This is a genomic window from Paracoccus sp. KR1-242, assembly GCF_049446195.1.
GTDB lineage: Bacteria > Pseudomonadota > Alphaproteobacteria > Rhodobacterales > Rhodobacteraceae > Paracoccus > Paracoccus broussonetiae.
The window spans coordinates 163533-275084 of sequence record NZ_JBMSED010000004.1 but is presented as its reverse complement, the minus strand read 5'-3'; the positions used below and the strand labels follow the sequence as shown (position 1 = coordinate 275084).

Below are 111552 nucleotides of genomic sequence, written 5' to 3'. Positions count from 1 at the left end.
TGCCGATGCGTTTCTGCCAGTCGGCCCCGACCCGCGCCTCGGCCGCGCGGTCGATCAGGCCGCGACGGGTCAGGGTCGCCAGCGCGGCAAGGGTCAGGTTGCGGCGGATCGACCAGATCGGCATCAGCCCGTCCCGCCGGCGATCGCCCGCGACAAAGACGGCGGCGGGCGCGGGTGTGGCGCGCCAGTCCGAGCTTTGCGAGAGATAGAAGCGCGCCAGCGCCTCGGCCTGTCCATGCCCGGCCAGACCGGCAAGGCCCACGATCTCGCCCTTGCGGGCCTCGATTCCCTCGGGGGTGCGCAGAATGGGATGGGACTTGTCGCCCAGGGTGCGGGCAAGGGCCGCGGGGCTGGGCTGGTGCCCGTCCTCGGCCACATGGCCCATCGCGTCGACCAGCCCCTGCCGGGTGAAGGCTGCGGCGGGGCGGTCCGCGATGCTGCGGCCGTCCCTCATCACGACGATGCGGCTCGCGACCTCGAAGATCTCGCCCATCATGTGCGAGATGAAGATCACCGCCCCGCCATTTGCACAGAACCGGCGGATATGGGCCAGCAACTGGGCTGCGATGGCTGCGTCCAGCGACGAGGTCGGCTCGTCCAGCACCACCAGCCGCGCGGGCGCTTCGCCTTCGGCAAAGCCGATCGCGATCTCGACCATCTGCTGCTCGGCCAGCGTCAGGTCCAGGACCGGCGTCTCGGGGCGGATGCGGTGGCCGGGGAAAATGCGGTCAAGCTGGCTGCGGATGCGTTCGCCCGCCCGCTTGCGCCAGCCCGCGCCGGTCAGATCGCGCTGCACCACCTGCAGGTTCTCAAGCGCGGTCAGGTTCGGGCAAAGCATGCCTTCCTGCGAAATGGCGCGGATGCCCGCCCCGCGCGGATCATGTGCGCCGGGATAGGCGACGCGGCCGTCGCTGGGCGCGAACAGCCCGGTGATCAGGTTGACCAGCGTGGACTTGCCCGCGCCGTTATGGCCAACGAGGCCAAGGCATTCGCCGGGCGCAATGGAAAGATCGACGCCGTCCAGCGCCTTGAGCGCGCCGAAGCGCTTCGACGCGCCCTCCAGCACGACGACCGGGACGGAATGCGCCCCGGTGTCCTTGATCTGTGCGGCCATCACTTCGCCTCGGCGATCACCTTCTTGGCGTCGTCCTGGGAATAGTCGACATTGGTGACGCCACCTTCGGGGGTGCCTTTCAGCGACTCGTCCAGCGTCTCTTGCGTTACCGAAAGGAACGGCACGGTCAGTTCCTTGGGCACGTCCTGCCCGTCCAGGATCTGCTGCGCGACCCAGAAGGCCAGGGTCGAGACGCCCGGCGCGATCGAGGTCGAGACGGTTTCATAGCCGTTCGCGTCGCGCTGTTCGGCCCACCATTTCAGCTCGTCCTGGCGGTTGCCCATGACGATGATCGGGGTCGGGCGACCCGCCGCGGCAAAGGCCTGCGCCGCGCCATAGCCGTCGCCGCCCTGCGTCACCACCGCGGCGATTTCCGGCAGCGAGGGCAGGACGCCCGCGACCGCCTTTTGCGCCACGTCCTGCGCCCAGTCGCCGTTGACCGAGCCCACGATCTTGAAGTTCGGATGCGCCTTCACGCCTTCCTCGATGCCCTGGTGGATCTCGTCATCGACCGAGACGCCGGCAAGGCCGCGGATCTCAAGCAGGTTGCCGCCGTCGGGCAGGCGCTTGGCAAGGTATTCGACCTCGTCCCGACCCATCTTGACGAAATCGACCTTGACCCGCCAGGCGCAAGGCTCGGTCACGACGCCGTCGAACGAGACCACGGTGATCCCGGCATCGCAGGCCTCCTTGATCGCGCCGTTCAGCGCGGTGGGCGAGGCGGCGTTGATGACGATCGCATCATAGCCCTGCAGGATCATGTTCTGGATCTGGGCGGCCTGTTCGGTCGCCTGATTCTCGGCGGTGGTAAAGGCATCCGCGCTGGCCACGACCTTGTCGGCGACGGCCTTGTCGGTGACGCGCTTCCAGCTTTCCAGCATGGCCTGACGCCAGCTGTTGCCGGCATAGTTGTTGGAAAGCGCGATCTTCTTTTCGGCGGTGTCGGCCATGGCCTGCGTCCCAAGGACCAGGCCCAGCGCGGTGGCGGCAGTCAGCAGCATTCCCTTGCGGGTCATGTCGTTTCTCCTCCCAGTTGTCATCGGCCCCTTGACCGGGGTCCGCTCTCTCCCAGGTGCAGGATATGCGGTTCGGACATTCTGCATAGGGGCGATTTGCGGTCCGCCTGCGTCCGCCCGCGTGGCATGTGCGGGAACCCGCAAGTCGTCCCTATCGCCGTGGAATGGCCCGCGAATCTGTGCCATCGTCCGCGGGCCGTTGGGGGGAGGCGGCACGAGATGGAACATGGCCGCATCACTGCCGCGCCGGACCGGGCCGACATGCCCGAGGCGGTCCCGGAACCGCTTTGGTCGCACCTGTTCCGCATCTCGCGCGCCTTGGCGGGGCGGCTGGATTTCCTGTCCGCGATCCAGTCGGTGGCCCGAGAGATCGCGCGCTTCCTGCCCTATGACCACCTTGATCTGTGCCTGCTGCGCCATGACGGCACGCTGTCGGCCGCCTATGAAACCGGGATCGACACGGCATGGGGGCGGCTTGGAAATGCCTCGGTGCAGTCAAGCCCGATCCGTGACCTGCTTCTGGGGCGGTTCGACCACATGCTGACGGGCGATGCGATGCGCGATCCCCGTTTCCACTATCCCGGTGCCTTCACCGCGCCCATCCACGATCACGGCCTGCGCGCGCGCGTGCACGTGCCACTGGTCGTTGGCGGAGAGATCATCGGCGCGCTCAGCATCTCGTCCTTCCGCGCGGATGATTACGGCATTCCGGACGTCGCTGCCGCGCGGCAGGTCGCAGATCTGATCTCTCCCTACATGTTCGCGCTGCGCGAGGCCGAGCGTTCGCGCCATGCCGCCATCATCGAGGCCGAGGCCCGCGCGCGTGAAGAAGGGTTGCGTCAGGGCGCGCTGAACCTGACCGAGGCGCTGGAGCAGGAGCGCCAGCGCATCGGCATGGACCTGCACGACCAGACTCTTGCCGACCTGAGCCGCCTGATGCGCGACCTGTCGCGCCCCGGCAGCGTCGATGCCGAGGCGATCCTGTCCCGGCTGGACGATTGCGTCGCGGATCTGCGGCGCATCATCGATACGGCGGTGCCCTCGATCCTGGACATGTTCGGCTTTGCCCATGCGGTGCGCGTGCATCTGGAACGCGCGGCGGGCGAGGGCACCCGGATCGAGGTCCATGACGACAGTGGTGGCGCCCCCGACATGCTGGACCCGGTCGTGCGCATCGCGCTGTTCCGCATCGTGCAGGAGGCGATCAACAATGCCGGCCGCCATGCCCGCGCGTCGCGCATCGGGGTGCGCATCGCGGGGCGGCCCCGGCTGCGCGTCACCATTGCCGATGACGGCTGCGGGCTGCCCGAGGAAATCCGCCGCGGCCGCCGCAAGGGCGGCATGTCCCACATGCGCACGCGCGCGCAGCTGATCGGCGCCAAGCTGTCGGTCCGCAGCGGGCGCACCGGCACCAGCGTCAGCGTCAGTCTGGGCGGCACTCCGGGGACCGCGCCATGAAGGTTCTGCTGGTCGAGGACGATCCCCTGCACGCCGCCTTTTTGCGCGATGCGGTCGGTCAGGCGCTGCCCGAGGTCAGCCAGATCCTGACCGCCGACAATGGGCGCGAGGGCGAGGTCATGGCCCGGCGCGGCGTCGGCGCGGTGGTCATGGATCTGCAGATGAAAGAGCGTAACGGCATCGATGCCGCCCGCACCATCTGGTCCGAACGTCCCGAGACCCGCATCCTGTTCTGGTCGAACTATGCCGATGAAGCCTATCTGCGCGGGCTCAGCCGGATCGTGCCGCATGGCTCTCCCTATGGCTATGTCCTGAAGACCGCGCCGGTGCAGCGACTACATCTGGCCATGCGCGCCGTGCTGGTCGAGGGTCAGGTGCTGGTCGACCGCGAGATCCATCGCCTGCAGCAGCGCCAGTCCCGCCCGGCCCATGCCCTCAGCGAAAGCGAATATACCGTGCTGCTGGACATGGCGCTGGGCCTGCCGGACCGCGAGATCGCGCGCCGCCGCGGCATGTCCGAGCGCACGGTCCAGAACCGGCTGTTGTCGCTTTACGACAAGCTGGCGGTCGATCTGCCGGGGGAGGGCTCGCCCGCGATCAACAAGCGGGTCCGCGCAGTGGCTTGCGCGCTGTCCAGCGGCGCCCTGAATGCCGAGGCACTGCGCATCGCCGAACGCGAGATGCGGGACTGGCTGCTGGCCCGGCCGGCTGAATCTCAGGCCGGGTCGATCCGTTCCAGATAGGGCAGCGGATCGGGCTGGATCATCTCTTGCACCGCCTCGATCCGCAACATGGCGCGGCGGCGCGAGATGCGCAGATGCGCGACCAGCGCGGCCCTTGCACCCGCGATGTCGCCCGAGAGAAGGCGAAGGACGACCTCGCGGTGTTCGGTCAGAAAGGGTTCGGTCCCGAACAGTTCCAGCGTCAGCTGATACAGCATGTGATGCGCGATCAGCAGGGATTGCGGCAGGCGGATGGCCCGGATCAGCGCGTCATTGCCGCAATGGCCCAGCATCTCGACATGCAGGCGCTGTTCAAGATGGTCCAGCAGGGCGCTGTCGCGATGGGCGTCGGGGGCCATCGCGGCCTCAAGCTCGGCCAGCATCTGGTCAAGCAATCCGTCCGGCAGATGTGGCAGCGCCTTTTCCATCGCAACCGGTTCCAGCAGCCAACGCAGTTCGAACAGCTCGTCGATATGGCGGGCCGCCAGGGCGGGGGCGAACCAGCGGCCGCTGTCGTCCTTGCGGATGATGCCGCGGTTCTGAAGGCGGCCGACCACGTCGCGCGCCACCGTCCGGCTGACGCCACAATGGCGGGCCAGCATCGCCTCGTTCACGCGCCAGCTGCCCAGCGAACTGCGCGAGACGATCTCCATCTCGATCTCGGGATACAGCATCTCCCACCCGGCGCGGGGCGTCAGGCGGACGGGATCGGCGGGGGCGGGGCGCGGGACGGGCTGGACGCTGTTCGCGGCGACGCTGAACCGTGCAGCCCCTTGACGCTCCAGCAGGCCCAGCCGGGCCAGTTCCTCAAGTGCCTGCCGCGCGGGCGAACGGCTGATCCCGAAACGCTGGACAAGCTGGCCCTGCGTCAGGATCGCGCCGGGCGGCAGCAGGCCCTGTTCGACCTCACGCGCAAGTGCCGCCGCCGCCTGCTGGTAAAGCCGCGGGGCAAGGCGGCTGGGGTCTGTGGTCATATCTGCTGGCTCCGCCTTGGTCCGGGCAGGATGGCCCTGTCGGGCGGCATTGGCAATCTTGGGGTGCGGCGGACCATTGTGCGGGCCCCGCCATCGTGTCTAGTGTGCGCAACAGACATTTCGAGGGGGAGGAGATCGGATGACCCAGGACCGCCATATTGCGCTGGCCGAGCTGGACCGTTTCTGTCGCGCGGCCTTTCTGGCCGTGGGCGCGGACGAGGCGACGGCGGATGCGGCGACACGTTCGATGATGCATGGCACACGTTTCGGCGTCGACAGCCACGGCGTGCGCCTGCTGCCGCATTACCTGAAGGTGCTGCAAGGAGGCCGCCTGAACCCCCGGCCGCAGGTCAGGAAGGTCGGCGGCATGGGCGCGATCGAGGTGCTGGACGCCGATCACGCGCAGGGCGCGCTTGGCGCCTATCGCGGGATGGAACGCGCGTGCGAGCTGGCGCGCCAGTTCGGCATCGGCGCGGTCGCAATCCGCAACAACTCGCATTTCGGGCCCGCAGGGGCCTATTCCCTGGCAGCGGCACAACAGGGGTTGATTGGCATAAGCTTTTGCAATTCCGACAGTTTCGTGCGTCTGCATGACGGAGCGATGCGGTTTCACGGCACCAACCCCATCTCGGTTGCGGTGCCGGTTCAGGGGGAGGACCCGTGGTTCCTGGACATGGCGACCAGCGCGATCCCCTATAACCGGGTGCTGTTGTATCGCAGCCTTGGTGTCGAATTGCCGGTCGGCGTCGCCTCGGACGAGGCCGGCGTGAACACCATGGACCCCGAAAAGACCGAGATGCTGGCCCCGCTGGGGGGTGAGTTTGGCTTCAAGGGGGCAGCACTGGCAGGCGTGGCCGAGATCTTCAGCGCGGTCCTGACCGGCATGACGCTCAGCTTCGACATTCCGCATATGGACGGGCCGGATTTCTCGACCCCGCGCCGGATGGGGGCCTTTGTGCTGGCGCTGAACCCGGATGCGTTTCTGGATCGCGCCCAGTTCGATGCGGGGATGCGGCGCTATGTCGACACCCTGCGCAATTCCCCCGCGCGCGAGGATTGCCGCGTCATGGCGCCGGGGGACCGCGAATGGCAGGTTGCCCGCCAGCGCGAGGTTCAGGGGGTGATTCTGGACCCGACGACCGCGACCGAGTTCGCGTCGCTGTCGGCAAGCCTAGGGATCGCGCCATTGGCCTGACCGCTTTATCTCCCTGTCTCGATTTGCGAAATTCGCCGGGGCAGGGGGAAATCAAGCAAAACCCGTCCGCTGCGCTGCAAATTTTTCTTGACCGGACGCATTTCGGATTCCTAATCTCGAATTGGTCAAACCAGTTTGACCCCGCGCCATGTGGAGGTGGCGCAGGTTCCGGAGGACAGATGCACCACGACGCCAAGCCCCGCCGGCAATACCGGCAGGTGGCCGACCAGATCCTGTCGCTGATCGCGACGCAGGGGCTCGCGCCGGGGGCGCGGCTGCCCTCGGAACGTGATCTGGCCGAGCTGCTCAGCGTGTCGCGCCCGTCGCTTCGCGAGGCGCTGATCGCGCTGGAGGTTGAAGGGTGCGTCGATATCCGCATGGGATCGGGCATCTATGTCGGCGCCAGCCTCCTGCCCGAAAGCGGCGGGATCGGGCTGGACAGCGAAGGTCCGCTGGAGATCCTGCAGGCCCGCGCCATCATCGAAAGCGCCATCGCCGAAGAGGCCGCGCGCCATGTCACCCCCGCCTTGCTTCAGCGGCTGGACGACAACCTGCACGAGATGGGGCAGGCGCTGGACGACCGCGGGCGCGCGATCGTGCTGGACGGGCAGTTCCACATCGCCGTCGCGGGCGGGGTGGGCAACGGCGTGCTGTCGAACTTCACCGCCGAGATCTATGAAAAGCGGCTGTCGCCCTTTTTCGTGCAGTTCTCGACCCGGTTCGAGGGGCCGCGCACCTGGCGGCTGGCTTTGGCAGAACATGGCGCGATCCGCGATGCCATCGCCGATGGCGATGCCCCCGCCGCGCGCGAGGCGATGCGTCATCACCTGACGGAATCGCAACGAAGATTTACCGAAAGCTTCCTGGTCGAGGGTACCCTGGGAGCCTGACCACAAGACCCTGAACTCAACGCTACTGGGAGGATATGCATGAAGTTCACGATCAAGGGCCTGATGGGCGCTGCCGCCATGATGATGGCCAGCACCATCGCCGCACATGCGCAGACCACGCTGAAATGGGCGCATGTCTACGAGACGTCCGAGCCGTTCCACACCGAATCCGTCTGGGCGGCCGAGGAAATCGCCAAGCGCACCGACGGCCGCTACAAGATCGACGTCTTCCCGGCGTCGCAGCTGGGCAAGGAAGCCGACATCAACCAGGGCCTGAAGCTGGGCACGGTCGACATCATCATCTCGGGCTCAAGCTTCGCAGCGCGCGACTACAAGCCGATCGGCGTGACCTATTACCCCTATATCTTCCGCGATCCGGCGCACCTGATCGCCTATACGAAAAGCGATGTCTTCAAGAAGCTTGCGCAGGGCTATGAGGACGCGACCGGCAACCACATTGCCGCAGTCACCTATTACGGCACCCGCCACACCACGGCGAACAAGGAAATCAAGACCTGCGCCGACATGAACGGGGTGAAAATCCGCGTGCCGGACGTGCCCGCCTATCTGGCGATGCCGCGCGCCTGCGGGGCGAATACCACGCCCATCGCCTTTGCCGAGGTCTATCTTGCGCTGCAGAACGGCACCGTCGAGGCCCAGGAAAACCCCCTGACCACCATCGAGGCCAAGAAGTTCTACGAGGTCCAGAAGAACATCGCCCTGACCGGCCATATCGTCGACCACCTGAACACCGTGATCTCGAAACAGCTGTGGTCGAGCCTGTCGGACGAAGACAAGAAGATCTTCTCTGACGTGATGATGGAGGCTTCCGAGCGCGCCACCAAGATCGTCGAAGAGCGCGAGGCCGCACTGGTCGAGAAGTTCAAGGCTGACGGCCTGACCGTGACCGAGGTCGACAAGGCCGATTTCGAAAAGACCGTGCTTGAGAACCAGCCGGTCGAATCCTTCGGCTATGTCCAGGCCGATTACGACGCGATCCGCGCCGTCCAGTAATCGTCCCCGCGCCCCGGCGACACTCTGCGCCGGGGCCATCCCCCACCAGTTTCGGAGCCTATGACATGGCCGAGCAAGATCACACGCTGACCAGCGTGGAAGAGATGGCGCATGCCTTCGAGGACGAAAGCGGCCCCGTCGATCTTTCCCCCTATTCCGTCGAGGACTGGATCACGCTTGCGGTGTTCTGGGCGATGGGGGGCTGCGTCTTCCTGCAATTCTTTACCCGCTACGCACTGAACAACAGTCTCGCATGGACCGAGGAGATCGCGGCGAACTGCCTCGTCATCATCGTCTTCCTTGGCGCGATCATGTGCGTTCGCCTGGGCCGGCATATCATCGTCGACCTGCTCTACAACATTCTTCCGCAGCGTGTCGGACGAGTGCTGCAGGTCATGGTGGACGTCATCGGCATCGGCTTCTTCGGCTACATGTCCTGGCTGATGTGGCGCTACATCGAGGTCGTCGGCACCGAGCGCATGGTCACCGTCGACTTGCCGCGCGGCTTCGTCTTCTACACCGTCTTCATCGCCTTCGTCCTGATGCTGCTGCGCGCGGTGCAGAACTTCGTGCGCGACCTGACCAGACCCAAGACCGTCCGCGAAGAAGCGGCCGAGTCCGGCTTCACGGGAATCTGAACCATGCTCCTGCTTATCGGATCATTCCTTCTTCTGATGATCATCGGCGTGCCGGTCGCGATCGCGATGGCGGTGGCGTCGCTGGCCTATATCGGGGTCTACAACGTCGCCCCCGACATCATCGCCGCGCAGCGCATGATCGCAGGCGTCGAAAGCTTTCCGCTGATCGCCGTCCCCTTCTTCATCCTTGCGGGCAACCTGATGAACATCGCGGGCGTCACCGGCCGCATCTATCACTTCGCCCTGTCGCTGGTCGGATGGATGAAGGGCGGGCTTGCGCAGGTGAACATCATCGGCTCGGTCGTGTTCTCGGGCATGTCGGGCACCGCGCTGGCCGACGCCGCCGGGATCGGCACCATCGAGATCAAGGCGATGAAGGACCACGGCTATCCGGTCGAGGCCGCGGTCGGCGTCACCGCCGCCTCGGCGACGCTGGGGCCGATCTTTCCGCCGTCGTTGCCCTTCGTCATCTACGGGATGATGGCAAACGCCTCGATCGGCGCGCTTTTCATGGCCGGCATCCTTCCCGGGATCGTCATGACCTTGCTGATGATGCTGACGGTCTATGTCTTTGCCCGCCGCAAGGGCTGGGGCTCGGACACGCCGTTCCAGCTGAAACAGCTTCTGGGCGCATCGCTTGAGGTCCTGATCGTCCTCAGCTTCCCGCTGGTCGTCTATCTGATGGTCATGGCGGGGCTTTCGGTCAACATCGCCGTGCTGATCGGGCTGACCGCGCTGATCGCGCTCGACTGGTATTTCGACTGGCACGCGGTGATGGCGCTGATGGCGCCGGTGCTGCTGATCGGCGGCATGACCATGGGTTGGTTCACGCCGACCGAGGCCGCCGTCGCCGCCGTGATCTGGTCGCTGTTCCTGGGCCTTGTGCGCTATCGCACCATGACCTTCCGCAGCCTCGCCAAGGCCAGCTTCGACACGATCGAGACGACGGCCTCGGTCCTGTTCATCGTCACCGCGGCCTCGATCTTTGCGTGGCTGCTGACGGTTTCGCAGGCCGCGACCGTCTTTGCCGACTTCATGTTCGCGCTGACGGACAACTGGTGGACGTTCCTGATCATCGTCAACATCCTGTTGCTGATCGTGGGCGCATTCCTTGACACCATTGCCGCGATCTCGATCCTGGTCCCGATCCTGATGCCGGTCGCCGCGCGCTATGGCATCGACCCGGTGCATCTGGGGCTGATCGTGACGCTGAACCTGATGATCGGGCTGCTGACGCCACCGGTCGGGATGGTGCTGTTCGTGCTGTCGCGAATATCGAAGATGTCGGTCGAGCGGACGGCGCTGGCCATCCTGCCCTGGATGATCCCGCTGTTCGTGGCCTTGCTGCTGATCACCTTCATCCCGCAACTGACGTTGTGGCTGCCGACGCAGCTGGGCCTGATCCGCTGAACCATGCCCGCGTGGCCGCTGGGTCGCGCGGGCATCGCTTGAACTGGCACCCATGCGGACCCTGGCCGGTGTCGCATGGGTATTTATGAAACGGTGAAAGGCTGAACGATGCGCACAAGGGTTGCACGCCTTTACGGTGCCCATGACCTAAGGGTCGAGGAGCAGGAGGTTGGCCGCCCCGGCCCCGGCGAGGTTCTTCTTGCCATGGCGGCGGGCGGAATCTGCGGATCGGACCTGCATTATTATCACGACGGCGGCTTCGGCCCGGTCCGCGTGCGCGAGCCGATCATCTCGGGGCACGAAGCTTCGGGGCGGGTGCTGGAGGCGGGCGAAGGGGTCGATCTGGCGCCCGGCACGCTGGTTGCGGTCAGCCCGTCCCAGCCCTGCGGCACCTGCGAATATTGTCTCCGGGACATGCCGGTCCATTGCCTGTACATGCATTTCATCGGCAGCGCCATGCGGCTGCCCCATGAGCAGGGCATGTTCCGCGACCTGTTCACCGTCCCCGCGCGGCAGGTCCATGCCTTTCCCGAAGGCATCACCGAGGGCGAGGCCGCCTGTTCCGAGCCGCTGGCCGTTTGCCTGCACGCGGTGGCGCAAGCGCGCGACCTGTTGGGCGATCTGTCCGGACTGCGGGTCATGGTCACGGGGGCCGGGCCGATCGGGCTGCTGGTCCTTGCGGCGCTGCGCCATGCCTGCGCGGGCGAGGTCATCGTCACCGACCTGACCGATGCCGCGCTGGACCGCGCCCGGGCGATGGGGGCGGCGATGACGATCAATGTCGCGACCGACGCGGGGGCGCTGGAGCCGCTGCAGAAGGACAAGGGCCAGATCGACCTGATCTTCGACTGCTCGGCCGCCGGTCCCGCCCTGCGCACCGCCTTCGCCGCCATTCGTCCGCGCGGCACCGTGATCCAGGTGGGTGTCACCGGTGACATGACCATTCCGCTGAACGCGCTGGTCGGCAAGGAGATCACCTGGCGCGGCTCGCAGCGCTTCCATGCCGAATTCGCCGAGGCCGTCCGCCTGATCGGTAGCCGTGCCATCGACCTGCGCCCGATCATCAGCCACAGCCTGCCGCTGGAACGCGCGCGCGAGGCGTTCGAGCTGGCTTCGGACCGCAGCATTGCCTGCAAGGTGCAACTGACCTTTGCCCATCAGGAGCAAGTGAAATGAAATACACGTGGCGCTGGTTCGGTCCCGTCGACAAGGTAAGCGTCCGCGACGCCTTGCAGGCGGGCGCGCATGGCATCGTCAGCGCGCTGCATCACGTCCCGACCGGCGAGGCATGGACCGTCGATGGCATCCGCCAGCGACAGGAGGAGGTGCGCGCGGGCGGGCTGACATGGGACGTGGTCGAAAGCGTCCCGGTGTCCGAGGACATCAAGACCCAGACCGGCGACTGGCGCGCCCATGTCGCCAATTGGCAGGACAGCCTGCGCCGCCTGTCGCAATGCGGCATCCGCACGGTCTGCTACAATTTCATGCCGGTGCTGGACTGGACCCGCACCGACCTGCGCTGGGAGACGCATCAGCACGCCCGCGCCATGCGCTTCGACCTGCCGGATTTCGTGGCCTTCGACATTCATATCCTGAAGCGCCCCGGCGCCGTGGCCGACTATCCCGAGGCTATGGCTGACGAAGCCGCGCGCCGTTTTGCCGCCATGCCGGATGAGCGCGTCGCAGCGCTTGGCCGCAATATCGGGGCCGGGCTGCCCGGTTCGGCGGACGGCTATACGCTGGAGCAGCTTCTGGAAAAGCTGCGGACCTATCAGGGGATCGATGCGACCCGGCTGCGCGCCAATCTGGTCGATTTCCTGTCGCAGGTGGTGCCCGTGGCCGAAGAAGTCGGCATCAACATCTGTGCCCATCCCGACGATCCGCCATGGCCGCTTCTGGGCCTGCCGCGCATCCTGTCGACCCGCGACGACTATGCCCACATGCTTTCGCAGGTCGACGCCCGCGCGAACGGGGTGACGCTGTGCTCGGGCTCGCTGGGCGCACGTCCTGACAACGACCTGCCGCAGATCGCCCGCGAGTTCGCCGACCGCATCCATTTCGTCCATCTGAGGAATGTTACGCGCGAGGCGGAGAGCATCCCCTGTTCGTTCTTCGAGGACGAGCATCTGGAAGGCGGCACCGACATGGTCGAGGTCATCGCCGCGCTGCTGGCCGAGGAGAAGCGCCGTCGGGACGAGGGCCGCGAGGATCACCAGATTCCGATCCGCCCCGATCACGGTCAGGAAATCCTCGACGACCTCAATCGCGGCGCGCAGCCCGGCTATCCCGCCATCGGCCGCCTCAAGGGGCTGGCGGAACTGCGTGGGATCGAGCGGGCGTTGTCGCATCCGCGTCTGGGGGCCTTTGCATGAGCCGGCTTTCCTCGCAATCCGTGCTGCCTGAAGCCGTTCACGTGCCGGAATTCGACCGCGCGACCCTGCTGCCGGGCATCGTCCATCTGGGCTTTGGCGCGTTTCATCGCGCGCATCAGGCGGTCTTTACCCAGCGCGCGCTGAATGCCGACCCCGACGCCTGGGGCATCGTCGCGGTCAACCTGCGCTCTGCCGGTCCGATCCGCGATCTTGAGGCGCAGGACGGGCTTTACACCATCATCACCCGTGGTCCCGATGGCGACAGTGCCGAGGTGATCGGCGTGACCGAGGATTGGCTCTGCGCCGCCGAGGACGGGGCCGAGGTGCTGGCGCGGCTGGCCGATCCGGCGATCCGCATCGTGACGCTGACGGTGACCGAAAAGGCCTACGGCGTCGATCCCGCCACCGGCGGGCTGGATCGGAACCATCCCTCGATCGCGGCCGACCTTGCCGACCCAAGCCATCCCGGCGGCGCGGTCGGATTGCTGGTCGAGGGGCTGCGGCTGAGGCGTGCGGCGGATGTCGCGCCTTTCACCGTGCTGTCCTGTGACAACCTGCCCTCGAACGGGCGGGTGTTGCGGCGTCTGGTCACCGAATATGCCGCGCTGACCGATCCCGGGCTTGCCGACTGGATCGCGGCCGAGGTCGCCTTTCCGTCAAGCATGGTCGACCGCATCGTTCCGGCCGCGACCGATGCCACCCGCGCCCGTGCGGCGGCTCTGCTGGGCGGGGTTAAGGACGTGCTTGCGATCGAAACCGAGCCTTTCATCCAATGGGTGATCGAGGACGAATTTCCGCAGGGTCGCCCGGCATGGGAGAAGGCGGGGGCGGTCATGGTGGCGGATGTCGAGCCCTATGAGAACATGAAGCTGCGGATGCTGAACGGCACCCATACGCTTGTCGCGCATCTGGGCATCCTGAGCGGGTTGGAGCATGTCCGCGACGTCATGGCGGTGCCCGCGCTGGTCGCGCAGGTCCGCGCGCATATGCTGGCGGCGCGGGCGACGCTGGACCCGGTGCCGGGGATAGACCTTGACCGCTATGCCGACGACCTGATCCTGCGCTTTGCCAATCCCGCCATCGCCCACCGCAATATCCAGATCGCGATGGATTCGACGCAGAAGCTGCCGCAGCGCATCTTCTCGCCCGCCACTGACGCGCTGGCGGCGGGGCAGGACATCACCCCCTTTGCCCGAGTCATGGGCGCGTGGATCGCGGCGATCATGAAGCGGCACGAGGCGGACGATCCGCGCCGCGCCGAACTGCTGGCGGCAGCCGAGGCCGGGGAAAATCCCGCGCGTGCCTTCCTCGACCTGCCCGGCCTGCTGCCGCAGGCGCTGGCGGAAAGCGCGGAATGGCACCGTGCTGTCACCGCAGCCGTGGCCGAATTTTCCCATCTGACCGAAAGGAGCGCGTCATGAAGGCGCTGATCTGCGAGGAACCGGGGCTACTCGCCCTGATCTCGCGCCCCGAACCCGTCCGGGGGCAGGGTGAAGTGCTGGTCCGCGTCCGCCATGTCGGCATCTGCGGCACCGATTTCCACATCTTCGGCGGCAAGCACCCGTTCCTGGAATATCCCCGCGTCATGGGCCACGAGCTTTCCGGCACGGTCGAGGAAGCCCCCGAGGGAAGCCACCTGAGCGCGGGCGATCCGGTCTATATCGTGCCCTATCTGTCCTGCGGCTCGTGCCAAGCCTGCCGTATCGGGCTGACCAATGCCTGCTGCAACATCAAGGTGCTGGGCGTTCATACCGATGGCGGCATGGCCGAGCTGATCTCGGTTCCGGCGCAGAACGTCATTCCGGCGGAGGGCATCCCGCTTGAGGATGCGGCGATGATCGAGTTCCTCGCCATTGGCGCGCATGGCGTGAAGCGCGGAAACATCACCGCCCGCGACCGGGTGCTTGTCACCGGATCGGGACCGATTGGCATGTCCGCGATCATCTTCGCCAAGGCACGCGGCGCACACGTCACCGTCATGGACACGCGCGAGGACCGGCTGGCCTTTGCCCAGAGCGGGCTTGGCGCCGACGCCGTGATCTTTGCCGACAAGGATGCCGAGGCCAATGCCGCCCGCCTGACCGGCGGCGACTGGTTCGACGTGGTGATCGACGCGACCGGGGCCGCGCCGCCCATCGAGCGCGGCTTCGGCTTCCTCGCCCATGGTGCGCGCTATGTGCTGCTGTCGGTGGTGCGTCAGGACATCACCTTTGCCGACCCGGAATTCCACAAGCGCGAGGCGACGCTGATCGCCAGCCGCAACGCCCAGCCCGACGATTTCGCCGAGGTCGTGGCCCAGATGCGGGCGGGCCGCGTGCCGACCCGCGCGCTGAACACACATCGGGGTTCCCTGTCGGACGGGGTGCACCTATTTCAGGACTGGTCGCGCCCCGAGGCGGGCGTGATCAAGGCCATTCTCGATCTTTGAAGGAACGGAACGAAGCCATGAGCGCGCCCAAGACTGTGCCAGCCATCATCCGCCTGCGGCCCGAGGACGATGTCATCATCGCCACGCAACCCATCCCGGCAGGCACGGTCCTGTCCGAGGAGGGGATCACCACGCTTGGCGACATCCCTCCGGGCCACAAGATCGCGACGCGTGACATTGCGGCGGGCGAGGCGGTGCGGCGCTACAACCAGATTATCGGCCTCGCCTCGGTCGCGATCCCGGCGGGCAGCCATATCCATGTCCATAACCTTGCCATGACCGATGTGCAGATGGACCATGCCATCGGCGCGGATGCCCGCAATGTCGCGATGGTGGCCGAGCCCGCGAGCTTCATGGGCTATCGCCGCCCCGACGGGCGCGTGGCGACGCGGAACTATATCGGCATCATCTCGTCGGTGAACTGTTCGGCCCGCGTTGTGCGTTCGATCGCGGATCATTTCCGCCGCGACATCCGCCCCGAGGCGCTGGCAGATTTCCCGAATGTCGACGGGGTCGTCGCGCTGACTCACGGCATCGGCTGCGCGGTGGATTCGAAAAGCGAATCCATGCGCATCGTGCGCCGGACCTTGGCGGGCTTTGCCACCCATCCCAATTTCGCCGCCGTCCTGTTCATCGGCCTTGGCTGCGAGACGAACCAGATATCCGAGATCATGGCGCAGGGTGGTCTGGCCGAGGGGGCCAAGCTGAAAGCCTTCACCATTCAGGATCAGGGCGGCACGACCAAGACGATCGAACACGGCGTGAACCAGATCAAGGCGATGCTGGCCGATGCGAATGCCATCGCGCGCCAGCCGATCCCGGTTTCCGAACTGGTCGTGGGGCTGCAATGCGGCGGGTCGGACGGCTATTCGGGGATCACGGCGAATCCGGCGCTGGGTCATGCGGTCGATATCCTTGTCAGCCATGGCGGCACCGCGATCCTCAGCGAGACGCCGGAAATCTACGGCGCCGAACACCTGCTGACCCGCCGCGCCGAGACGCAGGAGGTCGGCGAAAAGCTGATCGCCCGCATCGACTGGTGGAAGGAGCATACCTCCCGCAACGGGGCCGAGATGAACAACAACCCCTCGGCCGGGAACAAGGCGGGCGGGCTGACCACGATCCTTGAAAAGTCGCTGGGTGCGGTCGCCAAGGCCGGGACCACGAACCTGCGCGGCGTCTATGAATATGCCGAACCGGTTACGGAACATGGCATGGTCTTCATGGACAGCCCCGGCTATGACCCGGTGTCCGCGACGGGGCAGGTGGCCTCGGGCGCGAACCTGATCTGCTTCACCACCGGGCGCGGCTCGGCCTTTGGCTGCGTGCCCGCGCCCTCGCTGAAGTTCTCGACCAATACGGCGACCTGGAAGCGGCAGGAAGACGACATGGACCTGAACTGCGGCACCATCATCGAGGGCGAGGCCACCATCGAGGAACTGGGCGAGACCATCTTCCAGATGATGATCGACTGCGCCTCGGGCAAGAAGTCGAAAAGCGAGGAACTGGGCTACGGTCAGGACGAATTCGTGCCGTGGCAGATCGGCGTCGTCACCTGAACCGCCAGACGGTGGCCGCGGGGCAACAGCCGCGCGGCCCGATTTCCGGACCGTTGCAGGCCCGCGCCTTGGCCGCGAAATTGGGGCCGACCTTCACCCAACGAGAACCCCATGCTGCGCGTCGCTTTCCTTGCCCTGTCCCTTCTGTCCGCTGTCCCCGCCTTGGCCGAACAGGCCGGTGGCTCAGGCCTGCCTGCCCCCGAGAACCGCAAGGAATGGATTCGCGCCGTGCAAAGCCGCGTCGAGGCCAATGCGTCCGCCAGGTTCTGGGCGCAGGGGCAGCGCGACTCGTCGATGAAGGACAAGACTGCCAAGATCCAGTTCATCGTGCATCCCGATGGCGGCATCGCCGATGTTGAAATGATCGAGGCCAGCGCCGGGCTTTCGGAACAGGCCCGCAAGCGTCTGGTGGCGGCGATCGAGGATGTGCCGCGCCTGCCCACCTTTACCCCGGACATGCAGCAGGAGCCGATCACGATCTTGCTGCCGCTGAACCTCGACTGACGCGCTGGCCGAACTGCAAAGCCGCGACCCATTCGGATCGCGGCTTTCTGGTCGGGCAGCGGGGAGGAGCCGCCCGTTCGGGCCGCACCGGGATCAGTCGGCGCTGGCCTCGCCCAGGCGCAGGCCGGCAGGTGCGGGGCGCAGCGTCGTGACGGGATGGACGGCGTCCATGTCCTCGCCGGCAAGGGCACGGTCCAGTGCCTCGCGGTCCAGCGCGCCTTCCCAGCGGCTGACGACGATCGTCGCGACCGCGTTGCCGATGAAGTTGGTCAGCGAGCGGCATTCCGACATGAAGCGGTCGACGCCAAGGATCAGCGCCATGCCGGCGACCGGGACCGTCGGCACGACCGACAGCGTCGCCGCCAGCGTGATGAATCCCGCCCCGGTCACGCCCGCCGCCCCTTTCGAGGACAGCATCGCGACCGCCAGCAGCAGAAGCTGCTGCGACAGCGTCAGGTCGGCATTCGTCGCCTGTGCGATGAACAGGGCCGCCAGCGTCATGTAGATGTTGGTGCCGTCCAGGTTGAAGCTGTAGCCCGTGGGCACGACCAGCCCGACGACCGAACGCGAACACCCGGCCTTTTCCATCTTCTCCATCAGCGCGGGCAGCGCCGATTCCGAGGAAGAGGTGCCCAGCACCAGCAGCAGTTCGGTCTTGAGATAGGCGATCAGGCGGAAGATCGAGAAGCCATTGGCAAGTCCGACCGCGCCCAACACCACGATCACGAACAGGGCCGCGGTCAGGTAGAAGGTTCCGACCAGCGCCGCCAGGTTCACGACCGAGGCGATGCCGTACTTGCCGATGGTGAAGGCGAAGGCCCCGAAGGCGCCAACCGGCGCGGCCTTCATCAGGATGTCGACGACACGGAAGACCACCTGGCTCAGCGTCTCAAGGAGCGAGACGACGGGCTTCGCCTTTTCGCCGACCAGGATCATGCCGATCCCGAACAGGATCGCGATGAACAGGACCTGCAGGATGTTGCCGTCCACGAAGGCCGAGGCCATGGTCGACGGGATGATGTCCATGACGAAGCCGGTCAGCGTCGTTTCATGGGCCTTGGCGGCATAGGTGGTGACCTTGCTGGCATCCAGCGTCGCGGGGTCGATGTTCATGCCCGCGCCGGGATGGATCACGTTCGCGGTCACCAGACCCACGATCAGCGCCAGCGTCGAGAAGGTCAGGAAATAGGCGAACGACTTGCCCACCACGCGACCGACGCCCTTCAGCGAGCCCATGCCGGCAAGGCCGGTCACGATGGTCAGGAAGATGACCGGGGCGATGATCATCTTCACCAGCTTGATGAAGCCATCGCCCAGCGGCTTCAGCGCCTCGCCGGTTTCCGGATAGAAATGCCCGATCAGCGCGCCCGCGACGATGGCGAACAGGACCTGGACATAAAGATGACGATAGAAGGGTCGGGATGCGTGCGTGGTCGGCTGCGTCGACGTATCGAGTTGCATTTGGCCTCCTCCAACCTGCAATGATGTGACTGTGACGGACATGCTACAGTTCTGTTCAGCGCCGCCCAACTTCGCGGCGCATGGCAGCAATGCGCTGATTTCATGGGGTTTTGGCGGGATGGCGTCGCCAATATCGTGTGGTTTTCCGCACAGTGGAAATGTGCTAGTGTGAAATTCCACACAAGCTTGGTCAGGTGGCCGGAATGGCGTCCGTCGGGAAAGCCCTTGATTCGAGAGCGCCGGGCGGCGTCGCCCGTTGGCTGTGGCTGCTGATTGCCCTGATGCTGGCGGGCGTCCTGGCGAGCGGTTTTCGCATCGGCCAGCACGACGCGCTGAACGATCTGCGCCTTGCGCAGGAGGTCGAGCTGCGCACCCGTGTGCAGGCGCTGGAAGGCGTGCTGTCGCGCCAGCGCGCGGTCGCGACAGTGCTGGCCGATGACGCGCTGGTGCGGGACGCCCTGGCGGACCCCTTGCCGGGGAACCGCGCCGCGGTCTCGTTGAAGTTCGACCGGCTGCGCGACCAGACCAACAGCTCGGTCATCTACCTGCTGGACCATCGCGGGGTGGCCATCGCGGCCTCGAACTGGGACGAAGCGACCAGCTTTGTCGGGCAGGACTACAGTTTCCGCGATTACTTCAGCGATGCACTGCTGCGCGGAGAGGCGACGCAATTCGCGCAAGGCACGGTCAGCCACCGTCCCGGTCTGTATCTGTCCCATGACGTGGTCGGGCTGGCGGGCGGGCACCCCGACACCGCGACCGAGCCGCTGGGGGTGGTCGTGGTCAAGGTCGAATTCGACGCGCTGGAACGGAACTGGGCGGGGAATGCCGCGCAGACCTTTGTCACCGACCCCTCGGGGCAGGTGATGCTGGCGGGCGATCCGGCGCTGCGCTTTCACCCGATGCCGATCAAAGGGGACGCGATCCGCACGACGCAGGCGGTGCCGGGGATCGACTGGACGATGACGATGGCCTCGTCCACGGGTCCAGCGCGCTATGCCGGGCTGCTGACGATGGGCGCGCTGGGTTTCGTCCTGACGCTGCTGGCCGTTCCCGTCGTGATCCTGATGCGCGCCCGCCGTCGCGCCGCGCGCGAGGCCGAGGCTGGACGCCGCTATCGTGTCGAGCTTGAACGCGCGGTCGAGGAACGCACACGCGCCCTGACCGGAGAGATGCGCGAACGCCGTGCCGCCGAAGAGCACGTGGCCCGGCTTCAGGACGAGATGGTGCAGGCCAACAAGCTGGCCGCGCTGGGCCAGATCACCGCGGGCGTGGCGCATGAGGTGAACCAGCCGCTGGCCACCATCCGCCTGCTGGCCGAGAACGGGGCGGCGATGCTGCCCGAGGGGCAGGCCCCCGAGGTCGCGGGAAACCTTGCCGGCATCCAGCGCATGGCCCTGCGGATCGGACGCATCACCGAGCAGTTGCGCGGCTTTGCCCGCAAGGCCAGCGGCACCGTCGGTCCCGTCTCGCTGCGCGAGGCGCTGGAGGTCGCGGTGCTGATGACCGGCGCATCACATGCGGGGCGCGGCATCCCGGTGGACATGCCCGCCGTCGATCCCGGCCTGCTGGTCATGGCCGAGACGGTCCGGCTGGAGCAAATTCTGGTCAATCTGCTTCAGAACGCGCAAGAGGCATTGGCTGGCACGCAGGATCCCCGCATCCGGATCGGGGTCGAGGCGGCCGAAACCGTCCGTGTCACGGTCCGCGACAACGGTCCGGGCCTGACGCCCGAAACCGCGGCCCGCCTGTTCACGCCCTTTGCGACCAGCAAGCCGAACGGTCTGGGGCTGGGGCTGGTCATCTCGCAAGAGATCGCGCGGGATTTCGGCGGCGACCTGCGTGCGCTCCCCCTCGAACCGGGGCAGGGAGCCTGCTTCATTCTTGAACTTCAGGGGGCCATATGACCCAGACGATCCGGACGGTCCGGCTGGTCGACGACGACCCGGACCTGCTGATGGCGCTGTCCCAGTCGCTGAAGCTGGCTGGCTTCTCGGTCGAGCCGTTCGGCTCGGGGGCCGAGGCGCTTATCGGGCTGGGACCGGATTACCCCGGGATCGTGCTCAGCGATGTCAGGATGCCGGGCATGGACGGGATGGACCTGTTCGGGCGGCTGAACGCGCTGGACCCCGACCTGCCGGTGATCCTGCTGACCGGCCATGCCGACGTGCCGATGGCGGTCGCCGCGCTGAAGCGCGGGGCCTATGACTTCCTGTCGAAGCCGGTGGGTACGGACCAGCTGGCCGCGGCGCTGAACCGCGCCTGCCAATCCCGTGCGCTGGTGATCGAGAACCGTGCGCTGCGCCGCCAGCAACAGGAGGCGTTGGCCCAGGATACCCGGCTGATCGGCCACAGCGCGATCATGCAGAACCTGCGTGACAGCATCGAGAGGCTGGCGGCGGCGGGCGGCGACCTGCTGCTGGTCGGTCCCGGCGGCTCGGGCAAGGAAAGCGTTGCGCATGCCCTGCACCGGCAGGGGCCCCGCCGCGCCCGCGCCTTCGTGCATGTCGCCTGCGCCGCGCTGGACGAAACCCGGTTCGAGGCCGAGTTTCTGGGCCTCGACCCCTCGGGTCGGCAGGCGCGCAGCGCCGGGCGGCTGGAAAAGGCGCATCGCGGCACGCTTTACTTGGACGAGATCGACCTGCTGTCGCCCGGTCTTCAGGCGCGCCTGATGGGGCTGATCGAGGCGGGGGAGTTCTGGCCCGCGGGTGCGGCCGCGCCCCGGCCGCTGGACCTGTGCATCATCGCCTCGACCCGCCGCGATCTTCAGCCGCTGGTGCGCGAGGGGTGGTTCCGGGGCGATCTTTACTATCGCCTTGCAGGGGTGGTGCTGACCCTGCCGCCGCTGCGCGACCGGCGCGAGGATATCCCCGAACTCTTCCGCCATTTCCTGCTGGAGGCCTGCACGCGGCTGGACATCGCGCCGCCGGTCATTCCCGCAGCCGTCTCTGCCCGGCTGGCCGCACATGACTGGCCCGGCAACCTGCGCGAATTGCGCCGCTTTGCCGAAGCTCACGCGCTGGGGATGACCGTGCTTGACCGGGTGGCCGAGCCTGCGCCGGAGGACGGGGGGCGGGGCCTGTCCGAAATGGTGGCCGAATATGAGGCCGACCTGATCCGCGAAGCCCTGCGGCTTGAGCAGGGCAATGCCAGCCGGGCGCTGGCCCGGCTGCGGCTGCCGCGCAAGACCTTTTACGACAAGCTGACGCGCCACGGCATCCGGCCCGCCGATTTCCGCGCCGGTGCCCCGGCCGAGGACTAGGCGGCGGCCTTTCGCCTTTGCCCCATGCGGATGGCTTGGCCCGGGGCGTCCGACGCGGTATGACACCCCCTGATCCAAGGGGAGCCGAGCGAATGGACGCGACCGACCGTATTGCGCGCAGGATTGCCAGTGAAATCAATGCCTCGGCCCAGCAGGTCACGGCAGCGGCGGGGCTGCTTGACGGCGGCGCGACCGTGCCCTTCGTCGCGCGCTATCGCAAGGAAGTGACGGGCGGGCTGGACGACACGCAATTGCGCACCCTGTCCGAGCGCCTGGCCTACTTGCGCGAGCTTGAGGCGCGCCGGAAGGCGATCCTGGAATCGATCGAGGCGCAGGGCAAGATGACGCCCGATCTGGCCCGTGCCGTTTCCGGGGCGGAAACCAAGGCCACGCTTGAGGATATCTATCTGCCCTTCAAGCCCAAGCGCCGCACCAAGGCGATGATTGCCCGCGAAAACGGACTGGAGCCGCTGCTGCGTGCGATCCAGGACAATCGCGGCGCCAACCCCGAGGCGCTGGCGGCCGGCTATCTGACCGAGAACGTGGCCGACCTGAAAGCCGCGCTGGACGGTGCGCGCGACATTCTTGTCGAGGAACTGTCCGAGAATGCCGATCTGCTGGGCCGCCTGCGCCAGTTCATGCAGGCCGATGGCCGGATCAGCGCCCGCGTCGTCGCGGGCAAGGAACAGGACGGCGCGAAGTTCAGCGATTATTTCGATCATGCGGAAAAGTGGTCCGCGATCCCCGGCCACCGCGCGCTTGCGATCCTGCGCGCCGCCAAGGAAGAAGTCCTGACCATCGAGATCGCGCCCGAGGACGAGACCGGCACCGCGCGCGCCGAAGGCATCGTTGCCGCCGCCCTTGGCCGGTTGGGCGACGGGCCGGGCGACCAGTGGCTTCGCAAGGTCGCGGGCTGGACCTGGCGGGTCAGACTGTCGAATACGATGTATGTCGACCTGCTGACGGAATTGCGCACCCGTGCCCATGCCGAGGCCATCCGTGTGTTTGCCCGCAACCTCAAGGACTTGCTGCTGGCCTCGCCCGCGGGGCCGCGTCCCACCATCGGGCTGGATCCGGGCATCCGCACCGGGGTGAAGCTTGCCGCGGTCGATGCGACCGGGAAAGTCGTGGAAACCGCGACGCTTTACCCTTTCCAGCCCAAGAACGACCTGCGCGGGGCCGAAGCCGCGCTGGCCGCCGCCATCGTGCGGCACAAGATCGAACTGATCGCCATCGGCAACGGAACTGCCAGCCGCGAAACCGAACGCATGGTGGTCGACGTGCTGAAGCGCCTTCCCGCGGGGGTGAAGGCCCCGGTCAAGGTCATCGTCAGCGAGGCGGGGGCCTCGGTCTATTCGGCGTCGGAACTGGCGGCGAAGGAATTCCCCGACCTTGACGTCTCGCTGCGGGGCGCCGTCTCGATCGCGCGGCGGTTGCAGGATCCGCTGGCCGAACTGGTCAAGGTGCCGCCGGAATCGATCGGCGTCGGCCAGTATCAGCACGACGTGGACCAGCGCCAATTGACGAAAACGTTGGAGGCCGTGGTCGAGGACGCGGTGAACGCCGTCGGCGTCGACCTGAACACGGCGTCCGCTCCCCTGCTGGCGCATGTCGCCGGGCTGGGTCCGTCGCTGGCCCAGAACATCGTCGCCCACCGCGATGCCGAGGGGGCCTTTGCCTCGCGCGCGGCGCTGAAGAAGGTGACGGGCCTTGGTCCCCGCGCGTTCGAACAATGCGCGGGCTTCCTGCGCATCCGCGACGGGAAGGAGCCGCTTGACGCCTCGTCGGTCCACCCCGAGGCTTACGGTGTCGCGCGCCGGATCGTCGCCGCCTGCGGACGTGACATTCGCCAGATCATGGGTGACGGGACCGCGCTGAAGGGCGTCCGGGCGGAACAGTTCGTCGATGACAGCTTTGGCCTTCCCACCATCCGCGACATCCTGTCCGAGCTGGAAAAGCCCGGCCGCGACCCACGTCCCAGCTTTGTCACAGCAAGCTTTGCCGAGGGGGTCGAGGACATCAAGGACCTGACGCCCGGCATGGTTCTGGAAGGCACCGTGACCAACGTCGCGGCCTTCGGCGCTTTCGTCGATATCGGCGTGCATCAGGACGGGCTTGTCCATATCAGCCAGTTGGCCGACCGTTTCGTGAAGGACCCGAACGAGGTGGTGAAGGTCGGCGACGTGGTGAAGGTCCGCGTGACCGAGGTGGACGTGCCCCGCAAGCGCATCGGCCTGACCATGCGCAAGGATGGCGGAGCCAGCGCCCGCGACGCCCAGGCGGAACGCGGCCCGAAATCGCCGCAACAGCCCGTACGCGGCCCGAAATCGGCCCGCCCCGCCGCGCCCGAAACGCCGGGCGCATTGGGGGCGGCCCTGATGAATGCGCTGCGGAAACCCTAAAGCGTCAGCAGCGCGGCGCGGAAGTCGGGGTCCGAAAGCACCACCTCTTGCGCGCCAAGCGCGGCCGCCCGCGCCAGCGCGCGCGATGTCTGGACTTGTGCGAACTCGACCGCATCGGTCAGCGCGCGCCCGCACGCCAGCGCCGCGATAATCAGCCCCGCGAACAGGTCACCCGTGCCCGCCATTGCCACCGGCAGGCGCGGCACCGGATGGCGGCTGATCCCCGACGGTCCCAGGATGACGCTTTCCAGCATCCCACCGGCGGTCTCGGTCAGGTGGCAACCGGTGGCGATCAGATGCGCGCCCGCTGCCATCCCCAGCGCCGCTGCTGCGCGGGGCAGATCGGCAAGTGCGGTGATCGGCTGCCCGGTCAGATAGGCGATCTCGAACGGGTTGGGCGAAGCGATGTCGGCCAGGGGCAGCAACTCGTCACGCAGGATGGTGGCGATCGTTTCGGGCACATACAGGCCCGGCGCATCATCCCCCATCACCGGATCGCAAAAATAGATCAGATCCGGGTTTTCCTGCTTGGCCCGCTGAACGAAGCCCGCAACCTGCCGTGCCACCTCGACCGACCCGATATAGCCGGTGACGACATGGGACGCGCGCGCTGGCAGACCGCGTTCCCAGACACCTTGCAGAAGATCGGCGAAGAAATCGGCGGGCATCGCCCGGCCGCGCAGGGTGGGATAATCCGGCGTATTCGAAAAGACGACGGTGGGAACCTGCGCGACCTCCAGCCCGGCGGCCTGCATCGGGAAGACGGCGGCCGAATTCCCGACATGGCCCATGACCACCTGGCTTTGGATCGAGATGACAAGAGGCGGTCTCATGCGCGACCCTCCAGGCTGCCGTTCAGGCGGGGGGTCCAATCCTCGACCCGGCCGCTTTCCAGACGGTTGCGCGCGTAAAGTCGCCATTTCTCGGCCAGCACCTCCAGCGCCGCGATGTTCTTCAACTCTTCGGCGTTCAAGCGGTCGACATAGAAGGCATGCCAGATGCGGTGCAGGGGCCAGTCGGGCGCCGCCCGGTCGACAAGGACAATGGTGTCGCCCGGCGCGACGGTTCCGGGTTCCAGAACGCGGTAATACCAGCCGGTGCGTCCGGTCTCCTGCACCCGGCGCGCCATGTTGGGGATGGCGAAGCGGTGGGTCAACTTCCAGCAGGGCTGCCGCCCCTGGCTGACCTGAACCAGTGCGCTGCCCATGCGGAAGATGTCGCCGACCGCGACGGACGCTTCGTTCAGGTCGAGGGTCGAGATGTTCTCGCCGAAGGCCCCCGGCACGTCCAGCAGCGGCAGAAGGCCCAGATCGGCCCGCCACGCTTCGTAATGGTCGCGCGGGTAATGATGCACCGCCTTTTCCGGGCCGCCATGCACCCGCAGGTCCGCCTGCTCATCGTCTTCGAATCCGGTCGGTCCCAGCAGGCACGGCCCGCTTACCGGGCGCTTGTCGATGGCGCTGGTCCTCTGGCCGCCAAGGGGCGCGACCCGCCCGGTCAGAAGGGTGATGCTGGTCATGACTGGCTCCGGATTCTGGCGGTAAAGACTAGCCGTTCCGCGACGGCCCACAAGCCGCGAAAGAAAGACGCTCGCCGTTCCGGGCGGGCGTCGGGGAATGCAGCCTCAGGCTCAGAAGTCCCAGTCTTCGTCCTCGGTCGCGACGGCCTTGCCGATCACATAGGACGAGCCCGAGCCGCTGAAGAAGTCGTGGTTCTCGCTGTCCGGCGACAGCGCCGCCATGATCGCGGGATTGACCTCGCAGGCGGCCGGCGGGAACAGGGCCTCATAGCCGAGGTTCTGCAGCGCCTTGTTCGCGTTGTAATGCAGGAAGGCCTTCACATCCTCGGTCAGCCCGATTCCGTCATAAAGCTCGGCGGTGTATTTCTGCTCGATGTCGTAAAGATCGAACATCAGCGAAAAGGCGAAATCCTTCAGCTCCTGCTGCTTTTCAGCCGAAAGCTTCTCGGCCGCGCGCTGGAACTTGTAGCCGATGTAATAGCCATGCACCGCCTCGTCACGAATGATCAGGCGGATCAGGTCGGCGGTATTGGTCAGCTTCGCGCGGCTCGACCAGTACATCGGCAGGTAGAAGCCGGAATAGAACAGGAAGCTTTCCAGGAACACGCTGGCGATCTTGCGCTTCAGCGGGTCCGATCCGGCCTTGTACTCCTCAAGGATCAGCCGCGCCTTGGCTTGCAGATGCGGGTTTTCCTCGGACCAGCGGAAGGCCTCGTCGACCTCCTTGGTCAGGCACAGCGTCGAGAAGATCGACGAATAGCTGCGCGCATGGACCGCCTCCATGAACGAGATGTTCGAGAGCACCGCCTCTTCATGCGGGGTCTGCGCATCGGGCATCATCGAGGGCGCGCCCACGGTGTTCTGCACGGTGTCCAGCAGCGTGAGCCCGGTAAAGACGCGGATCGTCAGTTCACGCTCGGCCGGGCGCAGCGTCGCCCAGCTTTGCACGTCGTTCGACAGCGGCACCTTCTCGGGCAGCCAGAAGTTCACGGTCAGGCGGTTCCAGACCTCAAGGTCTTTTTCATCCTCAAGACGGTTCCAGTTGATGGCGCGCAGCGGCGTCCGCGTGGCTACATGGTCTTTCATCGAAAGCCCCTTCATCGTTTTCCAAATACCCTACGGGGGTCCGGGGGTGTAAAACCCCCCGGCAGCGGCGCGGATCAGAGCGTGCAGGAGACGCAGCCCTGGACCTCGGTTCCTTCCAGCGCGGTCTGGCGCAACCGGATGTAATAGATCGTCTTGATGCCTTTCTTCCAGGCGTAGATCTGGGCGCGGTTTATGTCGCGCGTCGTGGCCTCGGCCGGGAAGAACAGCGTCAGGCTCAGGCCCTGGTCGACATGCTCGGTCGCCGCCGCATAGGTGTCGATGATCGCATCCGGCCCGATCTCATAGGCGTCGCGGTAATATTCGATGTTCTCGTTCGACATGAAGGCGGCGGGGTAATAGACGCGGCCGATCTTGCCTTCCTTGCGGATCTCGATCTTGGCGACGATCGGGTGGATCGAGCTGGTCGAGTTGTTGATATAGCTGATCGAACCGGTCGGCGGCACCGCCTGAAGGTTGCGGTTGTAAAGCCCGGTCGCCATCACTTCGGCTTTCAGCGCGGCCCAATCCTCGCGGGTGGGCAGGGTCATGCCTTCGAAGACGCGGGCGACATCGGGCATGGTCGGCAGCCAGTCACGTTCGGTATATTTGTCGAAGAAGCTGCCATCGGCGTATTTCGACTTCTCGAAATCCTTGAAGGTCGCGCCTTTCTCGCGCGCCAGCAGGTTCGACGCCCGGATCGCGTGATAGGCGACGGCGGCGAAATAGACCGAGGTGAACTCGACCCCCTCGGGCGAACCGTAATGGATGCGTTCGCGCGCCAGGAAGCCGTGCAGGTTCATCTGGCCAAGACCGACGGCATGGGCCTCATCGTTGCCGCGCCGGATCGAGGGCACCGAGTCGATCGAGGACATTTCCGACACCGCCGTCAGCGAGCGGATCGCGGCCTCGACGGTCGCGCCGAAGTCCGGGCCGTCCATGGTCGCGGCGATGTTCAGCGAGCCGAGGTTGCACGAGATGTCGGTCCCCATGCGGGAATAGCTCAGATCTTCGTTGAACTCGCTGGCCTCGTTCACCTGCAGGATCTCGCTGCACAGGTTCGACATGGTAATGCGGCCGTGGACCGGGTTCGCCTTGTTCACCGTGTCCTCGAACATGATGTAGGGATAGCCCGATTCGAACTGGATCTCGGCCAGCGTCTGGAAGAACGCTCGGGCGTTGATCTTTTTCTTCTTGATGCGCTTGTCGTCGACCATCTCGGCATATTTCTCGGTGACCGAGATTTCCGAGAAGGGGACGCCATAGACCTTTTCCACGTCATGCGGCGAGAACAGGTACATGTCCTCGTTCTTCTTCGCGAGTTCGAAGGTCACGTCGGGAATGACCACGCCCAAGGACAGCGTCTTGATGCGGATCTTTTCGTCCGCATTCTCGCGCTTGGTATCCAGAAAGCGCAGGATGTCGGGGTGATGCGCGTTCAGATAGACCGCGCCCGCGCCCTGTCGCGCGCCAAGCTGGTTGGCGTAGCTGAAGGAATCTTCCAGCAGCTTCATCACCGGAATGACGCCCGAGGACTGGTTCTCGATCCCCTTGATGGGGGCGCCGGCCTCGCGCAGGTTCGTCAGCATCAGGGCGACACCGCCGCCGCGCTTCGACAGTTGCAGCGCCGAGTTGATCGAGCGCCCGATCGATTCCATGTTGTCTTCAAGGCGCAGCAGGAAGCACGAGATCAGCTCGCCCCGCGACTTCTTGCCCGCGTTCAGGAAGGTCGGCGTCGCGGGCTGGAAGCGGCCGGACAGCATCTCCTCCATGAAGCGCATGGCCAGCGCCTCGTCGCCGCGCGCCAGCGCCAGCGAGACCATCACGACGCGGTCCTCGTAGCGCTCAAGATAGCGCTGACCGTCGCGGGTCTTCAGCGTATAGCTGGTGTAATACTTGAACGCGCCCAGGAAGGTGGGGAAGCGGAACTTGCGCTTGTAGGCGGCATCCCAGATCGCGCGCTGGAAGTTCTTGGAATACTGGTCCAGCACCTCGGGTTCGTAATAACCCTCTTCGACCAGGTAATCGAGCTTCTCGTCCAGCGAATGGAAGAAGACGGTGTTCTGGTTCACATGCTGCAGGAAATACTGATGCGCCGCCTTGCGGTCGGCGTCAAAGCGGATGCGACCCTCACTGTCGTAAAGGTTCAGCATCGCGTTCAGCGCGTGATAGTCCAGCTCGGCCTTTACGCCATCGTCAAGCATTCTGTCCCCCAGAATTTGTTGAGCCCCGCATCGACGCGGGCAATATCTTCGTCATTTCCCGCAAGCTCGAAACGATAGAGCACGGGCACCTTGCACTTGTCCGCGATCACCCGCCCTGCCAAGGCAAAGGTCGCGCCGAAATTCCGGTTTCCGGCGGCGATGACGCCGCGCAGCAGGGACCGGCGGCCCGCATCGTTCAGGAAGTGGATCACCTGCTTGGGCACTGCGCCCCGGCCTTCACCATCGGCATAGGTCGGGCAGATCAGCACGAAGGGCAGGTCGGGCGCGGGCATCGCGTCCTTGGGCGAGATCGGGATGCGGCCGGCTGGCAGGCCAAGCCGCGTCACGAAGCGCGCCGTGTTCCCCGAAGCCGAGGAGAAATAGACAAGCCCGCCCATCGGCCCGGATCAGGAAAGACGGCCGATCATGTCCGGGCGGAAGCCCGCCCAGTGCTCTTCGCCGGCGATCACGACCGGAGCCTGGCGATAGCCGAGCGAGGTGACCAGCTGCATGGCCGCGTCATCCTCGGTCAGGTCCACGATATCGTAGGCCAGCCCCCGCGCATCGAGCGCGCGCGTCGTCGCGGTGCATTGCACGCAGGCGGGCTTGGAATAGACAGTGATGCTCATTGCCTGTGGTCCTTTTCTCATACTCTTTTGTCTCGGTCCGCGCGCAGCGGCGACAGCCAGTCATCCCGCGTAAAATTCACGCAGGAACCTGCAAATCACCAACCACCTACAGTTGCATTTCGAGCCGGTAAGCCGACCGGAAACTGGTCCGGTTCGACTCGTGCCGCAAGCGCGTTCACCCAGTATATAGAGACACGCTTTGCTTCGCTACCCATATGTTGTGGTCCAAACAAAGAACGCCGGGTTTCGCGAGTCGCGTGGCAAAGATGCAATTGTCAACCGTCAGGTTGCGGGGTTGGTCCTGTTTCTGATGGTGGTTGTATTGCCCCAAGGGGCGCGGGGGGCCGCTTCTAGCCCCGCCGATTTCGGGCGTCCACCTTAAAAATCGCTGGGGAAGCGACGCTCCAGATCCGCGACCTGTTCGGGGGTCAGCGGGCGAGTCCGCATTCCCCGCAACGCCAGGAACAGCTTTGCTGTCTCTTCAAGCTCTTCGGTCGCATAGACGGCGTCCTCAAGCGATTTTCCCGCCACCACCGGCCCGTGGTTCGCCAGCAACACGGCGTGATGGTCCGAGGCCATTTCCTCGACCGCGCGTGCAAGATCCAGATCTCCGGGCGCGAAATAGGGGATCAGCGGCAGGCGGCCGACTCGCATGACGTAATAGGCGGTCAGGGGCGGCAGCACGTCGCGGTGGTCGATGTCATGCATGCAGCTGACCGCGACGGAATGGGTCGAATGCAGGTGCACGATCGCCCCTGCGCGCGGGCGGCGGCCATACATCGCCATGTGCAGGAAGCTTTCCTTGGTCGGCTTGTCGCCCGACAGCAGATTTCCCGCCAGATCCAGCCGCGAGATCCGCGCCGGGTCGATGGCCCCCATGCTGGACCCGGTCGGCGTCATCAGCCAGCCATCTTCAAGTCTGACCGAGATATTGCCCGAGGAACCGAAGGTAAGACCCCGGTCGAACAGGGATTGCGCAAGCCGCGCGATGTCTTCGCGCTGTTTCGATTCAGTCATCCAGCATCTCCAGCGCCTGGGTGAACATCTCGGGGCCGCCGAAATTCCCGGATTTCAGGCACAGCGCCAGTTCGCGGTCCCCGACCGTCGCGCCGCACCACGGCACGCCTGCCGCAACCTCGGGGCCGATCTCAAGCGCGGTGACGCCCAAGGCCGAGATGACCGCGCCCGAGGTTTCGCCCCCCGCCACCAGGAACCGTGCGAATCCGCGTTCCAGCAGACCGCGCGCGATGGTGGACAGCGTGCGCTCCATCATCTCGCCCGCTTCCATCGTGCCATGTCGGCGCTGGTTTTCCGCCACCTCGGCGGGGTCGGAAGAGCCATAGATCAACATCGGCCCGGTCTGCGCGACCGCCCATCCCAGCGCCTCGGCGGCGATATCCTCGCCCGCCGCGATGCGGTCCAGGTTTAGCTTCAGCGTCGGCCAAAGCGGTGTCACATGGGCGATCTGCGCGCGCGTCGCGGTCGAGCAGCTGCCCGCCAGCACGACCGCGCGACCTTGCGAGCGGGGCAGGCGCGGGGGCAGCGCCGCGCCCAGATCGCCGCTGTCGCGCAGGTTGGCGGGCAGGCCCATCGCGACGGCCGAACCGCCCGTGACCAGCGCCATGCCGTCCAGAGCGCGACCAAGTGCGATCATGTCCTCATCCTCGACCGCGTCCGGCACGGCATAGCGGAAACCTTCGCCGCGCAGGTGGTCAAATGCGGCGCGGATCGCCGGCGCGCCCTGCCGCACGGTCTGCAACGGCACCAGTCCGGTCCGGCCCTGGGCCTGTGCGTCCATCAGCCGGATCAGGCTGGAATCGCGCATCGGCGTCAGTGGATGGTCCTTCATCGGGCTTTCCGCCAGGGGCAGGTCGCCCACGAACAGGTTGCCCTTGTAGATGGTGCGCCCATTCCGCGGGAAGGCCGGCGAGACGACGGTGAAATCCTGCCCCATCGCCGCCAGCAGCGCGTCCGTCACCGGACCGATATTGCCCGCCGCCGTCGAATCGAAGGTCGAGCAGTATTTGAACACCACCTGCCGCACGCCCTGCGCGTTCAGCCAGTCCAGCGCGGCCAGCGATTGCGCAATCGCCTGATCCGCCGGAATCGTGCGCGATTTCAGTGCGATGACGACGGCATCGGCATCCCTTGGCGTCTGGCCCGCTTCCGGGATGCCGATCACCTGGACGACGCGCAGCCCGGCCTTGACCCAGGTGCTGCACAGGTCCGTCGCCCCGGTGAAATCGTCGGCGATGGCGCCAAGGATGATGCCCATCAGTAGTTCCCCCCATTCAGTCGGCCGGCATAAAAGCCGGGCCGGCGGGCGGGGTCAACGGATGTTCATCAGAAGTCCCGCCGCCAGCTTCGCGCGCTCGACCAGGCTTGCGACCTCGATATGCTCGCCTAGCGTATGCAGGCCCTTGCCGCGCACGCCGATGGAATCCAGCGTGGGCACGCCCATCGCTCCGGTGAAGTTCCCGTCCGATCCGCCGCCGGCAGAGCCGCAGTTCAGCTTGAAGCCGATATCGGCGGCGATGGTGCGGGCGATCTCGTAAAGCGCCATGGTGCCGGGCTGGGGTTCCCAGACGGGGCGTGTCACCCCGCGCGTAACCTTGAAGGCGACGCCGTTCTCTTCGCCTTCCAGCGCCATCATCGCGGCGACGCCGTGGTCAAGATCCTGCTGCCGCTTGGCCATGCTGAGCGCCTCGGCCCGACATTCCGAGCTGACGCAGTTCACCCATTGCCCGGCATGGATCACGCCGACCGAGAAGGTGCAATCCTCGGTCGTCATCGCCTCGACTTCTAGAATCTTGCGCGCCATCGCGGCGATGGCCGAACGACCCTCGCGAAGCGCCCAGCCGGCATGGCTGGGACGACCCTCGGTCAGCAGGTTGAAGCGGGCGATGGCATAGCGTCCGATCACCGCGCCGCCATCGGGCGAGGCGGGTTCGGGCAGCAACACGGCGCGCTGGCCGCGGGCGGCATCCTCGATCAGCCCGCGGGTCGCGGGGGTGCCGACCTCTTCGTCCGGGGTGAACAGGAAGGTGACGGGCAGGGGCGTCGTCCAGCCCGCACGGGTGATCTGGCGCATGGCTTCGAAGAAGACATAGTTGCCGCCCTTCATGTCCATGATGCCGGGGCCGAAACAAAGCCCGTCCTCGCGCCGGAAGGGCAGCTTTTCCAGTGTGCCGATGGGATGGACCGTGTCCATGTGCCCGGACACGAGGATGCCGGGCTTGCCCTGGTCGGGATGTGGAAAGCTGACGCGGATCGAATCGCCAAAACCCATGCGGCCGGGGATCGTCTCGACCGTGGCACCGATGGCGGACAGATCGCGCGCTGCCAGCGCCATCATCCGGCTGACGGCGGCGCCGTCCCAGGTCGGGCTTTCGCATTCGATCCAGGGACGCAGGCCGGTCAGCATCTCCTCGGCATCGAAGGGCAGGTTCAGCGGATTCATGCGGCATTCTCCAGCGGCAGGCGGCGTTCGACGATACGGGCATAGATCGAGGCGCCGACCGGCAGGATCGCGGGGTCCAGCACGAAGCCCGGATTGTGCAGCGGCACGGTCCCCGCATGTCCCAGATTGCCATAGGCGCCGGGCACGACCTGCAGCATGTCCGCGAAATCCTCGGAGCCGGTCGCGGGCTCGGCATCGTCGGTGACATTATCAGCCCCCAGAACATCGACCGCGGCGGCCATCCATTCGTCCGACAGCAGGGCATCGTTCAGCAGGACGTCGAAGATCTCGCGGAACTGCAGCTCGATCCTGACGCCATGGGCCAGCGCGAAACCCGTGCAGATCTCGCGCATGCGGCTTTGCATCAGGTCGCGGATCTCGGGCTTGAAGAAGCGGATGGTGCCGGCCAGCGCAGCGGTTTCGGGCACGACGTTATAGGCGCTGCCGGCATGGATCTGCGTCACCGACAAAACGCCGCTTTCCAGGGGCGGCATGTTCCGGCCAAGGATCGTCTGGAACTGGCCGACCAGCGTCGAGGCGACGACCAGCGCGTCGCGCGACTGGTGGGGCATCGCGGCATGGCTGCCCTTGCCGGTGACGGTCACGTCAAAGAAGGACGCCCCCGCCATGGCCGGACCCTTGGTGATCGTGGCGCGGCGCGGGCGGCCGTTCGGTTGGTTGTGCATCCCATAGACCTCGTCCACGGGGAATCGCTGGAACAATCCTTCGGCGATCATGCCGCGCGCACCGCCCAGACCTTCCTCGGCCGGCTGGAAGATGAACACCGCGCTGCCGTCGAAATTGCGGCTGGCGGCCAGATATTTCGCCGCGCCGAGCAGCATTGTCGTGTGGCCATCATGGCCGCAGGCATGCATCCGCCCCGCATTCTGCGAGGCATAGTCGAGGGCGGCGACCTCGTTGATCGGCAGCGCGTCCATGTCGGCGCGCAGGCCGATCCGGCGGTTGCCGTCGCCGCGCCCCTTCAGAATGCCGACCACGCCAGTCTTTGCGACGCCCTCATGCACCTCGTCGAAACCCCATTCGCGCAGCCTTGCGGCGACGACGCCCGAGGTGCGGACCTCCTCGAAACCCAGCTCGGGATGGGCGTGCAGATCGCGGAAGATGGCTTCAAGCGCGGGCGCGTCGGCCTCGATCTCAGGCAGGGTTGGCATCACGGACCTCATTCATGGCTTTGAAATTCTGGAAATCCCAGTCGCGGCCGGGGGCGGCCTCGATCAGGGCGCGGGTATAGGCATGGGCGGGCGCGCCAAGCACCTCGGCCGCCGGACCCTGCTCGACCACCGCGCCGCGCTGCATGACGATCACCTCGTCGCAGATCTGGGCGGCCACGCGCAAGTCATGGGTGATGAAGACGATCGCGATGCCCAGATCCCGCTGAAGCTGGTCCAGCAGGTCCAGCACCTGCGCCTGGACCGAGACATCCAGCGCCGACACCGCCTCGTCCGCAACCAGCACGTCGGGGCGCATCATCACCGCCCGCGCGATGGCGATGCGCTGGCGCTGCCCGCCCGAGAACTGGTGGGGATATCGGGCCAGCGCATCCTTGGGCAGCCCGACCACACCCATCAGCCGCGCCGCTTCGGCCAGGGCCTCGGCGCGCGGGATGCCATAGTTCAGCGGCCCCTCGATCAGGCTTTGCGCGATGGTCCAGCGCGGGTTCAGCGAGCGCATAGGATCCTGAAACACGACCTGAAGCTTCTTGCGATGCGGCCACAGACGGCCGCGCGACAGGCTGGCGATGTCCTGCCCGTCAAGCTCGATCCGGCCGGAACTGGGATCGATCAGCCGCATGATGCAGCGCGCGACGGTGGACTTGCCCGAGCCGGATTCGCCAACGATGCCCAGCGTCCGGCCACGCGCCAGCGCAAAGCTGACATCCTTCGCGGCATGGGCCTGGGGCAGCGTCTTCAGGAACCCGCGGCTGCCATAGATCTTGTTCAGCCGGTCGACCTTCAGCACGATCTCCTGTCCCGACGGGCGCGAGGGGCGCGGCGTCAGGCCGGGGACCGAGGCCAGCAGCTTGCGCGTATATTCGGCGCGCGGGTTGCGCAGCACGGCTTCGACCGGGCCGTTCTCGACGATCTCGCCATGCTTCATGACATAGACCGTATCTGCGATTTCGGCGACGACGCCCATGTCATGGGTGATGAACAGGACGGCGGTGCCGTGGCTGGACTGAAGCTCGTCGATCAGCGACAGGATCTGCTTTTGCGTGGTCACGTCCAGCGCGGTCGTGGGTTCGTCCGCGATCAGCAGGACCGGCTCAAGAACCAGTGCCATCGCGATCATGATGCGCTGGCGCTGGCCGCCGGAAAGCTGATGCGGATAGCTTTGGAAGATGCGCGGGACGTCGGGCAGGTGAACCTGCTCCATGATCGCGATGGCGCGGGCGCGGCGTTCGGCGGCGGAAAGGCCGGTATGCAGCTCCATCACCTCCATGATCTGGTCGCCGACGCGCAGCACCGGGTTCAGCGCGGTCATCGGCTCTTGAAAAATCATGGCGATGCGGGCGGCGCGCAGTTCGCGCATCTGCGCCTGGGTCAGCGGCAGCAGGTTCTGGCCCTGCAGGTTGATCCGGCCCTGCGCGACCTTCAGCGATTGGGGCAGAAGCCCCATGATCGCCAGCGAGGTGACGGATTTGCCGGAACCCGATTCCCCGACCAGGCAGACCGTCTCTCCCTGCCGGATGGTGACGTCGATGCCCTTCAGCACCTGAGGGCGGCCCGGGGTCTCGGGCAGGTCGACAACCAGGTTCTCGGCCGAAAGCGCGACCTGCGCGGTGTCGAAATTGCGTGACTTGAACAGCATGGCTTACCCCGCGCGTTTCTTCAGCCGCGGGTCCAGCATGTCCCGCGCGGCGTCGCCCAGAAGGTTGATCGACAGGATGCACAGCGACAGCATCAGGCCGGGATACAGGATCAGTTCGGGCTTGATGCGGAAGAACATCCGCCCCTCGGCCATGATGTTGCCCCAGGTCGGGGTCTCGGTGCTGACGCCGGCACCCAGGAAGGACAGGATCGCCTCGGTCAGGATGGCCGAGGCCAGGACATAGGTGCCCTGCACGATCAGCGGCGCCAGCGTGTTCGGAACCAGATGGCGGATCAGGATCTTGGGCATGGACGAGCCAAGGGCAATGGCGGCCTCGACATAGGGTTCCTCGCGCGCGGACAGGACCACCGCGCGGACCAGCCGCACAACGCGCGGGATCTCGGGGATGGTGATCGCGGCGATGACCGACCCGACCGAGGGGCCGTTCAGCGCGACAAGCGCAATGGCCAGAAGGATCGACGGGATCGCCATCAGCCCGTCCATCATCCGCATGATGATGGCATCCGCCGTGCGGAAGAAGCCCGCGACCATGCCGATGACCAGCCCGACCACCACCGAAACGACGGCCGTGGCGATCCCGATCAGCAGCGACAGCCGTGCGCCGATCAGGACCCGGGACAGGATGTCGCGGCCGAAATTGTCAGTGCCCAGGGGATGCCCCTCGATCGGACCTTTCAGGCGCATCAGCGGGTCCATCTTCAGTGGGTCATGGGGCGCAAGCCAGGGCGCGAAAAGCGTGACCAGGACGATAAGCAGCAGGACCACCAGCGCGATCCGCGGACCCAGCCCGAATTGCGGCAGGCGGATCATCCGCAGGATCGGCTGCATGGCCGAGGCGGGGCGGGGCGTCTGGGACATCAGTAGCGGATCCTCGGGTCGAAGAAGCTGTAGCTGAGATCGATGACCAGGTTGACGAGGACGTAAAGAAAGCTCGTCAGCAGGATCATCGCCTGAATGACCGGATAGTCGCGCGCCAGAATGGCATCGACGGTCAGGCGGCCGATGCCGGGGATGTTGAAGACCGTCTCGGTCACGACGACACCCCCGATCAGCAGCGCGAATCCGGTGCCGATCACCGTCAGGATCGGGACGGCGGCATTGCGCAGTGCGTGTCGGAACAGGACCGTCCGCTCGGGCGCGCCCTTGGCGCGGGCGGTGCGGATGTAATCCTCGCCCAGCACCTCAAGCATGTTGGCGCGGGTCATGCGCGCGATCAGCGCGACATAGATCGTGGTCAGGGTCAGCGCGGGCAGGATGGCGTTCTTCAGGAAGGGCAGCGGCCCGGCCGAGATCGGCGTGAAGCCCTGAACCGGGAACCAGCCCAGTTTCAGCGAAAAGACCAGGATCAGCAGATAGCCGATGACAAAGACCGGGACCGAGAAGCCAAGGACCGAGAAGGTCATCACCGCGTAATCGGCGGCGCTGCGGTGGCGCCAGGCGGCCAGAACGCCCATCGGGACCGCCAGCGCGACGGACAGCAGGATGGTCAGCAGCGCGATGGACAGCGTCGGCCCCATCCGTGCCGCGATCATTCCCGAAACCGGCGTGTGCGAGATCAGCGAGGTGCCCAGATCGCCGCGCGCAAGCTGGCCAAGCCAGGTCACGAACTGGATATGGATCGGCTGGTTCAGGCCCATCGCCTCGCGGATGGCCTGAAGCTGGGCGGGGGTCGCCATGTCGCCGGCAATGATCGCGGCCGGGTCGCCTGGCGTCAGGCGCAGCAGCAGAAAGACGAAGACCGCCACAAGCAGCATGACCGGGATCACGGCAAGGATGCGGCGCAGCAGGTATCCTATCATCGGAATGTCCCTGTTCGGACCAGATGGAAAGGGGGCGGGCATGCCGCCCCCCAGGGGAACCGGGCCTTACTCGGCCTTCTTCAGGTTCCAGAAGACCGGCACGGGCGAAGGCAGCATCTCGGTGATCGTCGTCCGCCGCGCCTGGGGCAGGGTGTATTGCCCCAGCGGCACCTCCAGCACGGTCTGGATCGCGTGGGCCTGGATCTTTTCACCCACGGCCTTCTGCGCTTCCGGGTCGGCGGCGGCGATGTAATCGGCCTTCAGCTGCTCGATCGTGTCATCGGTGGGCCAGCCGAACCAGGCGCTGTCGCCGCGCCCGATCAGCATCGGGTTCGAGATCGGGTTCGAGATCTCGGGCACCATCCAGTTGGTGATGAACATGTTCCAGCCGCCCTCGGCCGGGGCCGACTGGCTGGCGCGGCGCGTGACCAGCGTCTGCCAGTCCATCGGCTGCATGTCGACGGTAAAGCCCGCGTCGCGCAGCATCTGCGAGATGACGACCGGCTGCGTCGCCAACGCCACCATGTCGGTGGGCGCCATCAGCACGACGGGCGTGCCGTCGTAGCCCGACTCCTTCAGCAGCGCCTTGGCCTCGTCCATGCTGGCGCCCTTGGTCAGCGTCTCGGCCCCGGTTTCCGAGCCAAGGGGGGTGCCGCAGCCCAGCAGCGCGCCGCAGATCTGGTAATAGGTCGGATTGCCGATCATCGCGGCCAGCACCGATTCCTGCGAGATCGCCTTCAGCGCCGCCTGCCGGACCTTTTCGTTGTCGAAGGGAGGGTGCAGGAAGTTCATCCGCGCCATGGTCTGCATTCCCGTCGGCTCGCGCACCTCGACGGCGATGTTGGGATCGCCTTCAAGCAGCGGGATCAGGTCGACCTGCATCTGCTCGATATAGTCGATCTCGCCCCCCGACAGCGCGTTCACGGCCGTCTGGATGTCGGGCATGTTCACCCATTTCACCTTGTCGACATTCACGACCTTGCCGCCGGCCATCCAGCTTGCCGGCTCGCTGCGCGGAACGTAATCGGAGTTCTTGGCATAGGTGACGCTGATCCCCGGCTGGAATTCGGCATCGACGAACTTGAACGGCCCCGAGCCGGTATAGTCGGTGATCGCCTGGTCGGGCGGGGTCGCCGCCACGCGGGCCGGCATGATGAAGGGCGGCAGTGCGGATTGCTTGGACAGCACGTCCAGCATCGGCACGAAGGGTTCCTTCAGAACCCAGGTGACGGTCTTGTCATCCGTCGCCTCAAGCTTTTCGGTCCGGTCCATGATGATCTGGCCGCCCGCGTCCTTCTTGGCCCAGCGCTCCAGCGAGGCGACCGCGTCCGCCGCCGTCACCGGCGCGCCGTCATGGAACTTCAGCCCGTCGCGCAGGGTGAAGACATAGGTCTTCTGGTCGTCCGAGACCTTCCAGTCCGCCATCTGCGGCTGCGGCTTGAACTCGGCATCCTGCGCGATCAGCACGTCATAGATCATGTAGGCATGATCGCGGGTGATATGCGCGGTCGTGATGACAGGGTCCAGCACGCGCAGGCCCGAATGCATCACGGCGGTCACCGTGGTTTCCGCCCAGGCCGCGCCCGCCATCATGGTCGAGGCCAGCAGGGCCGCCGTCAGTCTGTTGAACATGGTCTTCCTCTCTGTCGGGTTACGGGGAATGCGCTCCGGTCGTGGCGCCGGATTCGCGGGTTTCTTCTCAGGGTGCGAAGGGCTTTCCCTGCGGTTCCAGCCGGATGCCGGGGCGCAGGTGGCGCCATGGCAGGCTGGCCGGGCTGATCGGCATCGGACCGGGTGCGACGCATGTCAGGATCGTCTCGGCGATGTGCTGGAAATCGGCGCGGAAATGGACCGAGCTCTTGTTGACAAGGATCGCCTGCTCCTCGGGCTGGATGCCAAGGAAGCGATACATTTCGCGATCCGCCATCTGTGCCTTTTCCGAGGTGACGACGATTCGGATTCCCCCCAGCCGCAGGCAGGCCGAGGGGCCAAGATCCAGATGCGCGCCGCCGTAATAGCCGCCGGTGGCATGCAGGCGACCGTCCGAGACGGTCTCGACGGTGAACTGCGCCTCGAACGGGGCGTCGCCGGGAATGCCGGACTTGCCGCCAAGCGCCAGATGCAGCACCGCGCCGGGCCCGGCCTGATGCGCGGCCCGCGCCGCCGCCGGGTCGGTGATCAGGCCGATCGCCGCGCGGTCGGGGTTGCAGGCGGCCAGTGCGCGCAGCATCCCGGTCGTGTCGCTGTCGCCGCCCGCGCCGGGATTGTCCTGGGTGTCGGCGATGACGATGGGGCGGGTCGCGGCCCCGGCCAGCCGCATCGCCTCGCGCACGCCGTCTTCGGGGGCGAAGGCGCGGCCGGCAAATTCCGGCTCGGCCGCGACGACCGCTGCCGCGATCAGGTCGGCAGCGGCCCCGGCCGCGTCCGGCGTCGCGCCATAGGCCACGACCGAGGGGCCGCAATCCGCGAAGTCAGCCGCCGGAAAGCCCATGAACAGAGATGCGCTGTGCAGGTCGGGGCGATCCTGCGCCGCCAGCGCGTAAAGCCTTGCGCCCGGTTCGCCCAATGTCGACTGCCAGGCGATCGGGATCAGGAAATCAAGCTGCCGGAACGCCTTGTGGTTCGGCGCGCCCGCCATCAGCCGGTCCAGCTCGACCGCGGCGCGGCGGCCGGTTTCGGCCATGTCGACATGGGGATAGGTGCGAAAGCCGACCAGGGCATCCGCCGCCTCGACCATCCTGCGGGTGATGTTGCCGTGCAGGTCCAGCGCCGCGACGACGGGCACGTCGGGTCCGACCGCGTCGCGCACCCGTGCCAGAAGCTCTCCTTCACCATCCGGGGCGCCTTCGGCGACCATCGCGCCATGCAGGTCCAGAAAGACCCCGTCCAGCGGACCCGCCCTTTCCAGTCCGGCGATGATCTCATCCGTGATCGCGAGATAGCACTCGGCCGTGACCGGGGCCGAGGGCACCGCACCCGCCCAGAGAATCGGCAGAAGCTGCCAGCCCGACGTCTGGGCATGGGTGAGCGCGCCCGCTACCGGCAGGTTCACGTCCCACGCCCGCTTCAGGATTTCGGTTCCGCGCGACAAAGGCAGATAGCCACCGCCCTTGCGAAACGCCTCCATATCGGCGGGGCTGGGGGCAAAGGAATTGCTTTCATGCACGAAGCCCGCCAGCGCGACGCGGCGCGGCCGATGGGAAGATCCGGGGGAAGGGGCGGCAATCATCTGTATTGTATTCCGATACACTTGCATTGCATAATGACTTTACGAGTCCGTTTTTAATTCTGTCAACCGAGAGGTTTGTTCTTGTCGCGCGGTTCGGAAACTGACCCAGAAACGGCACAGGACCCGCTTTTCGTGCAGTCGCTGGGTCGCGGGCTTCAGGTGCTGGCAAGCTTTTCCGGTGCCGAACGCGCGCTCAGCCTGTCGGAAATCGCGGCCCGCGCCGGCATCACCCGCAGCGCGGCGCAGCGCATCGTCCACACGCTGCGCCAGACCGGCCACCTGCGCCTGACCGAGGATGGGCGCGGTTTCCTGCCCGATCTTGGCGTGCTGGACCTGACCTATGACTATCTTCGGCTGAACCCGCTGATCCGCGCTGCCAGCCCCGTGCTGCTGGAACTGCGCCGCAACGTGCGCGAACGCGTCGACCTGTCGCTGTTCGACGGGCAGCGCATGGTCTATGCCGCCCGGATGCAAAGCAAGCGCGAGATGTTCTTCGCGACGCTGCTGGGTCATGCGGTGCCGACCTATTGCACCTCGGGCGGGTGGGCGGTGATGGCGATGCTGCCCGATCCGCAGGTCGATGCGCTGCTGGCGGCGGCCGATCTGCGTGCGGTCACGCCCCGCACCCTGACCGACCCCGACGCCATTCGCGCCCAGATCGCGCTGGTGCGCGAGACCGGTCATGCGCTGGCGCTTGAGCAGATCGTGATGGGTGAAATCGCATTGGGCGTGGCGATCGCCGGATCCGACGGTCGACCGGTTGCCGCGATCCATGTCGCGGGTTCGCTGGCGGAATGGGAACCCGAGGAGTTCCGCCGTCGCGTCGCCCCCCTTGCCGCCGAGGCCGCGCTGGCCATCACAGGCGGCTAGACCTTCCCGCGCCGGGATGTGAAACCCTCAGGCTTCGCTTGCCGTCCGCCGTTCCGACTGCCATCAATGACCCGCCAAAAGGGGAGATTTGACATGCAAATCCGCTATCTGCACACGATGGTCCGCGTCCTTGACCTTGACCGGACGATGGAGTTCTTCCGCCTGCTCGGGCTTGAGGAGACGCGTCGTATCGAGAATGACAAGGGCCGCTTCACGCTGGTTTTCATGGCCGCGCCCGGCCAGCCGGAATGCCCGGTCGAACTGACCTGGAACTGGGACGGGGACGACGGGCTTCCCTCGGACAGCCGCCATTTCGGCCATCTCGCCTATCGCGTCGGCAATATCTACGAGCTGTGCCAGAAGCTGATGGATGCGGGCGTGACGATCAACCGGCCCCCGCGTGACGGGCACATGGCCTTTGTGCGCAGCCCCGACAACGTCTCGATCGAGCTGCTGCAAGAGGGTGAGCACCTGCCGCCGCAGGAACCCTGGGCCAGCATGGGCAATACCGGCCACTGGTAAGGCGCGGGCAGGGGACGGTCCGCTTCAGTAGATGTAGCGGATCTGCTCCAGCCAGTAACGCTCGATCCGGCGCCATTGCAGGTTTACAAGCTCGATCGCCGGATCGTCCAGCACACCGGATTCGCCAAGCCCCTCGGCATGGCGCGAGAAAAGCTCGGCCACGCGGTCCCGGACCTGCTGCCCGTCGGCGGTCAGGCGCACCTTGACCGAGCGGCGGTCCATCTCGCAGCGTTCGTGGCTGAGATAGCCAAGCTCGACCAGCTTCTTCAGGTTGTAGCTGACATTCGAGCCCTGATACATGCCGCGCGAACGCAACTCGCCCGCCGTCACCTCGGACGTGTCGAGGTTATAGATCAGCAGCGCCTGCACCGGCGTCAGGTCGGAACGGCCAAGCCGCTCGAACTCATCCTTGACCAGATCCAGCAGCAGCCTGTGCAGGCGCTCAAGGATCTGAAGGCTTTCCAGATAGGTCTCGATCCGCGCAGGAAGCGCGGGCCGCAGCGTGGCGACGGGACGGAGAGGACTGGTCTGAGGCATTCGGCTCATTCCGTTCTGGGTCTGTTTCAGGGACCATGAACAGGATTTCCGAATCTCAGGTTAATTCGCGCGAATTATCGCGGTCTTGTCTAAAATTTTCAGGATTTCGGGCGCAGGCGCTCGGTCGCGAAGACGGCGATGCGGTCCAGGATCGGAACCAGCGGTGCGGGGCCGGGATTGCGTCCCGCCATCCGGGCGGTGACCCAGGGGTAAAGATCCTGGTCATTCTCGTTCAGCAACGCCTCGTAATCGTCCAGCTCGGCCGGGGTCAGGTTCCCCATCTCGCTGTCCGCGAAGGGACCAAGGATCAGGTCCATCTCTTTCATGCCGCGCCGCCAGCTGCGCATCCGCAGCCGCTTCAGCCTTGCTTCGTCCTGGTCCAACTTCGCCCCCGGCTTGTCTGTCCGCGTCTGCGCGCCTAAGACTTCAGGCGCCCCAGCCGCAGGATGCATTCGATGAGCCTTTTGTCCCAGACGCTCGCCCGCGTCAAACCCTCGCCCACCATCGCCATTACCGGCCGTGCCCGTGAACTGGCCGCCGAAGGGCGCGATATCATCAGCCTGTCGGCGGGTGAGCCCGATTTCGACACGCCCGAACATATCCGCGAAGCGGGCAAGGCCGCGATCGACGCGGGCCATACCCGCTATACCGCCGTCGATGGCATTCCCGAGCTGAAGCGCGCCATCTGCGACAAGTTCCGGCGCGAGAACGGGCTGGACTATTCCCCCGCCCAGATCACCGTCGGCACCGGCGGCAAGCAGATTCTGTACAACGCGCTGATGGCGACGCTGAACCCCGGCGACGAGGTGGTGATCCCCGCGCCCTATTGGGTCAGCTATCCCGACATGGTGCTGCTGGCTGGCGGCACGCCCGTCGTGGTCGAGGCCGAGATGCAGAACGGATACCGCATCAGCCCCGAGCAGCTTGAGGCCGCGATCACGCCGAAAACGAAATGGCTGATCCTGAACTCGCCCTCGAACCCGACCGGGGCGGGCTATGACGAGGACGCTATGCGCGGCCTGACCGACGTGCTGATGCGTCATCCCCATGTCTGGGTGCTGACCGACGACATCTATGAGCATCTGGTCTTTGACGATTTCCGCTTCGTCACCCCCGCTCAGGTCGAACCGGGCCTGAAAGACCGCACGCTGACCATGAACGGGGTCAGCAAGTCCTATGCCATGACCGGCTGGCGCATCGGCTATGGCGCAGGTCCGGTCGAGCTGATCAAGGCGATGGGCAAGTTGCAGTCGCAATCGACCTCGAACCCGACTTCGATCAGCCAGTTCGCGGCGCTTGCCGCGCTGGAAGGACCGCAGGATTACGTGGAAACCAGCCGCGCCGTGTTCCAGCGCCGCCGTGATCTGGTGGTCGAGGGGCTGAACAAATGTCCCGGAATCGTCTGCCCGATGCCGCAGGGTGCGTTCTACGTCTACCCCTCGATCCGCGACCTGATCGGCAAGACTTCGGCCGGGGGCACGGTGATCACGGATGACGAGGCTTTCGCCACCGCGCTGCTGGATGAGACGGGGGTTGCGGTGGTGTTCGGCGCGGCCTTCGGCCTTAGCCCGCATTTCCGCATTTCCTATGCAACCTCGGACGAGGTGCTGACGGATGCGTGCGACCGCATCCGCCGGTTCTGCGAAGGGCTCGTCTGAGCCCCTACCACAGGTATTTGCGCAAGGCCTCACCCTCGACCGGCTGGCTGCGGTCGGGGGTATCCACGCTGACGCCGACATCGCGCAGCAGGTGCGGCGGCAGATCGGCCAGCGCCTTGCGGGTCACTGGGTCATCCAGCGCCGCGTAACGGTCGGTGACGACATTCCGCAGGCACGGATCACCTGCTTTCCTGAAGCCCAGAAGCGTCAGCAGCCGGTCGGCAAGCCCGCGGGGCTGCCGGGTGAAATCACTCGCGAACATTGCTTACTCCTCCACAAGCATGTGGTTGATGGATAAGCACTATGCTACTGTCCGGCGGCTCCTGACCAACAAAGCCTCTGCAAGCATCCATAAGGCCGGCTTATGTCGATTCCGCCCCTTGCCGCACTGCGCGCCTTCGAGGCTGTCGCCCGCCACCTGAGCTTTACCCGAGCGGCCGAAGAACTGGGCATGACCCAGGCCGCCGTCAGCTATCAGATCCGCCTGCTGGAAGAGCGGTTGGGCGTGCCCCTGTTCCTGCGCAAGACGCGTGAAATCTCGTTGACCGAGACCGGGACGCTGTTCGCCCGCCCGACGATCGACGCCTTCGACATGCTGCGCGAAACCTTTGCCGATCCGGCGGCGGACGCGGTCTCGACACTCTCGATCTCGACCGTGCCGACTTTTGCCGGGGCGTGGCTGTCGCAGCGGCTGGGCAAGTTCCAGATGAGCAATCCGAACCTGGCCGTGCGGCTGGAGACCAGCGACAACATCGTCGATTTCGGGCGCGAGGATATCAGCGTCGCCATCCGGTCGGGGCAGGGCGATTGGCCGGGGCTGACCTCGCATTTCCTGATGAATGTCGAATACACCCCGATGCTGACTCCCGAGATGGCGAAAAAGCACGATCTGCGCGAACCGGCGGACCTGCTGCGCATGCCCCTGCTGGATGCGAGCGACGAAAACTGGGGCGTCTGGATGGCCGAGGCGGGGCTTGAATATCCCGAATGTCCGCCGCGCGCCGGGCTGACGCTGTCCACCGACCTGCACGAGGCACGGGCGGCGCTGGCGGGCTATGGTGTCGCACTGCTGACGCCGCGCTTCTTCCGGTTCGAGCTGGCGACGGGAAGCCTGATCCAGCCTTTCCCGCAGGTCTCGCAGAACGGGCGGGGCTATTGGCTGGTCTATCCGCAGGGTCGGCGCAACCGGCCGGCGATCCGCAAGTTCCGCGCCTTCTTGCTGGACGAAATATCTTGCGACCCCGGCTGAGGCCGGGGTCGCGTCACCCCTGGGGGCAGGGGATTGCTCAGGCCACGAAGGGAACGGGCCGGGTCAGTGTTTCGGGGCGCAGGATCGCGTCCAGCCGCTCTTTCGGCAGCAGGCCCTTTTCCAGCACCAGTTCATAGACGCCGCGCCCGGTCAGGTGGGCTTCGGTCGCGACCTCGGTTGCTGCAGCGTAGCCGATATAGGGATTCAGCGCGGTCACGATCCCGATAGAGCGCCGCACGGTTTCCTTGAGCACGTCGCGATTCGCGGTGATGCCGCGTACGCAGTTGTCCTCCAGCGTCGCCAGCCCCGCGACCAGGTGATCGACCGAGCGGAACATGGAATAGGCGATGACGGGTTCAAAGGCGTTCAGCTGAAGCTGTCCACCCTCGGCCGCCATGGTGATTGTCATGTCGTTGCCGATCACCTCGAAGCAGATCTGGTTCATCACCTCGGGGATCACGGGGTTCACCTTGCCCGGCATGATCGACGAACCGGCCTGCTTGGCGGGCAGGTTGATCTCGTTGAAGCCGGCGCGCGGCCCCGAGGACAACAGCCGCAGGTCGTTGCAGATCTTCGAGATCTTGACCGCGACGCGCTTCAGCACGCCCGAGACCTGCACGAATGCCCCGGTATCCGATGTTGCCTCGACAAGGTCTGCGGCGGTGACGACGGGGATCACGGTGATCTCGGCCAGACGGGCGCGCACGCGTTCGGCATATTCGGGATGGGCGGTGATGCCGGTGCCGATGGCCGTGGCGCCAAGATTGATTTCGCAGATCAGCTGCGCGGCCTCGGCCAAGCGCTGCTCATCCTCGCCGATGGTGATGGCGAAGGCGTTGAATTCCTGTCCCAGCGTCATCGGAACGGCTTCCTGCAACTGGGTGCGGCCCATCTTCAGGATATCGCCGAACTCGGCCCCCTTGGCCTCGAAAGCGCCGCGAAGCGAGGCCAGTTGCTTGATGAGCTTTTGCAGCCCCTTCCAAGAAGCCAGCCGCAGCGCCGTCGGATAGACGTCGTTGGTCGACTGGCTCATGTTCACATGTTCGTTCGGGTGCAGGAATTTGTATTCGCCCTTGGCGTGACCCATGATTTCCAGCGCGCGGTTCGCAATGACCTCGTTCGCATTCATGTTGGTCGAGGTGCCCGCGCCGCCCTGGATCTGGTCGACGATGAACTGGTCATGCAGCTTGCCCGAGCGGATCTCCTGGCAGGCGGCGACGATGGCGTCGCGGCGTTCGGGCGACAGCAGGCCCAGATCGGCATTGGCCATGGCCGCCGCCTGCTTGATCGCGGCCAGCGCGCTGACCAGTTCGGGGATTTCCCCGACCTTGCGCCCCGAGATCGGGAAATTCTCGACAGCGCGCAGGCTGTGGACACCCCAATAGGCATCGGCGGGAACTTCACGGTCGCCAAGCAGATCGTGGTCGATACGGGTCTTCGTCATTGTTCACCTCGGCTGCGCATCCACCGTCCCCGCGCGACAATGGCGGGGCCGTTCCGGAAAGGCAGGTTTTCGGAATGGTATCTTATCAGGTTTCCAAGGTTTTTTCGCCCTTGGTCACTTGCGATCTAGGCCCGTGCGAAGGTGATATCCAATGCCAAGTCGCGCTGGGTTATTCCGAATCCGCATAGTTTTCGCCAAGCTCTCCGGCCACCTGCCAGACCCGCCCGGTGATCCCCCGCCCGCGCGAGGGGTTGCGGTAAAGTCGGATCTCCATCGGCAGTTCCGGGGCGACGACTTCCAACCGCCCGGCCTCGATCTCGGCCCCGACCAGCAGGCGCGGCAGCCATACGATGCCGTGACCGGCGATGGCCATGCCCTTCATCGCCTCGGCCATGGACGCTTCGTCGATATGGGCGACATAGACGCGGGGCGCGCCCTGCTGTTCCTGCGCGATCCGGGTCATCGCGTTCAGGAACGAGCCGCGCGAATATTGCAGAAGCGGCATCCCCTCGGTCAGCCATTCCGCGGGCCAACCGGGGCGGGCGACCGCGGCAAGGCTGTCATGCCCGATCACCAGATGGGGATAGCGCGCCGGGTCCAGTGGAATGTTCACCTGGGGATGGGCATAGGTCAGGAAGAAGTCATAGCCCCCCTCGGACAGGGCCTCGATGCAGCGGTCGAAATTCTCGGGCTTGACGCGGCTGGTCATCTGCCCCGCCGCCGCCTTCAGCCGCATCAGCCAGCCGGGCAGGAAGGTCACGCTGAGGCTGTGCAGCGACAGGAACGAGATTTCGCCGCCGCGCGCGCGCGAATGGTCGCGGAACTCGACCCGGCGCGCATTCAGCATCCGCACCGCTTCCTCGGCCGTTTCGCGAAACAGCACGCCTTCGGGCGTCAGCGTCACCGGATAGCCATCGCGCGAAACAAGGTCGGCGCCCATCCATTCCTCAAGCGAGCGGATGCGGCGGCTGAAGGCGCTTTGGGTCACGCCGCGCAATTCTGCCGAACGCGAGAAGCTGCGCGTCTCGGCCAGGGTCAGGAAATCCTCGAGCCATTTGAAGTCCATCGGCCCTCCTTTGTCCCGGTTTAACCGAGCGTTGAGGCCGCCGCCACCGAAAGCCGGTTGCAGCAAGGGGCGCATGGCGATAATGGTGATGTAATAACATTGCAAAAATGAGGAAGCCATGACCACCCGCGACCATCGCCTGCCCGTCACCGTCCTGTCCGGCTTTCTTGGCGCGGGCAAGACGACCTTGCTGAATCATGTGCTGAACAATCGTGAAGGTCGTCGTGTCGCGGTGATCGTCAACGACATGTCCGAGGTGAACATAGATGCGGATCTGCTGCGCGCGGGCAGCGACCTGTCCCGGACGCAGGAAAAGCTGGTCGAGATGACCAACGGTTGCATCTGCTGCACCTTGCGCGACGATCTTCTGGTCGAAGTCCGCCGGCTGGCCGAAGAAGGCCGCTTCGACCACCTTCTGATTGAATCGACCGGCATCGCCGAACCCCTGCCTGTGGCCGCGACCTTCGAGTTTCGCGATGAGGACGGGGACAGCCTGGCCGATGTGGCGCGGCTGGATTGCATGGTGACGGTCGTCGATGCGGTGAACCTGCCCGCAGATTTTGCCAGCCGCGACGGGTTGATCCAGCGTGGCGAGTCGCTGGGCGCTGACGATCCCCGCAGCGTCGTCGACCTGCTGACCGACCAGATCGAATTCGCGAATGTGATCGTCCTGAACAAGGTGGGCGATGCCGGGGCAGGGCGCTTGCAGCAGGCGCGGCGGATCATCCGTGCGCTGAACCCCGATGCGCGACTGGTCGAGACCGATCACGGCCGGGTGCAGGCGGACCAGATCTTCGACACCGGGCTGTTCGATTTCGACCGCGCGCATGAACATCCGCTTTGGGCGAAAGAGCTTTACGGCTTTGACGAGCACCTGCCCGAGACCGAGGAATACGGCATCTCGTCCTTTGTCTATCGCGCGCGGCGTCCCTTTGATCCGCGCCGCATCCACGCGGTGCTTGGGGGTGGGCTGGCAGGGGTGATCCGGGCCAAGGGGCATTTCTGGATTGCCACCCGCCCCGATTGGGTGGCCGAGTTCAGCCTTGCGGGCGCGATGTCCAGCGTGGCGCCGCTGGGTCGCTGGTGGGCGTCCGTTCCGCGCCAGCGCTGGCCCGACCACCCCGAGGCGCGGGCCGAGATCCGCCGGCACTGGGTCGAGCCCTTTGGCGACCGTCGGCAGGAACTGGTCTTCATCGGCTCGGGCATGGATGCCGAGGCGATCGGCCGCGCGCTGGACGACGCGCTGCTGATGGTGCCCGGCTTCTCGCCCGAAGATTGGGCGGATCTGTCCGATCCCTTCCCGCGCTGGGATCAGGGCGCGGCCGTAGCGCTGGCCAGTCCCGCATGAGCCGGGGCAATCTGTCCACTTCGCTGCGCGCCCGGACCGTCTTGCACCCGATGCAGCGCTATGATGCCCTGCCTGCCGACCTGCGCCATTGGCTGGCGGGGGCGGTGCTGTCCTGGAGCACGCGTTCGGCCCTGCGGCACTGGCGCCGTGCGATGGCGCAGGCCGGGAACTGTCCCCTTGCCGCGCGATCCCGGCTTGACGCGATCGAGGCGCGGCACCTGGCTCGCGACGCGATACGGGTCTGGGGCGCGTCCCATCCAGCCTGCGGAGGCGCGCAGGCCCCCGGTCAATAGCCCCGCAGGATGGTCAACGCCGCCGAATAGGGCGTGGCCGACGCGCCGCTGTTGATGCTTGATCGCAGCAGATAGGTCTTGAGCAGGTTTTCCAGCTTTTCCGGCTCGGCGAATTGAGCGACCGAGGAACTGCCGGTCATCTTCTCCAGCCGGGTTTTCATCTCGTCCACCTGCCGGTCCACGGGCAGCCGCCCGAAGGTGGACCCCAGACCGAAGGCCCCCTCGAAGATCTTGCGCAGGGGCTGCGAGCCGAGGATCTGATACCACTTCGTATTGTCGCTGGAACCGGACTCGGCCAGCGCCGGCAATTCCCGCCGCGCGTTCAGCGCCAGTTCGATTTCCTGATACCTGTCGCCGATGTTCCGCTCGAAGGTTTTCGAGACGTAAAGATCCAGGATCGCGCCGACATCGGCGGCGCCTTCGGTCGCACCCCCGGCCTGTCCCATGCCCAGGGCCCTGTTCAGGTTCAGATAGCGCTTGTCCGACAGGCGGTTGACGATGCTGTTGCTGTCGTTCGGGTCGGCCTCAATCACCTTCTTGATGAACAGCCGGTTCTTCATGTCGGCTTCAAGGCCAAAGGCGCGCAGGGCGACGTTCAGCAGGCGGTAATCCGAGACCATCTGGTCGGCGGTCTTCACCTGCGGCAGCTTCTCGGCGAAATAGGTGCGCGAGCGCAGGATTTCGGGGTCGCGGGCCAGCGTGGCGCGCTGGGTCTCGGCCGTGCGCTCAAGCAGCTTCCAGCCGGTATAGCCGCCCTGGCCGACCTGGACCTGATAGGTCATGGCTGGACCTGCGCCAGCAACCGCGCTTCGCGCGGAAGCAGGGTGCGAAGCTGCTTCATGGCAAGATAATAGTTCCCGTCGATCAGCGCCTTGGTCGCGGTGTCAAGGATGCCGCGGCTGTCGCTGTCAGGCAGGGCGCGCGACAATTGTTCGACACCGTGCAAGGCCTGCATCCGGCCCTGCGTTTCGTCCGCATCGCCGCTGATGACGAGCTGGCAGATATAGCAGACGCGCGACACGGGCGTCTGGGCCTCGTCCGGATGGATTGCGTCGCGCAGGCGCAGGATATTGGCATTGGGCGACCTGACCGACAGTCGGGCGCGCTTATCGCCGTTCTCGATCACCGCGCCGTTGATCAGCACCCTTTCGCGGGGGGCAAGTTTCAGGATCAGCCCGCTCATGCCGCGCCCTCGCCGCGCAGGCCCTTCATCACGGCCAGATTGATGTCGATCAGGGCGTCGGTCGTGGCCTTTCCGCTCAGTACCGACTGGCCGTGCCTGAGCGAAAAGATGGCAAGCGAGATCAGCCCGGCCTTGACCTGATCCTCGATCCCGTTCGCGGGGTCTGCCAGATCGGTGGCCAGCAGCGTCCACAATTCGTTGTTGCGTGAGACGGCGACGACCGTCGCGTCCGAGCGACATTCGCGCGGCGCCAGATGCAACATTCGCGTCACGCGCGAAAAGGCGTCGTATTCCATGTCCTTGGCACCCCTTAATGCGGGGCTGCCATAGGCGCGTTCGGCAAAAGGCATGATCGCGTTCAAAATCGTGCTTCCCCTTGGGGTTGAACCGAAGGCGGCGGGGGCTGCTTGCGAAGCCCCCGCCGGTTTCTATCAGCCGCGGAACAGCGACAGGATCGAGGACGGCGCCTGGTTGGCGATCGACAGCGCCTGGATGCCAAGCTGCTGCTGGGTCTGCAGCGCCTGCAGGCGGGCAGAGCTTTCCTCCATGTCGGCATCGACAAGCGAGCTGACCGCCATCTTCAGCGAGTCGGTCAGCTTCGACACGAAATTCACCTGGTCGGTGATCCGCTGCCCGGACGAGCCGAGTTCGGCCGCGCCGGCGATCGCCACGCCCAGCAGCGATTCGATGTCGTCAAGTGCGGTCGCGGCCGAAGCCTGGTCCGAGATTGTCGTCACCGTGCCGCCCACGATGCTTGCCTCGAAGTCGACGCTTTCCACGTCGATCTTCGATGCGCTGACCGTCGCGCCGCTGCGGTCCATCGAGCCGATGACCGAATAGGTCGTCGCCCCGTTGACCCCGTTGGTGCTGAGCAGGTTGACGCCGTTGGCCTGCGTTCCCGCCACGATCGAGGCGATCTGGTCCCGCTTCGCGGACATCTGCGTCTCGATCGTGTCGAAATCGGCGTCGCTGCGGTTGGCGCCAATTGCCAGCTGCTTCATTTCCTGAAGCAGGCTTTGCACCTGTTCGGCGCCCACCCGCGCCGTCGCCACGGTCTGTCCGGCGACGTTCAGGTTGGTCTGGATGGTCTTGAAGGATTCCTGATCGGTCTCCATCGTCTTCGAAATGGCCCAGACCGCCGCATTGTCCTGCGCCGAGCCGACCGATTTTCCGGTCGAGATCTCGGTCTGGGTCTTTGCGAGGTTCGAGTTGATGCCCTTCAGCGTTTGCAGGGCGACAAGGGCAGAGCTGTTGGTCAGAATGCTGGACATTTATTTCACTCCTTGAAAGGGGCAGTTTTATCCCCCATTGACACAAGGCCTTTCTGACCTGCGGCTTTCACCGATGCGTTCTGCACATTGGCGACCATATGCGCCGGTGGTGAATAAATCCTGAATCCGGAAATCCGATCAACGCGATTGATCGCGGCAATTGATTCAAAATCTTCCGACTTCGGAAGGCGCAGTCGCGCCGACCTGACGCGACCCCGCACGGTCGTAGGTTTCCAGCCGCCGCGACGCGCCAAGGATCTGCCGGATCCGTTCCCGCGCCAGCGCCAACCCATCCCGCATGGCTGCGGAAAGCGAGCGGATCTGCCCCAACTCGTCGGATATCTGACGTTTTTCCAATGGGCTACGGGCATGGCGCAGGTCGGTTTCCCGGAATTTCGCCAGGATTTCCTCGGCCAGGTCAAAGCGCCCCGCCTGCAGGGCCAGTCGCGCGTCACGCAATTTCGCGATGTCGATCATGCCCCTTCTCCTGTCTTGCGAAGCAGCCCCAGATCGATTCGCGCGGCGATCGCGGTGGCGTGGACATCGGTCATCATGCTTGAGAACTGATCCTCGCCGATGCCGCCGCCAAATTCTCCGGAAAGGGGCTGCGGCCCGGCATATTTCAGCATTTCGGCAAGGAATGCCTTTTCAATGCCATCTTCGACGGCTGTGGTTTTCATGGTCTTAATATTCGGGGATGCAGAAACAGAAGTGATATTCATGGATGCCTCATTCTCAATGCGATAGCTGTTTTATTTTCCTGCGGTAAATATTTGGTAATCAGGAACGGCTAGACCGGCGGCAAATCAGATTGGTTTGAAAATGATTATTGGCGCGATCGAAAATCTGCTGGCAACGGCACTTTCCGGACTGAAGGCCCAGCCACCCGCTGAGGTGGACGACACGGCCGAGGTCCACAGCTTTGAAATGGAACTTGATCTTGGCGCGGAACCCGTCCCCGCCAGCCCGCTGCCTGAGGAAGTGGCGTCGGAACCCGATGAGGACGCCGAGGCGATCCGGATTGATGGTTCAGAGCCTGACACGCAGGTCGCGGTTGCGATGCCGGTCCCAAGCCCGGTCGTCGCGATGTCAGGTCTGGTTCCGATTGCGACAGCCAGCCCGACGCCCGATCCTGAGGCTCTGCCGGCCGATCGCGCGCCTTCGTTGCAGGGCGAAGTTACGTCGGACGGCGGCGTTCCGATCTCAGGTCTGCCACTCCATCGCGGAACCCCGGATCTGGCTTCGCCGCCCGTGCAGAGTGGGGACGGCAGTCTGTCCGGGCCAGATGCCGCGGAGCTTCAAGTTGTCGCTGTCCCGTTACCGCCCACGCCGATGGTCGGAGCCGGGTCCTTTACGCGGCCATTGCAAGGCTTGCCGCCGATGTCGGGCGCGCAGGCCACACCCGTGCCGCAAGCGGCCTCTGCGCCGACGGCGGCGATCCAGTCCGCCCCGTCGCGGCAGGATCTGTCCCGTTCCCCGGAGTTTGCGACGCGTCCTGAAGTCGCGGCGGCCCACATGACGCCCGGCGCACTTCCCCTTCGACCCGCTCCCGCCACGTCTGAACGGCGCGGGGGTGACGTCGCGCTGGCCCCCGCCGCGTCCCGACCGGCCACTGCCGAAGCCGCTCCATCTGCCCCCGAGGTTGCCGCCGCTGCGACGCAGCCGCGTGCCTATCCCAGACCAGTCCCGGCATCCCCGGCCGTGGCTGCCAGTGCCCCGGCGCAGGTCACCGACCCCTCTGCCGCCATGCCCGCGACCGACCCCGGCCTTGCGGCGGGGATTACGGTGCATCTGCCCCGCGATCGTCGCGCCGAGGGGGCGGTTCAGTCCGCCGGCCTGACGCTTGCGCATCCGTTGGCCGAACCGCGCCGGATCATTCGCCAGGTTGCGGAACGCGCCGCGGATGCCAAGCAGAATCAGATCGAGATCACGCTTTCCCCCGAGGAACTGGGCAAGGTCCGGTTGGTCATCACGCCGGGCGACAATCCGGTCGTCACCGTCCATGCCGAGAATCGCGATGTGCTGGACCTGATGCGCCGGAACGGAGAGCTGCTGGCGCGCGAACTGCGCGATACCGGATTGGGCGGCGCCTCGATCTCGTTCGGGGATGGCGGGGCGGACAATCCGCAATGGCAGCGCCCCGAACGGTCGCCCTTCGCGCAGGCCCGCCTTTCCGTCGAGGAGGGCGAAGCCGTTGCCGAAAAGTCCGTGACGCCACGCGCCGTCGCGGGCCGGCAAATCGACATTCGTATCTGAAAGGGACACTCATGGTTACAGGCATCGGCACCACCTATGGCAGCTCGACCACGGCGAATTCGACTGCCAGCACTGCCTCGGCCACCTCGGTCGGGGGCGACTACCAGACCTTCCTGCGCATGTTGACGACGCAGGTGCAAAGCCAGGACCCGCTGAACCCGATGGACAGCAGCGATTTCGCCGTCCAGCTGGCCACCTTTTCGGGGGTCGAGCAGCAGGTCAGGACCAACTCGCTGCTTGAGCAGATGGTCTCGGGGTCGAACGGCCAGCTTGGCCAGCTTGCCGACTGGATCGGGCGCGAAGTCAGGACAACCGGCCCCGTCTGGTTCCAGGGCGAGCCGCTGACCTTGCAGATCGACCCCACGGCCGGTGCGGATGCAGCACAGCTGGTGACGCTGGACGCCTCGGGGAATGAGGTCGGGCGCGAGGCGATCGGGACCGGCGCGGGCGAGGTCGACTGGCTGGCGCAGGATCAATCGGGTGCTGTCCTGCCCGATGGGCTGTATCAGTTCCGGCTGGATTCGCTGTCGGGCGGCGAGGTGATCGGCTCGACCCAGGTGCCCGCGTACAGTCGCGTGACCGGAGCCGAGCTTTCGGACGCGGGTCCCCTGCTGATCCTGACAGGCAACAGCGCGGTTTCCCCGTCCGAGGTCACCGCGCTTAGGGAATAGAACGCAACCGGGGGTCAGCCCCGGCCATGCGGTTCGTCCCAATTGATGATCGGGTTGATCGGAATGATTCGGTTCGGATTTATCGTGTCGTGGCTATAGTGATAGTGGCGCACGATATGGTTGAAATCGACCGTCGGGGCGACGCCGGGCCACTGATACAGTTCGCGCGTCCAACCCCACAGGTTCGGGTATTCGCGCAGCCATTTCCGGTTGCACTTGAAATGGGTGTGATAAACCGAGTCGAAGCGCAGCATGGTGGTGAGAAGCCGCCAATCCGCCTCGGTCGCGCGCGTTCCGCACAGGTAACGGTTCTGGCCCAGATGCGCCTCAAGCCAGTCGAGCGTGTCGAACAGCGGGTGGACCGCCTCGTCATAGGCCTGTTGCGACGTGGCGAAGCCGGCCTTGTAGACGCCGTTGTTCACCCGGTCGTAAACGCGGTCGTTCATTTCGTCGATCTGCGCCAGCAGCGCGGCTGGGCAGTAATCGTCGCGGTTGCCGGTCAGTCCGTCGAAGGCGCTGTTGAACATGCGGATGATCTCGGCGCTTTCGTTCGAGACGATGGTGCCTCGCTGCTTGTCCCACAGGACCGGCACCGTGACCCGTCCCGAAGCAAGGGGGTCGGCCCGCAGATAGATCTGGCGCAGGAAATCCAGTCCGAACAGCCCGTCACCCGTGGCACCGGGAAAATCGGTCGAGAAAGTCCAGCCCTCGGACAGCATGTCGGGATGGACGACCGAGACCGAAATATAATCCTGCAGCCCCTTCAGCGCGCGAAAGATCAGCGTCCGGTGCGCCCAGGGACAGGCGTAGGAGACGTAAAGGTGATACCGCCCGCTTTCGGCAGGAAAGCCGCCTTCGCCCGAGGGGCCGGGGTCACCGTCTGGGGTGATCCAGTTCCGCCACGACGTCGTCGTCCGCTGGAAACGTCCACCCGTGGTTTTGGTGTCATACCATTCGTCATGCCAGATGCCGTCGACCAGTCGTCCCATCCTTGCCCCCTTGGCTTGCGTCCGGGGCAGAATGTGGCGACTATCGCGTTGGGTGCAATCGGAAGATGCACCGGGCGCGCGGCCCTTGTCCCGGACGATGGGCGCGCCGGAACGGGCAGGACCATGCCGACGAAAAGGGAATACATCGGATGAGGGACGAAGGCGCCGCGCCCCAGGGCCGCGTGCTGGCAGAGGTGCGGCTGCGCGCCTCCGACCTGCCGCTGGGCATTGGCGAGCCGGTGGCGCTTGCCTTTATCGCCGGTGTGGACGGGCCGTCCTATCGTCCGGTCGGGGCGGCAATGGCTATCGGTCCGGACGCAGAGATGTGGGGTTCGCTGTCCTCGGGGTGCATTGACGCGGATGTCGCACGTCACGCGCGCGAGGTTGCGGCCAGTGGCCAACCCCGCGACCTGCGCTATGGCGCGGGGTCGCCGTTTCGGGACCTGGAGCTGCCCTGCGGCGGCGGTCTGGATATCCGGGTGATGGCGGTCCCCGATGCCGCAAGCCTTGCTCCGATCCGCTCGGCGCTTGCGGGGCGCAGGCCGATCAACCTGTGGCTGGGCAGGACCCTGTCCACGACCCCGGCAGACGATGCCGTGCTGCGGCTTCGGGTCGATCCCGACCCGCGTTTCGCGGTCTTCGGCAAGGGCCCCGAGGCGCTGGCCTTTGCGCGTATGGCGGCGGGCGCGGGCTATGAGACGCATCTTGCTTCGCCCGATGCCGAGACACTGGCGATTGCGGGCCCGCCGATCCGTGGCGTGCATCTTGTCGGGCCGTCGCCACTGGAGCGGGTGCCGGTCGATGCCTTCACCGCAGGGGTTCTGTTCTTTCACGATCACGACCATGAGCCCGCAATCCTGGCGCATCTGCTGCAGGGGCCGGCCTTCTATGTCGGGGCGCAGGGCAGTCGCCGTGCTGCGGCTGAGCGCTTCCGTCTACTGCGCGCCGCGGGTCTGGCCGAAGACCGGCTGGCGCGGCTGCGCGGACCGATCGGGCTGATCCCCTCGACCCGCGATGCCCGAACGCTGGCGGCCTCGGTCCTGGCCGAGGTGCTGGCCGTGGCCATGCAGGACGTGTCTGCTGGCTGATACAGGCATCCGCCCGGCGCGCTAGGCCCAGGGCGATTGCAGCAGGTCCAGCGGGATCTTCAGGTAACGGCGGCCATTCGCCTCGGGCTCGGGCAGGCGGCCGGCATTGGTGTTCACCTGCAGGGCGTGCAGGATCAGCTTGGGCATTGGCAGGCTGCGGTCCCTGGCCTCGCGCGCGACGACAAATTCGCCCTCGGTCAGGTATTTCGACATGTGGATGTTCGTGGCCCTCTGTTCGGCCACGGTCGATTCCCAGGCCGGTTCGCGCCCCCCTTGGCAATAGTCATGGCCGGTAAAGATCCGCGTGGTGTCGGGCAGGGCCAGAATGGCCTGGATCGAATGCCACAGGACATGCGCGCTGCCACCGGGGAAATCGGCGCGCGCCGTGCCGCTGTCGGGCATGAACAGCGTATCATGGACGAATGCCGCGTCGCCGATCACATAGGTGACCGAGGCGAGCGTGTGCCCCGGCGACAGCATCACGCGACAGGGAATGTTGCCCAGCCGGAACTCTTCGCCATCGGCGAACAGGTGATCCCACTGGCTGCCATCGGCACGGAAATCGGGCCAGTTGTAGAAATCTTTCCACAGTTTCTGGACCTCGACCACCTTCTCGCCGATCCCGACAGGCGCACCCGTCCGGCTTTTGAGGTAATCGGCGGCCGAGAAGTGGTCGGCATGGGGATGGGTGTCCAGGATCCACTGGACGTGATAGCCGCGCGTCCGCACGAATTCCAGGATCCGGTCGGCCTCGACCGTGGCGGTAGCGCCCGATTTCTCGTCGAAATCCAGCACGGGGTCGATGATCGCGCATTGCCCCGTCTCGGGGCAGGCCACGACATATTGGATCGATCCGCTGCGCGCTTCGTAGAAACCTGTTACGTCTGGGGCCTTGGACATGGAATTCGGGTCTCCGAATTTACAAAATACCGGAACGTCTTCCACTTCATATGCAAAGCGCGGCGGTCAGGCAACTCGGCGCACGCGAAAGGGAAAAAGGGGCCCGAAGGCCCCTTTTCCTACCCGAACTCGACGAGGAGGTCTTTTGCGTCGATTTGTTGTCCTGGTGTGGCGTGGAGTGTCTTGATTGTGCCTTCGCGGTCGGCGTGGATTGCGGTTTCCATCTTCATGGCCTCGATGGTCAGCAGCAGGTCTCCGGGATGGACCTTTTGGCCTGCGGTGACCGCGACCGAGGCGATGACGCCGGGCATGGGGGCGCCGACATGGCTTTCGTTGGCGGGGTCGGCCTTGGGCCGGGCCGAGGCCTGGGACTTCACCAGCCGGTTCGGCACCCGGATCACGCGGGGCTGGCCGTTCAGCTCGAAGAAGGCCTTCACGTCGCCCTTTTCGTCGGTCTCTCCCAGGGTCAGCAGGCGGATCTCCAGCGTCTTGCCGGGGTCGATCTCGGCCTCGATCTCGTCGCCGGGTTCCATGCCGTAGAAGAAGGTGCGGGTCGGCAGGGTGCGGACCGGGCCATAGGCTTCGTGCCGGGCCATGTAGTCGGTGAAGACCTTGGGATACATCAGGTAGCCGTTCAGGTCCTCGTCATCGACCGGCTTGCCGTCCAGCTCGGCCGAAAGCTGCGCGCGCACGGCCTCGATGTCGACCGGGGCCATGCTGGCGCCGGGGCGGGTGGTCAGCGGCGTCTCGCCCTTCAGCACCTTCCTTTGCAGCGCCTCGGGCCAGCCGCCCGGGGGCTGGCCCAGATTGCCGCGCATCATGTCGACAACGCTGTCGGGGAAGGACACCTCGGTCGCCGGGTCCTCGACCTGGGCGCGGGTCAGGTTCTGGGCCACCATCATCAGCGCCATGTCGCCCACCACCTTGGAGCTGGGCGTGACCTTGACGATGTCGCCGAACATGCGGTTCACCTCGGCATAGGTCCGGGCGACCTCGTGCCAGCGGTCCTCAAGCCCAAGGCTGCGTGCCTGCGCCTTGAGGTTGGTGAACTGGCCGCCCGGCATCTCGTGCAGCCAGACCTCCGAGGCCGGGGCCTGCAACCCGCTTTCAAAGGCCGCGTATTGCGCGCGGACCGATTCCCAGTAGTTCGAGATCTCGCGGATCGCGCCGATATCAAGCCCGGTATCGCGATCGGTATGGCGCAGCGCCTCGACGATCGAGCCCAGCGTCGGCTGGCTGGTATTCCCCGACAGCGCGTCCATCGCGCAATCGACCGCATCGACCCCCGCCGCCGCCGCGGCCAGGATGGTCGCGCCGCCGATGCCGCCGGTGTCATGGGTGTGGAAATGGATCGGCAACCCGACCTCTTCCTTCAGCGCCTTGACGAGCAGGCTGGCCGCAGCGGGCTTCAACAGCCCCGCCATGTCCTTCAGCCCCAGAACATGCGCGCCCGCGTCGCGCAGATCGCGGCCCATCGCGACATAGTATTTCAGGTCGTACTTGGCGCGGTCGGGGTCAAGGATGTCGCCGGTATAGCAGATCGTGCCCTCGCAGATCTTGCCCGATGCGACCACCGCATCCATGGCGACGCGCATGTTCGGGGTCCAGTTCAGGCTGTCGAAGACGCGGAACACATCGACGCCGGTTTCCGCCGCCTGGCGCACGAATTCCTGCACCACGTTGTCGGGATAGTTGGTATAGCCGACCCCGTTGCTGGCGCGCAGCAGCATCTGCGTCATCAGGTTCGGCATCGCCGTGCGGATGTCGCGCAGCCGCTGCCAGGGGCATTCCTGCAGGAAGCGGTAAGCCACATCGAAGGTCGCCCCGCCCCAGCACTCGACCGAGAAGAGGCCGGGCAGGTTCGCGGCATAGCTGGGCGCGACCCGGATCATGTCGATGGACCGCATCCGCGTCGCAAGCAGCGACTGATGCCCGTCCCGCATCGAGGTGTCGGTGATCAGCAGTTGCTTCTGGCCCAGCATCCAGTCGGCGACGGCCTGTGCGCCGCTTTCCTCCAGCAATTGCCGGGTTCCGGGCACCGGCTCGGCGCGGGGTTTCGGGGGAACCGGGGTGCGCGCCTCGGCCGGCGGGCGCGGACGGCCCGCGGTCTCGGGGTGGCCGTTGACCGAGATGTCGGCGATATAGGTCAGGATCCGCGTCGCCCGGTCGCGGCGCTTGGCGAAGTGGAACAGGTTCTCGGTCGTGTCGATGAACTTGGTGGTGTAGCTGTCGTCCAGGAAGGTCGGGTGCTTGAGCAGGTTGATGACGAACTCGATATTCGTCGCCACCCCGCGCACGCGGAATTCGCGCAAGGCCCGGTCCATCCGCGCGATGGCCTTTTCCGGGGTCTGGGCATGGGCCGTGACCTTGACCAGCAGGCTGTCGTAATAGCGGGTGATGACGCCCCCCGAATAGGCGGTGCCGCCGTCAAGGCGGATGCCGTTGCCGGTCGCGCTGCGATAGGCGGTGATGCGGCCGTAATCGGGGATGAAGTTGTTCAGCGGGTCCTCGGTCGTGACCCGGCATTGCAGCGCGTGGCCGTTCAGATGCACGTCCGCCTGGCTGGGCACGCCGGTCGCCTGCGCCAGCGTCGCGCCCTCGGCGATCAGGATCTGGGATTGCACGATGTCGATGCCGGTGACCTCCTCGGTCACGGTATGCTCGACCTGGACGCGCGGGTTCACCTCGATGAAGTAGAAGGACTGGCTGTCCATATCCATCAGGAACTCGACCGTGCCGGCGTTCTGATAGCCGACGGCGCGGCCGATCTTCAGCGCCAGTTCGCAGACCTCGGCGCGCTGTTCCTCGGAGAGATAGGGGGCGGGGGCGCGCTCGACCACCTTCTGGTTGCGGCGCTGGACCGTGCAGTCGCGTTCGTAAAGGTGGTAAAGCCCGCCATGGCTGTCGCCCAGCAATTGCACCTCGACATGGCGGGCGCGCAGGATCATCTTTTCCAGATAGCCCTCGCCATTGCCGAAGGCGGCCTCGGCCTCGCGCCGGCCCTCGCGCACCTTCTCGGGCAATTCCTCGGGGTTCTGGATCGGGCGCATGCCGCGCCCGCCGCCGCCCCATGACGCCTTCAGCATCAGGGGATAGCCGATCGCGGCGGCTTCCGCCTTGATCGCCTCCATGTCCTCGCCCAGCACCTCGGTCGCGGGAATGACCGGCACGCCCGCGGCAATCGCCACGCGCCGCGCGCTGGCCTTGTCGCCAAGCGCCCGCATCGTGTCCGCGGTCGGACCGATGAAGGCGATCCCGGCCGCCGCGCAGGCATCGACAAAATCGGGGTTCTCGGACAGAAGCCCATAGCCGGGATGGATCGCATCCGCCCCCGAAAGCTTCGCCACCCGGATGATCTCGGGAATGCTCAGATAGGCCGCCACCGGGCCAAGACCCGCCCCGATCCGATACGCCTCGTCCGCCTTGAAACGGTGAAGGCCAAGCTTGTCCTCCTCCGCATAGACCGCAACCGTCCGCTTCCCAAGCTCGTTCGCAGCCCGCATCACGCGGATCGCAATCTCGCCTCGGTTCGCAACTAGGATCTTGCTGAACATCTCTTCTCCCCCGGTATCCCGGGAAGACATGCTAGCCATGCTGCATTGCAGCGCAAGTGTCCTGTGCGGTTGTCAGCCGAAGGTACCGGTCAGCGCCGTTCGCGGAAGAACGCCAACAGCAGGTCGCGCGCCTCGGCTGCGGCCAGCCCGTCGAAGATCTGGGGGCGGTGGTGGCATTGCGGATGGTCGAAGACCCGCGCCCCATGCCTGACGCCGCCCATGCGGGGATCATCGGCCCCGTAATAAAGAACCTCGATCCGTGCGGCCGAGATTGCGGCGGCGCACATCGGGCAGGGTTCCAGCGTCACCCAAAGCCGCGCGCCGGGCAGCCGTTCCGAACCGATGGCGCGGCAGGCGTCGCGGATCGCCAGGATCTCGGCATGGGCGGTCGGATCGGCCAATTCGCGCGTCCGGTTCCCAGCGCGGGACAGCACGCGGCCCGCGGCATCGGTCAGGACCGCGCCCACCGGCACCTCGCCGCGGGCGGCGGCGGAGCGGGCCTCGTCCAGGGCCGCGGGCATATGCGATGAAAACTCCATGCGGGTTTCTGGCGCGAGACGCGATGGCGCGCAAGAACCGCTTTCCATGTTATGCGTTATGTCGTATTCGCCCGCTTTTGCTACCGCAGAGATGCGCAGGAGATCGCTATGACCGATATACCCGACACCCCCGAATCCGAATCCCAGAAGTCCGAGGGCGACCGCATCGCCAAGGTGATGGCGCGTTCCGGCGTTGCCAGCCGCCGCGAAGCCGAGCGGATGATCATCGAAGGCCGCGTCAGCGTCAACGGCAAGAAGATCGACAGCCCCGCGCTGGACGTGCTGCCGAGCGACCGCATCACCGTCGACGGCAAGAAGCTTGAAGAGCCGCAGGAAACCCGGCTGTGGATGTATTACAAGCCGCTGGGCCTGGTGACGACCGAGTCGGACGAAAAGGGCCGCCAGACGGTGTTCGACGCGCTGCCGCGCGATCTGCCGCGGGTGATGACCGTCGGCCGCCTCGATCTCAACTCCGAAGGGCTGCTGCTGCTGACCAATGACGGTGAGCTGAAGCGTCGGCTGGAACTGCCGACCACCGGCTGGCTGCGCCGCTATCGCGTGCGGGTGAACGGCACGCCGAACGACCTGACCTTTGCGCCCCTGCGCCGCGGCGTCACCATCGATGGCGAGGACTTCGCTCCGATGGAGATCAAGCTTGACAGCCAGCAAGGGGCGAATGCCTGGCTGACGGTCGGCATCCGCGAGGGCAAGAACCGCGAGATTCGCCGTGCCATGAACCATGTCGGGCTGATCGTGAACCGCCTGATCCGCGTGGGATATGGTCCCTTCAAGCTGACCGGCATGGAAGAGAACGAAGTCCGCGAGATCAAGCGCAAGGTGCTGCGCGACCAGCTGGGCGGCCTGCTGACCGGCGAAGAAACCGATGCGAAGCCCCGCAGTTTCCGCGATCGCGGCGCCGCAGGGGAGGAGCGCGAGGGCCGCTCGGGCGCGCCGTTTGCCCGTCGCGAAGACGGCGACCGCAAGCCCTATGCCCGCCGCGAGGGAGATGACCGCAAGCCGTTCGCGCGTCGCGAGGATGGAGATCGCAAACCCTACGCCAAGCGTGAAGACGGCGACCGCAAGCCCTATGCCCGCCGCGATGGGGATGACCGCAAGCCGTTCGCACGCCGCGAGGATGGAGATCGCAAACCTTACGCCAAGCGTGAAGACGGCGACCGCAAGCCCTATGCCCGCCGGGAAGGGGATGACCGGAAGTCGTTCGCGCGTCGCGAGGACGGTGATCGCAAACCCTACGCCAAGCGTGAAGACGGCGACCGCAAGCCCTATGCCCGTCGCGATGGGGAGGACCGCAAGCCGTTCGCCCGCCGCGAGGATGGTGATCGCAAACCCTACGCCAAGCGCGAAGACGGCGACCGCAAGCCCTATGCCCGCCGGGAAGGGGATGACCGCAAACCCTTCGCACGCCGCGAGGATGGTGATCGCAAGCCCTACGCCAAGCGTGAAGACGGCGACCGCAAGCCCTATGCCCGCCGGGAAGGGGATGACCGGAAGCCGTTCGCGCGTCGCGAGGACGGTGAGCGCAAGAGCTTCGGCAAGCCGGGTGAGCGCGGCGGCAAGTCGTTTGGCGGCAAGCCCGGCGGCAAACCCTTTGGCAAGCCGGGTGCCAAGCCCGGTCCGCGGGGCGGATCGGATCGCGGTCCCGCGCGTGGGCCGCGCAAGGGCTGATCGCCTGAATACCAAAAAGGGCGCGGAGAAATCCGCGCCCTTTTCAATCCGGGGAGGCCGGTTACTTCGTCAGGATCAGCTTGCCGGCGCGGGTGATGCGCAGGTTATAGACCTGATCGCCCAGAATGATCAGGGCCTGGTTGCCACCATTGGTCAGGGTTTCGGCTTCGTATTGGGGCAGGCGCTGCAGTGCGGTCACACCGGGGCGCGTGAATTCGGCGGGGCGGGTCGCGGTCATGTCCAGTTCCTCGTTCTGCGGTCGCGGGTGTCTAACGCTTGTGAGGTGAACCTGACAAAAAACATATGGTATGTCAAAGGAAAAGAGTCGGATTTAATCTCGCCGGCGTTCTTTCCTGCTCCATATGTCTGAAAATCCGCGTCTTTCCGGCTTGGTGGGCCGGGCGGGTCGCCCCGCCCGGCCAATATTGTGTCACTTCTGGCCCAGGCAATCGGCAATGGCGCCGCCCATGTCGCGCAGGAACTGGGGATAGGACAGGGGGCCTTCGGACGGCTTGCCTTCCGGGGCGAGCGCCGCGCCCTGGCGGATGTCTGTGCCTTCGGTCGCGGCCGCCAGCAGGCGCGCGTCGTGGTTCGCCTCGGGGAAGGCGCAGGCGGCGTTCTGGCCCGCGATCTCGTCCCGGATCTGTTTCAGCCGCGCTGCCGACGGGGCCGAGGCGTCGCCAAGGCTGACGGCGATGGCGGGCTGAAGTCCGTAATGCTCGGTGAAATAGCCATAGGCGTCGTGGAAGACGACAAAGCGGCTGTCCTTGAACGGGGCAAGGCGTGCCATGTTGTCGGCGTCCGCAGCCTTGATCTCGGCCACGCCCCTGGCGGCATTGTCGCGATAGGTGGCTGCATTGTCCGGGTCGCGTTCGGCCAGCGCGTCGGCGATGGCATCCAGCCAGGCCGCCCCGTTCGCGGGATCAAGCCAGGCATGGGGATCCTTGCCGGAATGATCGTGGCCATCATGATCGCTGTCGCCGCCCTGATGGTCGTGGTCGTGGTCGTGGTCGTGGTCGTGATCATGATCGTGGTCGTGATCCCCGCCTGCCGCGCCGAATTCGCGGGTATGGGTGCCCGGCAGCGCCAGCAGGGCCAGGCTGTCCTGGGGCTTCAGCCCCTGCGCCGCGTGGCTTAGCCAGGGGGACAAGGCCGGGCCGACCCAGACCAGCATGTCCGCGCCGTTCAGCGCCCGCGCCTGGCTGGGCCGCATCTGATAGTCATGGGGATCGCCGCCCGCCTCCATCAGCACCACGGGGGCGCCCAGATCGCCCATGACCTGCCCGATCATCGCCCCGACGATCGGTATGTCGGCGACGACGACCGGCGGCTTGGCATGGGCGGGAAGCGCGCCAAGTCCCAGCAGGGTCAGGGCGGCAAGCGAAAGGCAAGGCTTTTGGATGATGTGCATGATGGGCTCTCTTGCGGAAACGGCGTGTTTATTTATGTTATACCGTAACTCGTCAAGAAAAATGTGATGTTGTAACATGTCTGCTCATGCTCCGGGTCCGGCCGACCCTTTCGACAGCCACGATCATGCCCATTGCGCCGCCACCGTCCTGCGCCGCGCCGAGGAACAGGCCCTGGAAGAGGGCGTGCGCCTGACCCCGGTGCGCCGCCGCGTGCTGGAGATCCTGCTGGAATCGCACAAGGCCATGGGCGCCTATGAGGTGCTGGACCGGCTTGCCGCCGAAGGCTTCGGCAAGCAGCCCCCGGTCGCCTATCGCGCGCTCGATTTTCTGGTCGAGCAGGGATTCGCGCATCGCGTGCGCCGACTGAACGCATATGCCGCCTGCCTGTCGGACAAGCGCGACCATTCCCCCGCCTTCCTGATCTGCCGCGGTTGCGAGCAGGTGGCCGAGGCCGAAAGCCCCGAGCTGCGCGCCGCTATCCTTGCCCTTGGCGAGGCGCATGGCTTCACCGTCGAGCGCGGCACCGTCGAGATGCTGGGCCTGTGCAGCCGCTGCGCCGGGAAGCAGCCGGAATGAGCGCCGCGCTGATCGAGGCCCGTGGCCTGACCGTCAGTCATCCCGGCGGTGACCTTCCCGTGCTGAACCATATCGACATGCATATCGACCCGGCCGAGATCGTCACGGTGGTCGGGCCCAACGGCTCGGGCAAGTCGACGCTGGTCCGTGCGCTTCTGGGCCAGATCGCGCTGGACGCAGGTCGCATCCAGCGGCTGGCCGGGCTGCGCATCGGCTATGTGCCCCAGCGTGTCCATATCGAACGGGCGATGCCGATGACCGTGCGCCGCTTCCTGTCCCTGCCCAAGCGTGTCAGCGATGCCGATGCCGCCGCCGCTCTGGAGCGCACCGGGGTCGAGGGTCTGCAGGCGCGGCAGATCGTTTCGCTGTCCGGCGGCCAGTTCCAGCGCGTCCTGCTGGCCCGCGCGCTGCTGAACGATCCCCAGCTTCTGGTGCTGGACGAGCCGACGCAGGGCCTGGACCAGCCCGGCATCGTCGCCTTCTACAAGCTGATCGAGGAGGTCCGCGCCCAGACCGGGGTTGCGATCCTGATGGTCAGCCATGACCTGCTGGTGGTCATGCGCGCCTCGGATCGGGTGATCTGCCTGAACGGGCATGTCTGCTGCGAGGGGACGCCTCAGGCGGTCAGTGCGGCCCCTGCCTATCGCGCGCTGTTCGGCGCCGAGTCGCAGGGCACGCTGGCGCTTTATCGCCACCATCATGACCATGATCACGACCATGTCGCCCATGATGCGCATTCGGGGCATGACCATGCCCACGATCACCACCATCATCACCACCAGCAAGGCTAGGCCATGTTCGACGATTTTCTGATGCGCGCCCTGCTGGCGGGGCTGGGTCTGGTGCTGGCGACTGGCACGCTGGGCTGTTTCGTCGTCTGGCGGCGCATGGCCTATTTCGGCGATTCGACCGCCCATGCCTCGATCCTGGGCGTCGCGCTGAGCTTTGGCTTCGCGCTGCCCTTTTATACGGGCACGCTGGCTGTCGCGATCGGGATGGCGCTGCTGGTCGCCTGGCTGACCGGACGCGGGCAGGGGATGGATACGGTGCTGGGCGTGATCGCCCATTCGGCGCTGGCCCTTGGCCTGCTGGCGGCAAGCTTCATCCCCCAGTTGCGTCTGAACCTGGAAACCTATCTGTTCGGCGACATCCTTGCGGTGACGCGGACAGATCTTATGTGGATCTGGTCGGGGGCGGTGCTGGTCCTGTCGGTTTTGCTCTGGCGCTGGCAGCGGCTGGTCACGGCCTCGGTCAATGAAGAGCTGGCGATGGCCGCCGGCATCAACCCCGAGCATGAGCGCCTGATCCTGTCCCTGGCCCTTGCGGTGACTGTTGCGATCGCGATTCGGATCGTCGGGGCGCTGCTGATATCGGCCATGCTGATCGTGCCGGCCGCTGCTGCCCGAGGATTCGCCAAAACGCCCGAGGGAATGGCCGGTTCCGCCACTTTCATCGGGATTCTCGCGGTTCTGGGCGGCCTTTGGGCCAGTCTTGTGATGGACACCCCGGCCGGACCCTCGATCGTCGCAATTTCGGCCCTGTTTTATGCTTTGTCCCTAGTATTTTACCGGAAATAATGCTGTCATATTCGGGTTCCGGCGTTGGCGGGAACCGGCCAGCCAGCAAGCGGCTAGCCGCCTAGACCTAAGGGTGTTGGCTAATATGCAACAGTCGGAATTGCCTTGGAAACACGTCCTTCAAGACCGCTTCCCAAGCCATTGGCAATATGCGACTGTCTCACCGATGTTGCCCGAGATGGCAGCCTTCAAAGTACTGAACGGAGCATGATCATGACCAAAGTTGCTACCTTTGCCCTGGCCCTCGGCCTGACGGCATCGTCCGCTCTCGCCGGCGGCTACGTCGCCCCCGTCGTGGATGTCGAGCCGGTCGTCGTCGACGAGAAACCCGCGTCGACCAACGCTGGCCTCGTCGTTCCGGCTCTGCTGCTGCTGGGCGTTATCGCCGCTGTCGCTTCGGATGACGATGACGACGACGACGACGACACCACCACCGCCGAGTAATTTCCGCAAGGAAACTTGGTATCAAGGGCTGACCCCAGTGGTCAGCCCTTTTTCATTTGTTTCAGCGCCGCTTGCGCGCATGATCTGAGAAAACCACGCATCCCTGCGCGGGGAACTGAGGGTCGCGCTGCTTTGGGCGCCGACTGTCCTGGGTGTGGGGGGATTCGCGCGCGTTCCGTCGTCGGCGGTCTTGTCTGGATTTCCAACGGCGCAGTGGGTCGGGGGTGGGTGCGTGCCTTGCCACACTGACCAGCGAGTGAGCGGCCACGCCGGCTCGCCAACCCGTTTAGATTTGCATCGCTTTTGCCAATCGACACCGATCACGTTGCAAACCGCCGGGTCGCAAGGGGACGCTGCCCAGCTGGGGGTGAGCCCGTCGGTCATCGGCCGGGTTGTCCCGAGTCGCCCAGTCGCTGACGGGTCATCGGCAAGGCGGACTCGCCCGCCGCTCTGGTCGGTAAGCCATCCCGTGAGGGCAGAAGGCAGATAAGGCGCCTGCTTGGCCAGAGGCATTGGTTTTGGCCGCCATTTGACTGCTCCGCGCCCATCAAGCGCACATAAAGAGCCTTGGGCATTCAGGCAGGGCTCGCGTCTCGCTGCCTCATCTACCCGGCGAACAAGTCTCGGCCCGCATCCTCTCTGGGAACTGTGGGCAGCAGCCAGCCGACCTGATGTGTGCTGTCACAAGATGCAAGGTCCGGCGTGGGCTGTGAGGGGCCTGCTTCGCGCCAACCGAAGCGCAGGGGCGCGGAGAGAGGCGCTGACGCTGCGCAGGGCGCTACCGGTGCCCGGGTCGCCGCTCTGGACGGTTTGATCGCCCCACGGCGATCTCAGGCCGCCGCATGAACCAGACGCCATGAAAAAGGGCCCGGCGCAAGCGCGGGCCCCCGTCGTTTTTCTGGATCTGCCAGCCCTCAGGGCCGCAGTTCCTGGATCGTGGCATAGCCAAGGTCCGGCCCGATCCATTGGCGCGAGACGGTGACGCGGCCATTCTGGACCAGATAGTTGTTCTGGAACTTCAGCGGGCCCTTTTCGCAGCTTTCGATCATCACGCCCGGTTTCGGGCCGCGACCGATGGTGCAATCCAGCGTCAGTGGGCTTTCCAGCCCGTCGCCGGTCCAATAGCGCATGACGCGCTTCGCGGGGCCGCTTTGGCCCGCGCGGATCAGCGCCGCCGATTGCGCCATCTCGGCCACGGACAGGTCGTGGCCAAGGCCGCGGGTCCCGGCCAGCATGCCGTTGCGCAGGATCAGGGCCTGCTCGTTCTGCGTCATATAGGTGCGCTGGCCGGCATTTTCGCCGGTCATGGCCAGAACCTGGGTCGTGTTCGCACGCTCCAGCGTGACCATGATCAGCGGCCCCTTGTTCACGCGCAGCGCGGTCGCGGCCATCTGGTTCGGATCGACCTTCTCGGCGACCTCGGCCCGGTCGCGCTTGGCCACGGTCTGCCGCGCCGCCTGAGCCAGCAGGCCGGGGATCGAGCCTTCTTCGCTGTCGACATTGCCACAGGCGCCAAGCATGGCGAGCACGGTCGCGCCCAGCAGGAAACGCATCTTGGTCCCGATCATCGCCAGAATTTCCCCCAACCTTGGTAAAGTTGCCCGGACTGGCTGTCGCGGACCTTGTCGTAAAGCCTGCCTTGCACGCGCAGCTTGTTGCCGCCGTCGCGCGAAAGCGAGCGGATGTCCCCACCGACGCGGCGCATCGAGGGTTCGCCCGTTCCCCAGGCCAGCGGGATCGAGATGCTGACGCCCTTGTCGAACGATCCTTCGCCGAAGTCCTCGGCGCTGATGTCGGTCTTGCTGGCCCAGGCGCCGACGCGCCAGCCATTGGCGAATTGGCGCTCGACCGTCAGGGTCGCGCCCTTGTCGCCCGCAAGATACTGGCCGACGTCAAGCTGGGCGCTGATGCCATTGTCCCAAGCGTAATAGGCCGAGACAAATCCGGTCGTGACCTCATAGTCGCGGAAGCCGAAGACATCGCGGAAATCGCGCTTCTTCACCCGGCTGATTTCGGCGCCAAGAGCAAGGTTGGAATTGGTCGGCCACCACAGCGTCTCGGCCGAGACGCCGCCGAAGGCGCGTTCAAGCAGGCCGCCGGTGAAGCGGGTATAGACCGTCGGCGTGGCCTTGGCATACCAGCTTAGCGTCAGACGCGGGATCGTCGGGCTTTTGTTGGCCGAATACATCCGGCCGTCCGAACGCACGCGCGGCACGCCGCCCGGTCCGATATCGGTATCCAGATCCTCGTATTCCTCGGGCGACATGCCGTTCGGACCTTCCTGCTCGGTCGTACCGAACAAGCGTTGGCGGATGCTGCCGGCCAGGACCAGGCCCGGCGTCGGTTCGTATTCCATGGCGAGCTCGCCGCCGACCTCGTATTTGAACGGCTCGTCGGGGTCGAAGATCGAGGTGGACAGGTAAGGCTTAAGCGCCCAGCGAAAACGCGGGAACATGCCTTCGGAATAGGTCAGGTCGCCCGGCCGCGGCACGGCATCCGTCAGCACGGCGACACTGGCGATCTGGCTGGCCTCGGTGTTCTCCAGCCGCTCGACATCCGAGCGACGCAGCGTGACCGAGGTGGTCGGCAACCCGTCTTCCGAGAAGGTGATGACCATCGTCTCGACCGAGGGCGGCAGCGCCCGCGTCATCAGCCGCGCCGTGCGGCCAAGCGCCTCGGCACCTTGCATATAGCGGCGGTTGCGGATGCGGACCTCGGCGCGGTTGGCGCTCAGCGACATGGATTCCAGCGTCTGGCCCTCTTTGTCCAGCGCCTTCTGCAAGGCTGCCTGAATCGCGGGCTGCGCGGTCGGATCCGCCGACCAGGCGCCGGACCAGCCTTCGGGATCGGCCGAGGGCGAGGGACGCGGCCGAACAGGCGCCGGTGCCTTTTCGATACCCGAGGGGAAGGGGGCCTGGTTCGGGCCCATGGCCACGCTGAATTGCAGCCCGACCGTCTGGGCGCCCAGCAGATAGCCGCTCACCTGGTAGTTCTGGCCGAAGTTGTAGCTGACGCCCAGGTTGATGTTGTTCTTCAGGGCGTCATGATCGCTGAGCCAGACCGAGCGCTGGCAAGTGTCGGCGTCGCCGGTTTCGCAGGCATAGTCATCGCCGGAATATTCGGCGGTCAGTGCCAGCTTGTCGGTTGCCTGCCAGGTGGCGTTGATAAAGGGCGCCATCTCGCCCTTGAACCACTGGTCGACATTGGGCTTGCCGCCCTCTTCCTCGTCCGGTCCGGGCCGGTCGCCGAAGGGGCTGCCGATGCCGCCCGACTGCGCGAGCCGGCCCCAGCCAAGGCCGGCGCTGACGCGCAGGCGCGGGTTGATCGTCTTGGTCGCGACGATGTATTCCGCGCTGTAGAAGCCGGTGCCCATGAAGTCCTGCAGACCGATCGCCATCGCCGGCAGCCAGCCATCGGGATCCTCGTCCAGGAACTGGTAGCGCAGGTCGAAGCTGCGGTCCCAGACATAGCCGCGGCTTTCCTCAAGGCTGTCGAAGCGGCCATAGCTCAGCGAGACGCTGAGCCGGGGCAGCGCCTGGAAGACCAGGGTGTTTCGGCGGGCAAGCTCGGAATAGCTGAGCGTGGCGCCCAGCGTCGCGTCCGGCAGCATCTCGGCGCTGGGAGTGTCGATACCCCCCGGCAGGCCGCGGCCGTTCAGCTTGTTGCCGATCAGCGGATCGGCCCAGGCGTCCGGGGCGCCAAGGCCGATGAGCAACGCCGCCGGCAAGGTCGAGGCCAGCAATCGGCGGGTCAGGAACGAATGGGCGCGCATCGGCGTGTCCTCTTGGATGGCATTCCGCAGGAGGGCTGCGGACGACAGGACCGGCGCAGGGGGTGCGCCGGCCCGACGATGGGCTTACTCGCTTGCGGCGGGCGGCGTCGGCGGCAGGACCAGTTCCGGGGCCGGGACCGCGCTGCTGCCGGTGGTCGCCGCAGGGGCGCTGTCGGTCGCGGGCGCGGGCGTCTCGGCCGGGGCCGGGGTCGCGGGTTCCGCTGCCGGCGCGGGCGTCGCGGCCGCCGGTTCCGTCGTCGTCGCAGGCTCGGTCACGGCCGGGGTCGTGGTTGCCGGAGTCGAGGTGCTGTCGGTGGCCGGGGTGGTCGCCGTCGTCGCTGCTGCTGCCGCTGCCGGCTCAGCCGGCTTCGCCGCGGGGGCCGCCGGTTTCGCCGTCGACTTCGGTTTCGGCGCCGAGGAAGATGCCGTCACCTGCGCCTTGGGCATGGTGTCGGTCGGCTGGGCGCAGCCCGTCAGGTTCTGGCTGCCAAGGCGCAGCTTGGCGGTGAAGGGCGTGTTCATGTCGCCCGCCTTGCATTCGCCCGCCTGCACGTTCAGCGAGAAGACCTGGCCGTTCATGGTGCCGACGAATTCGACGCCGCGGGCATAGGTCATGCGGCGCACCGAAACGGCGGTGGATTTCTGGCCGGGCCGTTCCAGGACGGCGCGCTTGTCAGATGCGGTTGCGGTCCAGCCCGCCCCGGCGGCGCGGAACATGGCGGTGTTCATCGTGCTTGCCTCGCCCGTCGCGACGGCGACGCCTTCGGCCCCGGTTTCAATAGGCTGGTCGATCGGAGACACGGCCGGCGGGCCGGAATGGCCGGCGGGTGCTTCGGGTTCGGACGATTTCTGAAAGGGCAGCTCGCCGCAAGCGGTCACGGCCACCGACATCGCCAGTACGGCAAAAGCCGAACGGAATTTCATCTGCTCTGTCCCGGTTCCTTGGAATTTTGATTAGAACAATCGCTACAGGAACCCCCCGATTTGGGCAAGAGTCACGAGCCCGTGCAGGCGCGGGGTGTGACTTCCTGCGCAAAGTTCCGCGCGGGCGCGCGGGCTCAGCAGTTCGGGACGTTGACCGCCAGCCCCCCCAGCGAGGTCTCCTTGTATTTCTCGCTCATGTCCTGTCCGGTCTGGCGCATCGTCTCGATCGCGGCATCCAGAGGCACGAAATGCTGGCCGTCGCCGCGCAGCGACAGGCTGGCTGCCGAGACCGCCTTGATCGCGCCCAGACCGTTCCTTTCGATGCAGGGCACCTGCACCAGCCCGCGCACCGGGTCGCAGGTCATGCCCAGGTGATGTTCCAGCGCGATTTCGGCCGCGTTCTCGACCTGGCGGGGGGTGCCGCCCAGCACCGCGCAAAGCCCCGCCGCAGCCATGGCGCTGGCGGAACCCACCTCGGCCTGACAGCCGCATTCCGCCCCCGAGATCGAGGCATTGTGCTTGACCAGCCCGCCGACCGCCGCTGCCGTCAGCAGGAAGTCGTCAAGCTGGCGTTCAGACGCGCCGGGGACATGGTCCAGCCAATAGCGGATGACCGCGGGCACGACCCCCGCCGCGCCGTTGGTGGGGGCGGTCACGACCTGGCCCCCGGCGGCGTTTTCCTCGTTCACGGCCATCGCATAGGCTGACATCCAGTCGTTGATGACATGGGGTGCGGTCAGGTTCATCCCGCGCTCGGCCAGCAGGGCCTCGTGGATGCCCGAGGCGCGGCGGCGGATCGACAGGCCGCCGGGCAGGGTGCCCCCGGTCGCAAGTCCGCGATCCATGCAATCGCGCATGACCTGCCAGATGCGCGCGATTCCGGTCGAAATCTGGGCATCGCTGCGATGGGCGCGTTCGTTCTCGCGTTTCATCTGGGCGATGGACTTGCCCGATTTTTCGGCCATGTCCAGCATCTCGGCGGCGGTCGCGAAGGGAAAGGGCACGCGGGGCGCGTCGTCGCTGCGGGTTTCGTCGCCGCGGGCGGCAAGCTCGGCCTCGGTCAGGACGAAGCCGCCCCCGATCGAGTAATAGACCTCGCGGAAGATCACGTCGTCCTGGGCGTCGGTCGCCATCAGCACCATGCCGTTCGCATGGCCGGGCAACGCGTGGTCGAAATCGAAGATCAGGTCGCGTTCCGGGTCGAAGACCAGCTCGCCCAACCCCTCGGGGGAAAGATGCCGGCTGGCGCGATTCTCGGCCAGCGTTGCCTCGGCCCGTTCGGCAGCCAGCGTTTCCGGCAGGAAACCGGCAAGGCCAAGGATGGTGGCGCGGTCGGTGGCATGACCCTTGCCGGTAAAGGCCAGGCTGCCATGCAGGCTGGCGCGCAGCCCGTGCGCGCGGAAGGGCTGGGCGCGCAGCGCCTGCAGGAAGCGCCCGCCGGCGACCATCGGCCCCATCGTATGTGACGAGGACGGCCCGACCCCGATCTTGAAGATGTCGAAGACCGACAGAAACATCGCGCAATTCCCTTTTCGTCCACTTCTTCAGTTAATCCCTGTCGCCGCGGCCTTCCAGTGCCGCTGCGACGTCGGTCCTGAACTCCTGCGACATTTGACGACACGAAGTCTGCGCGGTATTTACTCACAAAGCCGCTATTTTGGGCAAATATTGCCGGGGGTGCGGAGCCTGCCGATCGGGCACTCGCCCTTTTCTTTCGCATTCCTGCCGCGCGTCATACGAGTTGCCCCATGAGCCTGCCCGAACCGATCCTTCTTGGCGATACGCCGCTTGGACCACCCGTCTTTCTGGCGCCGATGGCGGGCATCACCGATTTGCCGTTTCGCCGCGCGGTTGCACGGCACGGCGGGGCGGGACTGATGGTCAGCGAGATGGTCGCCTCGACCGAAATGGTGACACCCCGCCCCTCGACCCGGATGGCGGTGCGCGCCAAGGCAATGACCGAAGGCGTGCTGCCGGTCAGCGTCCAGATCGCCGGGCGCGAGGCGGGGGCGATGGCCGAAACCGCGCGCATCGTCGCCGGGATGGGCGCGCGGATCATAGACATCAACATGGGCTGCCCGGCCAAGAAGGTCACGGGCGGCCTGTCGGGCGCTGCGCTGATGCGCGATCTTGACCATGCGCTGGAGCTGGTCGAGGCGGTGGTGGGCGCGGTTCCCGACCTGCCGGTCACGCTGAAGATGCGGCTTGGCTGGGACGAGGATTGCCTGAACGCGCCCGAGCTTGCCGCCCGTGCCGCGGCTGCGGGGGTCAGGATGCTGACCGTGCATGGCCGCACCCGCGCGCAATTCTATACCGGCCGCGCCGATTGGAGCCGCATCCGCAAGGTCGCGAACCTGCCCGACCGTCCGCCGCTGGTGGCGAATGGCGACGTGGTGGACGCGGCCTCGGCGCGGCTCGCGCTGGAGCAGTCCGGCGCGGATGCGGTCATGGTCGGCCGGGGGGCGCAGGGTGCGCCCTGGAAGCTGGCGCAGATCGCGCATGATCTTTGGGGCACGCCCGCGCCGCTGATCCCGCAGGGGGCCGCGCTGGCCGATGCGGTGGCCGAACATTACGAAGACATCCTGTCGCTTTATGGTGCCGAACTGGGCCTGCGCGTCGCCAGGAAACACCTTGGCTGGTATGCCGAGGCGAATGGCGCCCCGAACCGCGCCGAGCTTTTGCGCGCGCTGTCGCCGGATGCCGCGCTGGCCGCGATCCGGGCCGGATTTTCCGACGCACGCACTTCCGAACCCTATGCCGAGGCCCCTGAATGACATTTCGCGCCAGGACGACGACCCCCGGGACGGCCGCAGACGAGGCCGGGCTTCCGGGCGATTTCGTCCCGGCCGCAGTGGGGCCAAACTGGTCCGCATTGCCCCTGCCGGCGATCATCGTCGATGCGCAGGGGCGGGTCGCCGGCATGAACGACCTTGCCGAGGCCTTCCTGAACATCTCGCGCCGCTCGGCCATGGGGGTGGCGCTCGAGGGCCCCGAGATGCAGAAGCGCCTGCATATCGTGCCGCCTGTCTCGGAAATCCTTGACCGCGTACGCGAGGGGCACGAGGCGCTGAACCGTTCGGGCGTGCGTTTCGAGATCGGCGACCGCGTCGGCGGCCATGCCGACCGCACCGCGACCGTCCATGCCGGTCCGGTCCCCAGTCCCGAGGGCGGGATCGTTCTGCTGATCGCGCCCAGCGACGGCACCGGGCGTCTGGGGCAGGGACGCGCCGTCCGTTCGGCCGCGCGCTCGGCCATCGGCATGTCCGAGATGCTGGCGCATGAGATCAAGAACCCGCTGGCCGGGATCAGGGGCGCGGCGCAGCTGATCGGGATGAGCCTGGGGCCAGAGGATCGCGACCTTGCCGACCTGATCGTCGCCGAGTCCCGGCGCATCGTCGAGTTGCTGGACCAGGTCGAGCGTTTCGGCGACACCTCGGCCCCGAAGCTGGCCGAGGTGAATGTCCATGACGTGCTGGAGCGCGTCCGCCGCTCGGCCGCGGTCGGCTTTGGCAAGGGATTGAAGATCGTGCCCGATTACGATCCCTCGCTGCCGCCGGCGCTGGCCGACAATGACCAGCTGGTGCAGGTCTGCCTGAATCTGGTCAAGAACGCGGCCGAGGCGATCCGCCGCGCCGGGCGCGAGACCGGCACCATCCGCATGCGCAGCTTCTATGACGGCACCCTGCGCATGGCCCCGACCGAGGCCGAACCCCATGGCCGCAGCCTGCCTTTGCAGGTCGAGATCGAAGATGACGGACCCGGCATCCCCGAGGCCATTGCCGATCAGGTCTTCGAGCCCTTCGTCTCGGGACGTGAAAACGGCACCGGGCTGGGGCTCGCGCTGGTTTCCAAGATCATCACCGACCACGGCGCCTGGATCAATGTCGAATCCCGGCCGGGTCGCACCGTATTCCGCATCTCTCTTCCCAAAGCCTGAGGTTTTTCATGGACGGCACCGTTCTGATCGCTGACGACGACCGCACCATCCGCACCGTTTTGACCCAGGCCCTGACCCGCGCGGGATGCCGGGTTCACGCCACCGGCTCGCTCGCGCAGCTTTTGCGCTGGGTCGAGGAGGGGCGTGGCGATCTGGTCATCACCGATGTGATGATGCCCGACGGCAATGGCATCGACATGATCCCCGCCATCCGCCGCCTGCGTCCCGACCTGCCGGTGATCGTGATCTCGGCGCAGAACACCATCGTGACCGCGATCCGCGCGACCGAGGCCGCGGCCTTCGATTACCTGCCGAAGCCCTTTGACCTGCCCGACCTGATGAGCCGCGCAGGGCAGGCGCTGTCACGCCGCGTCCGCAAGTCCGACACTGCACCGGCAGCAGCCCCGGCAGGAGTCCCCGCGCCGGAGGCCAGTGCGGACCCCGCGCTGCCGCTGATCGGGCACGCGCCCGCGATGCAAAGCCTGTTCCGCATGGTCGCGCGCGTCCTGAATGCCGATCTGCCGGTGATGATCGCGGGCGAGGCGGGCGTGGGCAAGACCGTGGTCGCGCGGTCCTTTCATGATCTGTCGGACCGGCGCGATGCCGGGATCGCGGTGCTGACCTCGGCGGACCTGTCCGAGGAAGCCATTCACCGCGCCGCCGAGCGCGCCGCCGCGGGCACGCTGCTGATCGAGGATCCGGCCGGTTTCGGTGCCGCTGCGCAGGCCCGCCTGATCGGCATGATCGAGGCATGGGAGGTCGGACCGGGCCGCAACCAGATGCCGCGCCTTGTGTCGACCACCGGGCCCGAGCCGCAGGCCGACGTGGCGGCGAGCCGTTTGCGCGCCGATCTTTACTATCGCCTTGCCGGGGTGACGATCACCGTGCCGCCACTGCGCTCGCGCGTGGACGACATCCCGCCGCTGGCACGCCACCTGCTGGCGCGCGCGGCCTCGCAGGGATTGCCGCATCGGGCGCTGTCGGATGGCGCGACGGCGCTGGTCCGTTCCTATCCGTTTCCGGGCAATGTGCGCGAGCTTGAGAACCTGATGCGCCGGCTGGCGCTGACCGCCGCCGCGGCCGAGATCACCGAGGCCGAAGTCAGGATCGCGCTGTCGGAAACCATGCCGGTGCAGCCGGGCGTCGCGCCCGCCTCGGTCGTGGCGCCGACGCCACGCGCGGCCGCGCCGGTCGCCACGCTGATGCCGGTTGCGAATCCGGCGACGGCTCCGGTTGCCGAACCCTCTAACGCGCGGCTTGCGCAATCGGTCGAGATGCATCTGCAGCGCTATTTCGACCTGCACGGCGACCAGCTGCCGCCGCCCGGCCTTTACGACCGCATCCTGCGCGAGATCGAAAAGCCGCTTCTGGAGATTGCGCTGGATGCGACCGGCGGAAATCAGCTGAGATGTGCCGATTTACTGGGAATCAACCGCAATACGCTGCGCAAGAAGCTGACCGACCTGAATATCGAGGTGACACGGCGTCGTAAGCTGATGTAAAACGGCCACAGATGGCCACGGCGGAGTCGCTGAACGGCCACATAACGGCCGCGATACAGCGGCGAAGCCGTGAGGTCGGACGAGTTGGCGGGAACGCTCTCAAGGGGCACATGGGAACGCGTCGCAAGATTGCGGCGCAAGCGGCTGGTGCGCAATGCCGCGACGCTGGGGCTGGCCGTTCTGGGGCCGGTGCTGGCCGCGCTGACATTCGCGGTGATGGGGCCACTGGCCCATGTCACCTCGGGGGGTGCGCTGCTTCGGCTGGTGCTGCTGGCGGACCTTCTTTACCTGATCGTCCTGACCGGCATGGTGATCGCGCGCATGACCGGCATCGTCGCAGCGCGGCGCCGCTCGGCGGTGGGTTCGCGCCTGCACATGCGGCTAGTCGGGGTCTTTGCCACCATCGCGCTGGTGCCGACCGTGCTGGTCGCGCTGTTCGCGGGCCTGACCGTCAATATCGGGCTGGAGGGCTGGTTCTCGAACCGGGTGCAGCAGGTGGTCAGCAGCTCGCTTTCCGCGGCAGAGGCCTATCAGGAAGAACACCGCCGCGATCTGACCAATGACGCCAAGCTGCTGGCGGGGGCGCTGACCCAGGCGGCGCGGCAGAACCCGATGCTGGACGACGGCGAATTGCGCCTGCTGCTGGGGCAGGGGCAGGCGCTGATCCAGCGCGGCCTGCGCGAAGCCTATGTCGTCGACGGGCGCGGCACGATCCGCGCGCGCGGTGAACGCAGCTATCAGTTCTGGTACGAACAGCCCTCGGCGCAGGAGTTCGACGAGGCGCAGGCGCAGGGGCTGGTGCTGATCCAGGACTGGCAGAACAACGAATTTCGCGCGCTGGTGCCGCTGGCGCCGTTGGCCGACCGCTATCTTTACGTCACCCGCGACGTGGACGGGAAGTTGCTGGGCCTGCTGGACGATACCCGCCAAAGCGTCGGCGAATACCAGCGGCTTGAACAGGAACGCGGCCGGGTACTGCTAGAATTTTCTCTGCTTTATCTTGGCTTTGCGCTGCTTCTGGTGGCCGCCGCGATGTGGCTGGGCCTGTGGTTCGCGGACCGATTGTCGCGGCCCATCGGGCGGCTGGCAGAAGCCTCGGAGCAGGTCGGCAAGGGCAATCTGGACCTGCAGATCCCCGAACCCGATACAGGGGACGAAATCCAGACCCTGGGCCAAAGCTTCAACCACATGACCCGCCAGCTGAAACAGCAGCGCGAGGAGCTGGTCGAAAGCTATCGCGTCGCGGATGACCAGCGGCGGCTGTTCGACAGCGTGCTGTCCTCGGTCACGGCGGGGGTCATCGGCCTGGACGCGGCCGGAGAGATCGACTTCCTGAACCGCTCGGCCAGCCGGCTGCTGGGGCTTGACCCCGCGCGCGCCCATGACCGGCTGCTGTCAGAGGCTGTGCCGGAATTCGCGCCGCTGTTCGACCGGCTGGCGCAATCCGTGAACGAATGGGTGCAGGACGAGATCCGCCTGAACCGCGAAGGTCGCGTCGAAAGCCTGCTGGTGCGCATGGCGATCCGGCGCAGCGCGGCGGGTGGGCTGGAGGGCTATGTCGTCGCGGTCGATGACGTGACCGATCTTGTCTCGGCGCAGCGCATGGCGGCCTGGGGCGATGTCGCACGCCGCGTCGCGCATGAGATCAAGAACCCCCTGACCCCGATCCAGCTTTCGGCCGAGCGGCTGAAGCGCAAGTTCGCCCCGATCGCGGGCGATGACCGAGATGCGCTGGAGCAATATACCGAGGTCATCATCCGCCAGACGAACGATCTGCGCCGGATCGTGGACGAGTTCTCGCGCTTTGCCCGCATGCCTGAGCCGGACCGCAAGGAAACCGACATCGCCAAGCTTCTGCGCGACAGCGAATTGATGCAGCGCGATGCCCTGCAAGGCGCGCTGGTCAGCCAAATTCCCGATCTACCGATCATCGTCGATGCCGATGCCGGGATGATGCGGCAGGTCTTTACCAACCTGCTGAAGAATGCCGGCGAGGCGCTGGACGAACTCCGCGCCGATCCGAAGCCGGGATGGCAACCCCGGATCGACGTGACGATGGAGGCCGCGCCCGATGCGGTCACCATCCGCATCATCGACAACGGCCCCGGCTTGCCCGAGGACCGTTCGCGGCTTTTCGAACCCTATGTAACCATGAAACAGGGCGGCACCGGGCTGGGCCTGCCCATCGTCAAGAAGATCGTCGAGGAGCATGGCGGCCGTTTCACCCTGACGGACGCCCCCGGCCAGCAAGGCGCGATGGCCGAGATCCGGCTTCCCCGCGAAAGACAGCCCGTGCGCCTTTCGGCGCGGCGCCAGAAACCAGAGCAGGACCACGTGAAATGACTGACATCCTAATCGTCGACGATGAAAAAGACATTCGCGAGCTGGTCTCGGACATTCTCAGGGACGAAGGTTACGCGACCCGCCTTGCGGCAAACTCTGACCAGGCGGTGGCGGAACTGAACCTGTCCGAACCGGCGCTGATGATCCTGGACATCTGGCTGAAGGACAGCAAGATGGACGGGATCGACATCCTCAAGCAGGTCAAGCGCAACAATCCGGACGTGCCCGTGGTCATCATCTCGGGGCACGGCAATATCGAGATCGCGGTCGCCGCGATCAAGCAGGGCGCCTACGACTTCATCGAGAAGCCCTTCAACATCGACCAGCTTCTGGTGGTGATCCGCCGCGCGATGGAGGCGTCGCGCCTTAGGCGGGAAAACAGCACCCTGAAACGGGGCGAGGCTCGCGCGGCCGAAATGCTGGGCAACTCTGCCTCGTTCCGCAAGTTGCGGGAACAGCTGGACAAGGTGTCCAAGTCGAACGGTCGTGCGATGCTGTCGGGCGAGCCGGGGGCGGGCAAGGAAATGGCCGCGCGCTATATCCATGCCCACAGCCCGCGCGCGCGTTCCCCCTTCATCCCGGTGCCCTGCGCCACGATCGAGCCAGAGCGCATGGAAGAAGTGCTGTTCGGCCGCGAGACTTCCGAGCGTGGGATCGAGCCGGGGCTGCTGGAGCAGGCGCATGGCGGCGTGATCTATTTCGATGAAGTCGCCGACATGCCGCTTGGCACCCAGACCAAGATCCTGCGCGTGCTGACCGAGCAGCAGTTCCAGCGCGCGGGCGGCACCGACAAGGTCCGGGTCGACCTGCGGGTGATATCCTCGACCAACCGTGACCTTGGGTCCGAAATCGCGGCGGGCCGTTTCCGCCAGGAACTGTTCGACCGGCTGAACGTGGTCCCGGTGGCCGTGCCCTCGCTGGCCGAGCGGCGCGACGACATCCAGCACCTGGCAGAATATTTCATCGAGCAGTTCCACGCCCAGCAGGGCCTGCCGCAACGCGCCCTGCCAGAGGAAACCCTGGCCGCCCTGCAGGCGATGCCCTGGCCGGGAAACATCCGCCAATTGCGCAACGTGATCGAACGGGTGCTGATCCTTGGTGACGGCACCGGCCCGATCCAGCCGTCGGAACTGGAAAGCCAGGGCGCGAGCAGCGGCACCGGCGACGCGCTGGCGCTGGGCCCGCAGATCACCAGCCTTGCCCTGCGCGAGGCGCGCGAGCTGTTCGAGCGCGAATACCTGATCGCGCAGATCAACCGTTTCGGCGGCAATATCAGCCGGACCGCGCAATTCGTCGGGATGGAGCGTTCGGCCCTGCACCGCAAGCTGAAGTCGCTGGGCGTCGTCGGCGGCATGCGCGTCGAGGAGGAACTGGTCGGGAAGTGATCTGTCCGACCCGCATGCGGTGCCCGTGGCGGGCGTCGCATGGGTATTTGGAAAACGGTGAAGAGCCATCGGCCCGGCGCAGCGCCGGGCAACGGCTTTGCGGGCGGCGGTTTTTTGCGGTATCCGCCCGGTTCCGGCCGGGTTAGGATCGGTCGGGCTGGCGAAGGGGGACCGGGCCGAGATGAAGATCATCATTTGCGGGGCGGGTCAGGTCGGCTGGCACATCGCGCGCCATCTGGCCGGCGAGCGCAACGATGTCACCATCATCGATACCAGCGCCGAACTGATCCGCCGCGCGACCGACGCGCTGGACGTGCAGGGCGTAACGGGCTTTGCGAGCCATCCCGACGTGCTGGACCGGGCGGGCGCGCGAGACGCCGACCTGATCATCGCCGCGACCCATTCGGACGAGGTGAACATGGTCACCTGCCAGGTCGCGCATTCCGTGTTCCAGGTGTCGCGCAAGATCGCGCGGCTGCGGTCCTCGGCCTATCTGGATGCGATCTATTCCGATCTTTACCGCACCGACCACCTGCCGATCGACGTGGTCATCAGCCCCGAGCGCGAGGTCGCGCAGGCGGCATTGCAGCGTCTGCGCGCGCCCGCAACCTTTGATGCCGAGACATTCCTGACCGGGCGGCTGCAATTGCTGGGCATTTCACTGGAGGCGGACAGTCCGGTGTTGAACACCGCCCTGCGCCAGTTGAACGAGATGTTCGCCAGCCTCAGCGTCATGGTGGCGGGGGTTCGGCGGCGCGGCAAGCTGTTCGCCCCTGAACCGGGCGACCAGCTGTTCGAGGGCGACCAGATCTATGTCTTCACCCTGTCCGAGGATGTGCCGCGCACGCTGGAGGTCTTTGGCAAGCCCGCCGAGAAGATGGACAACGTCCTGATCATCGGCGCGGGCAATGTCGGGCTGGTCGTCGCCCAGACGCTGGAGGCCCAGCCCGAACGCATCCGCGTCAAGGTGATCGAGCGCGACCGCGCGCGCGCCGAGGATGCGGCCGATGCGCTGAACCGGACCATCGTCCTGAACGGCGACGGCCTGTCTGCCGAGTTGCTGGAGGAGGCCGCGGTGATGCGCGCCAGCGCCGTGCTGGCGGTGACCGACGACGACAAGACCAATATCCTGGCCGCCGTTCGCGCCAAGCAGGCGGGTGCGCGGCTGGCGATCTCGCTGGTCAACGACCCGACCTTGATGTCGCTGATGGAGCCTTTGGATATCGACGCCTTCATCAACCCGCGCGCCAGCACGGTATCGACCATCCTGCGCCACATCCGGCATGGGCGGGTCAAGGACGTCTATTCGATCGGCGACGCCGAGGCCGAGGTGATCGAGGCGCAGGTCCTGTCCACCTCACCCATCGCGGGCCGGCCGATCCGCGACATCGAATTCCCCGAGGGCGCGCTGATCGGCGCCGTCCAGAAGGGCGAGCGCGTGGTCAAGCCCACGGGCGACCTGCGCATCGACGAGGGCGACATCATCGTGATCTTCGCCCTTGCCAAGGACGTCCCCGAGGTCGAGCGCCTGTTGCAGGTCTCGATCGACTTCTTCTGAGGCGGCGATGACGGTTCTGGCGCGCCTGCCGCTTCTGGTGATCCTGGCGGGGATCGTGTCGCTGGCGATGCTTCCGCCCGGCCTTTACGCCCATGCGCTGGACCTGCACCACCTTGGCTCGGCCTTTCTCAGCTGTGGTGGGCTGTTCCTGATCCTGTCTGCGATGATCGGGATCGCGACCGCCGATCGCCCGCGGGCGGCCAGCGCGCGCGAGGTGCTGCTGACCATGCTGGGCGCGATGCTTTTGCTGCCGGCGATGATGGCAGTGCCCTTTCTGCTGGGGGTGCCCGATACCGGCTTCCTGAATGCCTGGTGGGAGATGGTCTCGTGCCTGACAACCACGGGGGCGACGCTTTACTCCGCCGACCTGCTGCCCGCGCCGCTGCATCTGTGGCGCGCGATGGTGGGCTGGATGGGCGGGCTGTTCATGCTGGTTGCAGCGGTCGCGCTGCTGGCGCCGCTGCGGGTCGGCGGGTTCGAGATCCTGGCGCGTCCCTATGGCCGGGTCGAGCATTTCGAGCGCCTGCCGCGTTCTGCCGTCGGCCCGAAAAGAATGTCGCACCTGTCGGCGCCGATCTTTCGCTCGGAACTGGCCGATCCGGTCAGCCGTGTCATCCGGTCGTTCCGGCAGGTCTTTCCGATCTATGCCGGGCTGACCCTGCTGATGTGGGTCCTGCTGCTGATGCTGGGTGAATCCGGGCTGGTCGCGCTGGCCCATGCGATGGGGACGCTGTCGACCAGCGGGATTTCCCCGGTCGATGGCCCGGCCGCGCAATCGAGCGGACTGGGGGGTGAGATCGTCATCTTCCTGTTCCTGGTTCCTGCGCTGTCGCGCCGGTTCTGGCCGGGCGGGGCCGAGCTGAAGACCTCGGACAGCTGGGTCCGAGACCCCGAATTGCGGCTGGCCGCGCTGGTGGTCGCGATGGTGTCGCTGCTGTTGTTTACGCGTCATTTCATCGGTGCGCTGGGTGTGTCTCATGGCGGGTCGCGCGGGCTGTTCGAGACCCTGGCAAGCGCCGTCGCGGCAGCCTGGGGCGGCATCTTCAATGCGCTCAGTTATCTGACCACGACAGGCTGGACCTCGATCGAATGGCAGGGAGCGCGGAACTGGTCGGGGCTGACCTCTCCGGGCCTGATGTTGGCGGGGCTGGCGATCATGGGCGGGGGGGTTGCGACCACGGCGGGGGGCGTCAAGCTGTTGCGGGTCTATGCGCTGGCGCGTCACAGCGAACGCGAGCTGGAAAAGATCGTGCACCCGGCCTCGGTCGGGGGCGGGGGCATGATGGCCCGGCGCCTGCGGCGCGAGGGGGCATATCTGGCCTTTATCTTCTTCATGCTGTTCGCGGTGTCGCTGGCGGTGGTCATCATGCTGATTTCATTGCAGCAGATCGGCTTCGACAGCGCGACGATCCTGTCCGTGGCCGCGCTGACCAATACCGGGCCGCTGGCCGGGGTGATTCCCACGACGCCGACCTTCCTGGGTTCGGCCGGGGTCGCGGGCGCGCCCTGGCAGGGCTGGGCGGGTCTGCCGGGAATGACCAAGGCGGTGCTGGGTGGCGCCATGATCCTGGGCCGGATCGAGACGCTGGCATTGCTGGCTTTGCTGTCGCCCGAATCCTGGCGGAAATAGGGGGGATTGCGAACATGCAACGCGACCCCGCCGATCGCGGATCGCCCGCTTGCAAGCGTCGTGAGCCTCGCCTAAGTCTTGATTACCAGCGATAAGAACAAGGTGCATCGAAATGGCCGGCGACAAACAGAATCTCCAGGATGCTTTTCTGAATCATGTCCGCAAGGGCAAGGTTCCGGTCACCATCTTCCTGATCAACGGAGTGAAGCTGCAGGGTGTCATCACATGGTTTGACAACTTCTGCGTGCTGCTGCGTCGCGACGGGCAATCACAGCTGGTCTACAAGCACGCGATCTCGACCATCATGCCGGGGCAGCCGATCAGCCTTTACGACGGCGAGGACTGATTGACGGAATCGAACGAGACCCGCGAACGCCCCACGCGCGCCTATGTGATCCACCCGGATCTGGGGAATTCGCGGACCCGCCGATCCCCCGATCTGGCGCTGGAAGAGGCCGTTGCGTTGGCCTATGCGCTGCCCGCGATCGAGGTCGCGGGCGCCGAGGTTGCGAAGCTGCGCAAACCCGACGCGGGGATGCTGTTCTCCAAGGGCAAGCGCGAGGAAATCGGCCAGCACCTGAAGGCCGCCGCCGACGGTGAGGGGGCCGAGCTTGTGCTGATCGACGGGCCGGTCACGCCGGTCCAGCAGCGCAACCTGGAAAAGGAATGGGGCGTCAAGATCCTGGACCGGACCGGTCTGATCCTGGAGATCTTTGCCGACCGCGCCCATACACGCGAAGGCGTGTTGCAGGTGGAACTGGCCGCGCTTGCCTATCAACGCACGCGGCTGGTGCGCGCCTGGACCCACCTTGAGCGTCAGCGGGGTGGATTGGGTTTCGTTGGCGGTCCGGGGGAAACCCAGATCGAGGCCGACCGCCGCGCCATCGACGAGCAGGTCATCCGCCTGCGCCGCCATCTGGAGCGCGTGGTCAAGACGCGCGAGCTGCACCGGCGCGCGCGCGCCAAGGTGCCCTATCCCATCGTGGCGCTGGTCGGATATACCAACGCCGGAAAATCAACGCTGTTCAACCGGTTGACCGGGGCCGAGGTGGTCGCCAAGGACCAGCTTTTCGCAACGCTGGACCCGACGATGAGGCAACTGACGCTGCCTGGCGGGCGGCGCGTGATCCTGTCGGACACCGTGGGCTTCATCAGCGACCTTCCCCATGAACTGGTCGCGGCCTTCCGCGCCACGCTGGAGGAAGTGCTGGCCGCCGACCTGATCCTGCATGTCCGCGACATCAGCCATCCCGAGACCGAGGAGCAGGCGGGCGACGTGGGCGAGATCCTGGACAGCCTGGGGGTCGAGGAAGACGTGCCGCTGATCGAGGTCTGGAACAAGATCGACGCGCTCTCCCCCGAGATTCGCGACGCGCTGCGGCGCACCGACGCCCGGACCGAGGGCGTGCAGGCGATCAGCGCCCTGTCGGGCGAGGGGCTGGACGATCTGACAGCCGCCATCGATGCGCGTCTGGCCGAGGCGCTGGACGAGCCGCGCGAGGAAACCCGCCTGCATCTGGCGCTGGAAGATGGCCGCCGCCGGGCCTGGCTGCATCAGCAGGGCATCGTGCTGAGCGAGGGGATCGACGAGCAGGGCGTCAGCCTGGTGGTCCGCTGGACCGCCCGCCAGAAAGCCATGTTCGAGGCAATCTGACCCCATCCGGCGGGCGCGCGCCTTGCGCCGCCGCATGGGTATTTCAGAAACGGTGAACTTGCAGGGCCCCGAGCGGCCCTGCAGTCATCGACCCTTGTTCAGGCCGGAAGCGCCGCCAGTTCATGCGCCCAGGGCGGATTCGCGCCCGGACGCGAGACGGTGATCGCCGCGGCGCGCGTGCCCTGCCGGAGTGCCGCGAGCAGCTGATCCGGTCCGATCCTGCCCAGGCCTTCGCGGCTGAGCACGCCATCTGCATGGAGCGAGGCGAGGACGCCCGCGTTGAACGTGTCGCCGGCACCGATCGTGTCCGCGACCTCGACCCTGAGCGCGGGGGCGGCGATAGGTTCGCCCTGCCAATGGGCGGTTGCGCCTTCGGATCCTCCGGTCTGGAAAACCGCGGTGGCGCCCTTGGCCAGCAGACCGGCCGCGGCCTGTGCGAAGCTGGCGCCCGGCATCAGCCATTCCAGATCGTCCGAAGACAGTTTCACCAGATCGGCCATCGCAAGCAGGCGATCAAGCCGGGCGCGATAGGCATCGGCATCGGCGATGAAGAAGGGGCGGATGTTCGGATCGATCATCACCGGAACCTTGCCGCGCAGGCGGGCCACCAGCGCCTCGATAGCGGCGCCGCAGGGGTCGGGGACCAGGCTGATCCCGCCGATGAACAGCGCCGAGACGCTGTCCGGGATCGGGGGCAAGTCTTCGGGGGCGAGCATCCGACCGGCGGAGCCTTCATCATAGAAGGAATAGCGCGCCTCGCCCCCGGTCAGGGTGACGAAGGCCAGCGTCGTCAGCCGGGCCGAGCGCGGGCAAAGGCCCGTATCGACGCCCGCCTCGGCCAAGGGGCGCAGCAGCGCTTCGCCAAAAGGATCGCGCGAGATCGGCCAGAGATAGCCCGCCGGTGCGCCGATACGGCCAAGCGCGATGGCGGTATTGTAGACTGCGCCCCCGGCCAGCGGCCGGAAGGCACCGCCTTCGGGCACCATGTCGATCAGCGATTCGCCCGCGCACAGGATCATGATGGTTCCCCCCGATCATCGCCGGGTCCGGCCCACGGCCCGGTCATGGCGGGGTGATAGCGATAACCATCCTGCATGTGAAGCGCGGGGATGTCGGCATTGCTGCCGAATTGAACGTAATCGCCCCGCTCGTTCAGCCAGAGCAGCGCCGCAATGGCCAATGCGGCCATCAGGACGGCGAAGGCGATCTTCCAGACTGACCAGGGCCGTTCGCCCTGCACGCGTCCGGATTGGCCATTTACGACGAAGCGATAGCTTTTGCCGTTATAGCGATAGGCTGCGGACCAGACCGGCAGAAGGATATGCTTGAAGGTCTCGGCATCGTGGCGGGTCTGGATCTGCGCGATCTGCTGTTCGTTCCCCCCGATCGCGCGGCGCACGTCCATCGCGATGACACCCGCCATTTCCTGGCGCGCGATCTGATGCCCCGAGGCGAGCGGGATCGTATAGCCTTCGGCCAGGAAGCCCGCGAGGTATTCCGGCTGATAGACGACCAGATGCGACAGATCCCAGGGCGTCAGCGCATCGGTGAAGCGGCGCGGCAGCGAGCTTGCGGCCAGCACCAGCACATCATTGAAATCGCGAGAGACCTGGCCCGAAACCGGAGTCCACCGCGTGCGCCGCACCTGCTGTGCGACCCGCTGCATCCGGCCGTTGACCTCCTGCGTGACCCAGACGGTTTCGTAATACCAGTCCCCCCGCGCCCCCGAATAGGCCGAGCGGGTGGCTGCGTCGAAGGTCCAGAAGGGCGAGTAGATCCCGCTCATCCGGCGTCCGCGGCGGGCATAGGCGGTCAGCCCGGCGGGCGCGAACCACAGGCCCTTGAGCCAGCTTTCCAGTGCGGCCTTGGCCTGATCCTGGGTGATGACGAAGGGCAGGACGCCCTGCGGCTTTATCAGGCGCGTGCTTCCCGTGTCTGTCACCACCGCGGTGGCGCAGAAAGGGCAGGCGGCGGCGTGGCTGTCGGTCGTGATCTCGATCCGGGCGCCGCAATTCGGGCAGGAAAGGGTTCGGACGCTTTCGGTCAGGTCGCTGTTTTGGTCCAGCCGCAAACCCTGTTCCAGCGGCAATTCGCGAAGGTCGGGGGATTTGTGGCTGGCATCCCATTGCAGCGCGCGGCCGGTGGCCGGATCGCGCAGGATCGCCTGGTCTCCCCACGGGCCGTCCTTGATCTGCCGGCTGGGCGCGCGCGCCGGGCCGGGACCGATATCCTGTTCGTGCCCGCAATAGGGGCAGGTCAGGCGCTGCTGGCCGGGAGAGAATTCCAGGCTCGCCCCGCAATTCTCGCAAGGATAGCGGTATTCTGACGGAGGCGTGGGCATTCAGGCGCGCTCAGCCGTCCTGCTTCGGAATGGGCGGCGGCGGGGGCGGAGGCGCGATGGTGAACAGCTGCGCAAGCTCTGCGACCTCGTCCGCAGGCTTCCAGCCGTCCTGTCCGGGCGTCCAGACCAGCGTGTCGCGGTCGAACTTGCCTTCGCGCGCAAGGCGGCCCAGATGGGCGCGGCCATAGGGCCCGTCGGCCTGGCCATCGATGGCGATGTGCCAGACCTTTTCGGACTGCAGCGGCGGCGGGGTCTGTGGCGACGGCGCCGCCTGCTGGGGCGCAGCACCCCACGGCCCGCCACGCTGGCCCATTGCCGCGCCAAGGCCCGCGCCAAGACCTGCCCCGATCCCGGCGCCCATGCCGCCCGCCTGGGTCGAGGCGTTCAGCATCGCTTCGGACGCGGCATATTGGCTGAAGCGGTCAAGGTCGCCGACGATTCCCATCGAGGTGCGCTTGTCGAGCATCTTCTCCACCTCGTCCGGCAGGCTGATATTCTCGATATAGAACTCAGGGATGGTCAGCCCGTATTCCGCGACGGTGGGGCTGATCGCCTTTGCGACAAGCTTGCCGAACTGGTCGGTATTGGCCGCCATGTCGAGGACGGGAATGCCCGATGCCGCGATCATGCGCGAGAATTCCTGCACGATGATGTTGCGCAGCTGGAAGCTGATCTCGTCCTTGGTGAATTCCCCGTCGGTGCCCACGATCTCCGTCATGAACTTGCCGGGATCGGTCACGCGCATCGAATAGGTCCCGAAGGCGCGGATGCGCACCGGGCCGAATTCCGGGTCGCGTGCGATGACCGGGTTCTTGGTGCCCCATTTCAGGTCGTTGAAACGGGTGGTGTTGACGAAATAAATCTCGGACTTGAAGGGGCTGCGGAAGCCGTGGTCCCAATGCTGGATCCGCGTCAGGATCGGCAGGTTGTTGGTTTCCAGCATGTAGAGGCCGGGGCCGAAGACATCGGCAAGCTGACCTTCATGGATGAAGACCGCGGACTGGCCTTCGCGCACGGTCAGCTTTGCGCCGTACTTGATGGCCCGCCCGACGGTCGGAAAGCGATAGACCATCGTGTCACGGCTGTCGTCGGTCCATTCGATGATCTCGATGAACTCGCCGCCAAGGATGTTCAGCAAGGACATGGCAACCCCTTTCGCCGATCTCGCGTCACCCGATACTGCGCCGCAACGGCGCAGCGTCAAGCCCTTGCCGGGCCGGGCAGTGCGGGATCACGCATCGGTGCCCAGCAACTCGCGCGCGATCTGCAGGACGATGGGGCGCGCCTCGACCTCGGTCATGCCGGGGCGCAGGCGGGGATCGTACAGGATCTTCAGCAGCAACTCGTCATGCCGGGTCAGATAGGCGAATTCCTCGTCATCGTTGAAGATCGAGGGGCGCACCATCGGGCTGTCATTGGCCAGTCCCAGGCCCTGTGCCAACTCTTCGTTGAAGCACGAGCGGCGCATCCGGGCGGGCGTTTCGCTGCGGATCAGCGCCACCGCCTGGTCATAGGTGGTCGAGCTTCCGCGCGAATAGGCGAAGACCGTGCAATAGTTCTGCGGCGCAAGTTCGATCAATGCGCGGATGTCGCTGTCGGGGATGCCGGGCACAAGCGCGGCAAGGCGCGGTCCGATCTGGCGGCGCTCATCCTCGCTGAGGATCAGGACGGTGAAGTTCCCCTCGACCGTGCCAAGTCCGACGCGGTGCCCGGACGCGGCCTCAAGCCGGGCGGCATAGGCAGCGATGTCGGCCCGGTCGCGGCTGCGCTGGTTCGGCGCGACCGAGGGGCCGAATTCGATCCGCATCCGCACGGGCTGGTCCCAGCGCCGCAATGGCGCGGGCGTGCTGCGCGAGACGAGCTTGCCACCGTCGCGCACATATTCGTCATGCAGTGCGATCTGGACGAAGTCTTCTGTCAGACGCTCGGGCGTCAGCGCGATTTCGTTGCCGCTGTCGGTCCGCATCAGCCCGCGCGCGATCAGCGCCTCTTCGACGCTGGCCAGATAGTTGCGCATGTTGCGGCTGGCGGGCGTTTCGGCCGCTGCGGCGGCAGCTGCGGCATCGGCGCGTGCCCGATCGGCCCGGTCCCGACGCAGGGCGGCCTGTGTTGCCTCGGTCCGGTCGGGACGGGGCAAAGGCGCCGCGGCGTCGATCGCGGGTGGGTTTTCCGGGGCCGGGGCAGGTTCGGAACAGGCCGCAAGCAGCGCCAGCACAAGCGCTGCCGGAACAAGGCGTGGGGCGGTCAGACCAGCGCGCGCGACGGGGCGGCGGGGATCGAGAGAAAGGCTTGCGGTCACGGTTGTCCTGGGGAGGCAGATGGCGTCGGGGAGGGGGAGGCGCTGGAGGAGGACAGCGCCCGGCGAAGCTGGCCTTCCATCGTGGTCAGCTCTTCCTCGGCGGCGGCGCGGCGGGCCTTGCCTTCGTCGGCGATGCGCAGGCTGTCCTCGATGGTGGCGATCAGTTCGGCATTGGCGGCGCGTATGGCGTCGATGTCAAAGACGCCACGCTCGACCTCGGTACGGATGCTGGCATTGGCCTGGCGCAGGTTGCGCGCATTGGCGGTCAGCAGGTCGTTGGTCAGGTCGCTGGCCTCTTTCACGGCACGGGCGGCTTCGGCGCCGCGCTGGATCGTGACGGTCTGGGCCAGCTGGGTTTCCCACAGCGGGACCGTGTTGACCAAAGTAGAATTGATCTTGGTAATCAGCGACTTGTCGTTTTCCTGCACCAGCCGGATCGAGGGCAGGGACTGCATCGTCACCTGCCGCGTCAGCTTCAGGTCATGGACGCGGCGTTCCAGGTCGTCGCGGGCCGCGCGCAGGTCGCGCAGTTCCTGCGCGGCCATGACCTTGTCCGGCTCGGGCGCGGCGTCGATCGCGGATTGCCGGGCGGGAATGTCGCTGGCGTCGATCTGGGCCAGCTTTTCTTCCCCGGCCGCGATATACAGCGCGAGTTCGTCATAGAAGGCCAGCGTGCGGTCATACAGCAGGTCGAGCGAGCGGATGTCCTTCAGCAGCCGGTGCTGGTGACCGTCCAGATCGGCGGCGATGCGGTCGATCTGCGACTGCACCTCTTCGTAATTGGCGACGAATTTCGCAAAGGGGGCGGCGCGGCCGGTCAGGCGTTCCCACCAGCTGCGTTCGCGGCGCACGTCCAGTTCGCTGGCCGAGAAGCCGCGGATCGTGGTCACGATGTCGCGCAGGGATTCTCCCGCCGGACCGACATCCTTGTTCTTCACGTCCGCCAGCATGGCCTGGCTGATTTCCTGAAGCTCGTTCTGGGCGCGTGCGCCGAAATGGACGATCGAGCCGGTATCCTTCATGTCGATTTCCGCAATTCGCTTGCGGATTTCCTCGGCCGTGGCGGCTTCGGCCTCGGAGATCTGGGGCGGCGCGGGGGGCGGATCGGGCAGGACCACCGAGGTTACGCTTCTGATTTCGTCCATTGCGGCTTCTGCACTGGCCTTGGTCTTTGTCGTCATCCGGTTCGTCCTTTTCTGTTGGCTTGCAGGACCAGCGGAAGCATAGGCGGATTCGAGGTCTGTTCAATGCCGCAACGGTCCGGATCGCGGGAATTGCGGCATCTGTGGCGCTCGCGTCCCGCGTGTGGCCGATAAGTCCGGCGCGGGCAAGTGGTGGCGGGATGGGCGGGCTGAAGGCATGGCGTTGCGCCAGAGGCGGCCCCCGTGTAGAACCTGACCGATTATGCGAGGGTCAAGGAGCCGTCTATGCGCAGAGTTGTCGTCACCGGCCTTGGGATGGTCACGCCGCTGGCCTCGGGGGTCGAAGAGACCTGGAAGCGCCTTCTGGCAGGGGAATCCGGGGCTGGGCCGATCACGCGGTTCGACACCAAGGACGTCACCACGAAATATGCCTGCGAGATTCCGATGGGTGACGGCAGCGACGGGACCTTCAATCCCGACGACTGGATGGAACCCAAGGATCGCCGCAAGGTCGATGATTTCATCCTGTACGGGATGGCCGCCGCCACGCAGGCTGTCGAGGACAGCGGCTGGAAGCCGCAGACCGAGGAAGATTTCGAACGCACCGGCGTCATGATCGGTTCGGGGATCGGGGGGCTTGCCTCGATCGCGGAAACCGCCGTGCTGATCAAGGAACGCGGGCCGAAGCGGGTTTCGCCCTTCTTCATTCCGGGCGCGCTGATCAACCTGGTGTCGGGGCAGGTCTCGATCCGGTTCGGCTTCAAGGGTCCGAACCACGCGGTCGTCACGGCCTGTTCGACCGGCGCTCATGCCATCGGCGACGCGGCGCGGCTGATCGCGCTGGGCGATGCCGAGGTGATGGTCGCAGGCGGCACCGAAAGCCCGATCTGCGAGATCGGCGTCGCGGGCTTCAACGCCTGCAAGGCGCTGTCGACCAAGCGCGAGGATGATCCCAAGGCCGCCAGCCGCCCGTGGGACCAGGATCGCGACGGTTTCGTCATGGGCGAGGGCGCGGGCGTCGTCGTGCTTGAGGAATACGAGCACGCCAAGGCGCGCGGCGCCAAGATCTATGCCGAGATCCTGGGCTATGGCATGTCGGGCGACGCCTATCACATCACCGCCCCCAGCGAGGATGGCGATGGTGGTTTCCGCAGCATGTCCGCAGCGCTGAAGCGCGCGAATCTGAACGCGGCCGACATTGATTACATCAACGCGCATGGCACCTCGACCATGGCCGACGTGATCGAACTGGGCGCAGTCGAGCGCCTGCTGGGCGATGCGGCCGGGGGCGTCGTGATGTCTTCGACCAAGTCGAGCATCGGGCACCTTCTGGGCGCGGCCGGCGCGGTCGAGGCGATCTTCTGCATCCTGGCGATCCGTGACCAGATCTGCCCGCCGACGATCAACTTGGACAATCCGGCGCGCGACACGGCGATCGACCTGGCGGCCAATGCCGCTGTCCGTCGCAAGGTGGATTATGTCCTGTCCAACAGCTTCGGCTTCGGCGGGACCAATGCCAGCCTGGTGATGGGGCGCGTCGCGGAATGATCTGGCGCCATTTCGCGTCGAATCTCCTGACGCTGCTGATCGTGGTCCTGGTCGCCGTTGCGGCGGCGATCGCCTGGGCCAAGCACGAGTACAGCGCGCCCGGTCCCAGCGCCACCGCACAATGCGTCCGCATTGCGCCCGGTGCCAGCCTGGCAGCGGTCAGCGACCAGCTGGTCGCGCAGGGGGTCGTCTCGAATGGCTATATCTTCCGCGCGGGCACCGATTATCAGGGCCGCTCGCGCGGGCTGAAATTCGGCTCGTGGCTGGTGCCGCCGCATTCCACCATGGAGCAGGTGGTGGATGTCTTGTCGGCGGGCGGCCCCTCGACCTGTGGGACCGAGGTGATCCTGCGCGTCGGCGTGCGCGAAAACGCCGTGGTGCTGCGCGACATCGACCCGGCGACGGGGCAGATGATGGAGCAGGCGAAATACAATCCCGCCACCGAACCCGCGCCCGAGGCGCTGGCCACGGCCGAGAATTCTGCCGACACGCGGCTGCGCATCACCGTGGCCGAAGGCGTCACCAGCTGGCAGATCGTCGAGGCCCTGAAACAGGTGCCGTTCATGGGCGGCGATGTCTCAAAATTGCCGGCCGAGGGCAGCCTTGCGCCCGACACCTATGAGGTGCAGCAGGGCGCGGACCGTGGCGAGCTGCTGGCCGACATGGCCGCGCGGCAGGCGACCTATCTGGCCGCCGCCTGGGAAAAGCGCGAGCCGGGCCTGCCCTATGATACGCCGGAAGAGGCGTTGACCATGGCCTCGATCATCGAGAAGGAAACCGCGGTCGCGGATGAGCGCCGCGTGGTCGCCAGCGTCTTCGTGAACCGGATGCGGCAGGGGATGCGGCTGGAGACGGACCCCACCGTCATCTATGGCATCACCAAGGGAGAGGGCGTTCTGGACCGTGGCATCCGCGGATCGGAATTGCGCCGGCGCACGCCCTATAACACCTATCAGATTCCGGGGCTGCCGCCGACTCCGATCGCGAATCCGGGTCGTGCCTCGATCGACGCGGCGATGGATCCCGAGGATACGGATTTCGTATTCTTCGTCGCGGATGGTTCGGGCGGTCACGCCTTTGCCCGGACGCTGCAGGAGCATAACCAGAACGTCGCCCGCTGGCGCGAGATCGAAAAGCAGCGGGGCCAGGCGCTTTCCCCGGTGCAGGGCAACTGAAGCAGGACCAGTTTTTCGGAAGCGGGGCGGGGTGATTCCCGCCCCGTTGCGTTTGCCGAGCGCAGGGGCGTTGCGCTTTCAATAGATTGATTTAGCGCGATAAATCCTCTGCGCTGCACAACCGTGGGTTTATTATTGACATTGCGAACGCCCTAAAGTAGAAATATTACATGCTGGGAGAAATGGGCAAGCGGCCGGGTCGATGACCTTGGGCCGCTTTTTTCATGTCTCGCTCGTGCGGACAGTCACACGAGGGCAGGGCGATACGGAAATGACGATGAGTTTCGATCCGGGGCCAGAGGCACCGGAAGGGCCTTTCGTGGCCGGCGCCGTCACGGCGTCCGACCTTGACTTGAGCGTGCTGGAGATCGCGGACGGGTTGTTCCGGTCCTATGCGGCCGACCTGACCCGCCTGCGGGAAAAGATCAGCTCCGGCGAGACAGATGAACTGAAGGAATCCGGCAAGCTGGTGCGCGACCTGAGGGCCGCCGCCCAGATGGTGCTGGAGGAAAGGAGCAAGGTTGACAAGCTTCGCAAGGATGCTGCCGGACAGGTCGGGGCAGGCACGCTCGACCTTGTCGCAGCCCGCGATGAGGTCGGGCGCAGGCTGGCTTGCCTGCGCCGCGCCGGAGGAGGTTGACGAATTCCTGGGGGGGCTGAGCGACAATGCGCTGGCCAGCCTGCCCTGGCTGTTCGAGTTCTGGGCGCTGCCACACCAACTGCCCCCCGAGGGTGACTGGAAGACCTGGGTGGTCATGGGTGGGCGCGGCGCGGGCAAGACACGCGCCGGGTCCGAATGGGTGCGTTCGCAGGTTGAGGGCGCGACGCCCGATGCACCGGGACGGGCGCACCGTGTCGCGCTGGTCAGCGAGACATTCGATCAGGCGCGCGATGTCATGGTCTTTGGCGAGTCGGGCATCCTTGCCTGCTCGCCCCCCGACCGCCGCCCGGCATGGGAAGCCGGGCGGCGCAGGCTGATCTGGCCGAACGGGGCGACGGCGCAGGTCTTTTCGGCGCATGAGCCCGAGGCGCTGCGCGGGCCGCAATTCGATGCCGCATGGGTCGATGAGCTGGCCAAGTGGAAGAAGGCCGAGGAGACCTGGGACATGCTGCAATTCGCGTTGCGGCTGGGCGAACATCCGCAGCAGATGGTCACGACCACGCCCCGTAATGTCGCGGTGCTGAAGCGGATTCTGGGCAATGCCTCGACCGTGACCACCCACGCACCGACCGAGGCGAACCGTGCCTATCTGGCCGAAAGCTTCCTGGCCGAGGTCGAGACGCGCTATGGCGGCACGCGGCTGGGCCGGCAGGAGCTTGAGGGGCTGTTGCTGGACGATGTCGAGGGCGCGCTGTGGACCACTGCGATGCTGGAATCCTGCCGGATCGACGCGTCGCCGAGGCTGTCGCGGGTGGTCGTCGCGGTCGATCCGTCGGTCTCGGGCGGGGCGGCTTCGGACGAATGCGGGATCGTCGTCGCCGGTGTCTGTACAGACGGCGCACCGGGTGAGTGGCGCGGCGTGGTGCTGGAGGATGCCAGCATCCGCGGCGGTCCGACCGACTGGGCGCGTGCCGCCATCGCCGCAATGGAGCGTCACGGGGCCGAACGCATGGTCGCCGAGGTGAACCAGGGGGGCGACCTGATCGAAAGCGTGCTGCGCCAGATCGATCCGCTGGTGCCGTTCCGCGCGCTGCGGGCTGGGCGCGGCAAGGGACTGCGGGCCGAGCCGGTCGCCGCGCTTTACGAACAGGGGCGGGTGCGGCACCTGCGGGGGCTTGGCGCGCTGGAGGACCAGATGTGCCGCATGACCGTCCGCGGCTATGAGGGCAGGGGATCGCCAGACCGGCTGGATGCGCTGGTCTGGGCGATGCACGAGCTGATGATCGAGCCCGCGCTGCATTACCGCCGACCGCAGGTGCGGGGGCTGTAGCCGCGGATCATCGGAAAAGGGTCGCAGGGGTCGCGAAAGCGGCCCCTTTTTCATGGATGACAGGAGGACCCGATGGGGTTTCGATGGTTCGGGCGCGATGATGCGCCCGCCGCCGCGGTCGAGGCGAAGGCCAGCGCGGCGGGCAAGGTGGTGGCTTTGGCGGCGGGCTCGGGCCGGGTGGTCTGGTCGCCGCGGGATACGGTGTCGCTGACGAAGAAATCTCGCCCGACGATCTGAACATGCGCGTCTATCCCGGCGATGAAACGCAACTGCCGGATCCTGCAATCGTCGCGCAGGAAGGCGAGGATGCCCCGGCCTATCGCGGAACGGCCTATGTCGTGCTGGAGGCTCTTGCGCTTGACCGCTGGGGGAACCGGGTTCCCCAACTGAGTTTCGAGGTAACGCGCCGAGCAGAGTCCGGTCGTGGTTTGTCCCGGCAGGTCAGGGCCGTTGCGATGATTCCGGGAACGGGCGAATATTCGTTGGCCACGACGCCCGTCAGCTATGACTACGGCTTGGGTGAGACGCGGGTCGTCAATCGGAACTCGGCGTTGGCCCGGTCGGATTTTCAGGCATCGCTGGGCATTCTTGGACGCGAATTGCCCGATGTCGGATCGGTGTCGATGGTGGTGTCCTGGTTCGGCGACGATCTGCGGGTCGGTGAATGCAAGGTCCAGCCCAAGGTCGAAGACGTGACCCGCGACGGGCATGAAATGCCTTGGCGTGCCGGGGGGATTGGTCGGAGCGATGCTGCCGAGGTCGCGCGGATTGATGGCCGTCCGGTGAACGGGGGCACGCCCTCAGACGGGTCCGTCATCGAGGCTTTGAGGGAGATTGCGGGCAGTGGCCGCAAGGCCGTGTTCTATCCGTTCATCCTGATGGAGCAGTTGCCCGGAAACGGGAAGCCTGATCCTTGGACCGGTTCGGCTGATCAACCCGTGATGCCCTGGCGTGGCCGGATCACGACCAGCATCGCATCCGATCGCGAAGGCAGCCCGGCAGGTGGGGCGGATGCCGAGGCGGAAGTCGCGCGCTTCTTCGGCAAGGCCTCGGTGACGGATTTTGAACGCGCTGATGAGGAGATCACCTATTCGGGGCCTGTCGAATGGTCCTATCGCCGGTTCATCCTGCATTACGCCCATCTGTGTTCGGTGGCGGGAGGGATCGATACTTTTTTGATCGGTTCGGAGATGGTCGGCCTGACCCAGATCCAGGGGCGGAGTCGCAGTTTTCCCGCCGTTGTCGAACTGCGTCGGCTGGCCGCCGACGTTCGCTCGATCCTGGGGAATGAGGTCAAGATCGGCTATGCTGCCGACTGGTCGGAGTATTTCGGCTATCATCCCGCGAATGGTGATGTGTTCTTTCACCTGGACCCGCTTTGGGCAGACGAGAATATCGACTTCATCGGTATCGACAATTACATGCCGCTTTCCGATTGGCGCGAAGGCGAAGATCATCTGGACGCGCATTGGGAGCGCATCGACAATCCGGCCTATCTGCGTGCGAACGTCGCCGGGGGCGAGGGTTTCGACTGGTACTATGCGAGCGATGAGGATCGGCAGGCGCAGCGTCGCAGCCCCATCCGGGATGGCCTGTTCCATGAACATTGGTTGTGGCGATACAAGGACATTCGCGGCTGGTGGTTGAACGAGCACCACGATCGGATCGACGGAACCAGGCAGGCCGCCGCGAGCCCATGGGTGCCCGGCTCAAAACCCGTGTGGTTCACCGAGATGGGGTGCGCGGCGCTGGACAAGGCGACGAACCAGCCCAACAAGTTTCTGGATGCGATGAGTTCGGAATCCTCGCTGCCCTATTTCTCGACCGGTCGGCGCGATGATCTGGTGCAGGCGGCATATGTCCGTGCCGTGACCGAGCATTGGGGCGATCCGGCGAACAACCCGCCAAGGCAAAGGTACGGCAGGATGGCATCGGGCCGGATGGTCGAGATGGACCGCGCCCATGTCTGGTGCTGGGACGCACGCCCCTATCCGGCTTTTCCCGCGCGGACTGATCTTTGGTTGGACGGCCCTGCGTGGGAGCACGGCCACTGGCTGAATGGCCGTGCGGGCGCGATTCCCCTGGCTGATGTCGTGGCCGAGATTTGCCGGGTCGCGGGTGTCGATGCCTTCGATGCCGAGCCTCTTTCGGGGTTGGTGCGCGGCTATGTGGTACCGGGCGCGGACACTGCCCGTGCAGCTTTGCAGGGGCTGATGCTGGCCCATGGCTTCGATGCGGTCGAACGGGACGGCGTGTTGCGGTTCCTGATGCGGGACGCAAGGGTCGACGCGCGGCTGGATGCCGCTGACATCGCGCTGTCCGAGGAAACGGCGGCACCGGAATTCGCGCGAGCCGCGGTTGCGGAGCTGGCGGGAAGGATCCCGTCTGAGCCACATCGAGGCTGGCGCGGATTATGCCACCCGGACGGCCGAGACGATCGCGGCGGGCGCGGAGTTGCAAACCGCCTCGGACAGCGAGTTGCCGCTGGTGCTGACCCCTGCCGAGGGGCGCGCCATTGCGGATCGTTGGCTATCCGAGGCTATGGTTTCGGGCGAAACGGTGCGTTTCGCCTTGCCTCCGTCGCTTGGCCACCTGGGACCGGGGGATGTAGTCGAGCTGGGCGATGGTGCAAGCTTGGCCCGGCGCTGGCGGATCGACCGTATCGAGCGGGCCTCAACACTGAATGTCGAGGCTGTCCGGGTAGAGCCGGGGGTCTATCGCCCGACTCAAGGGTCCGACGAGGATGTCAGCCAACGAGCTTTCGTGCCACCCGTTCCGGTGTGGCCGGTGTTTCTTGACCTGCCACTGATGCGAGGCGACGAGGAGCCCCATGCGCCTCACCTTGCTGTTGCAGCCACACCCTGGCCGGGCAGCGTGGCTGTCTGGGCCGCGCCGGAGAAAAGCGGAGGCTACGCCCGCAACATCACGCTCGAAAGCGGCTCTGTCATGGGAGTGACGCTTGAACCCCTGTCCCGTGCGCGACCGGGGGTGTGGGACCTGGGTCCGCCGCTACGACTCAAGTTAAAGGGCGGCGACATCGGTTCCGTGAGTGAGACTGCGCTGTTGGGCGGCGCGAACCTGCTGGCCATCGGCGACGGTTCCGCCGAAGGGTGGGAGCTTTTGCAGTTCCGCGACGCGAAGCTGTTGGGCGCCGGGATCTGGGAGATCTCGACCAGGTTGAGGGGGCAGGCAGGGACGGATGCCTTCATCCCCGAGGTCTGGGCCGCGGAAAGTGTGGTCGTGTTGCTGGATGGCGCGGCCAGCCAGGTCGATCTGCCCCCCAGCGCACGCAACCAGATGCGCTATTGGCGGATAGGTCCTGCGCTGCGCAGTCCTGATGATCCCAGCTATCGGGCGCTGTCAGGCGCGTACAGGGGGGCCGAGCTGCGGCCCTGGACGCCATGCCACCTCTCGGTTTCCGGCAACCGGATCAGTTGGATCCGGCGAACGCGGATCGAGGGAGATGGCTGGGAAGGTCCGGACGTGCCTTTGGGCGAAGCGCGGGAACAGTACGCCGCCAGGCTGGTTAGGAACGGCGCGATACTTCTGGAGGCGGTGCTGGACGCGCCGCAATGGAATGTTCCGGCGGAAAGCTGGAACGCGGCAGTCTCGGGCGGGGCGTTTGCGGTCGAGATTGCTCAATTGTCTGAAGTTTTCGGGGCCGGACCCCATGCAAGGATGGTCATCAACGGCTGACAACGCGACTTCGAATCTGGAACTGCCTTTGCTGTTGCCAGCGCAGGCGCAGAAGCACGTCACGGTCAATGACGCGCTGGTGCGGCTGGATGGCGCGGTCGATCTGGTGCTGCAGAGCATCAGTCGCACGACCCCGCCGACTCCTGTCGTCGAAAGGGTTGTGCTGGGCTATCCCCAGCGGGGCTGTCAACGCTTGGGAAGGTCAGGCCGGCAAGGTCGCGATCGGGGTGAATGGCGGATGGGTCTTTGTCCGGCCACGATTTGGTCGGAGGGCGATGATCGTGGATCGTGGCGTCACCGCGATCCACGACGGGACGAACTGGGTCGCGGGGGCACTTAGCCTTGGACAGCATGGTGCCGGGATGCTGGTCGGTCAGGCAAGTGAAGATGTCACCATCCAGTCCGGGGCGACGGTGACGACGTCCATGGCGATCCCGTCGGGCGTGATGGTGGTCGGGGCCACCGCGCGGGTCCTGACGGCGATCACCGGCAGCCTGACATCGTGGTCGTTGGGGCATTCCGATGCGGTGAACCGCTTTGGCGAAGATCTGGGAAAATCTGCGGCGTCATGGTCTCGGGGCATCCTGGGGGCGCCAATGACCTACTGGACGCCTTCGCCACTGCGCCTGACGGCGGTGGGCGGGCAGTTCGCCACGGGCAAGGTGCGCATCGTCGTTCACTGGCGGGAATTGAGGCTTCCGGACTGACCGACCCTTTCGGCCATCCGTCGTTTGCGCTAAGACTGGGTATGAGCAAGCTGACGGACGCCCTGACATGAACCTGCACAAGGACCTGGTCGAACCGCAAGTCGACGAGACGCGTGACAATTCCCGCGTCTCGGTCTGGGCACGGATCCAGCGTGAGGCACGCATCGCCGTTCGCGACGAGCCATTGCTTGGCGCGCTGATCCATGCCGGGCTGTTGCACCACGCGACGTTCGAAGCGGCGCTGGCCTATCGATTTTCGCTGAAGCTGGCGTCGCGCGAGATGAGCGAGCAAATCCTGCGGGAAATCGCGGATGACGCGTTCGCGCGCTCGCCTGAGCTTGCGTTGGCCGCGCAGGCTGACCTGCTTGCCGTCTATGACCGCGATCCCGCGACCCATCGCCTGATGCAGCCGATCCTGTTCTTCAAGGGCTATCAGGCATTGCAGTCCTATCGCATCGGTCATTGGCTGTGGCAGCAGGGACGCCGCGACATGGCCTATTTCGTGCAGATGCGCTGCTCGGAAGTTTTCGGCGTCGATATCCACCCTGCGGCGCGCATTGGCACCGGAGTCATGATCGACCATGCCCATTCGATCGTCATCGGCGAGACCGCGGTGGTGGGCAATGACGTGTCGATGCTGCATTCGGTGACGCTGGGCGGCACTGGCAAGGAAGATGGCGACCGACACCCGAAGATCGGGAATGGCGTCATGATCGGCGCCGGGGCGAAGGTTCTTGGCAACATCAAGGTCGGCCACCATTCGCGTATCGCGGCTGGATCTGTCGTGCTGAGCGAGGTTCCTCCCTGCAAGACCGTTGCGGGCGTGCCTGCCCGCATCGTTGGCGATGCCGGTTGCAGCGATCCGTCGAATACGATGAACCAGCTGCTGGGGCATGACGGGCTGTTCTGATTACAGCCAGTCCTGCCGCCCGCTGCCGGTCAGTTCGGCCGGAGTGATGTTTTCACGCCGCAGCCGGTCATCCAGCCCCCGCGCAATCTCGTCAGCCAGCGAAAATCCCTGATAGATCAGCGCCGAGTACAACTGAATTGCCGATGCGCCTGCGCGGATTTTCTGCCAGGCATCCTCGACCGAGCCGATCCCGCCTACGCCGATGATCGGCATCTTTCCTTGGGTCAACTGGCTGAGGCGGGCCAAGACATGCGTGGATCGCTTCATCAGCGGCGTTCCTGACAACCCGCCTGTCTGGGTTGCGTGAACTGATGAAATCCCATCACGGCTGAGCGTGGTATTCGTCGCGATGACGCCGTCGATGCGGCCAGCCGTCACGACCGAGGCAATGTCGGCCAGGTCGGCGTCCGAAAGATCGGGAGCGATCTTCACGAAGACCGGGGGTCGGCGAGTCAGCGCGTCCCTTGCGGCAATGACCCCGTCCAGCAGGGCGGCAAGCGCCTCGGGGCCCTGCAGGTCGCGCAGCTTTTCGGTGTTCGGAGACGAGACGTTCACCGTCAGGAAGTCCGCACTATCGCCAGCCATGCGCACGACGGTCGCGAAATCCGCGCTCTTGTCCTGGCTGTCCTTGTTGGCGCCGATATTCAGACCCACTGGAATTGCTTGCGGATAAGTGGGGCTGCGGCGCGCAAGGCGCGCGGCAATGGCTTCGGCCCCCTGGTTGTTGAAACCGAAGCGGTTGATGATGGCGCGGTCTTCGGACAACCGGAACAGCCGGGGTTTCGGATTGCCGGATTGCGGGCGGGGCGTTGCAGCGCCGACCTCGATGAAACCGAATCCCGCCCGCATCAGCGCCGAGACAGCGCGCGCGTTCTTGTCGTAACCGGCGGCAAGACCGACAGGATTGGGCAGGTCCAGACCGGCGATCTGCGTCCGCAAGTGCGGGGATGTGAAGGGCGCGCCCGTCAGTGGCACCAGCCCGCGTTCAAGGGCAAGGATCGAAAGATCATGCGCCCGTTCGGGGTCCAGCGAATGGAGGGCAGCGACGCCAAGGCGTTCGAACAGCTTCACGAGAGGTCTCCGGTCACATGTCCCGCTGGTCCGGAATGGATCTCACGGCTCCACAGCACATCCGCTTCACGCAATTCTCGGTAAAGATGCGGAAACAGATCGCCCCCGCGCGAAGCTTCCCATTTCAGTACATCAAGTTTGGCGGTGTCCACGGCCAGCAGTTGCAGACCGGCCTGGCCTGCGAAATGCTTGGCCAGTGTTCCGGGAACCTGCGCCGCTGTGGAAAGATGGATATAGCCATCGGCCAGATCGACCGGAGCGCCAAGGCTGCGGCCGTCCCGACAGAACGCCTCGAATTCGGAAGCACGAAAGATTTTATACGCCAGCATGGCGCGGTTCATGCGCTGCGCTTCGGGGCCGCGTCAAGTCCGAAGGATGCGCGGTTGTTGACGCGCGAAAGACCTTCCCCGAAGCTGCCCTCGTCCAATTACAGGTGGCGAGAGAAAATGATGAGACGCTGGTTCTTCCTGACGGCGGCGATGACGGCGCTTGGCGCTGGTGCTGCCCATGCGGATTTCACGCTGCATGTCCTGCATATCAACGACTTTCACAGCCGGATCGAGCCGATCAACAAGTCGGATGCCACCTGCGACGCCGAGACAGAGGCAAAGGGCGAATGCTTTGGCGGCGTCGCGCGCCTTGCCACAAAGATCAACGAGATGCGCGACAAGCTGCGGGGCGAAGGCCAGAATGTCGTCGTACTGGATGCGGGTGACCAGTATCAGGGCAGCCTTTTCTATACGACCTACAAGGGCAAGGACACGGTCGAGTTCATGAACACGATCGGTTTTGACGCAATGGCCGTCGGCAATCACGAATTCGACGATGGCCCCGCGGGTCTGCATTTACTGGCCGAAGGTGTGAAGTTCCCGGTGGTCTCGGGCAATCTCGACGTGTCGCAGTCGCCCGAGCTGAAGGGCAAGGTCGGCGGCGCACTGACGCTTGACGTTGGCGGCGACAAGATCGGGATCGTGTCTGCGCTGGCGATGGACACGCCGGAGACTTCCTCACCCGGGGACAAGGTGATCTTTCAGGACGACCTGGAGAGCCTGAAGGGGGACGTGGCCGAACTGACCGGTGCCGGTATCGACAAGATCATCGCGCTGACTCATGAAGGATATCGCCGCGATCAGGAAATCGCCGCGAAGGTGGCGGGTGTCGACGCCGTGATCGGCGGGCACAGTCATACCCTGTTGGGTGAAATGGACGGGGCGGAGGGGCCTTATCCGACGCTGGTCAAGGCTGCCGACGGGACAATGGTTCCGGTCGCCACCGCCTATGCCTATGGCAAGTACCTTGGTCATCTGATCCTGACATGGGACGACAGCGGCAAGCTTATCAAGGCTGAGGGCGCGCCGATCGTCCTGGACAACTCGGTCCCGCAGGACGCCGCGATCGCTGCGCGGGTCAAGGAAATGGCCGCGCCGATCGAGGAGTTGAAGCAAAAGCTGGTGGCCGAAACAAAGGCTCCAATCGACGGCGGTCGGGAAACCTGCCGTCAGCGCGAATGCGAGATGGGCGTTGTGGTCGCCGACGCCATGCTGGAGCGGGTAAAGGGACAGGGCATTACCATTGCCATCGCCAATGGCGGGGGCCTGCGCGCTTCAATCGACGCGGGTCCGGTCACGATGGGCGAGGTGCTTTCGGTACTGCCGTTCCAGAATACGCTGTCGACGTTTCGCTTGAAAGGTGCGGACATCGTCGCGGCGCTGGAGAATGGAGCCAGCCAGTATGAGGACAAGGCGGGCCGCTTCGCCCAGGTGGCCGGCTTGCGGTTGACAGTCGATCCCGCTGCCGAAGTCGGAAAGCGGATTTCCGATATCGAAGTCAAGGATGGGGATGGCTGGGCGCCAATCGAGCCGGACAAGGTCTATGGCGTGGTGTCGAACAATTACATGCGCGCGGGCGGGGACGGCTACAAGGTCTTCGCCACCAACGCGACAGAAGCCTATGACTTCGGACCCGACCTTGCAGATGTGTTGGCGGAATATCTTGCGCGTCAGGGGTCGGATTTCGCCCCGGTGCTGGACGGCCGCATCAAGGTGAAGTGAGCGTTCAGGATTGCCCCGGCGTTTCTGCGGGGGCAGTCTCAAGCTCGGCCACCAGGAAGCGTTCGAAATCGTCGAGGTCGATCGGATCGAACTGGCCGAATCCCTGCATCCAGATAGAGGCGCTACGCAATCCATCCGGGTCGAGCTTGCACCATATGATGCGGCCACGACGCTCTTGCCGGATCAGACCCGCTGTCGCCAGCACGGCAAGGTGCTTCGATATGGCGGCCAGGCTGACCTCGAAGGGGGCGGCGACATCCGTCACTGCCATGTCGTCCTCCAACAACATCCCCAAGATCGCGCGCCTCGTCGGATCGGCGAGCGCGGCGAAGATGGTGTCGAGACTTGGGCCTAAGGCGGGCATCTGATCCTTACTTAACTGCTGGGTTGAATATGGGTCAATCTGCCCGCGCACCGCAAGTAGCGGAATCCGAGATATTCTGGTGCCGCTAAATTACACAAAAACAGTATGTTAGAAGGGGCGGCCATCAGCTTGACTCGCAGCCCCGCAGCACCTATCACCTCGCCAACCGATAACGGGGGTGTGAGCCATGGCCGAAGACGACGACCATGATGCCGCGCGTGCCCGGGACGCGGAGCGGTTGCGTCAGCTTGAGGCCCGATTGGGCCAGAAGGTGGAACCGCCAGAGGCCTCGCGCGGCGAGGAGCATTTCAGCCAGGCCAACTTGGCATGGCGGATGGTAACCGAGCTGGTGGCCGGACTGGGCATCGGGTTCGGGATCGGATTTGGGCTGGACACGCTGTTCGGCACGACACCGATCCTGATGGTGGTGTTCGTCCTGATCGGTCTGGCGGCCGGGATCAAGACGATGCTGCGGACGGCGAACGAGATAGGCAAGGCTCCGGGGCAATCCGGCGACGACAAGGGTAGATGACGATGGCGACAGAACAACACAGTGAAGGTCTGGTTTTCCACCCGATGGACCAGTTCATCGTCAAGCCGCTCTTCGGCTCGGAGTTGCATTGGTACACGCCCACCAACGCGACCCTGTGGATGGGTATCGCCGCACTGTGCATCATCGGCCTGCTGGTCTTTGGCACCCGTGGTCGCGCAGTCGTTCCGAACCGCATCCAGTCCATCGCGGAACTGCTTTACGGCATGGTCCGCAAGATGGTCGAGGACGTCACCGGCAAGGACGGGCTGAAATACTTCCCCTACGTCATGACGCTGTTCTCGTTCATCCTCTTCGCGAACTTTCTGGCCTTGCTGCCGAAATCCTTCTCGGCCACCTCGCAGATTGCTGTTACCGGCGTGCTGGCCGTCATGGTCTTTGTCGGCGTCACTGTTCTGGGTTTCGTCAAGAACGGCACGCATTTCCTGGGCCTTTTCTGGGTCAGCTCGGCGCCGCTGGCGCTGCGCCCGGTCCTGGCCGTCATCGAGCTGATCTCGTACTTCGTGCGTCCGGTCAGCCACTCGATCCGACTTGCAGGCAACGTCATGGCGGGCCACGCGGTGATCAAGGTGTTCGCGGCCTTTGCCGCCGTCGCCGCGATCGCGCCGGTTTCGATCCTGGCCATCGTTGCCATGTATGGGCTTGAAGTGCTGGTCGCACTTATCCAGGCCTATGTCTTCGCCATCCTGACCTGCGTCTATCTGAAGGACGCCCTGCACCCCGGCCACTAAGCCGGGACAAGCAGAGCAGGACAATCAAACTCTTTCCAAAGCCTCAAGGAGCATGAATATGGAAAATCTGGGTCAACTGGGACAGTATCTCGGCGCCGGTCTGGCTTGCATCGGTATGGCCGGTGCCGCCATGGGTGTGGGCAACGTTGCTGGCAACTATCTGTCGGGCGCCCTGCGCAACCCGTCGGCTGCCGCTTCGCAAACCGCCACGCTGTTCATCGGCATGGCCTTCGCCGAAGCCCTGGGCATCTTCTCGTTCCTGGTCGCGCTGCTGCTGCTGTTCGCAGTCTGATCCTGTTGCCATCCTTGCGGTTGGGTGGGGGCGTGACGCGCCCACCCGATTGTGAAACGACCGGCATGGGGTAGGAAATGTTCAGCCTGTTGCAACAGACCGCGCAAGACGTGGTCGAACACTCAGAAACGGTGACCAACGCCGAGGCCGCCCACGCGGCGGGGCAAGGTGCTGATGCGGCTCATGCTGCAGCGGGTGCGGCGCATGGCGCGAGCAGCGCCGGCATGCCGCAACTGGATATCAGCACTTTCGGCAACCAGATCTTCTGGCTGCTGGTTGTGTTGGCCGTGATCTATTGGGTTCTGTCGCGTGTGGCGCTGCCGCGCATCGGCGGGATCATCAGCGACCGTCAAGGCGCCATTACCGGCGATCTGATGGCGGCCGAGGAATTCAAGCAGAAAGCCAAGGACGCCGAGGCGGCCTATGACAAGGCGCTGGCCGATGCCCGCGCCGAGGCAAACAAGATCATCGCCGCCAATAAGGCCGAGATCCAGAAGGAACTCAACGCGGCCATCGCCCATGCGGATGCGGAAATCGCTGCACGTTCGGCCGAGTCCGAGACGCGGATCGGCGAGATCCGGGCCTCTGCGGTCGAGGATGCGCGCAACGTCGCCCGCGAAGTGACCGAGGCGCTGGTCCAGACCTTCGGCGGCACCGCCGATGGCAAGCTGATCAGCGAAGCTGTCGACCAGCGACTGAAGGGGGCGCTGCAATGAAACGTCTGAGCCTTCTTTTCGTCCTGATGGCCAGCCCGGCATTCGCAGCCTCGGGGCCGTTCTTCTCGCTGCGGAACACGGATTTCATCGTCACGCTGGCCTTCCTAGTCTTTGTCGGTGTCCTGATCTATTACCGTGTGCCGCAACTGGTCGGCGGACTTCTGGACAAGCGGGCCGAAGGCATCCGCAACGATCTGGCCGAAGCACGCCGCCTGCGCGATGAAGCTCAGGAAATCTATGCGAGCTACGAACGTCGCCAGCGCGAGGTCAAGGACCAGGCTGCCGATATCGTCGCCAACGCCAAGCGCGAAGCGACCGTCGAGGCTGAAAAAGCCAAGAAGGCGCTTCTGGTCTCGATCGAGCGTCGCCTGAAGGCGGCCGAAGATCAGATCGCCAGCGCCGAGGGCGATGCGGTTCGTGCCGTGCGTGACCGTGCGATCCAGACGGCCATTGCAGCCGCGACCGAGATCCTGGGCAAGCAGGCGACTGCGGACCAGCGCGCCGCAGGCATCGACAAGGCGATCGACGACGTCGCGCGCCGCCTGAACTGACACAGACAAGAGCCGTTTTACGGCCCTGAAGACAGTGATCTGACCCCGGATGGAGACATCCGGGGTTTTTCCGTTCTGGCGGCCAGACAGCTTCCAAAATAAAAAGGGGCCGACGACTGCCGGCCCCTTCGATGGCGTTTGCTTGCAGGACGATCAGCGCGTCGGGACGATCAGGATCTCGACCCGGCGGTTCTGCGCACGGCCAGAGGCGCTGTCGTTCGACGCGACCGGAGCGGTGGCGCCACGACCGGAGGCCGCGATGCGCGAGGTCGAAACGCCGCCTGCGGTCAGGATACCCGAGACCGAGCGCGCACGACGTTCGGACAGGTCCTGGTTATAGGCTGCCGAGCCGGTGCTGTCGGTATGGCCGATGACCTGAATCCGGCTGTTCGGATATTGGTTGAGGTTGCGTGCGATGGTGTAAAGGTCGTTCTGGCCCTGTGCACCGACCGCGGCCGAATCCGTCGCGAACAGCGTCGATTCCGGCATCACCACGGTCAGGTAGCTGCCGTTGTTCACCACACGGATGTTGGGGTTGTTCAGCGACTGCTGAAGCGCCTTTTGCTGCTGGTCCAGAATCGAGCCGCCAACCGCGCCCGCAGTTGCACCGATCACCGCACCCTTGATGGCGTTTTCACGGCTTTCGCCGGCGCCGATCAGGCCACCGACCACCGCGCCTGCAATCGCGCCCTGCTGGGTCTTGCTCATGCCGCCGGTCGAGGTGCCATAGGGGTCCGTGGTGTTCGCGCATGCGCCAAGGGCAAGCACGCCGGCCGATGCAAGAAGCAGCGTGAAGCGGGTTTTCATGTTCTTTTTACCTTTCATCAAGGGCGAGCCCAGTCGCCTGTCCTCTGACGACACTGCCAGCCATTTCCGGCTGGCGCTGGTGCCCAAACGTGGCGAACATCGCACGGGTTCCGAGGCAACTCCACTGAAATGCGGGTGAAATCGGGCAAGGCCACTCACATTGCGGCGAGTCCTTGCCGAGGGGCAATTCGGCGTTGGAAGGCGGGCCGGCGTGCAGGGGACGCTTGCACTGGCGGCTGGCTCGGGGCATCTGGAAAGAATGGCCCAAGCTGCTTTTTCCCGCATTCCCTCTGCCTTGCCCTATGGCCGGCAGGTCGAATTCTTCTCGCGTCTGCGCGACGCCAATCCCGCGCCCGTGACAGAGCTGGAATATGTCAACGCGTTCACCCTGCTGGTTGCCGTGGCGCTGTCGGCGCAGGCGACGGATGTCGGTGTGAACAAGGCGACCAAAGGCCTGTTTCGCAAGGTGACGACGCCCCGCCAGATGGTGGAATTCGGGCTGGAGGCACTGACCGAGGAAATCAAGACCATCGGCCTGTTCCGCCAGAAGGCGAAGAACGTGATTGCCCTGTCGAAACGCCTGGTCGAGGAATATGGCGGCGAAGTGCCGCAATCGCGTGCGGCGCTGATGACGCTGCCCGGCGTTGGGCGCAAGACCGCGAATGTGGTCCTGAACAGCGTGTTCAATTTTCCCGCGCAGGCGGTCGATACCCACATCTTCCGCGTCGGCAATCGCACGCGCATCGCACCCGGTCGCGATGTCGAGCAGGTCGAGCGCGCCATCGAGGACAATGTCCCCGTCGAGTTTCAACAGGATGCCCACCATTGGCTGATCCTGCACGGTCGCTATGTCTGCCAGGCGCGGAGACCGCGCTGCATGATCTGCCCGGTCGAGGATTTGTGCCCCTTTGAGGAGAAGACCGAATGACGACCCCCTATGTGATCGGGATCGGGAACGCGATCATGGACGTGATCGCGCCGACCTCTGACGCCAGCCTTGGACGGTTGGGCATCGAAAAGGGGATCATGCAATTGATCGACCGCGAGCGTTCCGAGTTCCTGATGGCGGCGCAATCCGCCGATGCCGAGGCGCAGAAGGCCCGGCTGGTGCCCGGCGGCTCGGTCGCGAATACGCTGGCAGGGATCGGAATGCTTGGCCTGCGCACCGCCTTTATCGGGCGGGTGGCGGGCGATCCGTTGGGCCTGTCCTATGCCGAGCAGACCGAGGCCTCGGGCACGGTCTTCGTCAATCCTCCGGTGGGGGGCGAGGTGCTGCCGACCTCGCGCTCGATCATCTTCGTGACGCCGGATGGCGAGCGATCGATGAACACCTATCTGGGGATTTCGGCGGAACTGGGCGGCGACGACGTGAACCCGGCGACCTTCAGCGGCGCGGACTGGCTTTTCCTGGAGGGCTATCTGTTCGACAAGGATGCCGGAAAGGCCGCGTTCCTGAAGGCGGCGGAGGCCTGCCACAAGGCGGGTGGGCAGGCCGGTATCGCGCTGTCCGACCCGTTCTGCGTCGATCGCCACCGCGAGGGGTTCCGCAAGCTGGTCGCTGGACCAATGGATTACGTCATCGGCAATGTCCACGAATGGACCTCGCTTTATCAGGTCACCGATCTTGACGAGGCCTTGCG

General features: G+C 65.8%; 104 protein-coding genes and 3 pseudogenes (2 of these 107 running past the window's edge). 58 read left to right on the top strand and 49 right to left on the bottom strand.

Features of this window, described 5'->3' with window-relative positions; all coding sequences use genetic code 11:
- Both ACO2Q4_RS08505 and ACO2Q4_RS08500 read right to left on the bottom strand, forming a co-directional pair.
- Window positions 1-1114: the 5' portion of a sugar ABC transporter ATP-binding protein gene (locus tag ACO2Q4_RS08505; protein ID WP_423318616.1), read on the bottom strand. Its footprint begins 347 nt before the window's first position; only the first 1114 of its 1461 coding nucleotides appear in the window; the start codon lies at window positions 1112-1114; its stop codon lies beyond the left edge, outside the window.
- On the bottom strand, window positions 1114-2130 hold the full coding sequence (locus ACO2Q4_RS08500) for an ABC transporter substrate-binding protein (RefSeq protein ID WP_311758499.1): 1017 nt from the start codon (window positions 2128-2130) through the stop codon (window positions 1114-1116). The genes ACO2Q4_RS08505 and ACO2Q4_RS08500 overlap by 1 nt, the downstream gene beginning before the upstream one ends.
- Before the next feature lie 219 nt (window positions 2131-2349).
- On the opposite strand from ACO2Q4_RS08500, the gene ACO2Q4_RS08495 reads away from it, so the two are divergent.
- Both ACO2Q4_RS08495 and ACO2Q4_RS08490 read left to right on the top strand, forming a co-directional pair.
- Window positions 2350-3588: a GAF domain-containing sensor histidine kinase gene (locus tag ACO2Q4_RS08495; RefSeq protein WP_311758500.1), complete on the top strand. Its 1239-nt coding sequence runs from the start codon at window positions 2350-2352 to the stop codon at window positions 3586-3588.
- Window positions 3585-4331 carry a response regulator gene (locus tag ACO2Q4_RS08490; RefSeq protein WP_395132697.1) on the top strand — a complete coding sequence of 249 codons (747 nt, stop codon included), beginning with the start codon at window positions 3585-3587 and terminating at the stop codon, window positions 4329-4331. The genes ACO2Q4_RS08495 and ACO2Q4_RS08490 overlap by 4 nt, the downstream gene beginning before the upstream one ends.
- Here ACO2Q4_RS08490 and ACO2Q4_RS08485 read toward each other — a convergent pair.
- A complete protein-coding gene (locus tag ACO2Q4_RS08485) occupies window positions 4304-5284 on the bottom strand; it encodes a GntR family transcriptional regulator (protein ID WP_423318613.1) in 981 nt (326 codons plus the stop codon). The two genes, ACO2Q4_RS08490 and ACO2Q4_RS08485, sit on opposite strands and share 28 nt — an antisense overlap.
- A 139-nt stretch (window positions 5285-5423) precedes the next feature.
- Between ACO2Q4_RS08485 and ACO2Q4_RS08480 the strand changes: the two genes are divergently transcribed.
- The 11 genes from ACO2Q4_RS08480 to ACO2Q4_RS08430 all read left to right on the top strand — a co-directional run bounded on the left by ACO2Q4_RS08480 (window position 5424) and on the right by ACO2Q4_RS08430 (window position 17294).
- Window positions 5424-6479 carry an Ldh family oxidoreductase gene (locus ACO2Q4_RS08480; RefSeq protein ID WP_423318611.1) on the top strand — a complete coding sequence of 352 codons (1056 nt, stop codon included), beginning with the start codon at window positions 5424-5426 and terminating at the stop codon, window positions 6477-6479.
- Between the two features lie 179 nt (window positions 6480-6658).
- Window positions 6659-7369, top strand: a complete 711-nt coding sequence (locus ACO2Q4_RS08475) for a FadR/GntR family transcriptional regulator (RefSeq protein ID WP_423318609.1) — start codon at window positions 6659-6661, stop codon at window positions 7367-7369.
- Between the two features lie 39 nt (window positions 7370-7408).
- Entirely contained in the window at window positions 7409-8383 is a 975-nt protein-coding gene (locus ACO2Q4_RS08470) for a sialic acid TRAP transporter substrate-binding protein SiaP (RefSeq protein ID WP_311758505.1), read from the top strand.
- A 65-nt stretch (window positions 8384-8448) separates the two neighbouring features.
- Window positions 8449-9021: a TRAP transporter small permease gene (locus ACO2Q4_RS08465; RefSeq protein WP_311758506.1), complete on the top strand. Its 573-nt coding sequence runs from the start codon at window positions 8449-8451 to the stop codon at window positions 9019-9021.
- A gap of 3 nt (window positions 9022-9024) precedes the next feature.
- A complete protein-coding gene (locus ACO2Q4_RS08460) occupies window positions 9025-10431 on the top strand; it encodes a TRAP transporter large permease (protein WP_311758507.1) in 1407 nt (468 codons plus the stop codon).
- A 108-nt stretch (window positions 10432-10539) separates the two neighbouring features.
- Window positions 10540-11607: an L-idonate 5-dehydrogenase gene (locus tag ACO2Q4_RS08455; protein ID WP_423318605.1), complete on the top strand. Its 1068-nt coding sequence runs from the start codon at window positions 10540-10542 to the stop codon at window positions 11605-11607.
- A complete protein-coding gene (uxuA, locus tag ACO2Q4_RS08450) occupies window positions 11604-12803 on the top strand; it encodes a mannonate dehydratase (RefSeq protein ID WP_423318603.1) in 1200 nt (399 codons plus the stop codon). The genes ACO2Q4_RS08455 and uxuA overlap by 4 nt, the downstream gene beginning before the upstream one ends.
- Window positions 12800-14224 carry a mannitol dehydrogenase family protein gene (locus ACO2Q4_RS08445; protein WP_423318601.1) on the top strand — a complete coding sequence of 475 codons (1425 nt, stop codon included), beginning with the start codon at window positions 12800-12802 and terminating at the stop codon, window positions 14222-14224. The genes uxuA and ACO2Q4_RS08445 overlap by 4 nt, the downstream gene beginning before the upstream one ends.
- Window positions 14221-15231, top strand: coding sequence for a zinc-binding alcohol dehydrogenase family protein (locus ACO2Q4_RS08440; protein WP_423318600.1), 1011 nt, complete (start codon window positions 14221-14223; stop codon window positions 15229-15231). The genes ACO2Q4_RS08445 and ACO2Q4_RS08440 overlap by 4 nt, the downstream gene beginning before the upstream one ends.
- 17 nt (window positions 15232-15248) lie before the next feature.
- On the top strand, window positions 15249-16790 hold the full coding sequence (locus tag ACO2Q4_RS08435) for a UxaA family hydrolase (protein ID WP_423318598.1): 1542 nt from the start codon (window positions 15249-15251) through the stop codon (window positions 16788-16790).
- A 111-nt stretch (window positions 16791-16901) separates the two neighbouring features.
- The gene (locus ACO2Q4_RS08430; RefSeq protein WP_423318596.1) at window positions 16902-17294 is read left to right on the top strand and encodes a TonB C-terminal domain-containing protein; all 393 of its coding nucleotides are present in this window, start codon (window positions 16902-16904) and stop codon (window positions 17292-17294) included.
- A 93-nt stretch (window positions 17295-17387) separates the two neighbouring features.
- Here ACO2Q4_RS08430 and ACO2Q4_RS08425 read toward each other — a convergent pair whose 3' ends face one another.
- A complete protein-coding gene (locus tag ACO2Q4_RS08425; protein ID WP_311758514.1) occupies window positions 17388-18755 on the bottom strand; it encodes a dicarboxylate/amino acid:cation symporter in 1368 nt (455 codons plus the stop codon).
- Window positions 18756-18958: 203 nt separating this feature from the next.
- On the opposite strand from ACO2Q4_RS08425, the gene ACO2Q4_RS08420 reads away from it, so the two are divergent.
- The 3 genes from ACO2Q4_RS08420 to ACO2Q4_RS08410 all read left to right on the top strand — a co-directional run bounded on the left by ACO2Q4_RS08420 (window position 18959) and on the right by ACO2Q4_RS08410 (window position 24419).
- On the top strand, window positions 18959-20662 hold the full coding sequence (locus ACO2Q4_RS08420; protein WP_423318593.1) for a sensor histidine kinase: 1704 nt from the start codon (window positions 18959-18961) through the stop codon (window positions 20660-20662).
- Window positions 20659-22017, top strand: coding sequence for a sigma-54-dependent transcriptional regulator (locus ACO2Q4_RS08415; RefSeq protein ID WP_423318591.1), 1359 nt, complete (start codon window positions 20659-20661; stop codon window positions 22015-22017). The genes ACO2Q4_RS08420 and ACO2Q4_RS08415 overlap by 4 nt, the downstream gene beginning before the upstream one ends.
- Window positions 22018-22109: 92 nt before the next feature.
- Window positions 22110-24419, top strand: a complete 2310-nt coding sequence (locus ACO2Q4_RS08410) for a Tex family protein (protein WP_311758517.1) — start codon at window positions 22110-22112, stop codon at window positions 24417-24419.
- Here ACO2Q4_RS08410 and pdxY read toward each other — a convergent pair.
- From pdxY to ACO2Q4_RS08335, 15 genes are all read right to left on the bottom strand, one after another.
- Window positions 24416-25252 carry a pyridoxal kinase gene (gene pdxY, locus ACO2Q4_RS08405; RefSeq protein WP_423318589.1) on the bottom strand — a complete coding sequence of 279 codons (837 nt, stop codon included), beginning with the start codon at window positions 25250-25252 and terminating at the stop codon, window positions 24416-24418. The two genes, ACO2Q4_RS08410 and pdxY, sit on opposite strands and share 4 nt — an antisense overlap.
- Entirely contained in the window at window positions 25249-25938 is a 690-nt protein-coding gene (locus tag ACO2Q4_RS08400) for an MOSC domain-containing protein (protein ID WP_423318587.1), read from the bottom strand. The genes pdxY and ACO2Q4_RS08400 overlap by 4 nt, the downstream gene beginning before the upstream one ends.
- Window positions 25939-26049: 111 nt before the next feature.
- Window positions 26050-27024 carry a class 1b ribonucleoside-diphosphate reductase subunit beta gene (gene nrdF, locus ACO2Q4_RS08395; RefSeq protein ID WP_311758520.1) on the bottom strand — a complete coding sequence of 325 codons (975 nt, stop codon included), beginning with the start codon at window positions 27022-27024 and terminating at the stop codon, window positions 26050-26052.
- Window positions 27025-27098: 74 nt separating this feature from the next.
- The gene (nrdE, locus tag ACO2Q4_RS08390) at window positions 27099-29225 is read right to left on the bottom strand and encodes a class 1b ribonucleoside-diphosphate reductase subunit alpha (protein WP_423318585.1); all 2127 of its coding nucleotides are present in this window, start codon (window positions 29223-29225) and stop codon (window positions 27099-27101) included.
- Window positions 29207-29623, bottom strand: coding sequence for a class Ib ribonucleoside-diphosphate reductase assembly flavoprotein NrdI (gene nrdI, locus ACO2Q4_RS08385; protein ID WP_311758522.1), 417 nt, complete (start codon window positions 29621-29623; stop codon window positions 29207-29209). The genes nrdE and nrdI overlap by 19 nt, the downstream gene beginning before the upstream one ends.
- A gap of 9 nt (window positions 29624-29632) precedes the next feature.
- Window positions 29633-29854, bottom strand: a complete 222-nt coding sequence (nrdH, locus tag ACO2Q4_RS08380; RefSeq protein ID WP_311758523.1) for a glutaredoxin-like protein NrdH — start codon at window positions 29852-29854, stop codon at window positions 29633-29635.
- A 378-nt stretch (window positions 29855-30232) separates the two neighbouring features.
- On the bottom strand, window positions 30233-30871 hold the full coding sequence (gene otnC / locus ACO2Q4_RS08375) for a 3-oxo-tetronate 4-phosphate decarboxylase (protein WP_423318582.1): 639 nt from the start codon (window positions 30869-30871) through the stop codon (window positions 30233-30235).
- Window positions 30864-32129 carry a 3-oxo-tetronate kinase gene (gene otnK / locus ACO2Q4_RS08370; RefSeq protein WP_423318580.1) on the bottom strand — a complete coding sequence of 422 codons (1266 nt, stop codon included), beginning with the start codon at window positions 32127-32129 and terminating at the stop codon, window positions 30864-30866. Before otnK ends, otnC begins: the two co-directional genes overlap by 8 nt.
- 54 nt (window positions 32130-32183) lie before the next feature.
- Complete coding sequence (locus ACO2Q4_RS08365; RefSeq protein WP_423318578.1) at window positions 32184-33314, bottom strand: M20/M25/M40 family metallo-hydrolase; 1131 nt, start codon at window positions 33312-33314, stop codon at window positions 32184-32186.
- Window positions 33311-34486, bottom strand: a complete 1176-nt coding sequence (locus ACO2Q4_RS08360; protein WP_423318576.1) for a M20 aminoacylase family protein — start codon at window positions 34484-34486, stop codon at window positions 33311-33313. The genes ACO2Q4_RS08365 and ACO2Q4_RS08360 overlap by 4 nt, the downstream gene beginning before the upstream one ends.
- The gene (locus tag ACO2Q4_RS08355; protein ID WP_423318574.1) at window positions 34470-36143 is read right to left on the bottom strand and encodes an ABC transporter ATP-binding protein; all 1674 of its coding nucleotides are present in this window, start codon (window positions 36141-36143) and stop codon (window positions 34470-34472) included. The genes ACO2Q4_RS08360 and ACO2Q4_RS08355 overlap by 17 nt, the downstream gene beginning before the upstream one ends.
- Before the next feature lie 3 nt (window positions 36144-36146).
- The gene (locus ACO2Q4_RS08350; protein ID WP_395132729.1) at window positions 36147-37022 is read right to left on the bottom strand and encodes an ABC transporter permease; all 876 of its coding nucleotides are present in this window, start codon (window positions 37020-37022) and stop codon (window positions 36147-36149) included.
- Window positions 37022-37963, bottom strand: a complete 942-nt coding sequence (locus ACO2Q4_RS08345) for an ABC transporter permease (RefSeq protein ID WP_311758530.1) — start codon at window positions 37961-37963, stop codon at window positions 37022-37024. The genes ACO2Q4_RS08350 and ACO2Q4_RS08345 overlap by 1 nt, the downstream gene beginning before the upstream one ends.
- 66 nt (window positions 37964-38029) lie before the next feature.
- Complete coding sequence (locus ACO2Q4_RS08340; protein WP_423318572.1) at window positions 38030-39595, bottom strand: ABC transporter substrate-binding protein; 1566 nt, start codon at window positions 39593-39595, stop codon at window positions 38030-38032.
- A 67-nt stretch (window positions 39596-39662) separates the two neighbouring features.
- On the bottom strand, window positions 39663-41192 hold the full coding sequence (locus tag ACO2Q4_RS08335; RefSeq protein WP_423318570.1) for a M81 family metallopeptidase: 1530 nt from the start codon (window positions 41190-41192) through the stop codon (window positions 39663-39665).
- 132 nt (window positions 41193-41324) lie between these two features.
- On the opposite strand from ACO2Q4_RS08335, the gene ACO2Q4_RS08330 reads away from it, so the two are divergent.
- Both ACO2Q4_RS08330 and ACO2Q4_RS08325 read left to right on the top strand, forming a co-directional pair.
- Window positions 41325-42062 (top strand): IclR family transcriptional regulator, encoded by a 738-nt coding sequence (locus ACO2Q4_RS08330; protein WP_395132733.1) that lies wholly within the window; start codon window positions 41325-41327, stop codon window positions 42060-42062.
- A 93-nt stretch (window positions 42063-42155) separates the two neighbouring features.
- Window positions 42156-42584 carry a VOC family protein gene (locus ACO2Q4_RS08325; protein ID WP_423318567.1) on the top strand — a complete coding sequence of 143 codons (429 nt, stop codon included), beginning with the start codon at window positions 42156-42158 and terminating at the stop codon, window positions 42582-42584.
- 24 nt (window positions 42585-42608) lie between these two features.
- On the opposite strand, the gene ACO2Q4_RS08320 is transcribed toward ACO2Q4_RS08325, so the two are convergent.
- Window positions 42609-43121, bottom strand: a complete 513-nt coding sequence (locus tag ACO2Q4_RS08320) for a MarR family winged helix-turn-helix transcriptional regulator (RefSeq protein WP_311758535.1) — start codon at window positions 43119-43121, stop codon at window positions 42609-42611.
- Between the two features lie 98 nt (window positions 43122-43219).
- Window positions 43220-43468 (bottom strand): succinate dehydrogenase assembly factor 2, encoded by a 249-nt coding sequence (locus tag ACO2Q4_RS08315; RefSeq protein ID WP_395132992.1) that lies wholly within the window; start codon window positions 43466-43468, stop codon window positions 43220-43222.
- A gap of 108 nt (window positions 43469-43576) precedes the next feature.
- Here ACO2Q4_RS08315 and ACO2Q4_RS08310 point away from each other — a divergent pair, with 108 nt between their 5' ends.
- Entirely contained in the window at window positions 43577-44779 is a 1203-nt protein-coding gene (locus ACO2Q4_RS08310; protein ID WP_423318565.1) for a pyridoxal phosphate-dependent aminotransferase, read from the top strand.
- Between the two features lie 4 nt (window positions 44780-44783).
- Here ACO2Q4_RS08310 and ACO2Q4_RS08305 read toward each other — a convergent pair whose 3' ends face one another.
- On the bottom strand, window positions 44784-45041 hold the full coding sequence (locus tag ACO2Q4_RS08305; RefSeq protein ID WP_311758537.1) for a hypothetical protein: 258 nt from the start codon (window positions 45039-45041) through the stop codon (window positions 44784-44786).
- Between the two features lie 102 nt (window positions 45042-45143).
- Between ACO2Q4_RS08305 and ACO2Q4_RS08300 the strand changes: the two genes are divergently transcribed.
- A complete protein-coding gene (locus ACO2Q4_RS08300) occupies window positions 45144-46028 on the top strand; it encodes a LysR substrate-binding domain-containing protein (RefSeq protein ID WP_311758538.1) in 885 nt (294 codons plus the stop codon).
- Window positions 46029-46065: 37 nt separating this feature from the next.
- Here ACO2Q4_RS08300 and aspA read toward each other — a convergent pair whose 3' ends face one another.
- On the bottom strand, window positions 46066-47472 hold the full coding sequence (gene aspA, locus ACO2Q4_RS08295) for an aspartate ammonia-lyase (protein ID WP_311758539.1): 1407 nt from the start codon (window positions 47470-47472) through the stop codon (window positions 46066-46068).
- Between the two features lie 169 nt (window positions 47473-47641).
- On the bottom strand, window positions 47642-48538 hold the full coding sequence (locus ACO2Q4_RS08290; protein ID WP_311758540.1) for a LysR family transcriptional regulator: 897 nt from the start codon (window positions 48536-48538) through the stop codon (window positions 47642-47644).
- A 118-nt stretch (window positions 48539-48656) separates the two neighbouring features.
- Here ACO2Q4_RS08290 and ACO2Q4_RS08285 point away from each other — a divergent pair, with 118 nt between their 5' ends.
- Both ACO2Q4_RS08285 and ACO2Q4_RS08280 read left to right on the top strand, forming a co-directional pair.
- Window positions 48657-49886 (top strand): GTP-binding protein, encoded by a 1230-nt coding sequence (locus tag ACO2Q4_RS08285; protein ID WP_423318561.1) that lies wholly within the window; start codon window positions 48657-48659, stop codon window positions 49884-49886.
- Window positions 49883-50179, top strand: coding sequence for a DUF6525 family protein (locus ACO2Q4_RS08280; protein ID WP_423318559.1), 297 nt, complete (start codon window positions 49883-49885; stop codon window positions 50177-50179). Before ACO2Q4_RS08285 ends, ACO2Q4_RS08280 begins: the two co-directional genes overlap by 4 nt.
- On the opposite strand, the gene ACO2Q4_RS08275 is transcribed toward ACO2Q4_RS08280, so the two are convergent.
- The 6 genes from ACO2Q4_RS08275 to ACO2Q4_RS08250 all read right to left on the bottom strand — a co-directional run bounded on the left by ACO2Q4_RS08275 (window position 50173) and on the right by ACO2Q4_RS08250 (window position 53313).
- On the bottom strand, window positions 50173-50961 hold the full coding sequence (locus ACO2Q4_RS08275; RefSeq protein ID WP_423318557.1) for a DUF1217 domain-containing protein: 789 nt from the start codon (window positions 50959-50961) through the stop codon (window positions 50173-50175). The two genes, ACO2Q4_RS08280 and ACO2Q4_RS08275, sit on opposite strands and share 7 nt — an antisense overlap.
- Window positions 50958-51362 (bottom strand): flagellar biosynthesis repressor FlbT, encoded by a 405-nt coding sequence (flbT, locus tag ACO2Q4_RS08270; protein WP_311758544.1) that lies wholly within the window; start codon window positions 51360-51362, stop codon window positions 50958-50960. Before flbT ends, ACO2Q4_RS08275 begins: the two co-directional genes overlap by 4 nt.
- The gene (locus ACO2Q4_RS08265) at window positions 51359-51724 is read right to left on the bottom strand and encodes a flagellar biosynthesis regulator FlaF (RefSeq protein ID WP_423318554.1); all 366 of its coding nucleotides are present in this window, start codon (window positions 51722-51724) and stop codon (window positions 51359-51361) included. Before ACO2Q4_RS08265 ends, flbT begins: the two co-directional genes overlap by 4 nt.
- Window positions 51725-51793: 69 nt before the next feature.
- Window positions 51794-52633: a flagellin gene (locus ACO2Q4_RS08260; RefSeq protein ID WP_311758546.1), complete on the bottom strand. Its 840-nt coding sequence runs from the start codon at window positions 52631-52633 to the stop codon at window positions 51794-51796.
- A 165-nt stretch (window positions 52634-52798) separates the two neighbouring features.
- Entirely contained in the window at window positions 52799-53110 is a 312-nt protein-coding gene (locus tag ACO2Q4_RS08255; RefSeq protein ID WP_423318552.1) for a hypothetical protein, read from the bottom strand.
- A complete protein-coding gene (locus tag ACO2Q4_RS08250; RefSeq protein WP_395132750.1) occupies window positions 53107-53313 on the bottom strand; it encodes a hypothetical protein in 207 nt (68 codons plus the stop codon). Before ACO2Q4_RS08250 ends, ACO2Q4_RS08255 begins: the two co-directional genes overlap by 4 nt.
- Window positions 53314-53455: 142 nt before the next feature.
- Here ACO2Q4_RS08250 and ACO2Q4_RS08245 point away from each other — a divergent pair, with 142 nt between their 5' ends.
- Together ACO2Q4_RS08245 and ACO2Q4_RS08240 are read left to right on the top strand one after the other, a co-directional pair.
- Window positions 53456-54889 (top strand): flagellar hook-length control protein FliK, encoded by a 1434-nt coding sequence (locus ACO2Q4_RS08245; RefSeq protein WP_423318550.1) that lies wholly within the window; start codon window positions 53456-53458, stop codon window positions 54887-54889.
- An 11-nt stretch (window positions 54890-54900) separates the two neighbouring features.
- The gene (locus ACO2Q4_RS08240; RefSeq protein ID WP_423318549.1) at window positions 54901-55560 is read left to right on the top strand and encodes a flagellar hook capping FlgD N-terminal domain-containing protein; all 660 of its coding nucleotides are present in this window, start codon (window positions 54901-54903) and stop codon (window positions 55558-55560) included.
- Between the two features lie 14 nt (window positions 55561-55574).
- On the opposite strand, the gene ACO2Q4_RS08235 is transcribed toward ACO2Q4_RS08240, so the two are convergent.
- Window positions 55575-56549, bottom strand: coding sequence for a glutathione S-transferase family protein (locus ACO2Q4_RS08235; RefSeq protein WP_423318547.1), 975 nt, complete (start codon window positions 56547-56549; stop codon window positions 55575-55577).
- A gap of 149 nt (window positions 56550-56698) precedes the next feature.
- On the opposite strand from ACO2Q4_RS08235, the gene ACO2Q4_RS08230 reads away from it, so the two are divergent.
- Window positions 56699-57637: an XdhC family protein gene (locus ACO2Q4_RS08230; RefSeq protein WP_423318545.1), complete on the top strand. Its 939-nt coding sequence runs from the start codon at window positions 56699-56701 to the stop codon at window positions 57635-57637.
- A 21-nt stretch (window positions 57638-57658) separates the two neighbouring features.
- Here the strand turns inward: ACO2Q4_RS08230 and ACO2Q4_RS08225 are convergent, their stop codons facing one another.
- From ACO2Q4_RS08225 to ACO2Q4_RS08215, 3 genes are all read right to left on the bottom strand, one after another.
- Window positions 57659-58537, bottom strand: coding sequence for an MBL fold metallo-hydrolase (locus ACO2Q4_RS08225; protein ID WP_423318543.1), 879 nt, complete (start codon window positions 58535-58537; stop codon window positions 57659-57661).
- A gap of 119 nt (window positions 58538-58656) precedes the next feature.
- Complete coding sequence (locus tag ACO2Q4_RS08220) at window positions 58657-62091, bottom strand: pyruvate carboxylase (protein WP_423318541.1); 3435 nt, start codon at window positions 62089-62091, stop codon at window positions 58657-58659.
- 89 nt (window positions 62092-62180) lie between these two features.
- Window positions 62181-62630, bottom strand: a complete 450-nt coding sequence (locus ACO2Q4_RS08215; RefSeq protein ID WP_423318539.1) for a nucleoside deaminase — start codon at window positions 62628-62630, stop codon at window positions 62181-62183.
- Between the two features lie 108 nt (window positions 62631-62738).
- Here ACO2Q4_RS08215 and ACO2Q4_RS08210 point away from each other — a divergent pair, with 108 nt between their 5' ends.
- A complete protein-coding gene (locus tag ACO2Q4_RS08210; RefSeq protein ID WP_423318538.1) occupies window positions 62739-64316 on the top strand; it encodes a pseudouridine synthase in 1578 nt (525 codons plus the stop codon).
- 61 nt (window positions 64317-64377) lie between these two features.
- Here the strand turns inward: ACO2Q4_RS08210 and hemP are convergent, their stop codons facing one another.
- Window positions 64378-64554, bottom strand: a complete 177-nt coding sequence (gene hemP / locus ACO2Q4_RS08205) for a hemin uptake protein HemP (RefSeq protein ID WP_311758557.1) — start codon at window positions 64552-64554, stop codon at window positions 64378-64380.
- A 192-nt stretch (window positions 64555-64746) separates the two neighbouring features.
- The gene (locus tag ACO2Q4_RS08200; RefSeq protein WP_423318536.1) at window positions 64747-65727 is read right to left on the bottom strand and encodes a zinc ABC transporter substrate-binding protein; all 981 of its coding nucleotides are present in this window, start codon (window positions 65725-65727) and stop codon (window positions 64747-64749) included.
- Window positions 65728-65803: 76 nt separating this feature from the next.
- Between ACO2Q4_RS08200 and ACO2Q4_RS08195 the strand changes: the two genes are divergently transcribed.
- From ACO2Q4_RS08195 to ACO2Q4_RS08180, 4 genes are all read left to right on the top strand, one after another.
- Complete coding sequence (locus ACO2Q4_RS08195; RefSeq protein WP_311758559.1) at window positions 65804-66304, top strand: Fur family transcriptional regulator; 501 nt, start codon at window positions 65804-65806, stop codon at window positions 66302-66304.
- Window positions 66301-67095, top strand: coding sequence for a metal ABC transporter ATP-binding protein (locus tag ACO2Q4_RS08190; protein ID WP_395132768.1), 795 nt, complete (start codon window positions 66301-66303; stop codon window positions 67093-67095). Before ACO2Q4_RS08195 ends, ACO2Q4_RS08190 begins: the two co-directional genes overlap by 4 nt.
- 3 nt (window positions 67096-67098) lie before the next feature.
- A complete protein-coding gene (locus tag ACO2Q4_RS08185) occupies window positions 67099-67881 on the top strand; it encodes an iron chelate uptake ABC transporter family permease subunit (protein WP_311758561.1) in 783 nt (260 codons plus the stop codon).
- Between the two features lie 213 nt (window positions 67882-68094).
- The gene (locus ACO2Q4_RS08180; RefSeq protein WP_311758562.1) at window positions 68095-68325 is read left to right on the top strand and encodes a hypothetical protein; all 231 of its coding nucleotides are present in this window, start codon (window positions 68095-68097) and stop codon (window positions 68323-68325) included.
- Between the two features lie 914 nt (window positions 68326-69239).
- Here ACO2Q4_RS08180 and ACO2Q4_RS08175 read toward each other — a convergent pair.
- From ACO2Q4_RS08175 to ACO2Q4_RS08160, 4 genes are all read right to left on the bottom strand, one after another.
- Window positions 69240-69893 (bottom strand): YjbF family lipoprotein, encoded by a 654-nt coding sequence (locus ACO2Q4_RS08175; protein WP_311758563.1) that lies wholly within the window; start codon window positions 69891-69893, stop codon window positions 69240-69242.
- On the bottom strand, window positions 69890-72097 hold the full coding sequence (locus ACO2Q4_RS08170; RefSeq protein ID WP_311758564.1) for a YjbH domain-containing protein: 2208 nt from the start codon (window positions 72095-72097) through the stop codon (window positions 69890-69892). Before ACO2Q4_RS08170 ends, ACO2Q4_RS08175 begins: the two co-directional genes overlap by 4 nt.
- 84 nt (window positions 72098-72181) lie before the next feature.
- Entirely contained in the window at window positions 72182-73021 is an 840-nt protein-coding gene (locus tag ACO2Q4_RS08165; protein ID WP_423318532.1) for a hypothetical protein, read from the bottom strand.
- 134 nt (window positions 73022-73155) lie between these two features.
- A complete protein-coding gene (locus tag ACO2Q4_RS08160) occupies window positions 73156-74538 on the bottom strand; it encodes an L-serine ammonia-lyase (RefSeq protein WP_423318530.1) in 1383 nt (460 codons plus the stop codon).
- 231 nt (window positions 74539-74769) lie between these two features.
- On the opposite strand from ACO2Q4_RS08160, the gene dusB reads away from it, so the two are divergent.
- From dusB to hflX, 9 genes are all read left to right on the top strand, one after another.
- Window positions 74770-75795, top strand: a complete 1026-nt coding sequence (gene dusB, locus ACO2Q4_RS08155; protein WP_423318528.1) for a tRNA dihydrouridine synthase DusB — start codon at window positions 74770-74772, stop codon at window positions 75793-75795.
- A complete protein-coding gene (locus ACO2Q4_RS08150) occupies window positions 75792-76958 on the top strand; it encodes a two-component system sensor histidine kinase NtrB (protein ID WP_311758568.1) in 1167 nt (388 codons plus the stop codon). The genes dusB and ACO2Q4_RS08150 overlap by 4 nt, the downstream gene beginning before the upstream one ends.
- An 8-nt stretch (window positions 76959-76966) precedes the next feature.
- Window positions 76967-78460 (top strand): response regulator, encoded by a 1494-nt coding sequence (locus tag ACO2Q4_RS08145; RefSeq protein WP_423318526.1) that lies wholly within the window; start codon window positions 76967-76969, stop codon window positions 78458-78460.
- 84 nt (window positions 78461-78544) lie between these two features.
- Window positions 78545-80803 carry a sensor histidine kinase NtrY-like gene (locus tag ACO2Q4_RS08140; RefSeq protein WP_390908092.1) on the top strand — a complete coding sequence of 753 codons (2259 nt, stop codon included), beginning with the start codon at window positions 78545-78547 and terminating at the stop codon, window positions 80801-80803.
- Window positions 80800-82188: a sigma-54-dependent transcriptional regulator gene (locus ACO2Q4_RS08135; RefSeq protein WP_311758571.1), complete on the top strand. Its 1389-nt coding sequence runs from the start codon at window positions 80800-80802 to the stop codon at window positions 82186-82188. Before ACO2Q4_RS08140 ends, ACO2Q4_RS08135 begins: the two co-directional genes overlap by 4 nt.
- Before the next feature lie 181 nt (window positions 82189-82369).
- Window positions 82370-83746 (top strand): Trk system potassium transporter TrkA, encoded by a 1377-nt coding sequence (gene trkA, locus ACO2Q4_RS08130; RefSeq protein ID WP_311758572.1) that lies wholly within the window; start codon window positions 82370-82372, stop codon window positions 83744-83746.
- Between the two features lie 7 nt (window positions 83747-83753).
- Window positions 83754-85376 carry a potassium transporter TrkG gene (locus ACO2Q4_RS08125; protein ID WP_395132777.1) on the top strand — a complete coding sequence of 541 codons (1623 nt, stop codon included), beginning with the start codon at window positions 83754-83756 and terminating at the stop codon, window positions 85374-85376.
- 112 nt (window positions 85377-85488) lie between these two features.
- On the top strand, window positions 85489-85722 hold the full coding sequence (gene hfq / locus ACO2Q4_RS08120; protein WP_017999735.1) for an RNA chaperone Hfq: 234 nt from the start codon (window positions 85489-85491) through the stop codon (window positions 85720-85722).
- A complete protein-coding gene (hflX, locus tag ACO2Q4_RS08115) occupies window positions 85723-87030 on the top strand; it encodes a GTPase HflX (RefSeq protein WP_423318522.1) in 1308 nt (435 codons plus the stop codon).
- A gap of 98 nt (window positions 87031-87128) precedes the next feature.
- Here the strand turns inward: hflX and ACO2Q4_RS08110 are convergent, their stop codons facing one another.
- The 5 genes from ACO2Q4_RS08110 to ACO2Q4_RS08090 all read right to left on the bottom strand — a co-directional run bounded on the left by ACO2Q4_RS08110 (window position 87129) and on the right by ACO2Q4_RS08090 (window position 92851).
- Window positions 87129-88049, bottom strand: a complete 921-nt coding sequence (locus ACO2Q4_RS08110; protein WP_423318520.1) for a carbohydrate kinase family protein — start codon at window positions 88047-88049, stop codon at window positions 87129-87131.
- Window positions 88046-89371, bottom strand: a complete 1326-nt coding sequence (locus tag ACO2Q4_RS08105) for a zinc ribbon domain-containing protein (RefSeq protein ID WP_423318518.1) — start codon at window positions 89369-89371, stop codon at window positions 88046-88048. Before ACO2Q4_RS08105 ends, ACO2Q4_RS08110 begins: the two co-directional genes overlap by 4 nt.
- A 10-nt stretch (window positions 89372-89381) precedes the next feature.
- Window positions 89382-90515: an SPFH domain-containing protein gene (locus tag ACO2Q4_RS08100; RefSeq protein WP_311758577.1), complete on the bottom strand. Its 1134-nt coding sequence runs from the start codon at window positions 90513-90515 to the stop codon at window positions 89382-89384.
- A gap of 87 nt (window positions 90516-90602) precedes the next feature.
- Window positions 90603-91670 carry a DUF2927 domain-containing protein gene (locus ACO2Q4_RS08095; RefSeq protein WP_423318516.1) on the bottom strand — a complete coding sequence of 356 codons (1068 nt, stop codon included), beginning with the start codon at window positions 91668-91670 and terminating at the stop codon, window positions 90603-90605.
- Window positions 91667-92851, bottom strand: coding sequence for a toxic anion resistance protein (locus ACO2Q4_RS08090; protein ID WP_423318514.1), 1185 nt, complete (start codon window positions 92849-92851; stop codon window positions 91667-91669). The genes ACO2Q4_RS08095 and ACO2Q4_RS08090 overlap by 4 nt, the downstream gene beginning before the upstream one ends.
- 246 nt (window positions 92852-93097) lie before the next feature.
- On the opposite strand from ACO2Q4_RS08090, the gene fabF reads away from it, so the two are divergent.
- From fabF to cysE, 10 genes and pseudogenes are all read left to right on the top strand, one after another.
- Window positions 93098-94360: a beta-ketoacyl-ACP synthase II gene (gene fabF, locus ACO2Q4_RS08085; RefSeq protein ID WP_311758580.1), complete on the top strand. Its 1263-nt coding sequence runs from the start codon at window positions 93098-93100 to the stop codon at window positions 94358-94360.
- Complete coding sequence (gene mltG, locus ACO2Q4_RS08080) at window positions 94357-95535, top strand: endolytic transglycosylase MltG (RefSeq protein WP_423318512.1); 1179 nt, start codon at window positions 94357-94359, stop codon at window positions 95533-95535. The genes fabF and mltG overlap by 4 nt, the downstream gene beginning before the upstream one ends.
- A 277-nt stretch (window positions 95536-95812) precedes the next feature.
- Window positions 95813-96175 carry a permease gene (locus ACO2Q4_RS08075; protein ID WP_311758582.1) on the top strand — a complete coding sequence of 121 codons (363 nt, stop codon included), beginning with the start codon at window positions 95813-95815 and terminating at the stop codon, window positions 96173-96175.
- Window positions 96126-97466: a DNA-packaging protein gene (locus tag ACO2Q4_RS08070; protein ID WP_423318667.1), complete on the top strand. Its 1341-nt coding sequence runs from the start codon at window positions 96126-96128 to the stop codon at window positions 97464-97466. Before ACO2Q4_RS08075 ends, ACO2Q4_RS08070 begins: the two co-directional genes overlap by 50 nt.
- Window positions 97467-97538: 72 nt before the next feature.
- A pseudogene (locus ACO2Q4_RS08065) lies at window positions 97539-97682 on the top strand (phage portal protein); the annotation flags it as partial.
- Window positions 97683-97705: 23 nt separating this feature from the next.
- Window positions 97706-99787: pseudogene (locus ACO2Q4_RS08060) on the top strand (baseplate multidomain protein megatron); the annotation flags it as partial.
- Window positions 99765-101162 carry a phage tail protein gene (locus ACO2Q4_RS08055; protein WP_423318510.1) on the top strand — a complete coding sequence of 466 codons (1398 nt, stop codon included), beginning with the start codon at window positions 99765-99767 and terminating at the stop codon, window positions 101160-101162. The pseudogene ACO2Q4_RS08060 and the gene ACO2Q4_RS08055, both read left to right, overlap by 23 nt.
- Window positions 101163-101230: 68 nt before the next feature.
- Window positions 101231-101428 (top strand): annotated as a pseudogene (locus tag ACO2Q4_RS08050) (DUF2793 domain-containing protein); the annotation flags it as partial.
- 9 nt (window positions 101429-101437) lie between these two features.
- Window positions 101438-101869, top strand: a complete 432-nt coding sequence (locus tag ACO2Q4_RS08045; RefSeq protein ID WP_423318670.1) for a hypothetical protein — start codon at window positions 101438-101440, stop codon at window positions 101867-101869.
- Window positions 101870-101936: 67 nt separating this feature from the next.
- Window positions 101937-102779, top strand: coding sequence for a serine O-acetyltransferase (gene cysE / locus ACO2Q4_RS08040; RefSeq protein ID WP_311758585.1), 843 nt, complete (start codon window positions 101937-101939; stop codon window positions 102777-102779).
- Here the strand turns inward: cysE and ACO2Q4_RS08035 are convergent, their stop codons facing one another.
- Both ACO2Q4_RS08035 and ACO2Q4_RS08030 read right to left on the bottom strand, forming a co-directional pair.
- Window positions 102780-103850, bottom strand: coding sequence for a quinone-dependent dihydroorotate dehydrogenase (locus ACO2Q4_RS08035; protein ID WP_395132795.1), 1071 nt, complete (start codon window positions 103848-103850; stop codon window positions 102780-102782). It abuts the gene before it with no gap.
- The gene (locus ACO2Q4_RS08030; protein ID WP_311758757.1) at window positions 103847-104179 is read right to left on the bottom strand and encodes a DUF952 domain-containing protein; all 333 of its coding nucleotides are present in this window, start codon (window positions 104177-104179) and stop codon (window positions 103847-103849) included. Before ACO2Q4_RS08030 ends, ACO2Q4_RS08035 begins: the two co-directional genes overlap by 4 nt.
- A 120-nt stretch (window positions 104180-104299) precedes the next feature.
- Between ACO2Q4_RS08030 and ACO2Q4_RS08025 the strand changes: the two genes are divergently transcribed.
- Entirely contained in the window at window positions 104300-105901 is a 1602-nt protein-coding gene (locus ACO2Q4_RS08025; RefSeq protein WP_423318507.1) for a bifunctional metallophosphatase/5'-nucleotidase, read from the top strand.
- Between the two features lie 4 nt (window positions 105902-105905).
- On the opposite strand, the gene ACO2Q4_RS08020 is transcribed toward ACO2Q4_RS08025, so the two are convergent.
- A complete protein-coding gene (locus ACO2Q4_RS08020; RefSeq protein ID WP_423318505.1) occupies window positions 105906-106265 on the bottom strand; it encodes an ArsR/SmtB family transcription factor in 360 nt (119 codons plus the stop codon).
- A 187-nt stretch (window positions 106266-106452) separates the two neighbouring features.
- On the opposite strand from ACO2Q4_RS08020, the gene ACO2Q4_RS08015 reads away from it, so the two are divergent.
- The 5 genes from ACO2Q4_RS08015 (at window position 106453) to ACO2Q4_RS07995 (ending at window position 109105) form a co-directional block, all read left to right on the top strand.
- Window positions 106453-106797: an AtpZ/AtpI family protein gene (locus ACO2Q4_RS08015; RefSeq protein ID WP_311758589.1), complete on the top strand. Its 345-nt coding sequence runs from the start codon at window positions 106453-106455 to the stop codon at window positions 106795-106797.
- A 2-nt stretch (window positions 106798-106799) separates the two neighbouring features.
- On the top strand, window positions 106800-107546 hold the full coding sequence (locus tag ACO2Q4_RS08010; protein ID WP_311758590.1) for a F0F1 ATP synthase subunit A: 747 nt from the start codon (window positions 106800-106802) through the stop codon (window positions 107544-107546).
- Window positions 107547-107604: 58 nt separating this feature from the next.
- On the top strand, window positions 107605-107838 hold the full coding sequence (locus tag ACO2Q4_RS08005; protein ID WP_036740245.1) for a F0F1 ATP synthase subunit C: 234 nt from the start codon (window positions 107605-107607) through the stop codon (window positions 107836-107838).
- Window positions 107839-107915: 77 nt separating this feature from the next.
- Window positions 107916-108554: a F0F1 ATP synthase subunit B' gene (locus tag ACO2Q4_RS08000; RefSeq protein ID WP_311758591.1), complete on the top strand. Its 639-nt coding sequence runs from the start codon at window positions 107916-107918 to the stop codon at window positions 108552-108554.
- The gene (locus tag ACO2Q4_RS07995) at window positions 108551-109105 is read left to right on the top strand and encodes a F0F1 ATP synthase subunit B (protein WP_311758592.1); all 555 of its coding nucleotides are present in this window, start codon (window positions 108551-108553) and stop codon (window positions 109103-109105) included. Before ACO2Q4_RS08000 ends, ACO2Q4_RS07995 begins: the two co-directional genes overlap by 4 nt.
- A gap of 153 nt (window positions 109106-109258) precedes the next feature.
- Here ACO2Q4_RS07995 and ACO2Q4_RS07990 read toward each other — a convergent pair whose 3' ends face one another.
- Window positions 109259-109912, bottom strand: coding sequence for an OmpA family protein (locus ACO2Q4_RS07990; RefSeq protein ID WP_311758593.1), 654 nt, complete (start codon window positions 109910-109912; stop codon window positions 109259-109261).
- On the opposite strand from ACO2Q4_RS07990, the gene ACO2Q4_RS07985 reads away from it, so the two are divergent.
- The 3 genes from ACO2Q4_RS07985 to ACO2Q4_RS07975 all read left to right on the top strand — a co-directional run.
- Window positions 109911-110051, top strand: coding sequence for a hypothetical protein (locus ACO2Q4_RS07985; protein WP_311758594.1), 141 nt, complete (start codon window positions 109911-109913; stop codon window positions 110049-110051). The two genes, ACO2Q4_RS07990 and ACO2Q4_RS07985, sit on opposite strands and share 2 nt — an antisense overlap.
- Before the next feature lie 120 nt (window positions 110052-110171).
- Window positions 110172-110840, top strand: a complete 669-nt coding sequence (nth, locus tag ACO2Q4_RS07980; RefSeq protein ID WP_311758758.1) for an endonuclease III — start codon at window positions 110172-110174, stop codon at window positions 110838-110840.
- Window positions 110837-111552 carry the 5' portion of an adenosine kinase gene (locus tag ACO2Q4_RS07975; protein WP_395132805.1) on the top strand. It continues 292 nt past the right edge of the window, so only the first 716 of its 1008 coding nucleotides appear in the window; it begins with the start codon at window positions 110837-110839; its stop codon lies off the right edge, out of view. Before nth ends, ACO2Q4_RS07975 begins: the two co-directional genes overlap by 4 nt.

Coding starts and splice junctions, on each gene's coding strand:
- pdxY (WP_423318589.1), bottom strand. CDS start 25,252: ATGAGACCGCCTCTTGTCATCTCGATCCAAAGCCAGGTGGTCATGGGC.
- ACO2Q4_RS08455 (WP_423318605.1), top strand. CDS start 10,540: ATGCGCACAAGGGTTGCACGCCTTTACGGTGCCCATGACCTAAGGGTC.
- ACO2Q4_RS08440 (WP_423318600.1), top strand. CDS start 14,221: ATGAAGGCGCTGATCTGCGAGGAACCGGGGCTACTCGCCCTGATCTCG.
- trkA (WP_311758572.1), top strand. CDS start 82,370: ATGAAGATCATCATTTGCGGGGCGGGTCAGGTCGGCTGGCACATCGCG.
- ACO2Q4_RS08260 (WP_311758546.1), bottom strand. CDS start 52,633: ATGTCCAGCATTCTGACCAACAGCTCTGCCCTTGTCGCCCTGCAAACG.
- ACO2Q4_RS08180 (WP_311758562.1), top strand. CDS start 68,095: ATGACCAAAGTTGCTACCTTTGCCCTGGCCCTCGGCCTGACGGCATCG.
- ACO2Q4_RS08000 (WP_311758591.1), top strand. CDS start 107,916: ATGTTCAGCCTGTTGCAACAGACCGCGCAAGACGTGGTCGAACACTCA.
- ACO2Q4_RS08475 (WP_423318609.1), top strand. CDS start 6,659: ATGCACCACGACGCCAAGCCCCGCCGGCAATACCGGCAGGTGGCCGAC.
- ACO2Q4_RS08195 (WP_311758559.1), top strand. CDS start 65,804: ATGTCTGCTCATGCTCCGGGTCCGGCCGACCCTTTCGACAGCCACGAT.
- ACO2Q4_RS08480 (WP_423318611.1), top strand. CDS start 5,424: ATGACCCAGGACCGCCATATTGCGCTGGCCGAGCTGGACCGTTTCTGT.
- ACO2Q4_RS08160 (WP_423318530.1), bottom strand. CDS start 74,538: ATGTTTCTGTCGGTCTTCGACATCTTCAAGATCGGGGTCGGGCCGTCC.
- ACO2Q4_RS08165 (WP_423318532.1), bottom strand. CDS start 73,021: ATGAAATTCCGTTCGGCTTTTGCCGTACTGGCGATGTCGGTGGCCGTG.
- ACO2Q4_RS08230 (WP_423318545.1), top strand. CDS start 56,699: ATGAGGGACGAAGGCGCCGCGCCCCAGGGCCGCGTGCTGGCAGAGGTG.
- ACO2Q4_RS08220 (WP_423318541.1), bottom strand. CDS start 62,091: ATGTTCAGCAAGATCCTAGTTGCGAACCGAGGCGAGATTGCGATCCGC.
- hfq (WP_017999735.1), top strand. CDS start 85,489: ATGGCCGGCGACAAACAGAATCTCCAGGATGCTTTTCTGAATCATGTC.
- nrdI (WP_311758522.1), bottom strand. CDS start 29,623: ATGGGCGGGCTTGTCTATTTCTCCTCGGCTTCGGGGAACACGGCGCGC.
- ACO2Q4_RS08305 (WP_311758537.1), bottom strand. CDS start 45,041: ATGTTCGCGAGTGATTTCACCCGGCAGCCCCGCGGGCTTGCCGACCGG.
- otnC (WP_423318582.1), bottom strand. CDS start 30,871: ATGACTGAATCGAAACAGCGCGAAGACATCGCGCGGCTTGCGCAATCC.
- ACO2Q4_RS08090 (WP_423318514.1), bottom strand. CDS start 92,851: ATGACGACAAAGACCAAGGCCAGTGCAGAAGCCGCAATGGACGAAATC.
- ACO2Q4_RS08325 (WP_423318567.1), top strand. CDS start 42,156: ATGCAAATCCGCTATCTGCACACGATGGTCCGCGTCCTTGACCTTGAC.
- ACO2Q4_RS08285 (WP_423318561.1), top strand. CDS start 48,657: ATGACCACCCGCGACCATCGCCTGCCCGTCACCGTCCTGTCCGGCTTT.
- ACO2Q4_RS08020 (WP_423318505.1), bottom strand. CDS start 106,265: ATGCCCGCCTTAGGCCCAAGTCTCGACACCATCTTCGCCGCGCTCGCC.
- dusB (WP_423318528.1), top strand. CDS start 74,770: ATGAGCCTGCCCGAACCGATCCTTCTTGGCGATACGCCGCTTGGACCA.
- ACO2Q4_RS08210 (WP_423318538.1), top strand. CDS start 62,739: ATGACCGATATACCCGACACCCCCGAATCCGAATCCCAGAAGTCCGAG.
- ACO2Q4_RS08495 (WP_311758500.1), top strand. CDS start 2,350: ATGGAACATGGCCGCATCACTGCCGCGCCGGACCGGGCCGACATGCCC.
- ACO2Q4_RS08345 (WP_311758530.1), bottom strand. CDS start 37,963: ATGATAGGATACCTGCTGCGCCGCATCCTTGCCGTGATCCCGGTCATG.
- ACO2Q4_RS08170 (WP_311758564.1), bottom strand. CDS start 72,097: ATGCGCGCCCATTCGTTCCTGACCCGCCGATTGCTGGCCTCGACCTTG.
- nrdH (WP_311758523.1), bottom strand. CDS start 29,854: ATGAGCATCACTGTCTATTCCAAGCCCGCCTGCGTGCAATGCACCGCG.
- ACO2Q4_RS08355 (WP_423318574.1), bottom strand. CDS start 36,143: ATGCTGTTCAAGTCACGCAATTTCGACACCGCGCAGGTCGCGCTTTCG.
- ACO2Q4_RS07995 (WP_311758592.1), top strand. CDS start 108,551: ATGAAACGTCTGAGCCTTCTTTTCGTCCTGATGGCCAGCCCGGCATTC.
- ACO2Q4_RS08150 (WP_311758568.1), top strand. CDS start 75,792: ATGACATTTCGCGCCAGGACGACGACCCCCGGGACGGCCGCAGACGAG.
- ACO2Q4_RS08360 (WP_423318576.1), bottom strand. CDS start 34,486: ATGCCAACCCTGCCTGAGATCGAGGCCGACGCGCCCGCGCTTGAAGCC.
- ACO2Q4_RS08435 (WP_423318598.1), top strand. CDS start 15,249: ATGAGCGCGCCCAAGACTGTGCCAGCCATCATCCGCCTGCGGCCCGAG.
- ACO2Q4_RS07990 (WP_311758593.1), bottom strand. CDS start 109,912: ATGAAAACCCGCTTCACGCTGCTTCTTGCATCGGCCGGCGTGCTTGCC.
- ACO2Q4_RS08175 (WP_311758563.1), bottom strand. CDS start 69,893: ATGATCGGGACCAAGATGCGTTTCCTGCTGGGCGCGACCGTGCTCGCC.
- ACO2Q4_RS08350 (WP_395132729.1), bottom strand. CDS start 37,022: ATGTCCCAGACGCCCCGCCCCGCCTCGGCCATGCAGCCGATCCTGCGG.
- ACO2Q4_RS08420 (WP_423318593.1), top strand. CDS start 18,959: ATGGCGTCCGTCGGGAAAGCCCTTGATTCGAGAGCGCCGGGCGGCGTC.
- ACO2Q4_RS08005 (WP_036740245.1), top strand. CDS start 107,605: ATGGAAAATCTGGGTCAACTGGGACAGTATCTCGGCGCCGGTCTGGCT.
- ACO2Q4_RS08010 (WP_311758590.1), top strand. CDS start 106,800: ATGGCGACAGAACAACACAGTGAAGGTCTGGTTTTCCACCCGATGGAC.
- nrdF (WP_311758520.1), bottom strand. CDS start 27,024: ATGAAAGACCATGTAGCCACGCGGACGCCGCTGCGCGCCATCAACTGG.
- fabF (WP_311758580.1), top strand. CDS start 93,098: ATGCGCAGAGTTGTCGTCACCGGCCTTGGGATGGTCACGCCGCTGGCC.
- ACO2Q4_RS08030 (WP_311758757.1), bottom strand. CDS start 104,179: ATGCTGGCGTATAAAATCTTTCGTGCTTCCGAATTCGAGGCGTTCTGT.
- ACO2Q4_RS08310 (WP_423318565.1), top strand. CDS start 43,577: ATGAGCCTTTTGTCCCAGACGCTCGCCCGCGTCAAACCCTCGCCCACC.
- ACO2Q4_RS08185 (WP_311758561.1), top strand. CDS start 67,099: ATGTTCGACGATTTTCTGATGCGCGCCCTGCTGGCGGGGCTGGGTCTG.
- ACO2Q4_RS08460 (WP_311758507.1), top strand. CDS start 9,025: ATGCTCCTGCTTATCGGATCATTCCTTCTTCTGATGATCATCGGCGTG.
- nth (WP_311758758.1), top strand. CDS start 110,172: ATGGCCCAAGCTGCTTTTTCCCGCATTCCCTCTGCCTTGCCCTATGGC.
- ACO2Q4_RS08470 (WP_311758505.1), top strand. CDS start 7,409: ATGAAGTTCACGATCAAGGGCCTGATGGGCGCTGCCGCCATGATGATG.
- ACO2Q4_RS08425 (WP_311758514.1), bottom strand. CDS start 18,755: ATGCAACTCGATACGTCGACGCAGCCGACCACGCACGCATCCCGACCC.
- ACO2Q4_RS08135 (WP_311758571.1), top strand. CDS start 80,800: ATGACTGACATCCTAATCGTCGACGATGAAAAAGACATTCGCGAGCTG.
- ACO2Q4_RS08100 (WP_311758577.1), bottom strand. CDS start 90,515: ATGTCCTTGCTGAACATCCTTGGCGGCGAGTTCATCGAGATCATCGAA.
- mltG (WP_423318512.1), top strand. CDS start 94,357: ATGATCTGGCGCCATTTCGCGTCGAATCTCCTGACGCTGCTGATCGTG.
- ACO2Q4_RS08365 (WP_423318578.1), bottom strand. CDS start 33,314: ATGAATCCGCTGAACCTGCCCTTCGATGCCGAGGAGATGCTGACCGGC.
- aspA (WP_311758539.1), bottom strand. CDS start 47,472: ATGACGAAGACCCGTATCGACCACGATCTGCTTGGCGACCGTGAAGTT.
- ACO2Q4_RS08190 (WP_395132768.1), top strand. CDS start 66,301: ATGAGCGCCGCGCTGATCGAGGCCCGTGGCCTGACCGTCAGTCATCCC.
- ACO2Q4_RS08245 (WP_423318550.1), top strand. CDS start 53,456: ATGATTATTGGCGCGATCGAAAATCTGCTGGCAACGGCACTTTCCGGA.
- ACO2Q4_RS08340 (WP_423318572.1), bottom strand. CDS start 39,595: ATGTTCAACAGACTGACGGCGGCCCTGCTGGCCTCGACCATGATGGCG.
- ACO2Q4_RS08500 (WP_311758499.1), bottom strand. CDS start 2,130: ATGACCCGCAAGGGAATGCTGCTGACTGCCGCCACCGCGCTGGGCCTG.
- ACO2Q4_RS08400 (WP_423318587.1), bottom strand. CDS start 25,938: ATGACCAGCATCACCCTTCTGACCGGGCGGGTCGCGCCCCTTGGCGGC.
- flbT (WP_311758544.1), bottom strand. CDS start 51,362: ATGAGCGGGCTGATCCTGAAACTTGCCCCCCGCGAAAGGGTGCTGATC.
- ACO2Q4_RS08250 (WP_395132750.1), bottom strand. CDS start 53,313: ATGAAAACCACAGCCGTCGAAGATGGCATTGAAAAGGCATTCCTTGCC.
- ACO2Q4_RS08125 (WP_395132777.1), top strand. CDS start 83,754: ATGACGGTTCTGGCGCGCCTGCCGCTTCTGGTGATCCTGGCGGGGATC.
- ACO2Q4_RS08490 (WP_395132697.1), top strand. CDS start 3,585: ATGAAGGTTCTGCTGGTCGAGGACGATCCCCTGCACGCCGCCTTTTTG.
- hemP (WP_311758557.1), bottom strand. CDS start 64,554: ATGACCGCGACCCGCCCCGCCGAATTCACGCGCCCCGGTGTGACCGCA.
- ACO2Q4_RS08200 (WP_423318536.1), bottom strand. CDS start 65,727: ATGCACATCATCCAAAAGCCTTGCCTTTCGCTTGCCGCCCTGACCCTG.
- ACO2Q4_RS08235 (WP_423318547.1), bottom strand. CDS start 56,549: ATGGGACGACTGGTCGACGGCATCTGGCATGACGAATGGTATGACACC.
- ACO2Q4_RS08320 (WP_311758535.1), bottom strand. CDS start 43,121: ATGCCTCAGACCAGTCCTCTCCGTCCCGTCGCCACGCTGCGGCCCGCG.
- ACO2Q4_RS08045 (WP_423318670.1), top strand. CDS start 101,438: ATGATCGTGGATCGTGGCGTCACCGCGATCCACGACGGGACGAACTGG.
- ACO2Q4_RS08315 (WP_395132992.1), bottom strand. CDS start 43,468: ATGCGCAGCTGGCGGCGCGGCATGAAAGAGATGGACCTGATCCTTGGT.
- ACO2Q4_RS08055 (WP_423318510.1), top strand. CDS start 99,765: ATGCCGCTGACATCGCGCTGTCCGAGGAAACGGCGGCACCGGAATTCG.
- ACO2Q4_RS08430 (WP_423318596.1), top strand. CDS start 16,902: ATGCTGCGCGTCGCTTTCCTTGCCCTGTCCCTTCTGTCCGCTGTCCCC.
- ACO2Q4_RS08300 (WP_311758538.1), top strand. CDS start 45,144: ATGTCGATTCCGCCCCTTGCCGCACTGCGCGCCTTCGAGGCTGTCGCC.
- uxuA (WP_423318603.1), top strand. CDS start 11,604: ATGAAATACACGTGGCGCTGGTTCGGTCCCGTCGACAAGGTAAGCGTC.
- ACO2Q4_RS08240 (WP_423318549.1), top strand. CDS start 54,901: ATGGTTACAGGCATCGGCACCACCTATGGCAGCTCGACCACGGCGAAT.
- ACO2Q4_RS08415 (WP_423318591.1), top strand. CDS start 20,659: ATGACCCAGACGATCCGGACGGTCCGGCTGGTCGACGACGACCCGGAC.
- ACO2Q4_RS08280 (WP_423318559.1), top strand. CDS start 49,883: ATGAGCCGGGGCAATCTGTCCACTTCGCTGCGCGCCCGGACCGTCTTG.
- ACO2Q4_RS08070 (WP_423318667.1), top strand. CDS start 96,126: ATGAGGTCGGGCGCAGGCTGGCTTGCCTGCGCCGCGCCGGAGGAGGTT.
- ACO2Q4_RS08255 (WP_423318552.1), bottom strand. CDS start 53,110: ATGATCGACATCGCGAAATTGCGTGACGCGCGACTGGCCCTGCAGGCG.
- ACO2Q4_RS08275 (WP_423318557.1), bottom strand. CDS start 50,961: ATGACCTATCAGGTCCAGGTCGGCCAGGGCGGCTATACCGGCTGGAAG.
- ACO2Q4_RS08105 (WP_423318518.1), bottom strand. CDS start 89,371: ATGCCCACGCCTCCGTCAGAATACCGCTATCCTTGCGAGAATTGCGGG.
- ACO2Q4_RS08290 (WP_311758540.1), bottom strand. CDS start 48,538: ATGGACTTCAAATGGCTCGAGGATTTCCTGACCCTGGCCGAGACGCGC.
- ACO2Q4_RS08410 (WP_311758517.1), top strand. CDS start 22,110: ATGGACGCGACCGACCGTATTGCGCGCAGGATTGCCAGTGAAATCAAT.
- cysE (WP_311758585.1), top strand. CDS start 101,937: ATGAACCTGCACAAGGACCTGGTCGAACCGCAAGTCGACGAGACGCGT.
- ACO2Q4_RS08485 (WP_423318613.1), bottom strand. CDS start 5,284: ATGACCACAGACCCCAGCCGCCTTGCCCCGCGGCTTTACCAGCAGGCG.
- otnK (WP_423318580.1), bottom strand. CDS start 32,129: ATGGGCATCATCCTTGGCGCCATCGCCGACGATTTCACCGGGGCGACG.
- ACO2Q4_RS08215 (WP_423318539.1), bottom strand. CDS start 62,630: ATGGAGTTTTCATCGCATATGCCCGCGGCCCTGGACGAGGCCCGCTCC.
- ACO2Q4_RS08025 (WP_423318507.1), top strand. CDS start 104,300: ATGAGACGCTGGTTCTTCCTGACGGCGGCGATGACGGCGCTTGGCGCT.
- ACO2Q4_RS08015 (WP_311758589.1), top strand. CDS start 106,453: ATGGCCGAAGACGACGACCATGATGCCGCGCGTGCCCGGGACGCGGAG.
- ACO2Q4_RS08075 (WP_311758582.1), top strand. CDS start 95,813: ATGAGTTTCGATCCGGGGCCAGAGGCACCGGAAGGGCCTTTCGTGGCC.
- ACO2Q4_RS08110 (WP_423318520.1), bottom strand. CDS start 88,049: ATGATCCTGTGCGCGGGCGAATCGCTGATCGACATGGTGCCCGAAGGC.
- nrdE (WP_423318585.1), bottom strand. CDS start 29,225: ATGCTTGACGATGGCGTAAAGGCCGAGCTGGACTATCACGCGCTGAAC.
- ACO2Q4_RS08145 (WP_423318526.1), top strand. CDS start 76,967: ATGGACGGCACCGTTCTGATCGCTGACGACGACCGCACCATCCGCACC.
- ACO2Q4_RS08445 (WP_423318601.1), top strand. CDS start 12,800: ATGAGCCGGCTTTCCTCGCAATCCGTGCTGCCTGAAGCCGTTCACGTG.
- ACO2Q4_RS07985 (WP_311758594.1), top strand. CDS start 109,911: ATGTTCTTTTTACCTTTCATCAAGGGCGAGCCCAGTCGCCTGTCCTCT.
- ACO2Q4_RS08465 (WP_311758506.1), top strand. CDS start 8,449: ATGGCCGAGCAAGATCACACGCTGACCAGCGTGGAAGAGATGGCGCAT.
- ACO2Q4_RS08335 (WP_423318570.1), bottom strand. CDS start 41,192: ATGATTGCCGCCCCTTCCCCCGGATCTTCCCATCGGCCGCGCCGCGTC.
- ACO2Q4_RS08225 (WP_423318543.1), bottom strand. CDS start 58,537: ATGTCCAAGGCCCCAGACGTAACAGGTTTCTACGAAGCGCGCAGCGGA.